The sequence below is a fragment of the Acinetobacter ihumii genome, from assembly GCF_900625095.1.
Taxonomy (GTDB): Bacteria; Pseudomonadota; Gammaproteobacteria; order Pseudomonadales; family Moraxellaceae; genus Acinetobacter; species Acinetobacter ihumii.
On record NZ_LR130760.1, the window covers coordinates 2,477,790 to 2,593,132 of the forward strand.

Here is a 115,343-nt window from a genome sequence, read left to right on the forward strand (position 1 = left end):
CAATGTAATAATATAATATTAAATTATTGTTTTATAATAAAATTTACAAATGTTTTGTTTTATTAAAAGATCTATGTTTGTGTGAACAAATCGGGATTATGCTCAAAAATAAAGCATTTTAATGAGAGAGAATTACACAAGATACATCATGATGAAGCACATAAATGAGTTTAAAAATTAAAAAATATCATGGAAGAATCATCAAAATACTCATTCAGATCTGTTAAAAATGCTGCTGTAACACGTGATAAAGATCAGACCTGTTTTAGACCGCACGCTATGCTAAAATAATGCGCTATTTATTTTGATGTGAGCGTAATCGCGTGGAAATTAATCCTTATCTAAACCAATTAAAAGATTTAACTGATCGTAGTCAAACGCTACGGGGGTATCTTTGACTACGATCTGAAAAAAGAACGTTTAGAAGAAGTCCTGCGTGAATTAGAAGACCCTGCAATCTGGAATGACCAAAGTCGCGCGCAAGCCATGGCCAAAGAAAAAGGCGAGCTTGAAAATGTGATTAATGTGCTGGATGGTCTGGCTGAACAGCTTGAAGATGCCAAAGCCATGCTGGACTTGGCGGTTGAAGCGGATGATGAAAGTTTATTGGTTGATGTAGAAAGTGAACTTGCAACGGCTGAAGAAGAGCTGGCCAAGCTCGAGTTTCGTCGTATGTTTAGCAATCCGATGGATCCAAACCCGTGTTATGTTGAAATTCAGGCAGGTTCTGGGGGTACGGAAGCACAAGACTGGGCATCCATGTTATTACGTATGTACATGCGCTGGATTGAACGTCATGGCTTTAAGGCTGAACTCATGGAAGAATCAGACGGTGATGTCGCAGGAATAAAATCTGCCACCATTCGTGTCGAAGGTGAGTATGCCTATGGCTGGCTACGTACCGAATCGGGTGTACATCGTTTAGTGCGTAAGTCACCATTTGACAGTGGTAACCGCCGCCATACCTCGTTTAGTGCAGTATTTGTGTCGCCTGAAATTGACGACAATATTGAGATTGAAATCAATCCATCCGATGTCCGTACCGATACGTATCGTGCTTCTGGTGCGGGTGGTCAGCACATTAACAAGACCGACTCTGCGGTGCGTTTAACCCATGCGCCAACGGGGATTGTGGTGGCATGTCAAAACCAGCGTTCGCAACATGCTAACCGTGACCATGCATGGAAACAGTTACGTGCCAAGCTATATGAGCTGGAAATGAGTAAGCGTAACGAAGCTGCACAGGCACTGGAAGATTCTAAATCCGACATTGGTTGGGGCAGTCAGATTCGTTCTTATGTTTTGGACGACTCCCGTATCAAAGATTTAAGAACAGGGGTGGAAAACTCCAACACAGGTGCGGTATTAGACGGTGATCTGGATAGATTTATTGAAGCCAGCCTGAAACAGGGTCTATAAGTTAAAAGAGTCAACCGACAAAGCATATTTACATCTATTTACGATATATCTATAAAAATAGATATTAATATTTAAGAAAACCAATATTAATATCGAAATTATTCGATATAATGTTCGCAGATGCTGAACAATGCTTTGTCATTTAACCCATGAGCAATGTTTATGGATATCGATGCGATTTTTAAAGCCTTAGCCAATCCGACTCGTCGGCAAATTCTGCAATGGTTGAAACAGCCTGAGCATTATTTGCCTCTGGATGAGTGTGGCAGTTTTGAACGTGGTGTCTGTGCAGGTCATATTGAACGTTTAGGCAATGTGTCCCAGTCCACCATGTCCAACCACTTGTCTGTGCTACAACAGGCAGGATTGATCAAGGTTGAAAAATATGGTCAATGGTCATATTTTTCACGTAATGAAGCATTGATTCAGCAATATATCGATCATTTAAAACAAGCACTATAAAATAGTGTGAGCCGAGGCGATCATGGCTGAATTAAACTCTCCCTTAAAAGTTGGCGATTTTGAACTTAAAAATCGTCTGGTAATGGCTCCACTAACGCGTGCGCGTAGTGGTGAAAGTCGAATTCCAAATTCCTTGATGCTGGAATATTACACACAGCGTGCCAATGCGGGCTTAATCCTGACAGAAGCCACCGTCATTTCGCCGAAAGCAGTGGGTTATGCAGACACGCCGGGACTGTGGTCCGAAGAACAGGCACAAGCGTGGCATCCGATTACTGAAGCAGTACATGCGCAAGGTGCAAAAATGGTGGTGCAGCTTTGGCATGTCGGACGTATTTCTGATCCTGAACTTTTAGAGGGGGATACTCCAGTTGCGCCGAGTGCTATTCAGCCGGCTGGGCATGTCAGCCTATTGCGTCCAAAACGTCCTTATGTGACGCCACGTGCTTTATCGCTTGAAGAAATTCAGGAAATTGTCGCACAATAAAACATGCCGCAGAACTGGCTAAAGTTGCGGGTTTTGACGGGGTTGAGTTGCATGCAGCCAATGGATATCTGATTGATCAATTTTTGCAAAGTACCACCAATCAACGTGATGACGAATATGGCGGAAGTCTGGAAAATCGTGCGCGTTTATTATTACAAGTGGTCGATGCATTGGTTGAGGTTTGGGGTGCAGGGCGTGTTGGGGTCCATATTGCACCACGAGCGGATGCGCATGATATGGGCGATGCCAACCCACTTGAGACCTTTGGTTATGTGATGCAACAGTTGAGCCAACGTCAGATTGCTTTTGTTTTTTCTCGTGAATATCAAGCTGAAGACAGTATTAGCCCACAATTGCGTCAGCAATTTACAGGCGCTTGGATTGCCAATGAAAATCTAACGCCTGAATCAGCTAAACAACTTTTGGCATCAGGTGAAGCAGATGCGGTTTCTTTTGGTAAAGCTTATATTGCCAATCCAGACTTGTTGGAACGTCTGGAAAAGAATCTGTCATTGAATGAGTTAAATCCTGAAACCATTTATGCCAAAGGTGCATTGGGATATACCGATTATCCCGCTTTAGCTGAAAATACCCTCGAAGCGTAAACAGCTCATTTTGTTTAGAGCGGTGTACTTTAACAAAAGTACGCCGCTCTGTTATATTCAGCTCGGTAAAATCAATTGAGATCAAACGATTTGGCGACTCCATTTTGGTATAACTTGTTATTGGCGTGTATCAAGCCCATTTATCGTTGGAAAATCAAACAGCGCGCTGCAACAGATGCACTCTATCAGCAGGAATGTCTGGAGCGTTTTGGGCCATTTCAGCCAGTTCAAAATCGTCATGCCTTATGGTTTCATGCAGTATCAGTGGGTGAAACCAATGCCGCACAGCCTTTGATTGAGCATTATTTAAAATTGGGTTATCCCGTTTTGGTGACCAATACCACTAAAACAGGTCAGACACGCGCCAAATCATTATTTTTAAAACAACCTTACCTGAATTTATGTCAGGTGGTGTATTTGCCTGTCGATCAAATTGATTTATTGAAACAATTTTTTGCGCAATATCAGCCACGCTTGTTAGCATTGGTGGAAACCGAATTATGGCCCAATTTGATTAATCAAGCCAAACAGCATCAAATCCCTGTCATGTTACTCAACGCCAGATTGTCGGAAAAATCAGCCAAAGGTTATGCCAAAGTTGCAGGTTTAACCCGAGCGATGCTGAGTAAAATGGATCGTGTTTTGGCACAGGATCAAGCTACTCAACAGCGTTATATTGAACTGGGAATGGCTGCAAAAAAAACTGAAGTGGTGGGCAATATTAAGTTTGATATTTCAGCCCCCGTCCATTTTATGCAGCAAGCCGAGCAACTCAAACGACACTGGCAATTGCAAGATCGTCAAATTATGATCTTGGCCAGCACGCATGCGCCTGAAGAGCAACAACTCCTTGAAACAATCTGTGAAGATTTAAAAAATAATCCATCATTACTATGTATTGTTGTACCGCGACATCCTGAGCGTTTTGAGGAGGTTTTTCAGCTTTGTCAGAAACTGGATTTAACCACACAGCGACGCAGTTTAGCTCAGTCGATTCAACCCGATACACAGGTGTATCTGGCAGATAGCATGGGCGAATTATGGCTGTGGTATGCCTTGAGTCAGGTCTGTTTTGTTGGCGGTTCATTGAATGAGCCGGGGGGTGGGCATAATATTTTAGAACCGATGGCGGTTGATGTGCCGACGGTGATTGGGCCACGTTATTTTAATTTCCAAAATATTGTGGATGAATGTGTGGCAGCCCAAGCGATAGAAGTCGCCTCTGATGCCGAACAAGTCGTTTCAGCTTTTCGACATTATTTATATAATGACCAAGCGGCAACAAAGATGACCGCTCAAGCCCAACAGGTGTTGGCGCGTAATCAGGGTTCATTACAGCGTCATATCGCAGTGATTGATCAATATCTGGAGCCGCAGGCGACAAAAGCATGAATATTGTGTTATTGCAACCTGAAGATGCTCAAGATGTTTTGTGGATGATTCATCAACCCCGTCAATATCAACATATTATTCAGCATTTAAAACTTAATATCGGTGATCGACTGAAAATTGGGATTCGCAATCAAGCACGTTATCTGGTTGAAATTAAAAAGATTGATTGCGATAAAATCTGGGTTGAGCCCATTCAGCAAGAAACAGTGCCTGCCAAACTCCCTGTCACTTTAATCGTGGCCTTGCCCCGACCGAAAGTGTTACGTCGTCTCATTATGGATAGCGTGACCTTGGGTGTGGACAAGTTGATACTTATCCACAGCTATCGTGTGGATAAAAGTTATTGGCAAACGCCTTTTTTACAGCAATTGGATCATTATGTGACTTTAGGGCTGGAACAGGCTGGCGATGTATGTGCACCAGACATTCAGTTATATCCACGTTTTAAACCATTTGTTGAAGATATTTTGCCCCAAATGATCGATCAAGATCGACCTGCATATTTGGCACATCCTTATGCAGCAACAGCGATGCCTTATGCCATTGATCATGCCTGTAGCATCATCGTTGGGCCAGAAGGCGGTTTTATTCCGTATGAAGTAGATTTACTCGTAAAAAACGGTTGCCAAGCTCATCACTTGGGCAACCGTATTTTAAGAACAGAAACCGCAGTATCTTATCTATTGGGTCGATTATTTAGTTAAATCAGGTGGACTTGCTTGATAGGGCAATGTTGCCACATCATCACGATGCACTTTTACTTCCTGTACTGGATAAGGAATATTGATGCCTTGTGCATAAAATGCTTGTTTCACCTCAGCCTGAATTTCACTGACAGATGCAGCAATACCTGTTTCAGTAGTATCTACCCACCAGAGAACGGTAAGATTGACTGAGAAATCGGCCAGTGCAGTAACATTCACACTAAACGCTGGCTGGCTAAGTACATTGCGGTTATTGTTGAGAATATCCAGAATAATCTGTTTGGCTTTTTGCTCGTCATCTTCATAGCCAATTCCGACCACGAACTGACAACGGCGGCGTTGGTATGCCGTATTGACTGTAATGGCGCTGGTATAAACTGTTGCATTGGGAATCACTAAACGACGACCATCGGGTGAGCGTAAAAAAGTCGCACGAATTTGGATATCTTCCACCGTCCCTTCCATGCCATTGACAATAATGTCATCTCCAATACGGAATGGCTCACCCAATAAAATCAGGACACCTGAAAGTAGATTTTGGAAAATATCCTTAAAGGCAAAACCAATCGCCACTGAACCAATCCCTAGGGCACTGACCAATTGTCCTGGTGTAAAACCTGGAATCGCGATGACCAAGGCAATAAGAAAGCCGACAAACATAATCAGTACGCTGCCTACACGGTTTAAGACGAGGACTAAATTTTGTCGGGTATAGCTACGGTTGGTTAAGGTCTTAGCAATAAACAGCTTAAACACTTTGGTCAACAGCCAGAACAATAAAAAAACCGCAAGTGCAATACATAAATAAGGAACACGTTCCCAGAAACTGTCCACAATTTTATCAATCGCTGTATAGGCATCATGATATTTTTCAGTGTGTTGAATCACGGATTTTGTGGTTTTTTCGCCTGCTTGTTGAATCAGTTGGGCGGTATCTGTTGCGACATCACTCAGTTTATTTTCTTCTGCCACATCAATTTCCAAAACAAGAATTTACCATCACAATGCGATAGTGTAGCCACATCGCATGCTTGCCTCAACCATGATCCGAATGAGTTTAGAAATAGCGTGTACCTTTTTGTACAATCTCTGTTGGGGTTTGCAATTCTCCTGCGCCCATCATATAAGACATGAGACTGGCAAATGAGAACAGTCCTAAAATGATGACAATGATCATCAGCCACGCCAGAATTTTTTCCCAGACCAAGGCCAGACGTGGTGAACCGTAGTCGTTATATCCTTTGCTTCCCGGTGCAAACAGGAGATAAAGCATAAAGAAAATTTGCACAATTGGCACCAGCAACAGCAGGCATAACCAGCCACTTCGATTGGCATCATGTAGGCGGCGAATCATAAAAACAATATGAAAATAAGCCACAATGACCCATAACACCATCACACCAATGCCCATAGCACCACTAAATAAATCCATAACCCGATCATTAATGGAAAAACTATTCAGGCTAAAGACCCCAACAAATAATCCCAAGGCTATATAGGCAATGACCGTTACGATATTGAGAAATCCGTACCAGCCCAAGTAACTCAGACGACTGAAACGTCCATTCGGCGAAAGCGGATTATCTTTAGTGTCACTATTATTTTTTGAAAAAAATGGGGAATTAGAATGTGTTTGTGCCATATAGTCCTCTTTTTTTGGAATCATTTTATTAGGTTCAAATGTTACCGTTTTTAAAAATCAGTGTCTGCATCAGGTGCAATTTTCACGCAAAAAGATAAAGCCAAGTACACAAAAAATCACGCATTTTATGAGAAAAAATTATGCTGAACCTTATATTTTCAGCTAAGGTAACTTATACCAAAGCATTATTGTCTGGATTTTTATCCTGTGTTCATACTGCTAGAGGATAAAGAAAAATCAATAAGTAAATGATGACATGACCAGATCTCGTGATGAGAGGTCAAAGATCAAGGAAGGGAAAATATGAATGAGATCTATCCAGTACCTGAAGAATTCAAGAAAACCGCGCGTACGCTTGAAGCCGATTATTTCGAGCGTTATCAGAAATCTATTGAACAACCTGAGCAATTTTGGGCAGCCGAAGCGCAACGACTGGACTGGATCAAACCCTTTACACAGGTTAAAAATACCAGCTTTGATAAACGAAGCTTCAAAATTGAATGGTTTGCAGATGGTGAGCTGAATGTCAGTGCCAACTGTCTGGATCGACATTTAAAGGAACATCCGCATAAGCCCGCAATTATCTGGGAAGGCGACCATCCTTCACGCCATAAAATTATTTCGTTTAAAGAACTCTATGAAGAAGTGTGTCGCTTTGCCAATGTTTTAAAAAAATATGGTATTTCCAAAGGTGACCGTGTGGTGTTGTATATGCCGATGGTCTCTGAAGCTGCAATTGCCATGTTGGCATGCGCGCGAATTGGTGCTGTGCATTGCGTGGTATTCGGTGGTTTTTCTCCAGATTCACTGGCCAGTCGAATTGAAGACAGTCAGGCCAAACTGGTGATTACCGCAGATGCAGGTATGCGCGGTGGGAAACAGCTTCCGCTCAAAGAAAGTGTAGATAAGGCGTTAAAACTGGACGGTACCAGCAGTGTAGAACATGTAATCGTGGTACATCGCACAGGAAATCCGATTCATTTCGAGCAAGGACGTGACCTGTGGTATCACGAAGTCATTACAGAAGTGAATGAAGTCTGCCCACCAGAACCGATGAAAGCCGAAGATCCGCTATTTATTCTTTACACTTCGGGCTCAACAGGCAAACCCAAAGGGGTGCTGCATACCACTGGCGGCTATTTGGTATATGTGAACTCAACCTTTCGGGAAGTTTTTGACCTAAAACAGGATGATATTTACTGGTGTACAGCGGATGTCGGCTGGATTACCGGGCATAGCTATTTACTGTATGGGCCTTTGTCGAACGGCACGACCACTTTAATGTTTGAGGGTGTACCACAATACCCAACGTGGGCACGGATTGGGCATATTGTCGATAAACATAATGTCACGATTTTATATACTGCCCCTACCGCCATCCGTTCCATGATGCGTGAGGGGGATGCCTATGTACGTGAAAGTGACCGCAGCAGCTTGCGACTTTTGGGCACAGTGGGTGAGCCGATCAATCCTGAAGCATGGGCATGGTATTACAATGTGGTTGGTGAGGGTCGTTGCCCTGTGGTGGATACATGGTGGCAAACGGAAACAGGCGGAATTTTGATTGCTCCACTGCCGGGTGCAACGGATTTAAAACCGGGTTCAGCAACGCGGCCTTATTTTGGTGTGCAACCGGCATTGGTGGATGGCGAGGGTAATGAACTGGAAGGAGAAGCGGAAGGCAATTTGGTCATTAAGGATTCATGGCCGGGTCAGATGCGTACCATTTGGGGCGATCCGGAACGTTTTATTGACGCGTATTTTTCCACATTTCCGGGTTGTTACTTTACAGGCGATGGCGCGCGCCGTGACAAAGATGGTTATTACTGGATTACAGGACGTGTCGATGATGTACTCAATGTCTCAGGACATCGCTTAGGCACTGCGGAAATAGAAAGTGCGTTGGTGGCGCATGAACATGTTGCCGAAGCTGCTGTTGTTGGCATGCCGCATGAGATTAAAGGGCAAGGAATTTGTACCTTTGTGACCTTACAAGCGGGTGTTGCTGAGTCTGAAGAATTACGGACAGAACTCGTGCAATGGGTGCGTAAACAACTGGGGCCAATTGCCACTCCTGATGCATTACATTGGGCACCTGCTTTGCCTAAGACCCGTTCAGGAAAGATTATGCGACGTATTTTAAGAAAAATTGCGGCGAATGAACTGGATAGCTTAGGCGATACCTCCACATTGGCAGAACCTGCGGTGGTTGATCATTTGATTGCCACGGTATATCCAGAGCGATAAACCCTGAAAAAAACAAAAATACCGTCCATGGCGGTATTTTTTATATTTTGTGTATAGCATGTAAGAGATTGAGATAAAGCAGAGCTCAAATTTTTGCTAGGCTTCACATGAAAATAAAACTGATCATAAGGATGCAAGCGCGATGAATGCTGCTGATTTTTCTTTAAATACTGATCCGATTGCAATTGCTCAAGCACTGGTATCTGAATTTGCAAAGACAGCAGCAATTCGTGATAAACAAGGCGGTAATCCAAAAGCTGAACGTGATCTGATTCGACAAAGTGGTTTATTAAATCTGTCTATCCCGAAACAATATGGCGGATTGGGGGCAGATTGGCGCACGATTTTTAAAACTATTCAAATCATCGCTCAGGCGGATAGTTCGCTGGCACATGTCTATGGCTTTCATCATTTATTGATTGCAACCGTTCAATTATTTTCTCAACCTGAACAATATGCCAAATGGTTTGAACAAACCACGCAGCAGCAATTATTCTGGGGCAATGCACTTAATCCGCTGGATCAACGTGTTCAAATCGAGCAGGTGAGTGAAAATGAATATCTATTTCAGGGTGATAAAAGTTTTTGTTCAGGTTCAATGGATTCAGATCTGTTGCTTTGTTCAGGCTATTTAAACGATAAATTATTGATTGGGGTGATTCCGAGCCAGCGAAACGGCGTGCATTTTCTAGGAGACTGGAACAATATGGGACAACGCCAAACGGATAGCGGCACGACCCATTTTGAACAGGTGCAAATTTTTAAGGATGAATTACTCCTCAATCCAGGACCATTGAGCACACCTTATGCCAGTTTAAGACCGTTAATTGCTCAATTGATATTTGTACATCTATTTTTGGGTGTGGCTGAAGGTGCTTTTGCAACAGCCCAACAAGCCGTTCAACCCCAAAAAGCATGGTTTAAATCAAGCGCTGAAACGGCCATACAAGATCCTTATATTCAAAGGCATTTTGCTGAATTTTATGTACAACTGGAAAGTACACGACTTTTGACAGACAAAGCGGTTCAGCATTTACAAAACGCATGGCAACAGGGTGAGCAACTGACTGCTTTGCAACGGGGTGAGGTTTCGATTGCGATTGCCACAGCAAAAATAGCAGCGACTCAAAATAGTCTTGCGATTACCCAAAATATTTTTCAGGTGATGGGTGCACGTGCCACGACTGCACAATTAAATCTGGATCGGTTTTGGCGAAATGTACGGACTCAAACACTACATGATCCGATTGATTATAAATATCAGGAAATTGGCGAGTGGATATTGACTGACGCAGTGCCTGAACCGAGTTTTTATTCTTAATTTTCTGAAAATATCTGATTGATTAGTGGAAATGTGGAGGGAGTGTTGTTTTTTTGTTTGTATTAAATGATAATTATTATTGTTAATATTAATATTTAATGGACCTAAAATGCCATCCTTCCGCCAAACACCTTTATCTCGCGCTGTTGTTTCATTTATTCTTTTTGGAATTTCACCTATCGTCATTGCAAATGCTGAATCTTCAGATCAAAAAACTGCGGTACTACCCTCAATTGTTTTACATGCTGATGAGCAGGGAGATAAAACAGAAGGAACTGGCAGCTATAAGGCAAAAGCATCTAAAGGATCAGCTAAATTAAACTTGAGTATTAAGGAAACACCTCAGTCTGTAAGTGTAATTACTCGTGAGCAAATTGAGCAAAGAAACTTAAATATTATTGATGATGTACTAATGGCAACGCCTGGCATCACTGTAACGAAACTGGATAGTGAGCGTTCTTCATACTATAGTCGAGGTTATCAGATTACAAATCGCCAGATTGATGGAATGCCTATTGGTGATAATAGTCCTCGGACGGATAGTTTCTTCTTTGATCGTATTGAAGTTGTAAAAGGAGCAACGGGTTTAACCGGTTCTACGGGAAATCCTTCTGCGACGATTAATATGATTCGTAAACGTCCTAATAAAGAACTATCAGGATACGCGTCTACCTCATTTAGTCGTTGGGATACGATTCGCAATGAAGCTGATGTTTCAGTGCCTTTAACCCAAGATGGAAAAGTTCGTAGCCGTGTGATGGCGATGCATGAGCAGGGTGATTCCTACATGGATTATTACTCGCTTGAGTCAACAGCAGCAATGGCAATGCTAGAGGCTGATTTTTCGGATCGTTTAACTGGAAGTATTGGATTTCAGTATCAGGATAATCAGCCCAGAGGTTCGACATGGGGAACAGTCCCGTACTGGAATGCAGATGGCAGTTTAGCGAATTTGCCACGTAATTTTAGTTTGGCCAATCGCTGGAATACGATTAGTCAGAATGACCGTACTGCGTTTGCAGACTTAAGCTATAAATTTGCAAATGACTGGTTGATTAAAGCCGCAGCATCTTATTCTTATTCAAAAAATTTCTGGTTGATGTCTTATGGTGGAAATGGATTTCCTAAATCAGATGGTACGGGCATAGGTCTTTGGTCTGCTGTATATCCCACACAAGAATCTAAAAAAACGAATTTGGAGTTATACGCGACGGGACCTTTTAAATTATTTAATCGGGAACACGAATTAATTTTAGGGGCAAATGGATATCAGCGTTCTAATGATGTTCCAACGGGTAGCCTATATGGAAATATTGGTGATCAAGTAACCTGTACTGGCAAAAATCAGACGATTGCGAATAATATTGCAGGAACATGCATCATTAATGATTGGCAGAGTTGGAATGGAAATACAACGATTACACCTAACTACACGGTAACACCATCATCTAAAGATGCAAAACAACAGAACTATGGAGCATATGCAACTGTCCGTTTAAATATAACAGATCCTTTAAAACTCATTATGGGCGGGCGATATAGTGAATATAAAGCAACAAATGGAACTAAAAGTGATGTAAAAGCTGATGCTTTCACGCCGTACGTGGGAGTCACTTATGATATTACGCCTTTAGTAACAGCATATGCGAGTTATACTGATATTTTTAATGCCAGTACCAACAAAGATCGAAATAGTAAATTTCTTGATCCAGAAACAGGAAAGGCATACGAAATTGGTATTAAAACGAGTTTGCTGAATGAGCAATTGTTAGCAACCGCAGCCATTTTCCGCTCTGAAAAAGAAAATATTGCCGTTCGCGATCTTGATGCGATCAATCAGGGAATTAAAACCGATGATGGTGGTGATCCTATGCTTGCATCCGGTGAGGGTTATAAAGTTAAAGGTTTTGAATTGGAAGCGATTGGTCAAATTCGACAAGGCTGGAATATGAGTGCGGGTTATACTTATGTGAATAGTGTGAGTTCCCAACAGGTAAGTGCTTTAACTAACGTCCCACAAAATTTAGTTAAAGTATATACCAACCTCAGATTGCCTGAAAGTTGGTGGGATGGGGCAGAAAAGTTAAATGTAGGATTTGGTGTAAATTGGCAAAGTGAAGTGAAGCGCAAATGGGGTGGCGCACCTAATAATACAGATGGCTTTGTTCATCAGGATTCATATTTTCTTGCCAGTGCCAATATCGGTTATGACTTTACTCAAAATTTAAGTGCCAACTTAAAGTTTAATAATTTATTTGATGAAAAATATTATCAGGAAATTGGATTTTATAATGGCGTGTATTGGGGTGAGCCTAGAAACGTTACTTTAACATTGAAAGCAAGGTTTTAATTATTAAAGTCATAATAAACCTGTATCCCAATCAGGTTTGTTATGAAATTTTTTCAATAAAATCCTCAGTGTTCTGAATCTGAGCAAAAGTAGACAGTGCGGCTAAAAACGCAGTTTGTACATCAGCTGCGGCAGTCGTTTGATCCTTAAATTGCAAATCACGTGTTGCGGTGGCATCAGCAATTAAAATCGGATGATAGCCTCGTTCTGCGGCAGCGCGTGTGCCTGAATCGATGCACATATGGGTCATCATACCTGTGATCACGAGTTGTTCAATCTCAAGCTGCTGGAGAGTTTCTTCCAAAGACGTTTTTAAAAAGCTATTCGGTAAGCTTTTTTCAATGACAATGGAATCTTCTTGAAGTAAAAGTTGTGAATGTAAAGCTACACCCTGTGTATTTGGGCGGAAAAATGGTGCTTCAGCAGGGTTAATATGCTGAATATATATAATCGGTAGACTTTGAGATAAAAACAGCTTTTCTAGTTGATTAATTTGTCTGAGTGCCAGTTCTGAACCAACCAGTTGCATGGCACCGCCTTGAAAATAATCATTTTGAACGTCAATCACTAAAAGTGCTCGTTTCATTTAAATTCACCTTATTTTTAAAAGTATGACCATAGCTTAAGTTTGATCCTGAGCACGGGCTATGTTCTACTGAAACAAAACCCACGGTTTCATTTTCACTATGAAAAAAATGGATGTATTAGACCCGATTGATTTAAAATTTTGGCTTTGCTCAAACAAGATTCGCGCTTAACTCATAAGCAGATTGGTGAGCGTGTTCATCGGACAGGTCAGGCGGTGGGTGTGCGGATTCATCAACTGATTGAACAAGGTGTGATACAGCGTTACACACTGGATATTGCCCAGACTCATCAGCAATTTATTCAATTGTTTTTAAGTGAATCGAGATTTTCTGAAATCGAGAAAATTATGGCTGAGTTTGAGCAAATTGATGACGCCTATAAAGTCATGGGGAGTGCTTGCTATATGTTAGTGGCGCATTTTGCTCCACACGAACTCCATCAGTTTATTGATCAAATTTCTGCTTATTGTCGTTATTCGGTTGAATCGGTGGTGAAGCGTGTAGATCTTGAAACGTTAAAATAAAAAGACCTCAAGCCGAGTCTTGAGGTCGAGTGATTATTATTCTGCTACCGCCTATTTCTTATTATTGGGGTTTAAGCTCATTTCACTTAAGCGGATTTTGCTGTCTGTTGCAGTTGTTGTTGCTGTTCAAGTGCACGAACCAAAGGTAGAACTTTTTCACCGAAATATTCCACTTCTTCAATAAAATGTAGAAAACCTGATAACACCAGATCAACCCCGACATTTTTCAGTGCCACGATGCGCTCGGCAATTTGCTCAGGCGTACCGATTAAATTGGTTTTAAAGCCATCGTTATATTGCACTAAATCTTCAAAAGTTGATTTTGCCCAGTTGCCTTCACCTTCAGGACTGGCAGCACCCGCTTGGCGAGTCGCATCATCGAAGGCATTCACCGCTTCAATATTGGCCTGATCAATAATTTCCTGTAAAACGGCTTTGGCTTCTTGTTCGGTATCACGTGCAATAATAAAAGCATTCACCCCAATTTTAACCTGATGCTGATTGGCTTTCGCTTTAGCACGAATATCATTGACTTGTTTCTGAATTTCTTCAACGCTATTGCCATTGGTGAAATACCAGTCTGAAACGCGAGATGCCATATCTCGTGCAGCACGTGAACTACCGCCTTGAAACACTTCGATATGCGGTTTTTGCAATGGTTTTGGCTTTAAGGTGTAATCTTTAAACTGATAATACTTGCCATCAAAACTAAAGTTGTCTGTGGTCCAGATTCCTTTTAGGCTGCGAATAAATTCTTCAGAACGAACATAGCGTTCATCATGTTCAGGCCATTCTTCACCAATGGCATCGAATTCACCTTTAAACCAACCACTGACAATATTTACTGCAATACGCCCATGGGTTAAATAATCGATGGTCGCAAGTTGCTTGGCAGCAAGAGCTGGTTTCCATGGGCCAGGCAATATTGCAGCAATGACTCTGAGCTTTTCAGTTTTGGCAAGTAAAGCATGACTAAAACTGACCGACTCATGTTGATTTTCTGCACCATAACCCGCAGTAAAACGAATCTGGGTCAGCGCATATTCAAAGCCATTGGCTTCGGCAGCTTGCGCCAGTTTGACATTGTAGTCGTAGCTCCAGTCGGTGCGCTGTTCAATGTTGCTCACGACCAGTCCACCACTGACATTGGGAACCCAGTAGGCAAATTTAATGGGCTGAGAAGAAAATTGTGTCATGGAAAAATCCCTCTAAATATACTGTATTTATTGTGTTGTTCGAGTGCTTAAGCGACATGGCTTTTTAAGCTTTTACTGGTTTTATGATGCAAGCGAGACTCTGCTGCATCCAGATTCGGAACAGCCGCAGAAGGCAAGACTTCATCTTGTTCAATCTGTTTGTTAATGCCCAGATTTTGATTGGCTTGTTCTGTTTTGGCTTTAATCACCTCAGCGCGTTGACCTTTCGCTGGCGCCCATTCCAAAATAGGTAAAGCGCGGGCTACTGCTAAAGTGATGCGATCACGTAATAATTCACTTTTAATGGTGTATTCAGGAGTAAAGTCACGATCAGTGGCATATACCCCAATTGGCAAGGTTTGTGCCTGAAAGAAGCTGAACAGTGGGCGCAACTGATGCTCTAATACCAACGCGTGACGGTCACTTCCGCCAGATGCAGCCAAAAGTACAGGAACATCTACCAACGCTGTTTGTTCCACGAAATCAAAAAAATGTTTAAAAAGACCCGTAAATGAAGCACGATACACAGGTGTTCCGACAATGAGAGCATCGGCAGCTTCCACTTTAGCCAAGTCATCTTGTACGCGTTGTGGCAATTGATTACGATAAATTGCACCACCTAATAAATGCCCAATTTCACTAAATTTAATAAAATGAATATTGATGGGGGTGGCTTCTCCCAATTCATTTAAAATTTCCTGAACCAGTGCTTCAGTTTTCGAAGGCGTATTTAAACCGCCAGAAACAGCGACAATATTTAAAGGAAGATTTGAGGTTTTTAAACTAGACATACATGCGCTCAATACAAAATCATAAAAATTGTGTTTATTAATCCGTAATGAGCAATGAAGGTAAAATAAGCAAATCACCATAACTTATCGTTTTTTAAGATATGTCCAAAAAATAGAAAGAGCAGATAAATAAATGTATGTAAGTGACTGAATCTAAAATTTATATTTAAAAATCATAAATATAAAAAAATGATGTTTTAAATTATAAAAAAAACTGCTGAGCTTTTTCTTTATCGTAAAATTAGAAAAAATTGATTAAAGCTGCATCACAATCCGACATTTTTCTGCAAAATTGGGTAATATGGAACTATCCTTAATTTTACCTATAGTTAGAATAAAACCTGACTGTGCTAAAGATCTTTTTTTACGCTTATGAATATTTTAATCGTTGATGATCATCCGCTGTTTCGTCATGCCCTGATTCAAGCTGTGCGATATAGTTTTCCACACGCCCAGATTCATGAGACTGCCGCAGTGAATGAATTTTATGAGCGTCTGGAGAATGGATCAGAGCCTGATCTGGTGTTATTGGACTTAAATTTGCCGGGTGCCTCTGGTTTTTCGGCTTTGGTTTATGTGCGAGCGCAATATCCGTCTATTCCAATTATTGTGGTTTCAGCCCATGAAGAAGCCTCGATTATTCAAAGAGCCATTGCACATGGCGCAATGGGCTATATTCCGAAATCTGCACATCCAAGTCATATCGGTGAGGCAATTCGTCAAGTATTAGAGGGTGAAATTTGGTTGCCGCCGAATTTGCCTAATCAGGTAAGTTTTGACCCACGTGCTTCAGATGAAACTGAATTGGCAGAACGTATACAATCGTTGACTCCACAGCAATTTCGGGTGTTGATGATGGTCGCGGAAGGCTTACTCAATAAACAAATTGCCTATGAGTTGGATGTTTCCGAAGCAACGATTAAAGCGCATGTCACCGCAATTTTTAGAAAACTCGGTGTACAAAATCGAACACAGGCAGTTTTAGCAATTAATGCCTTGAATATTGAAGAAAAAAGAAAATAAGCCATAAAATATCGTGTTATTTAAATCAAGAACCTCATAAAAGGTTCTTTTTTTATCGCAAAATTTTATCAGGCATTGCTGTAACAGTTCATTATTCAGTTTATACAAACCATTTTTGTTAAGTCTGTCACACTTTTTAAGATTAATTTAACTCATTCAATTCAAAAGAAAAATAAAACAAATCTTTGGCGCGATTTTTGCTAAATCAATCGCAGGAATGAATCAAATAGAAATGAAAAAAAGTGGAGGCGTAGATGGCCTTGGGGATAATTGTGAAGAATAATCAATTGAAATATGCACTGATGGCACTGCTAAGTGGGTTTTTTGCGACAGGACAGGCTTGGGCAGAAACTGCACCATATATGACCGATACGAGTTCAATTAGCGCAGGAAATACGGCGTGGATGTTGACCTCAACCGCGTTGGTTTTATTGATGACCATTCCGGGAATCGCTTTGTTCTATGCGGGCATGGTACGTAAAAAGAATGTACTTGCGACATCTTTACAGAGTTTAGTGATTGTTTGTGTCTCTACCATTCTTTGGGTGGTGATTGGGTATAGTCTGGCATTTACACCGAATACGCCGTTTATTGGGGGTTTTGATCGGCTGTTTTTACAAGGGGTTGATTTTAATCTGATACAGCAAAAAGTATCGGTGAGCCATATTGCTCCGACTATTCCTGAATCTGTCTGGATTATGTTTCAACTGACTTTTGCGATTATCACGCCAGCTTTAATTACAGGTGCATTTGCAGAGCGGATGCGTTTTTCTGCCATGTTGTTATTTATGGTGTTCTGGATTTTATTGGTCTACGTGCCTGTGGCACACTGGGTCTGGGAACCGGGTGGCTGGTTGGCTACCTTAGGGGCTTTAGACTTTGCAGGTGGTACAGTGGTACATATTAATGCGGGTGCTGCGGGTCTGGTCTGTGCCTATATGCTGGGTAAACGTAAGGGCTATGGGCGTGAGCCGTTTATTCCAAATAACCTGATGTACACCTTTATTGGTGCTTCTTTGCTGTGGGTTGGCTGGTTTGGTTTTAATGCTGGATCGGCAGGGGCTGCGGATGGTCGTGCGGGCATGGCGATGTTAGTGACCCAGATTGCAACTGCTGCGGGCGCATTAACATGGTGTCTGGTTGAATATCTAGCTCGACAAAAAGTGACCTTATTAGGCGCATGTTCAGGTGCAGTTGCTGGTCTGGTGGCAATTACTCCTGCTTCGGGTTTTGTGGGAGTGAGCGGTGCGTTAATGATTGGACTGTTGGCTGGAGTGTGTTGCTACTGGGGCGCAACAGGCTTGAAACGGTTACTCAAAGCCGATGATTCACTGGATGTTTTTGGCATACATGGGGTTGGCGGCATTGTCGGTGCAATCTTGACCGGTATTTTTGCACAAAAATCACTTTCAGGGCTGGATGCACATTTAGGCATTCAGACTTTAGGTGCTGTAGTCACCTTTATTTATAGTGCGTTTATTTCATTTGTTATTTTATTTCTTCTCGACAAGATGATTGGTCTGAGAGTTAATGAAGAACAGGAACAACTTGGATTGGATCTGGCTCAGCACGGAGAACACATTCCTTAATGCTGGAATGCGAGTCATGCAAATGTCCTGTGTCAAGTCAACACAGGGCATTGTTGTCTAAATCAATCAGGAGTTATCACATGAAAACAATTTATACAGATGATCCGATCATCAATAACGAGTTATTTACGCTGGCAACACAACTGTATGTTCGTTTACGCCGTGAAACTGGACGTGTGGTGGATGCCGTTTATATGGCGCAAAATGATGCCTATGCACGTGAGATCATGCATCTGGCCGCTTCGGTAGAAGATCGTGAGCTTAAAAATCTGGCAGAGAAATTAAACAGAATTTTAAATGGAGCAACGGCACAAGGTTTGAAAGCACAAGTGACACCAGTTCCAGAGTTTGACCGTAGAAGTTATAGTCCGGAATTACAAGCTGAACTGCAACAAGAAGAAGTGCCACATCACTATATTGGCGCATTGCGATGAACATTTATGTTGAGTATGGCTCATGGAATGCGTAAGCAAACTATTGTATCAACCGCACTAAACCAGTCGAGATTGGTTTAGTGCTGAGTCAGTATCGACAAGATGAAAAATTGGTTAAGCCAGACAGTCCTGCTTTAAAGTTAAGCTGTCGCAATATAAAGGATTTAAGGCACATTGCAAATCATCAATTTGCTCTTGAGTGACATGCCCTTTTTGTTTGAGATAATCAGCAACACGATCATCCCTTAAACTTAAAAATGCAGCATCGTACACACCAAGATCAACAAATAAGGCGGCTGTTTCCAGACTGTTAAAACGGTCTAGGAAAATATCATCGCCATACATTAAAAAGATATGATCCTGATTGGACTGCGCATCTACATTAAGCTGGTTTGCCAATTGTTGTGGCGGCGTTTTAATGAACAGTAAATCGGATAATTCATCGAATTGGCTCATATCCAAGACATGACTGTCATATTTCACCCGACCTAACCATGCCTTAAACACCAGAACCGCACCACCACGCAGTAACATACTCCAAATTTGATGTCGGGTCGCGTGATCCAGATTTTGTGTTTCATTTTCAAGGCTGTTAAGCAGTTGATTTTCTTGTTGTGCAAGTTTGTCAAATAAACCCAAGCCCTGAGGATGATAAGCAGCAGGAGCAAATACATCGAAATGCAGATCATTAAAGACGTTGAGTGCCAATGGCACTGCACTACGATATAAATGATCCAATGCACGTAAATGGATATCCTCTAGTTTGCTATGCTTAAACAGGGCTTGCCAGTCGATGTCAGGCAAGAGCGCATTGGCACTATATTCACGATGAAACTGGAGGGATTTATGTTGACCGTGAGGAACAGCATCTGAAATATTCATATTAAATTTCCTTTGAACAAGAATCTGTCGCTTTCCATGCACGTTACATGTGTGTCACGATCAGCTGTAATGGAATCGACCTTTATGGTTCCTGTTATGAAGTATTCAGAAAGCAAGAGGTATTAGACTAAAGTTTAATGATTCTAATTTTCTATAATTTTTTATTTAAAAACAATGTAATACTTAATTGTAACGAACTATAGCCACTTTTTCTTACAAATGAGTGAGTCTTTGCCATAGTAGATTTATAATTGAAAACTTTCGCCAATCATGCAGCGGCAAAAGTCTCTTATGATGAGCACTTTTGCCTAAAACTAAAAATATACTGCCAATGTTACCTGCTTGCCCACAAGACAAGTTTATTGTTCAGTGGTGATTTTTATACCGGAGAGCCACGCTCGAAGGCCCGCAGGCTTTAAAGGTTTTTTGAGCAGCACAATATTCAGCTCTTTTAAACGCTGTGGTAGCTCAGGATCTGAGTCGGCGGTAATGAGGGCAACGGCTGTGTTTTCTGTCCGATGTGCCATGATAAAATCCAGACCACGTTGTTGATGGTTTAAATGCTGATCAATCAGCCAGACCTGAATCTGTTGCGTTTGAACCAATGCCAAGGCCTGATCAGGTTCAGTGGCCTTAAATACTTGATAGCCCCATTTACTTAATAGTGATGACATACCTTCTAAAATCGTTTCATCATTATCCAGACATAACACCCGATATCCAGTGGCGATGGTCGCCACATGTGGTTGTATACTGGCAATGGTTTGCGGTGCTGGCACGGTTGGAACCTCGATCATGAAACAGGAGCCTTTGCCCAATTCAGAATAAACCTGAACAGGATAATCCAGCAGCAGGGTCATGCGTTTTACAATTGCCAAGCCCAACCCCAAGCCTTGTTCTCCCCAAGGCGATGTGTGCCCGCCACGTTCAAATTCCTGAAATAATTTCATGCGTTGCTGTTCTGCAATACCGGGTCCTGTATCCCAGACGCCAATACGAATATGTTTTGCGTCTTTGGCCGCGCGTAATACGCCGACGACAACCCGTCCATGAGCGGTATAGCGCAGCGCATTGCTGACAAAATTTTGAATGATACGGCGAATCCATTGAGGATCGGTGTCAATCCAGAATTGGGCATCATGTACCTTGAGTTGAATGTCTCGTTGCGCAGCAATAGATTTAAACTGGAGCGATAAATCACTGAGTAAATCATGCAGTGGATAGGCCTGACGTTTAGGTTGTAATGATCCCCCTTCAAGACGGGCAATATCCAGCAAGGCGGACAACATACTTTCAGCCCCATATAAGGCGCGATCTAGCTGCTGTAGGGTTTCGCGTTCCTGTTCACTATGCATACTTTGTTCTAGCACTGTGCTAAACAGTCGGGCAGCATGCATGGGCTGTAATAAATCGTGACTGGCAGCAGCAATAAATCGACTTTTTGACATATTGGCTTGGTCTGCCTGTTCACGTGCCCGTTGTTGCTCACTTAACGCATTTGCCAATTGTTGGGTACGATCTGTCACACGTGCTTCCAGAATCGCCTCATTTTCACGGAACGCCGTAATATCGGCGAAAGTAGTCACAAAGCCACCACCTTCAATCGGATTACCTCGCATTTGAATGACCCGTCCATCTTTACGGATACGCTCAAACTCATGTGCACTTCCAACCTGCATCCAATGAATACGTTTACGCACATGTTCTTCAACTGAACCGGGACCACATTCACCGCGTTCGGCATTGTAACGAATTAAATCGGCAATGGGGCAGCCGACATAGACCAGATCTTTAGGATAATCAAACAGTTTAAGATATTGATTATTCCAGGCCACCAGACACATATTTTCATCTACCACACTCACGCCTTGGGTCATGTGGTCAATCATGGTCATAAGCAGGTTCTGGTTAAAACGTTGCCACTGCGATGCCTGATCCAGAATATTGGCGACTTGTCCCAGAGCCAGACCATTGTTAACCATTGCGGTGGTAAGCAAAGTTCGCGCAGATGCTGCGCCAATGGTTCCTGCCAGATATTGCTCGGTAAACCGCCACCACATGCCATTGGCAAAACTATGTTCATTTAACATGACATTGTTAAGAGCACTAAACTGTTGAAACGCATGCTGGGTTGGCTGGTCTCCTGTAATCCGTTTGGCCAGTGTAATCAGATCGCCCACTCTTAAACGTGCTGCATCGTAATGCAGATAATTCATGTCTGTTGAGGTCTGATGAGAAGGCAGAGGTTTGGTTTCATAATAAAAGAAACTTTCGGCCTGAATTTGTTCAGCCACAGAAGGACGATAAGTTCGCGAAACCCAGATATATAAAATAATATTTAAGCCCAGTGACCAAATCACACCATGCGTTAAAGGGGCAAAGGATTCAAAACCAAAGATTGCTTCAGGACGTAGCCACGAAATTCCAAAAGGACCAAACAGCAACACATGCTGGGAAAATTCCTGATATTGATCAGGCAAACTACGTAAAATAGTCGGCAGTAAAAGTGTGTACATCCACATAAAGAAACCGACCAACAGACCTGCATAAACCCCTTGTCGACTGCCTCCACGCCAATATAAGCCGCCAATCAGGGCTGGAGAAAACTGCGCAACTGCACTAAATGCCAATAAACCAAAAACAGAAAGCTGGTCAATGTCATTGAAAAAATGAAAGAACAAAAAGCCGAGTAACATGACGGCTAAAATACAAATACGACGGGTAAATTTTAACACTTGGGGTAAACGCTGATCATGGCGTGAAATACAATTCAAACGCCATAAAGCCGGCATAATCAAGTCATTACTGAGCATAATAGACAAGGCCACAGAGGACACCAATAACATGCCGGTCGATGCAGAAAAACCCCCTAGAAATGCAAATAAAGTCAGCCAATCCTGATTATAACTAAGCGGGAGAGACAGTACGGCAACATCAGGAATGGTTAAAAATTGGGGTGCGGCATGCAGTGCCCAACTGGCAATGGGAATAATTGCCAGTGTCGTTAAAATTAAATAGATCGCAAACCAGCGTCGCGCACCGCGAATATGTTTTTCATCACGTAATTCAACCACTGCCACATGAAACTGACGTGGTAAGCAAATAATGGCCAATCCTGCCAATAAGGTTTGTACCCAGAATGTCTCAGGTACACCAAACAGCTGCACTTCGTGAAAGGTTTTACCGATATCCTGACTAATTTGAATCAGGTTATGGGGAGTCTCAAATATAAAAAATAAAGCCACACAAATTAAGGCAGAAAGTTTAACAAAGGACTCAAAGGCAACGGCTAACATTAATCCGCCATGCTGTTCGGTATTGGCAATTTGCCGAGTACCAAAGATCATGGCCAAAATGGCTAACACCCCAGTTAACAACAAAACACTGTTGGTGGTGGTATTTAAATGAGGTCCCTGATCTAAAATCACAGCGGCACTTAGCGCGATCGCACGAAGTTGTAAGGCTAAATAAGGAATAATGGCGATGACAGCTAATATCGTGACCAGTGCAGCCAGTGTTCCACTTTTGCCATAGCGTGCCGAAATAAAATCGGCAATCGATGAAATCGCATGGTGTTGTCGCACCCGACCTAAACGCCGCCAGATATCATAGCCAAACCAGATAAATAGCAACGGTCCCAAATAAATTGGGAGGAAAATAATGCCCTCACGTACAGCCGCGCCTGTTGCACCATAAAAAGTCCACGAGGAACAATAAACCCCCAAGGTTAAACTGAACAGCAACATTCGTCCGCGAGTGCTCAGGCGGCTGGCATGCTTCTCCCCAAAAAAAGCACACAGGAATAAGACTAAAATATAAAGGGCCAACACCCCGATAATAAGCCAGCTGTTCATAGTACCTAAACTGTTTAAATCTAGGTCTATCATACCTCAAGCCTGTTAATGGCATCTGCTGTTGTACAAAATTTAGCGACCAAAGTCTAAGTTACGAACGGCATACAAGCTTGTTACTGTAATAAAGTGAAGAAAAAGGATGAAAACGCGTCCATTGAGGGGCGTGATATAAGGAGTAGTCTATGGATGACGTTCAGGTAGAGCGAATTCTACAAAATCCAAAATTCAAAAAAATGGTCAGCAAGAAAGCGACATTAAGTTGGACACTAACAGGAATTATGTTGTTTGTTTATGTCGGATTCATGCTGCTGGTGGGTTATAACAAAGAATTTTTAATGAGTTCATTTAGTGGCGGTGTGACCACCTGGGGCATTCCTTTAGGTTTGGGTATCATTGTACTGTCCTTTGTATTATGTGCGGTGTATTCCTACATTGCCAACAATACCTTTGATCAACTCAATGAAGATGCTTTAAAAGAAGTTGAGGCCATTACTCACGAGAAAGGATTGCACTAATGATGAAATGGAATTCATTCAAAGCGCAAGCAGTGATTGCTGCCAGCGCAATGGTTTCAACGCTTGCCATGGCTGGCCCTGATCTGGGTGAAGCACAACAGCAAGCAACCAACTGGCATGCCATTATCATGTTCATGATTTTTGTTGGTGGCACACTATTTATTACCAAATGGGCAGCCAAGCAAACTACCAACACCAAGGACTTCTATACTGCTGGTGGGGGGATCTCAGGGTTCCAAAATGGATTGGCGATTGCGGGAGACTATATGTCTGCGGCATCGTTTCTGGGTATCTCTGCGATGGTGTTTAGCTCAGGCTTTGACGGTTTGCTCTATTCGCTAGGCTTTATGGTTGGCTGGCCGATCGTATTGTTCCTGATTGCAGAACGTTTACGTAATCTGGGTAAATATAATCTGTCTGATGTGGTGTCATTCCGTCTGGAAGAGAAACCTGTCCGAACCTTAGCCGCGGTTAGCTCATTGGTTGTGGTTGCTTTTTATCTAATTGCACAAATGGTGGGCGCAGGGCAATTAATCAAACTCTTATTTGGCTTGAACTATAACATTGCGGTGGTCATTGTTGGTTTACTGATGATGGCTTATGTGATCTTCGGTGGAATGTTGGCAACTACATGGGTACAGATCATTAAAGCTGTTCTATTGTTGTCTGGTGCGACCTTCATGGCATTTATGGTCATGAAAGCTGTAGGTTTCAGCTTCAGTAACATGTTTAGTCAAGCCATTGAAGTGTACTCTAGTGTGCGTCATATCAGTCTGGAAGAAGCCAGTAAAATCATGGGGCCGGGGAGCTTGGCGTCAAATCCAATTGATGCGATTTCACTTGGTCTGGCTTTGATGTTCGGTACAGCGGGTTTACCTCATATTTTAATGCGTTTCTTTACCGTGAAAGATGCTAAAGAAGCACGTAAATCCGTAGTGGTTGCGACAGGTTTTATCGGTTACTTCTACTTATTGACCTTTATCATTGGTTTTGGTGCAATTCTATTCGTATCAAACAATCCACAATTTCTGGATGTCGCAAAAGCTGCGGTCACTGGTAAATTAGAATTGGTGGGCGGTAACAACATGGCTGCGGTGCATTTAAGTGATGCATTGGGTGGCGATTTGTTCATGGGCTTTATTTCAGCGGTAGCTTTTGCAACGATTCTTGCAGTTGTTGCAGGTTTAACCCTGTCTGGTGCGTCTGCCATTTCACATGACTTGTATGCCAACGTGTTTCGTAAAGGTAAAACGACACCAGAATCTGAACTACGTATGTCTAAAATTGCGACATTAGGTCTTGCAATCTTTGCCATGATATTGGGTATTTTATTTGAAAAGCAAAACGTTGCGTTCATGGTCGGCTTGGCGTTCTCCGTGGCCTGCTGTGCCAACTTCCCGATTCTTGTATTGTCCATGTTCTGGAAAGGTTTAACGACACGTGGTGCGGTGATCGGCGGTGTGGTAGGTCTGGTGACAGCTGTAGTGCTGATCATTCTATCGAAAGCGGTGTGGGTCGATACCTTAAAAATTTCGGATACACCAATCAATCCATTTAATGGGCCTGCAATCTTTGCAATGCCGTTGTCTTTCCTCTGCTGCTGGTTTTTCTCAATTACCGATAACTCAGCACGAGCCAAAGCAGAACGTAAAGCATTTGATGCACAATATGTTCGCTCAATGACAGGAATTGGAATCTCGGGTGCGTCGGATCACTAAGGTCTGATTCAATCAGAGAGTTTAAAAAAAAGACCGCCAAGCTGGCGGTCTTTTTTATTGTAATTTCAATGATTTTTTGAATTATTGCTTGGTATAAACCTGCCCATTGACTTGCATTTTCCATTGTTCATTTTCCTGATAGGGCGTGTGGTCAACTTTAAAATTTTTACCCAGATCACCTTGTCCAATTGCAAAACTATTTTCATCGAATTGAGTAATACTGGCTTTCATATCGGCTTGCTCTGTCAGACTGACTTCACTCTCTGGGGTTTTCTGATCTTGATGTGCATGGTGCTTATAGGTCACTTGACCATTTTTTTCAATTTTTAAGCTATCATGTTGACTTTGCCATTGACCAATATAATCAGGATACTGTTCCAGCATTGGATTGGTTTTTCCGCAAGCGGCCAACACCAGTGTAAGACCGATCATGAGAGTAGAACACATGCGTTTCATAAAGATAACCTAATTCGATGTTTTAACTTATTATCTACGAGCAAGCTGTAACACGTTGCAGTATTTTGATCAAATTGTGCTTAATGTCCTTTACATAGAGCTTATTTACATCACCATAATTGCACCATAGTTGATAACTGCGCTATGGATGATCATTTAAATAAAAAAACATGAGAATAACCGAGGATTCAATGCAGACATTGCACCATTTCTGGAAAGGCTTACGCTTGTTGCCTTCAGCTTGGCTGTTGCTGGTACAGTTTTTTATCTTGATTCTTTCGGCGATGCCGAACGATAGCTATTTCTCTTTTCGTGCCATGAGCTGGGCATTAGGGTCGCTGGCATTGCTCATCATTGCCAAAGTCATTCGCCAGACGCCAACCTTTACTGCACTGGGTTTATTATTTGTCAGTGGTGCATTTATATTTTCTTTTCTTATTTTATTGGGTTATCAAGACAAATCCATTCAAATTATTGCACATACGTTTGAAAGCTTTGCCTATTTTTATGCGGCATATGGCTTAATCCGGTATATGTTTGCCGACCGCTATTTAACCAAAGATGAACTGTTTGCGGCTGGCGCAGTGTTTACCTTAATCGCATGGGGTTTTGCGTTTCTTTATAATATTTGCCAACTGATTGTGCCTGATAGCTTTATAAAGGCAGATCATGAAGGACTTAAAAGTTGGCTGGATTTACTGTTTCTAAGTTTCAGTTTGCAATCTGCCACAGGGCTTTCAGATTTATTACCCGTAGGTGCGGCAGCCAGAGTATTGGCGATGTTACAGATGTTTGGAGGTGTGATGTATTTGGCCGTGATCGTGTCACGTTTGATCGCATTGCAATATATTCGACATACACCTAAAGATTCGGCAACTAAAGATCAATAAAACTTTGTTACAGCTCTACAACGCTTCTTTCGCAACTTCTCCATAAAATATAAGGAGTAAGCACAACATGCCCGCGTATTGTTGATATGCCATACGCTGTCTGTTGGTGATTTTTAAATTTATATCCCATTCTGTGACCAGTTTGGTCACGTTATCAATTAAAAATAATCTGGGGGATCTATGCCTTCCAAAACGTCATCTTGGATGAGTAATATCAATCCAAATGTGTTTTTTAGTACGCTCGCAATTATTGCGATATTCCTTGCAATTGTGATTATTGCACCTAATTCTTTTGAGTTACTCACGCAACAGTTAAAGAACTGGATTACTGAATCCTTTAGCTGGTTTTATGTTTTATCTGTCGCTTTTTTTCTGATTTTACTGCTGATTATTGCATGTTCACCCAGTGGAAAAATTAAATTAGGGCCAGACCATAGTCAACCGGATTATAGCAATAGTTCATGGTTCGCGATGCTGTTCACCGCAGGCATGGGCATCGGCTTGATGTTTTTCGGGGTAGCAGAACCGATCATGCATTATGTTACACCGCCAACAGGAGAGCCTGAAACAATCCTTGCTGCACAGCAAGCGATGCGGGTCACATTCTTCCATTGGGGCTTACATGCGTGGGGCATCTATGCCATTGTCGCATTGTCACTGGCCTATTTTGCTTACCGCCACAATCTTCCTTTGAAAATCCGCTCCTCACTTTATCCCTTAATTGGTAAGAAAATCTATGGGCCAGCGGGAGATGCGGTCGATACCTTTGCCACGATTGGAACGATTTTTGGTGTTGCTACAACTTTAGGTTTTGGTGTGACCCAGATTGGGTCTGGCCTGAACTATTTATTTGGCTTGCAATCGACTGCAACCTCACAAATTATCTTAATTGTTGCAGTGAGTGCGATGGCGGGTTTATCTGTAGGACTAGGGCTGGATAAAGGCATTAAACGACTTGCCGAATTGAATCTGGTCTTAGCACTGATCTTATTACTCTTTGTCTTTTTTGCCAGTTCAACCATTTATTTGCTGCAAACCACCATTCAAAATGCAGGTCAATATATCTCTAATCTTTTTGATATGACCTTTAATCTATATGCCTACCAACCCACAGGCTGGATTGGTGGCTGGACGATTATGTATTGGGCATGGTGGATTTCATGGTCGCCTTTTGTCGGGATGTTTATTGCACGGGTGTCTAAAGGCCGAACCATTCGTGAATTTATTATTGGCGTGCTGTTTATTCCCACGGGTTTCACCTTAATCTGGATGGGCTTTATGGGAAATGCAGGCTTATTCAGTGTCCTGCATGATGGAAATCTTGGTTTACTCAGCGCGGTTCAAAAAGACTCATCGGTTGCTCTATTTGAGTTTTTGGGAACACTGCCGATATCAGGCGTGATGAGTTTTCTCGCGACAGTGTTAATTATCCTGTTTTTTGTAACCTCTGCAGACTCAGGTGCTTTAGTGGTGGATTATCTTACGGCTAAAACAGAAGACTCACCAACATGGCAGCGTCTGTTCTGGATTGTGGTCATGGCTGCATTGGCAATTATTTTATTGCTGGCAGGGGGCTTAACGGCATTACAGTCGGCAACCATTATGAGCGCATTACCATTTACTGTCATTATGCTGCTGATTTGTTGGGGGTTAATTAAGGCTTTACGTATTGATACCACCAAAATGCAGGCGATATCTGAAGCGAGAACTACACCACGTGCTATTCAAAACCCACGTAGTTGGCAACAACGTTTGGGATTGATTATGCATTATCCTCATTCTAAACAAGAGGTGGATGATTATATTCAGAGTACAGTGAAAAGAGCCTTTGAAAGTATTCAAAAAGAGTTTCATCGCCGTCACCTAAGCGCAAAAATTGAAGACACTGAAAATGGTCTCGTACTCAAAGTGGATCATCATGATGAAATTAACTTTATTTATAATGTGGTTTCACGTGAAACAGTCCCACCAAGTTTTATGACAGAGCATCTTGAAACAGATCAGCAACAATATTATCAGGCTGAGGTTTTCTTGCGGGAGGGCGGACAAAATTACGATGTGATGGACTGGACACAGGAAGATCTCATTCAGGACATTATTGACCAATACGAACGGCATTTGTATTTCTTAAATGTCGTGAGAACCACTTAAACAAAAAAGAGGACTCAATTTGAGTCCTCTTTTTCAAGCAAAATTCAGATCAATTAGAAGCGAACTTTTGCATTTAAACCGACAGTTTCTGTATCAAAAGCAACGTATTTTGCATTTGCATTCACATAGCTTGCACCTACTGAAAGGGCAGGTGTTACAAAGTAGTTTACATTTGCACCCCAAGCTGAAGTGATTGGAGAGAAATTATCACTTGCAGGGTTAGAGCTGAAACTTGCTTCTGCATAAGATGCACCAACACTAAGTTTCGGTGTGATATACAGGTCAGATTTTAATTGATACATGGTGTAATCACCGTATGCCAATCCACCTTCAAAACCAACTGCCATGTTTGTGCCATCAATCGAACCCACATATTTTACACGTGCAGTAACCGCATCCTGATCATCACCAATAGTGGCTGCTTCACCAACTGATTTAGCAATGCCATTGTTTAAAATGTTAAATGCGTCTAGTGAAAATTGGTCAGCAACGCTGGTATAACCAACAGCAACCAAGAAGTTAGGAATTGGTAATACACCCACTTCTAAAGCATAACGGTCGCCATTATCATCTTCTAAACCATTTTTACCATCAGTTTTGGTATGGCTATAAGCTACGCTTGCATATGCAGGAACGTAAGGTGTTGGAATGTAAGCTTCTGCTTTGGCACCATAAGTATGGTTGTCAAGATTAATGTCACCTGCATCTTGATCATACTTGGCATAATTGTAGGCAATAGCCACATTTGATGCTTGGTTTAAAAATGCAGCTTCTGCAAGAGGACCTTTAGATGCATCTACATCTTTAAGATAGAAGGTACCCGCAACTGCGCCAGTAAAGTTTTTATCATTAGCAGTTGTATCTACAAATTCAGATTGACCCTGAACTTCGACTTGATACGCTTGAGCACCGGTCATGGCTAAAAGTAGTGCAGTGGCTAAACCGAGTTTTTTCATAATAGTTTCCAGCATGAACAAGAAAATGAAACTGTGGTCATTGTATTGTAACAAAATATGAAGTCAATGCCGCTCGGCGAAATGTAGGAATGCAAAAATTTCATACTAAGTGATTGATTAAAAATCATTCATTTGAAAAATATTCTGTCAACCAATAAAAATAGCTTCATTTTACAAGCAGCTATACACACTTTGTATAAAAAAATAACTTGAAATTTATAAAATAATCATGATTATTTTGATTGTAAAAATAGATTAATAAAATTATATTGATCGGCAAAAACTTATTAGAATAGATCTACATATAGAGAATAAAGCATTAAATTATGCATTTAAGATATTTTTCTGCACATTAAGTCACAAAATTGTGCGTAATTTAGCAAAGATAAGGCTCTTGACCATAATTTGAGAAAAAAATCTTGGTGTGTGCGCTAAAACAGGGATTACTTATGTAAAGAATCGTAAAAATGCCCCAGAAAGCAACTAAAAAAGAAGAAATGCGCTTTACTTCTAACAAGTTTATATAGATAATGAGTACATGAATCTTGATCAGATTAGTCTGAATTAGTTCAGGTTCAACATTGAATTGTGTAATGATTTCAGTTTATATGCCCAGCTTTCCCCAAGGTTGGGCTTTTTTTTATCTATTTTTTATGAAGATATGCTGAAATTTTAGATTCAAACAATGTTTATTAAAGAACTCAATAGCAGCACAAGGCTGCATTATCTTTATTCTATAAGCTTAAAAATGTGAGAAAAATAAAGTCAGTCTGAATTTATTGTTTAATAAATGCTTCTCTTGCGTTAAAAGATAAAAGACCACTTTAGATTGAATACTCTAATATTTTTGCTTAAAATTTAATCTTTTCCTTGGGTTAGAAATTCAAATATAACGTTTTTTTACAATTGACATCCAAACCAACTGGCATGAGATTGCGTGAATCCCTGAAAAATCAGGACTTAAAAAAGCCAAGCATGTTATATATTGCTTACATCATTGGATTATTTTTAAGCTAATATGAAATCTTAAGTAAAATGAAAGATTAATCAATCCGAACAGTATGATGAGGAGTGCGGTCTGAGCATGTCGAAATTGCGTTCGAAATCGATTAGTCAACGATTATTTGTGTACATGATCATCATCATTTTATCCTTGCTTTGTATTTGTACACCTTTAATTATCAATAGTTATCGCACTTTAAATTTTGCGCAACAAGACCTCATTTCCATTCAAATTCTGAGTAAACTCACCGACACCGCGAACAAAGTTTCACGAGAGCGTGCTTATGCCAATAAGCTGATGTCCAATTCTTCGCATCAACAAGTACTGTATCGTGTTGAATTAGATCGTTATAGATTAGGTGTGGATGAAAATATTCGCCAAAATATACAGATGTTGAAAGCACAGGGCTTTGTTCGAGTTGCAGAGCAACTGCAATCGGAAACCATGATTGATTTAAAAATTGCGCGTAATCTGGTTGATGGTTACGCCGCACTTCCCGATGCTTCCAGAACGTCTATACAATATGATCATGCGGTTCAAGCCATGTTTGCGGCATGGGATAGCGATCGAGAAATTTTACGCGCTTTTGTGATTCAGAGAAATAGTGGAGAAAGTCAGCTTTCTGATTACATCACCATGATTTTGCTGTTGTCGGATTTACGTGATCAGGCAGGCAGAGCCGCTTCCAATATTATTGCGCCTTTGAGTTTTAAAGAGCAGATTCCAGACATCAATCTGGCACGATCCTTACAAACACAATATCAGGCGATGTATTTGTGGAATCTAATTGATACTTTGCAGCCAAAAGATGCCAAAACGCCAGAATATTCACGCCTACATGAACAGGTCAAAGCCAAATTTCTGGGTGAAGCGATAGGGTTAATTCGTCAAATTTTAAACGAAAGTCGCCGACAAGAAGCGTATTCAATCACTGGTTCACAACTAACAGAGCGTATTGTCGATAAATTTAGCCCAGTTGTGGACTTGCAAAAATATATGCTGGATGAAAGTTTGCAACTCGCCCAACAGCAAAAGCGTTTGGCAGAACAGAAATTTGTTTTAACGATATTGTTGTCTTTGTTCGCACTCGCGATTGTTTTACTTATTTTACGCTATTCGCAAACACGGATTATTGATCCTTTAATTCAAGCCAGAGAGGAAATTTTAAAACTTGCTGAGGATAAAGATCAGATTGAGCAGACTGATCTGGATAAAAAAAATGAATTTTCCTCTTTATTTAGTGCCATCAAAAAGTTGCAAAGAAAGTTGCAGCAACGCGATGCACTCGAGTTCCAGCTTCGTAATATTGCCAATACCGATACCCTGACGGGGGTTTCTAATCGCTTGGCTTTAGATGATTATTTGACGATTGTGTCACAGCATCCCCCAAAATTATCGCGGCTATGTTTGATGATTATTGATATTGATAACTTTAAACGTGTTAATGATGAATATGGTCATATCGTGGGAGATGAAGTCATTAAAATGGTTGCGGAGCAGCTGAAACAATCGGTACGTAATTCTGATTTAATCATTCGCTACGGTGGAGATGAGTTTCTGGTCTTGATTGAAGATGTTCAATATGCCAAAGCTTTAAACATTGCAGAGAAGATTAGAACACATATGGCTTCCAAGTCGATAACTTTGGCTGATCTTGGGCAATCTATTCAAATTTCTTTAAGTATTGGTGTTGCTGTCGGGGCATTGAGTTGGCTGGATTTATTTCAAAAAGCTGATCAAGCTTTATTAAGAGCAAAAGCGAAAGGTAAAAATATGGTGGAAGGGTGAGATATCTTTTTATTTTGTCTTTTTAATCAAATAATTAATGAAATTTGTGCAGGAAACTAACATAAATTTAGCATCAATATACGATAAATTTGACTCGTCTAGCATAGCATGGCGAATACCATCTCCGTCAGAGGTATAACCATAAAGCTGATTTAAACTATTTTTGAGTGCTGGATGGATGTCATGTCTATCTTCTATGATTTTAAGTGCTTTACCTAAGGTCGCTTTATCATCTTGTGTAATAACTTTACAAATGGATTCGACAGCACTAATCGATTCTTTAATTGAGTTACGGTAGTCAGGATTTTGTCGATCTGATATTAATTTCAATGCTTGATTTAAATGTAGCTGAACCCCCGAGTGTTGATTGGTATTTTCTAAAGCATCTTCAATAGATTGGATTTCTTGCTCACTTGTAATTTCGAGTATATTGCCATTCGATAAACGATAAGCTGATAAATATTTTTCGAGGCAGAGATTAATTGACTTAGAAAAAATATCTGAATTAGATTGAATATTGGGATAATTTTCTAAAGTAACTTCAATAAAGTCATAAACTTCATACCATTCACATGACATAAAATATTTTTTTATGCTTAATATTCCATCACTAATAAATTGAGGTATTTCATCAGTAGGGCGCTGAAAGACATTCATGTAGATATTTAGAAAAAAGCCTTCTAAATTACTTCCCAAAATATAAGATGTGCTAAAGGCATACGGATCATAATTTTGAAAATTAGCAAAAATAATTCTATCGTATAGAGACCATAATGCGTTTCTAAGTTCTTGATCAATTGATTCCTTCTGGATAATTTCTCGTACGGCTTTATAACCAGATCTTTCTGAAAATCGCATTATTTCCTCAAATAAAAAACGGTGAAGGAATCACCGTTTTAGCACGAAATATTGATAATTCAAAGATCAACTCAACATCGGCTTTAAAAAACGTCCCGTATGCGAAATTTCAACCTCAGCCACTTGTTCAGGTGTCCCTTCAGCAATAATCTGACCGCCACCAGAACCGCCTTCTGGGCCTAAATCGATAATCCAGTCTGCGGTTTTAATCACATCCAGATTATGCTCAATCACCACAATCGTATTCCCCTTGTTACGTAACTCGTGCAAGATATCTAAAAGCTTGGCAATATCATGGAAATGTAAGCCTGTGGTCGGTTCATCCAGCACATATAAAGTTTTGCCTGTATCACGTTTTGCCAATTCACGTGCCAGTTTGACTCGCTGTGCTTCACCACCTGAAAGCGTGGTTGCGGCCTGACCCAAACGAATATAACCCAACCCAACTTGCGTTAAAGTTTCCAGACGACGATGAATCACAGGAATCGCACTAAAAAACTCTGCGCCATCTTCAACCGTCATCTCTAACACATCAGAAATATTTTTACCTTTATACGTGACTTCGAGTGTTTCACGGTTATAGCGTTTGCCATGACAGGCATCACAGGGCACATACATATCAGGCAAGAAATGCATCGCCACTTTAATCATGCCGTCACCTTCACAGACTTCACAGCGACCGCCTTTCACATTAAAAGAAAAACGTCCTGCCGCATAACCCCGTGCTTTGGCTTCAGGCGTTTGCGCAAATAACTCACGAATTGGGGTAAATAAACCCGTATACGTTGCAGGATTCGAGCGTGGCGTACGTCCAATTGGACTTTGGTCAATATCAACGACTTTATCCAGATGTTGTAAACCATCAATCGAATCGAATTTTTCTGCGGTGAGTGTGGTTGCACCATTCAATTGTGTCGCGGCTAATGGCAACAAAGTACGATTAATCAAAGTGGATTTACCTGAACCCGAAACACCTGTGACACAGGTCATAATCCCAAGTGGAATGGTCAGATCGACATTTTTCAGGTTATGACCTGCCGCACCAGACAGTTTAATCTTCTGCTCAGGAGTAGGCGATTGTAAACGCTGCTTGGGGACTTCAATTTTTAAAGCACCCGATAAATATTGTCCTGTTAATGAGTCTTTATGCTTTTTCAACTCATCTGCTGTGCCTTCGGCAATAATTTCACCGCCATGCACGCCAGCACCTGGACCAATATCAATAATATGATCGGCAGCGCGAATTGCATCTTCATCATGCTCGACCACCAAAACCGTATTGCCTAGATCACGCAAGCGAATCAGGGTTTGTAACAAACGATCATTATCACGTTGATGCAAACCAATGGACGGCTCATCCAAGACATACATCACGCCCATCAAGCCCGCACCGATTTGTGAGGCCAGCCGAATCCGCTGTGCTTCACCACCCGAAAGTGTTTCGGCTGAACGTGCCAGACTTAAGTAATTCAGTCCTACACTGACCAAAAAGTGTAAGCGTTCCCGAATCTCTTTAAAGATTTTATCGGCGATTTCACCTTTGGCACCTTCTAGGTTCAAGTCCTGATAATAACTTTCGGCATCGCCAATCGACATGCTGGTAATGTCAGCAATGGTTTTATCCTTGACTTTGACATGGCGTGAAATTTCATTTAGACGTGAACCGCCACAGGCATCACAGGCGGCATTGGACAAATATTGCGCCAGATCATCACGCACATAATTACTTTCAGTCTCACGATAACGACGTTCCAGATGGGTAATCACGCCTTCAAATGGAATGACACGATTATGTTTACGACCTCGTTCATCGATGTAACTCAGGTCAATTTTTTCTTTGCCTGTGCCATATAAAAATTTCTTTTGGGTGTCTTTGTCCAGTGTGTTCCACGGTTCATCCAATGAAAAACCAAAATGTTCCGCGACTTTTTGCAGCATCGAATAATAATATGGACGTTGACGATCCCAACCGCGAATTGCCCCCTGACTTAAGGATAAATCAGGACTTGGAATCAATTTTTCTGCGCTAAAATGACTACGTGTTCCCAACCCATCACAGACTGGACAAGCCCCAAATGGGTTGTTAAATGAGAACATGCGTGGTTCAAGTTCCGCCACGGCACGATCACATTCAGGGCAGGAATGCTTCGCAGAAAACACCCGATCAGGTTGTTCAGCATTCATCCACGATAAAATTGCCAGATCACCGCCTAAGCGCAAAGCGGTTTCAAATGATTCCGCAATTCGATTACCCAGATCATCACGTACTTTAAAGCGATCGACCACCACTTCAATGGTATGTTTTTTCTTTTTATCCAGTTCAGGCGGACTATCGATATCAATAATGTCACCATCGACCCGTGCACGGACAAAACCCTGACCTTGGAGTTGCTCAAATAGTTGTGAATATTCACCTTTACGCTCACGCACTACAGGCGCGAGCAGCATTAACGCTGTGCCTTCTTCGAGTGCTTTAACGGCATCGACCATTTCAGACACCGTTTGCGCGACCATGGGCAAATCGTGTTCAGGACAATACGGTGTACCCACACGTGCATACAGCAGACGCAAATAGTCATAAATTTCGGTAATGGTGCCGACGGTGGAACGTGGATTATGACTGGTTGATTTCTGTTCAATCGCAATGGCAGGACTTAAGCCTTCAATTGCATCGACATCAGGTTTTTCCATTTGCGATAAAAACTGACGCGCATACGCCGATAGCGATTCGACATAACGACGCTGACCTTCCGCATATAGGGTATCAAAGGCTAAAGAGGACTTACCTGAGCCTGAGAGTCCCGTAATTACCACAAACTTATCGCGTGGAATATCGAGAGACACGTTTTTTAAGTTATGGGTACGCGCACCTCGAATACGGATTTGACTTTGGCTCATAAAATGATCCTAAACGAATTTTAAAAAGGTATATATGATAGCGCATGAAAAATGTTCAAGCATGAAATTTACCATTTTATGCGTCAATTTGTGTCGGACTATTGAAAAGATAGATGGCTTTAAAAATCTTAGTCATCTGGTTTAATTTCAGCTATATTTTTAAGTTCTAAAATTGAACTTGACCAAAAATAGGATCATCATCATGTTGGCCAAAATACTGATCACTCTGATCGCATTGTTACATGTGTATATTTTGGTGCTGGAAATGTTTTTATGGGACAAAACTTTAGGGCTTAAGGCATTTGGCAATACCTTGGAAAAAGCACAACTCACCAAAGTTTTGGCACAAAATCAGGGTTTATATAATGGTTTTCTTGCCGCAGGGTTGTTTTGGTCACTATTTGCGCCAGCACAGTATGCCATGTCTTTAGCAACATTCTTTTTAGGCTGTGTTTTAGTCGCAGGAATTTATGGCGGATTGACCGCAAGTCTTAAAATTATTTTTATACAGGCAGTCCCTGCTTTATTGACCTTGATGGTGATTCATTTACTTTAATATTGCAGTAAAAGTCAGGTTTGCTTGATCGCTTGTTTTTATTTCGACATCTCCAGAGAGAAAACTAAAGTAACTTTAAAATAGTGATAAAAGAAACTGATTGAGATCTCATAAAAAAAGCACAACTCATGTTGTGCATTTGGAGTCAAGTGGAACTTTTTTCTGGTTGTTATATGATCATTAGGAAATTAACAGGCCATCGCAACATCACGTTCAAAAATAGATTCGACCTGTTCAAAAGCAATACGTTTCGGTTGATTGTGCTGTGAAAAAGAATAATGAATCACTTGAGCTTCCAATTGCGACAATAACTGTTCGTAGTCTTGTTCAAAATGCTCAAGATCCATTAAATCAATGCGTTTGGGATGATTACAATTATATTTAGCAATAAAATCCAGCATTAATTTTTGAATATTGCGATTGGTAAAGTAGATCAGGTAAGTCGCTGCCGAACCACAATGTAAGCAACCTTGATTGATGTAAATTTCTTGATTTGCAAACCAGCACTGCCGCAATGTAATCATGGCGTTCATTGCTTCACTACCTTGAGTTTCTATCAGCATTATATTCTCCCACTGCAACGTGCTATCAATACTGAAGCAAAGTAAATAATAATCATTATCAAATAAGCATGCTTGAACTGATGCGAAATTGCAAGCCAAATTTGTAAAGGATCATTTGAACAGCTTCCCAATCAAAGGTGGATGGGGAAAATAATCAACTTCTCATTTGTCGTGAAAGAGAGTAAGTTCAGTGTCATTGTCGATCTGTTATCGTGGTTATGCTTGGTTTATTCTTTAAATGCACTTTGGGTGCAGCAGTGGTATTGCTGATTTCGCTGTTGTCCAAAAGTCGATCTTTTTACATTGCAGGTTTAGTGCCTTTATTTCCAACTTTTGCGCTAATTGCGCATGTGATTGTATTTGGGCAGCAAGGTGCTGAAGCCTTACGCAAAACGGCGCTATTTGGATTATGGTCACTGATTCCCTATGCGGTTTATCTAGGGGTGGTGTATTACCTTGCAGATCGGGTCTCGATTGGGATGTGCTTAAGTTTTGCAACATTGGCATGGGTATTGGCTGCGGCCATTTTATTATATGGCTGGACGTCTTTTTATTCTGCTTAAGGCGTGAGGTAAAAATCCAATATTTATTGTCAGTTTAAATTATATAAAATCCCTCGATGAGGTTGATGCCTTGATCCAGCCACATATTGACTGGTTAGATCGCTATTTTGCAGAAGGTGTTTTTATCAGTGCAGGGCAAAAACAACCTCGTACGGGCTGTGTGATTTTGGTCAAAAGCATGCCACTTGAACAGTTAGAACAAATTTTGCAGCAAGATCCTTTTCAGCAAGTGGCAGATTATCATATTACCGAAGTTCATTTTTCCAAAACAGGATCGGGTTTTGAGCAACTACTGGATAATTAATCTGGAATGATTGTCTTGATCATCATCCAGTAGACTGCGCTTATATTTTTATGATGGGTTTTAGTTTGATTGATTTAGGTCAATCACTGAGTCCCATCCATTGTCGCTGTTCATAAGCACTGTCCCAAAACAGCCATTCGAGTTTTGCACCCATGCTATAAGCGGCATGCATTTTGGCTTTGGTGTCTTCGTCACAACGGGCAGCGACTTTATCGACAGTGCTAATTACATTGCGTACTGCACTATGAAACTCCTCTCCTGAATAGGTATCAATCCACGCCTGATATGGATTATTCGCTACAGATTTACTCACAATGTCCTGTCCTACTTCTGCATAAATCCAGAAACAAGGCAATAAAGCAGCTAAAACCACAGGATAACTTTCAGACCAAGCTGTGGCGGTTAAAAATGACGTATAGTGATGACAGGCAAGGGTTAATGGCGTGGTGTCAAATTGCTGTTTGCTAATGTCAAAATGCTGCATAAAGTCATTGTGCAGACTGCGTTCAACAATAATGGCAATTTTGGCGGCTTCAGCAAATTGAATCACATCATCCGCATCAAACGCTTTTGCTGCGGCGACTGCCAAAGCACGGCCATAGGCCAGTAAATAATGTGCGTCCTGAATCACATAATGACAAAAAGCATCAGCAGATAAAGTCCCTGCGGCAAGCTCCTGATTAAACGGCAAATTTAAAGTTTTTTGATAAAGTTCAATATTGTTTTGCCACAGTTCTTGGGTAAAATTCATGTGTTTTTGCTCTATATTCTAAAAATCATCCGCCCAGACTATAACAAAATTTTGTCATGCGTAGCCGCAGGGTGGGTTGATTAATTTTGCCTTAAAATTTTATTAAAAAATGATAAAAGTCATCTGCAAACATGCCTAAAACGCGCATAATATGCAGCGAAATCCTAATTTTAATATTTTTGATTCAGGGCGCTCATGAAGCATTTCCGTTTTTCCATTTTTTTTACTGTGATTTGTTTGGCTTTATCGGCGTACTGGGGCTATACCCATGGGCCCGAGGCAGGCATTTCCACCATGTTTAAAGCCTTGACCATTACTGCGATCTTGGCGGTCATGGAAGTGTCTTTGTCTTTTGATAATGCAGTGGTCAATGCTTCGGTGTTACGTAATTGGGATCATTTCTGGAAAATGATCTTTTTAACGGTAGGTATTTTAATTGCCGTTTTCGGAATGCGCTTAATTTTTCCGATTGTGATTGTGGCGGTCACCGCCAATATGGGCATGCTCGAAGTCGTGCAAATGGCATTGAATGACCCTGCGACGTATTCGCAACGTTTAATGGAGCATCATGCTGAAATTGCTGCTTTTGGTGGTACGTTCCTGCTGATGGTGTTTTTAAACTTTTTCTTTGACGATGGCAAAGATACACACTGGTTTAGATGGTTAGAGTCAAAACTTTCACATCTGGCCAATGTGCCGGCCATGTCGGTCTTTATCGCGTTAATTGCCATGTTAATTATGTCTGCCAATGTGCCCGATGAAAAACGTCTGGTGGTCACCATGGCGGGGATTTGGGGCTTAGTCATTTACATTGGCGTACAGGTTTTGAGTCATTTGTTGGGCGGTGAACCTGAAGTAGATGAAGAGGGCAATGCGGTCAAACACGATGAAAATGGCGCGGTGACAGGCGTGGTTAAAGCCGGTTTTGGTGGTTTTTTATACCTTGAAGTATTAGATGCGTCATTTAGTTTTGATGGGGTGATTGGGGCATTTGCCATTACCAGTGATGTGGTCATTATTATGTTGGGTCTCGCCATCGGTGCAATTTTTGTACGTTCCATGACCATTTATCTTGTCGAAAAAGGCACATTGGATGCCTATATTTTCCTTGAACATGGGGCACATTACGCGATTGGGGCACTGGCGTTTATCATGCTGGCCAGTGGTACAGGTGTGCATGTGCCTGAAGTCGTGACAGGTTTAATTGGTGTGGCATTTATTGTTTGGGCAGTTTTTGCTTCCATTCAATACCGTAAACGACAACTCAGTTAAGCAAATCTTCAGTCTGAATGGCTACATTATCAGGGTGTTTTTACACCCTGTTTTGTTTTATGTTCAGAAGAAATCGAAGGAATATAGCGCAGTTTTGGTGTGAATACCCTATAATTTGTACAGGTTAAAACTCAGCGTATTAAGATGATGAATGCTATAGAACGTCGCTCAACTTTTGCATTAAGCAGTATTTTTGCCTTGCGAATGTTGGGATTGTTCATGATTATTCCCGTGTTTTCGGTAGCAGGGCAGTCTTATCAATACGCAACTCCAGCATTAATTGGTCTAGCTGTCGGTATTTATGGCTTAAGTCAGGCAATTTTACAAATTCCATTTAGCCTATTGGCAGATCGTTTTAGCCGTAAACCGTTGGTGGTTTTAGGCTTGATTTTGTTTGCACTGGGTGGTGCCATCGCTGCAAGCTCAGACAGCATTTATGGCGTCATTTTGGGTCGAGCTGTGGCTGGCGCAGGTGCTGTGTCTGCGGTAGTGATGGCATTATTGGCAGATGTGACCCGCGAAGAACAACGCAGTCAAGCCATGGCCGTCATGGGCATGAGTATTGGGCTGTCTTTTATGGTTGCGTTTAGTCTCGGGCCGTGGCTGACCAGCTTGGTCGGTATTTCTGGACTGTTCTGGGTGACTACAATCATGGGCTTGGCAGCGATTTTAATGTTGCTACTGGTACCCAAAGTCACGCGACATCATCGTAACTTTGAGCAAGGTTATCTCGCGCAGCTGAAACAGGTCTTACAAATGGGTGATTTAAACCGTTTGCACGTGTCTGTGTTTGCCTTGCATTTATTGCTCACCGCGATGTTTATTTATATCCCATCGCAACTGATTGAGTTCGCAGATATTCCATTAGCAAAACATGGTCTGGTGTATTTGCCTTTGTTGGTGCTTAGTCTGTTTTTTGCTTTTCCAAGCATTATTGTGGCGGAAAAATATCGCAAAATGCGCGGCATATTTTTGATTGCAATTTCAGGCATTATTGCTGGTCTCATCATTTTAATTTTTGGTTATGAATCTAAATATGTATTACTGGCAGGTTTAGGCTTTTTCTTTATTGCATTTAACGTGATGGAAGCATTACTACCATCATGGTTGTCCAAATCTGCACCGATTCAATCCAAAGCCACTGCAATGGGCATTAATGCCAGCAGTCAGTTTCTGGGCGCATTTTGCGGTGGAATTCTAGGTGGTCAGCTTTTAATGTTACATAATACTGCGTTGGGATGGAGTATTCTGGCTGGCATTGCTATGATCTGGTTGCTGGTCAGTTTTGGTCTGGCACAACCGCGTTATTTGTCTTCGATTGTGCTGCCATTACCTGAAATAAAACAAACAGATGAATGGACTTCAAAACTATTGGCAATTCGTGGTATTGAAGAAGTCGTGGTGATGACTGAGCAACGAGTGGCGTATATTAAAGTCGATAAACAGGTGATTGATGAAACTGGGCGACAACATTTAACGCACTTGATTGGTTCAGAGGTAGCCATTTGAGCATAACTCTTATAAAGTAAAACACAGAAATATATAGGAAGAAATCAGCTAATGCGTGGTGTGAATAAAGTTATTTTAGTCGGTATTTTAGGACGTGATCCAGAAACAAAAACCTTTCCAAATGGGGGGTCTTTAACACAATTTTCTATTGCGACCAGTGAATCGTGGACAGATAAAAATACAGGCGAACGTAAAGAGCAAACTGAGTGGCATCGGATTGTGCTACATAACCGTTTGGGTGAAATTGCACAGCAATATTTGCGCAAAGGTTCAAAAGTATATATTGAAGGCTCGTTGCGTACACGTCAGTGGACCGATCAAAACGGTCAGGAACGTTACACCACCGAAATCCGTGGCGAACAAATGCAAATGCTGGATTCACGTCAGCAAGGCGATCAGCCGATGGGTGGCGGTAATGATTTTAATCAGCCTCGTTTTAATAATAACGCGCCACAACAAGCAGGTTATGGTCAAAACACAGGTTTTAATCAAGGTGGTTATGGCAATAGCAGCAATAATAATCCGGGCGGTTTTGCACCCAAAGCCCCTTCTGCACCCGCTCCATCCGATTTAGATGATGATTTACCGTTCTAATCTGTGGTAAATGCATGCAATAAAGAGAGCCTTTCTAAATCAGAAAGGCTTTTTTTTAACATTTAAACATTCAGGCCAAAAAATTTATAGGAGCCAATTTTTGGCTATATTGCAATGCAATTGAAGTGTTTTTTTAATATAAGTCATTCATTTTTAAGCTAAAAAATAAAAAATAACATATGAATAAAGCATGATGCGCACTTAAACAGTGCCTGAAATCCAAAATTGGCTCTTTGCTCAATACAAAAAGTGGCTCTCGTTTATTCGCAGCCGAAAGCACACATTAGAACCATAAGAAGTATGCATACGGAAATACAAAGGTGAGCGCATGGTGGTCATGATTTTTCTAAATTCATGATAACAGGCGGTTCACTGAGCAAGTTCATCCACATGGTTGTTGACTGTGTGGATGGCGGACTCAATGATAGGAAAAGGATATGGCGGTATATAAAAATACATCTGGGCAAACATCCTCAAATGGCTTAAAAACTGGCTTGAAATCGAGGCATTTGACCATGATTTCAATCGCAGGCGTAATTGGCGGTGCATTGTTTGTGGGTTCAGGCAATGTCATCTATGCTGCTGGCCCTGCGGTAATTCTGGCTTATGCATTGGGCGGATTACTGGTGTTGTTCATCATGCGAATGTTGGGCGAGATGGCAGTACTCAACCCTGATAGTGGTTCATTCTCAAGTTATGCAGATCGGGCAATTGGTCGCTGGGCTGGTTTTTCAATTGGATGGCTGTACTGGTGCTTCTGGACGCTACTGATGGGTTGGGAAGCATATGTTGCTGGTAAAATCCTGCATAACTGGTTTCCCTTTATCCCGATCTGGGCATACATGTTACTGGTGATTGTGTCTTTAATTTGGGTCAATCTGCAAGATGTGAAGAACTACGGTGAATTTGAGTTCTGGTTTGCCCTGATTAAAGTGGTCGCTATAGTCATGTTTATGGTGGTAGGAAGTCTGGCAATTTTCCATTTGTGGCCATGGGGTGATATTTCTGCGCAAGGCAATGTCAATTATCTGCTGGATCAGCCTTTTATGCCCAATGGAATTGCGCCTGTAGTGACGGCATTGTTAGGGGTGATGTTTGCCTATGTGGGTGCGGAAATTGTGACTGTTGCAGCGGCGGAAGCGAAAAGTCCTGAAAAAGAAATCTGTAAGGCCTCTAATTCCGTAGTCTGGCGAATTTTACTGTTTTATGTCGGTTCCATGCTGATTACCGTGTGTTTGATTCCACATAATAATCCATTATTAAAAGATCCAACATGGGGAACCTACAGCGTTACATTAACTGCATTAGGCATTCCTGAAGCACGTCATTTGGTCAATTTTGTGGTATTAACCTCAGTATGTAGCTGTTTTAATTCAGCATTATATACTTGCTCACGCATGTTGTATTCATTGTCTGGTCGCGGTGATGCACCCAAAAGTTTTGGATTGACCAATCGTAAAGGTAGCCCGTGGGCTGGGGTTTTGTTTTCAAGTTTATTTGCGCTGGTTGCAGTGTATTTAACTGCAACAGAAAGCATGAATGTCTACGACGTGTTAATGATGGCGACGGGTACCGTTGCACTATATGTTTATTTGGTCATCGCATTTTCTCAATTAAAAATGCGAAAAAAATATGAGGCCGAAGGTCGAAAAATTGATTTTAAAATGTGGTGTTTTCCATGGATTACCTATGCAGTCATTGTGGTGATTATTGGTTCACTGCTGGTCATGCTGATTGAAGGCACATATTTTAAAGAAGTGATGTATACCTCTTTATTGGCATTATTGATTGTGGCTGTCGGTGGCATTGTCCATAAGGTGAATCTGGGAAAGGGCGTGTCCAGAACAAGTTTAAGACCTGATTCAACATTAGATTAAGCCCTGTGTTCAGGATGAAATAGGTTTTGACTTATTCATCCTGAACATTTGAGTACATCGGTCACAGCCCGTTTTCTTTGAGGCATTGTAATAAGGTGCCAAAGGCCATCAACATATCTTTTTCATTGACGCAGGCAAACCCAATTAATAAACCACGTTGCGCGTGTGCATGCGATTGCATGTAGTATTGTGAGAGCGGTCGAACTTTGACCCCCCGTTCCAGCGCAAGTGAACTCACCGCAACATCATCACAATGCTGCGGCAATTTCATGACCAGATGTAACCCTGCGGTATCATTAAATTCGTGTAAAAAATCCTGCCCCAGATAGCGTTCAATCAACTCCACCAAATATGCACGACGTTTGGCATAGAGTAAACGCATGCGTCGAATATGCGCTTCATAATGTCCTTCGCGGATAAATTCGGCCAAAGCTTTTTGTTCAATCAGATGTCCACCTCGATACAGCTCGGTCGCTAATATCCGAAAAGAGTGAATTAATGCTTTAGGCACGACCAGATAACCAATTCTTAAAGCAGGATAAATGGTTTTACTAAAAGTCCCCATATAAATCACAGGTGCATCGATTTCTAAACCTTGTAAAGAGGGATAAGGCTGTCCTGAAAAACGAAATTCACTGTCATAATCATCTTCTACAATCCAGCTCTTATATGTTCGGGCAATTTTTAAGAGTTGTTTGCGACGTGCCAGACTTAAGTGAGAGCCTAAGGGATATTGATGTGAGGGTGTTACAAAAATCAGTTTCGGTGGTTGGTTGGGGGTTAACTGCGGAATAATACCATCCTGATCGACGGGCAAGGCATGAATATCCAGTCCATTGATTCTTAAGGTATTGCGCATCCCCCAGTAGGCTGGATCTTCAATCCAGACACGATCTCCAATATCACTTAAGGCGCGTGAGACTAAATCAATAGCCTGATGGATACCTTCGGTAATAATGATCTGGTCGGTATCACATTGTACCGAGCGCGCCACCCGTAAATAATCTGTCAGTGCGCTTCTTAATTCGCTACTGCCACCTGCACTGCTATAAATGAGATGTTGGTAATCGGGTTCACGACTTAAACGGGTTTGAATACGACTGAAAATATGATGTGGAAACTCCGTGACATCAGGTACCCCCGGTACAAAAGCCCCCCATTGATGGGGCGATGCGGAGGCATGACCAATTAATTGAGAACCCCGTAGCGATAACTCAACACTTTGCTTAGATCGGCTCAGAGGACGCAGTTGTTTCTCCTGAGCGGTATTTAAAAACACCTCTGGTAATTGTTCACTGACCCATGTGCCTTGACCCGTGCGTGCTTCCAAATAACCTTCTGCCTGTAACTGTTCATAGGCTGAAAGTACCGTGTTGCGAGAGACCTGAATTTCTTTGGCTAAATCGCGTGAAGCCGGTAAGCGAGTTTTAGGCTGAACTACCCCTTCAATAATGGCAGCTCGTAAACAACGGCATAACCGTTGATGAAGCTTTCCTTCCGTGTCCTGTTGCAAGCGTTGTAACACATGATCACCCAACAGTTTGCGCAATTGGCTCTCTCCTAGAATTAAAAAGTGGCTCTCGCCAGTTGAGGCAAGACGCGCGAAATTACAGTCATGGCAATGATTGTATCGCATCCCGAAAATGATGAAAGCAATGCTCAGACTAAAGCTATAGGTGTTAGCACAAATACTCAAAGAGGAAAGAAGAATGGATATGCAAAATTGTGAACTAAATGAGCGTAAGCAGCAAGCTACACCTCGTGGTGTCGGCGTTCTATGTGACTGGTACGTGGAAAAAGCAGAAAATGCCACCATTTGGGACCAGCAAGGCAATGCTTATATCGATTTCGCAGGGGGGATTGCGGTACTCAACACAGGTCATCGCCACCCAAAAGTATTGGCAGCGGTGAAGGCACAGCTAGAAAAGTTTACTCATACAGCCTATCAAGTCTCTCCTTATGAGAGCTATATCACCCTTGCAGAGCGAATTAATCAATTGGCACCCATTGCAGGGCCAGCCAAAACTGCATTTTTTACCACAGGTGCAGAAGCTGTCGAAAATGCCATCAAAATTGCCCGTTGTTATACTGGTCGACATGGGGTCATTACCTTCGGTAATAGTTTTCATGGTCGCTCATTTATGACCATGGCCATGACAGGAAAAACAGCCCCCTACAAACGTGAATTTGGCGTAATGCCTGCTGGGGTGTTCCATGCACGTTATCCAAGCGCATTACATGGTATCAGTGTCGATGCTGCCATGATCAGCATTGATGAGATCTTTAGTGAAGATATTGCAGCACATGATGTTGCCGCGATTGTCCTTGAGCCTGTACAAGGTGAGGGTGGCTTTAATGTAGTGCCTGCGGATTTCCTAAAGCGTTTACGTGCGGTATGTGATAAACACGGTATTTTGTTAATTGCCGATGAAGTTCAGACTGGATTTGCACGTACTGGACGCATCTATGCCATGGACCATTTTGAGACCAAAGCAGACTTGATTACCATGGCAAAAAGTTTGGGGGGCGGCTTCCCTATTTCTGGCGTCGTTGGACGTGCTGAGGTGATGGATGCTCCGACAGCTGGAGGCTTGGGCGGTACTTATGCGGGTAATCCGTTGTCAATTGCAGCAGCGCATGCGGTCATTGATGCAATTGAAGAAGAAAAGCTGTGTGAGCGTGCCGATCTATTAGGTCAAGAGCTGGTGGCGATGTTAAAAGAGTTACGTGATTGCACCGATCAATGCATTACCGATATTCGCGCATTGGGTTCAATGGTTGCAGTTGAACTGGAAACGGCTGAACAAGCCAAACGAGTGCAAAATGATGCAATGCAAAATGGCTTACTACTGTTAACCTGCGGTAAGCATGCCAATGTGATTCGTTTTTTGTATCCATTAACGATTCCTGCTGAGCAATTTCAACAAGGCCTCAACATTTTAAAACAGTCAATTTTAAGCTTAAATAAACACGATATCACGCAAGCGGTTGGATAAGAGCAATATGATTCAGGAAAATTTACAATATTTGCTTCAGCATCCCGATATTTCTTTTGTTGATCCATCTGATCATGCAATAGAAGTATTGGATGCCGCTACAGGCAAGACATTGGCATGGGTAAAAAGCCATGATCGTGTTGCGGTTGAAGCTGCCATTCAGCGTTCTGCACAAGCGCAGCGGTCATGGAAAGCACATACAGCGTTGCATCGAGCGGATATTTTGTTGGCATGGTATCAACTCATGCTAAAGCATAAAGAAGACTTGGCACAAATTCTGACGGCTGAACAAGGCAAACCACTTGCAGAAGCACGCGGCGAGATCAACTATGCCGCTTCATTTATTCGCTGGTTTGCTGAACAGGCACGTCGTGTTGATGGTGAAGTGCTGACCCCAGTCTCTGCTCAACAACGTTTGGTGGTGCTTAAACAGGCGATTGGTGTCACCGCAGCAATTACGCCATGGAATTTTCCTGCTGCGATGATTACACGTAAAGCCGCTCCAGCTTTGGCTGTGGGGTGTAGTATGTTGGTCAAACCTGCGGAGCAAACGCCTCTCACTGCCTATGCGCTGGAAGTTTTAGCATTACAAGCAGGACTACCACCGGATTTATTGATCAATATCAGTGGGGATGCCGTCGAAGTGGGACAGACCCTTTGTGAAAGTGATGTGGTGCGCAAATTAAGTTTCACTGGCTCAACTCAAGTCGGGCGGATTTTAATGCAGCAATGTGCACCGACTATTAAAAAGCTATCACTCGAATTGGGCGGAAATGCTCCAGTTTTGGTGTTTGATGATGCGAATCTGGATCAGGCCGTACACGGTATTATGGCAAGTAAATTTCGTAATAGTGGTCAAACCTGCGTTTGTGCCAATCGAATTTATGTGCAATCAGGCATTTATCAAGCACTTACAGCCAAGCTGGTAGATGCGGTCAAGGCCCTTAAAGTGGGGGATGGTCGTGAAGAAGGGACGACTCAAGGTCCACTGATTGATGTAGATGCTGTGGCCAAAGTGCAATCGCATATTGATGATGCAATTGCCAAAGGCGCAACTATTCAGACTGGAGGGCATGTTTTAGCACAAGGAGCGACTTTCTTTGAGCCAACCGTGCTGACGGATGTGACGCAACACATGCGTGTTGCCAAAGAAGAAACATTTGGTCCATTGGCTGCGCTGTTTAAGTTTGAAACTGAACAAGAAGCCATCGACATGGCCAATGATACAGAGTTTGGCTTGGCTGCCTATCTCTTTACCCAAAATGCGGCCCGTCAGTGGCGTGTGGGTGAAGCGTTAGAATATGGCATGGTCGGTGTCAATACTGGGATTATTTCCACAGAAGTTGCGCCGTTTGGTGGTGTGAAACAATCAGGACTGGGACGTGAAGGTTCTCAGCATGGCATTGAAGAGTATTTGGAAATGAAATATCTGTGTATGGATCTTTCAGAATAGACTTGCAAAGAGAACAATCAAACCCGCTAGGTAAATCCTTAGCGGGTTTTTTACTGGATGTTTAAATTTTAAGATATACACTGTATGCAGAGTAAGCACAAAAATTCAGGCATTATCTCAATAATAAAACGATCTTTTGCGATGAATATTTAAATTGTGGTTCGAAAAACATTTAGAATAGGTTTAAAACACGATTTATCCTTCATTCAAATACAAATTTCATGCCGATTCAATGAATGTGGATTGAATATCACCTTGAATTTTTCATGATCTTTGTATTTTATCCTGAGTAAAAAATAAAGGACAAAACATGCCTGATTCAGTAAAAATGCAACGAGTCATGGCTATGACCATCGCTGCGTTTGGCGCGATCGTCAGCAGCACTTTTCCTTTGTCGATTATTTTTGCTCAACAGGACATTGCGGGTGCCTTTGCCGTGACGTCTCAGGAAGTGGGCTGGATTGTAACCTTATATAATGTGGGACAGATTTTAGGATTGCCGATGGCATTTCTTTTATCTGGTGCTTTTGGTCGGCGACGTGCCATGATTATTGCAGGACTAGGCTTTATTGTCAGTTCATTGCTGATTGTCACTATCCACAATTTTTCAGTGGTTTTATTTCTTCGGGTCATGCATGGTTTTTTTGCAGGCATGTTGCCGATTTTAATGTTCATTATTCTATTTTCTACCCATCCAGCAGGCTTAATACGAACCCGTGGTTTAACCTATTTTGCCTTGGCAACGGCCATTGGTATTGGCGTTTCTGCATGGCTGGGGAGTTTGTTTTTATACAGTGAAAACTGGCATTTGTTATTTATTATTCCTGCACTGGGCATTGTGGCTTATGTCATTCTGGCCAACTTTTTGTTTAAAGAAGATCCGATTCGACCCGAAGCTTTTCAGTTGTTTGACTGGGTCGGTTATGTCCTGATTTCTGTAGGTTTAGGTCTGATTGTAATGGCTCTCTCTGAAGGCGAGCGACATTTCTGGTTTGAAGCATGGTGGATTACTGCCAGCTTTTTGACTGGTTTCGTGTTTCTGGGTGTTGCGATTTATCATTTTATGAAACATGATGCCGCCTTGTTTAAGCTGTCCCTGTTTTATAAGCCGTTTAGTTTTGCCCTGATCTTTCAAGTGATTTTCCGATTTGGTTCGCTGTTCATTATCTGGGTTATTCCTCAGTTTTTAATTCAGCTTTCCGGTTTTCGCATTGAACAGATTGCAGAAGTGTTATGGCCTTTTTCAGTCGGCACGTTTATTGGCGTGATGCTGGCTTATTATTTGAGCCCACGTATTGACCAGCGCATGATCATGTCATTGGCTTTGGGTATTTTGGCATTTAGCTCGTTGTACTGTAGTTTTTCGACATCACAATGGGCCATTCATGATTTTTTATGGCCGATTTTTGTGGCAGGTTTGGGACAGGGTTTATTTTCATTGGCGACCTTGCATCTGGTGCTGTATGACATTATTCCAGCCGAAGGACCGACTTGTGGGATTGGTTTTAATTATGCACGCGTGATTGGATTGGTCGGTGGGATTGGTGTGCTCAATCATTTTATTAATGAACGGGAAAAATTACATTCTGCCATGATGGGAGAGAACATTCATTTACAGGATGAACAAACGCTTTCCACACTGGACAGTATTCGTCAGGGCTTAAATGCGGCTTTTAGCGATCCGACTGCTTTAAATGCAGTGAGCTATGCACAATTGAATCAGCATATCAGGATTCAGGCCTTTGCAATGTCCTACAATGACGCTTTTTTACTGATATTTTTTATATTATTCATCGCATCTGCTTGTGTCTGGATATTTCCATACAGTAAAGCCATGCATTAATTTTGCCGAGATCGAATCATGACGACAGAAACTATTCAATCCAAAAGACCGTTTCGTCCGTGGGTGCGTGTTGTGATTGCTTTAGTGGTCATGTTCGCCTTGTTTGCTGCGGTTTATTTTCTTTATTTTTACTGGAGTGTCAGTAAAAATTCGCAGTCCTCGGACAATGCCTATGTCAAAGGTGATTTGACCTATATTTCCAATAAAGTCAGTGGCTATGTGACCAAGGTCAATGTCGCAGACAACCAGCATATACAGGCCGGTCAGGTGTTGGCAGAAATTGATGCAACGGACTATCAGTCCGCAGTGGATCAGGCTCAGGCCAAGATTCTGGAGATTGAAGCCAGTCAGCATGAAATGCAGGAAAAAATTAAACTGGCGCAAGATCAGGTTGCGATTTCAAGAGCCGAAATTGCGGTCTCCAAAGCAGCTCAAGTTCGAGCTGAAAACCATTTGCAGCGAACCCAACAACTTGCGGCGATTGGGGGGATGAGCAAAAGTGAATATGATCGTGCTGTTGAAGATACCGTCAGTCAGGCAACGGGAGTCAACGTTTCCAATATTAAAATTAAGGAAGCACAGCAGAATATTGAGGTGCTCAAAGCCCAAAACGAATCATTAAAAGCATCTCTGGTCGCAGCGAAAGCAAATCTGACGCAGGCCCAACATAATTTGGCTGCCACCCGATTAATTGCCCCACGTGAAGGCACCGTGGTGTCACGTAAAGTCCGTGAAGGTGAGTTTGTGAGTGTCGGTAAAAATCTGATTGTGGTGGCACCAATCAGCCAACTGTGGATTGAGGCCAATTTAAAAGAAACGCAGTTGTCTAAACTGACTGCGGGTGATTTGGTTGAATTCCGTCTGGATGCCATCCCACATCGACGTTTTTGTGGAAAAATTGATAGTATTTCTCGTAGCAGTGGTGCAGAACTGGCATTATTGCCACCAGATAACGCGACGGGTAATTTTACTAAAATTGTGCGCCGTTTCCCTGTAAAAATCAGTTTTGATCCAAAACAACAAGGCTTGGAGAAAATAGCAGTTGGAATGTCTGCGATTGTAAATCTGGAAGCAAATACGGCTAATCAAACCTGTCAATCTTCATAAATCGACCGCTTTGCCAGTATGACACTAGAGCAGGTGGTAGCCCTTTTGCATATTGGCAAGTGAGCGCAAACCACCTACCAGTGTTTCAATCAGTTTTTCCACCACCAGACGTTGTCCTTTGCGCGAGGCGTAGACCAACTGCACAATGCCCTGATTAGATTGCCATTCGGGCAATACATGGATGAGATTGCCTTGTTCAATATCTTTTTCAACAGTCAGATAAGGTAAATCGGCAATACCCAGACCGTCACAAACTGAATAATACACACCTGCCATATCATTACTGCGAATGCGTGGATGAAAGGGGAAAAGGATCTGTTCACCCGTGGGAATATGCTGTAACTGCCAATGATAGTCCTGTTTTTGAATGCCGATGCCAATACAAGGAAAGTCATGAAGTTGCTGATAATGTTCAATCGTTTGACCATTCAGCACGCTCGGCGCTGCGACCAGACAATGCGAGGTACGAACGACATCGCGAACAATCAGGCTTGAATCTTGAGTTGGCTCAAAACTGGTTCGAATTGCAATATCGATATCATCATGCAGTACATCGACGCGGCGGCTGGTCAGTTCCAGCTCAATTTCAACTTTGGGATAGGCTTTTAAGAAATGATTGAGTAATTCACGAATCTGAAACTGCATCATTAAGGTCGGGCAACTGATCTTGACGAGGCCTTGCGGTTCGGTACGCTGTTGTAATAATACACTTTTGGCACATTCGACCTGCGCAATAATTTTATAGCACTCTTCGTAAAATTCCTGACCCAGTGCAGTCACTTTAAAATGACGTGTAGTGCGCTGAATCAGATTGACATTAAATTTATCTTCAAGCTCTAAAACACGACGACTCAATTTGGATTTGGTAATATTTTCAGCTTCACTGGCAGCACTAAATCCGCCATGTTTGACGACCAGATAAAAATAATAATAATCATCAAATGAATGCATATTTCAAACCTATTAAAGCAGTAATATTGTTTTATTTAACCTGAAAACAAAATAAGAGTGATTGGCTCACTCTTATTTTTATCATGATATTTCAGTTGGAACTTATTTATTCTCTGGATGTGCCAAAGCAAAGCTGGTCATCAAATTACGATAATCAGGAATGTGGTTTGAGAACAATTGTCCTAACCCTTCGATATCATTACGCCAGTCACGGTGTAATTCACATGCTGCGCCAAACCATGTCAAAATTTGTACGCCTGCTTGCGACATACGGTCCCATGCTGCATCACGGGTCACTGGATTGAACGTCCCTGAGGCATCTGCAATGACGAAAACATCAAAACCTGCTTCAATGGCAGAAAGCGCAGGGAAGGCAACACATACTTCGGTCACAACCCCTGCAATAATCAATTGTTTTTTACCTGTTGCTTTTACTGCGTTAACAAAATCTTCATTGTCCCATGCATTGATATTTCCTGGACGAGCAATATACGGTGCATCTGGAAACATTTCCTTCAATTCAGGAACCAATGGACCATTGGGACCATTTTCAAAGCTAGTGGTCAAAATCGTAGGCAAATTAAAATATTTGGCAGCATCCGCAAGTGCCAATACATTATTTTTAAATTTATCTGGGTCGATATCACGAACCAAAGAAAGTAAACCTGTTTGATGATCGACCAATAAAACGGCTGCATCATTTTTATCTAAACGTACATACGGCTTGCTCATGATGTATCTCCTCTCTTGAGCGGTCTGGTCAGCTTTTAAAAATACAAGCTAGACAAGTTGTTCATGGTAGTAGAGCACTCACGGGCATATAAGAGATTTTATTGGGATAAAGAATCATGAAAATAGGACATTTACAGATTAAAACATCTGAAATGTTTTGAAATATAGAGATTAAATCTCTTGTTTGTCTCAAATATAGGACACTAAGTTTTATGCAAATGGTATGCCTTGGCTGAGGAAAGGCGTAAAATTTGTACAAATGCTAGCCCTACAGAGGAGTAATGGCAATGAAGAATATTCAAGGTATTTATCAAAATAAACATATGCACTGGGTGGGCGATGGCTTTCCAGTCAACAATCTATTTTCCTATGACCGTTTTGGCCAAGCCATTAGTCCATTTTTACTGTTGGACTATGCTGCACCCTATGAGTTTAAACCGACCCATTCACAACGAGGCGTAGGTTCACATCCGCACCGTGGTTTTGAAACGGTGACCATAGCCTACAAAGGTGAAGTGACTCACAAAGATTCAGCAGGCGGTGGTGGCACAATTAAAACGGGTGATGTGCAGTGGATGACTGCTGGTGGTGGTATTTTGCATGAAGAATTCCATTCACCTGAATTTGCTGAACAGGGTGGCTTATTTGAAATGGCACAGCTGTGGGTGAACTTACCTGCACATTCCAAAATGACTCCAGCAAAATATCAGGCCATTGAGGCGGATCAAATTCCAGTGATTCAACTAGATGACGTGGGTAGTTACCTTCGTGTGGTTGCAGGTGAATACCAGCAGGCGCAGGGTGCGGCAAGCACTTTTAGTCCAGTTAATGTCTGGGATGCTTACTTGACCGCAGGTCAAAGCCAAAAATTTACCGTTCCTGTGGGTCACAACTCGCTACTGGTGGTGATGAATGGCGATGTCAAAGTGAATGCAAGTCACGAGGTGGCAGAACGTTCTATTGTCATTTTTGAACAGGCTGATGCAGATTTTGAATTAGAGGCAGTGAGTGATGCTAAATTTTTGGTGTTGACTGGTGAGCCGTTGAATGAACCAATTGAAGGTTATGGTCCATTTGTAATGAACAGCAAAAAAGAAATTATTGAAGCGATTCATGACTTTAATAATGGAAAATTTGGTCGAATCACCACAGCATAATGCCAGCGTTATCATTTAATCGCGTGGTCATTCATTAAGTTCAATAAAAAAAGCCCTTTATCAATTCAGATAAAGGGCTTTTCGCTGTAATGAAATCATTGTTATTTTGACGAGTTGCTGAAAAATTATTTTTGTGATGTGCTTCTCGTTTTTGTGCGTATATATTAGCGGAAATAAAAAACCTTGTAAATTTTATGTCAAACATTTGGTTAAATTATCCCTTTTTTTTTTAACAAATTTTTAGGATTAAATAATAAAAAATCACAAAATATTCATGTATTTGCTCAACAATATTATGTGATGTTTATCACAATTTTATTTGATTATTTTTTAATCAATGCGCCCTGTTTTTTTAGGAAAACTGGTAGATTTTAATACGGTGTTTTTGACACGGATCGTTCATAATCAAAAAAATGCTTAACTGATGGGTCTTAATTTTGGATATCGCAATTATCGGTAGCGGAATGGCGGGTCTTGCTACCGCAAGAATTTTAAAAGATGCAGGACATACGGTCACGATATTTGAAGCCCTGTCAGGTCGAGGCATGGACAGTCATAGTATCCAGTTTGAAGGCGGAATCATTGACGCACCCCTTCGGGTCATGAATCCACATTTGTGGAAAAATACCCTGAGTTTAGCCACCCACCTAGGCATGACCATGTTCCCTGTGCGAACTTATATGGCGTGTAGCTGGTTATTTGAAGATCGTACAGAAACCTGGCTGACCACTTCACGTACTCGAATTGGTAACTTCCCAATTATTAATAACCGTAAAGGTTTGAAGCAGTATGGCTGGCGTTTGGTCAAAGGCATGTTACAGCTTAAAACTGCGATTCAACAGTTTTTTAAATCTGAGCAGCAAGAGATCACACTTGCGGAATTTATTAATCAACATCATATTGAAGAAGTGTTTTGGCATGGTGCGGTGATGCCAGTGCTATATACGGTTTGTACCTGTAACCCTAAAACCATTGGAGACTGGCCAGCCAAGCCATTATTGGTATTTTTACGGCAACTGACCGATGGAGATGCCTTGCTGCGAATGCAAGGCGGTACGCCTGCCTTTGTCGATCGTTTAATTGATGGCATTGATATTCGCAGTGGCGCGGCGATTACAGGGGTAGAGCAACAGGGTGAACAGGTTCATGTGGAAACGGCACAAGGTTCACAAGGTGTATTTGATCGGGTGATTGTCGCGACTCCAACCTCTAACATTGAGGAATTTTTACATCCTGAACAGTTTGCTGAAGATATTGCCTTACTGAAACAATTTCGTTTTGAGCAGGGCGATTTGGTGATTCATACGGACACCACTGTGATGCCTCCACGTCGCAAAGATTGGTCGGTACTCAGTTATATGATGGATCGTAAATTTACCCGTCAGCAATTTACGGTCTGGATGAATGCGGTTGAGCCAAGTTTAGTCGGTAAAAATCCAGTATTTCAAACATGGCGACCGGTGACCGATATTGATCCTAAAAAAATTATTTCGACGGTCAAACTGACACGCGCTGTGGTTGATTCAAGCACCGTTGCCTTAAATAAAGAATTGCAACAACGTCATAGAATGCCTGATCGTAAAGTATTTTTCTGTGGATCATGGTCGTGTGACGGTTTGCCTATTTTAGAATCTGCGGTGACTTCTGCCATGAACATTGCTGAGATTTTTAATGCGCCATTGCCGTTTGTTGGTTTAAAACCGCACATTGAAATTGCACCACAATTGGGGTATTAAAACCTACAGGTGAATTTCATGAAGCTCGTTCCTCGCACTTTAAAACGACCTGCACATAAATATGCGATTGATGCTGCATATTTGGGTGATGAGCGAGCTTTGGCGTGGACCAATCTGGGCGACTGGCAAAATACCGATGACTATAAAACCGCTTGTCAACAACTGGCCGATCATTTAGCGCAGGCGGTGCAGTTAAATGCGTCCGATCACGTGCTGGATTTGGGCTGTGGACAAGGGGCAAGTTTACATCACTGGTTAACCCATTATCAGATTCAGCATTTAACTGGCATTGAGCTACAGGCTGATCAGGTACAGCGTATCCGACAACAACTGGGTCAACAGGTCAGGGTTGAACAGGGATCATTTCTAAATTTAAACGCTTTTAATTTTAGACAATCCTTTGATGTAGCGTTATGTATAGATGCGGCTTACCATAGCAATCTCCAGCATTTTTTAAATGCTGTCCGAGCTGTACTCAAGTCAAATGGACGTGTTGGCTTTCATTATTTAATGTTGTCAGACCAATGGCAGCAATTGTCTGCTTTGCGCAAGCAAAAATATCGTTATTTACTCAAACTTGCAGATGTTGAGTTAAGCCATCTGAATGACTGCACAACCATGACACAGCACATTAAACAGCAGGGCTTTCATCAGGTTCAGATCACAGATATCAGTGCATCGGTATTGGGGGGATTCGCTGACTATATTCGGTCTAGCACAGTTCAAAATAATAAAGATCTGGCGCAAATTAAAATATGGGCTACGGCAAAATTATGTGGCTATTTATATCAGAAGGGGGTTATTCGTTACGTGCAAATTAGGGCGAGTAAAGATTAATTTTTTTATGAAGATCACGAAAAGAGAAATGGTGCCGGCACACGGATTCGAACTGTGGACCTACTGATTACAAGTCAGTTGCTCTACCAACTGAGCTATGCCGGCAATGTGGCGTGATTTTACCGAAGCCATCAAAAAATACAAGTAAAAAAAGCATAATTATTTAAAGATTGCTCAAAAATTGTGGATGTTCAGCGTTCACTGCTATCCAAGCCACACGACAGAAATGTTTTATTTATGCAACCAAGTACAGCCGTGAATTGGATTTGAGTTTGGGGATGCGTTAAAGTCATCTCATCATCATTATTTATCTCTGCATATGTGCATGGGAGCAGCATCTGTATGGCACTCAACGATTTACTCAACAAATTTAATCTTCCCAGCTCTGAAAACCCAGAAACCAAACACTATGTTTTTAACCACACCATGATTCGGGTCAAAAACTTAGAGCAGTCTATCCAATGGTATGCCAAGGTATTGGGTTTTGTACCTGTTTATGAGCAAGTGTTTGATGACGCTGCATTTACGATTGTTTATTTGGTTCGCCGCGATCTTAGTGAAATTCCACAAGAGGATGTAGCACGTAAACAATGGGTATTGAGTCAGTCTGGTGTGCTTGAGCTAACACTGAATCATGGCACTGAAAATGATCCAGATTTTCACTATCACAATGGTAACAGTGAACCGCGTGGGTTTGGTCATTTATGTGTTTCTGTACCTGATGTCGTCAAAGAATGTGAACGTTTTGAACAGTTAGGCGTTAATTTTCAAAAGCGTTTGAGTGAAGGGCGTATGAACTATGTGGCGTTTATTAAAGATCCAGATGATTATTGGATTGAAATTTTACAGCCAACGCCGCTTCATCAATAAACAGATGATTCATTGGTGATAGTGATCATCCATAATCGGTGGGGCATAAGCGGCAATATTTACAATCATCAGCCTCTATGCTCTATCTGATTTTTATTCAGTTTCGAACGGTTTTACGCTATTTGGTCTCATTTAACGAAGTAAGGTGAACAAGATGAAAAAACATGTACGGATAGTGATGGCGATTTCTCTGTTGATTGCACTTACAGCTTGTCAGGGTGAAAATGACAATAAACAGCAAGATCAAACTACGACACCACACTCTCTGGATAAAGACTCATAAATCATGAGAAATCATGTGAAATCCTCACGATTTATTTCACAAGTCACTTGGACAGTCGAAATGGATAGTATTTTAATTGAGCATGTCATGCTGGATATTTCTGAGCTTGTGCTGATATTAGATGTCGAGGAGACTGAAATTCTGGAACGAAAAAAGGTTCTAGGATTGCTCAGACGCGCGCGTCAACTGCGAAAAACCATGTAGTTTGTGATTCTTGCTTTAGTCTGCATCATCACATAGACCATTTTAATGCCTGCTTCAGAAAATTCCTGTTTGTGCTGTAAGTGAGAACAACAATTACTTTTATAAAGCATCGAACCTTAGAGCTTTAATGCATGATCACGTATTAAAAGATGAATAGCTTGTGCAGTACTGGCTGCGCCCAGTTTTTCGCGAATACGACGTAGATGATTTTCAACCGTTCGTGGTGATAATCCAAGCATGACCGCAACATCTGCCTGTTTACGACCAGAAGCGATCCAGCGTATGACTTCTAGCTCGCGTGCCGATAAAGGAGAGGTAATTGACGATTTTAGAAAATGACTGATATGTTGTGCGGACTTAAATGCTGCAACTGCAATCAATGAAAATGCAAGTTGAACCTCCATACTGCTCTCAATTTGCGTTCCACCCAAGCTCATCGCGCCCAAAAGTCCTGTATGTGCAAAGATAGGAACCTGTAAACCATGAATTCCCAAACCTTTGGGTTGATTCACCACTCGGTATACTTCCTGACCCGAATGTATTTGCTTGGTCCAGAAAAATGCTTGATCCGTTTCAAGTAAGTGACGATTCACTGGACAACGTGCGATATAGGTGTCTGGGCTAACGTCACTGCCATCACCAAACCAGTCACCTTCAAGCCATAATAGCTCACCAATCGCACCTTCACCTTTGGGCGGTACAGTATAAAGAATAAAACGATCGTAGCCCAATGGTGTCGCAAAAGTACGCACATGCTGAGAAAGCTCATTCATGTCCGTACTCTGCTGAAGCGCAAGTACAATATTGGGCACTTTGCCTAATATAGACCTTGACATCTTTAATCAATGACCTCTGCAAGCAATGTCTCCGCCGCTAATTTGCCTAAAGCATTGGCAGCGAAAGGACTGGCACCTGTAATTAATTTACGGTCTTTATAGGTTGATTTATCGGGTTCTGTATTGGCGATATTGACACCGAGTGCTTTTAGTTTTTCGCCAAAGTACCAAGTGAGATGTCCGGGCATGTAACCTAACTCTGGAGTGATTCGATCAATGGCATCTGGGAATGCGGTAATGGTATAGCCTGCAAAAGGGAAGTCATGACTGCCATCCTTAGGGGCACATGCCAGTAAAGAAGCAGGGCCATGACAGATTGAAATAATATGACGATCATGATCTAAAGCCCAGCGCAGTGTTTGGTTCACATCTTCACTCACTGGAATCCCTGCAAGCGGTGCATGTCCACCGGGAATAAAAACTGCCGCGTAATCATTTTCAGACCCCAGGTTTTCGACAACATCTGCAAGTTTTAATGGCTGTTGAAACTGATCCAGATATTTTTTGTGTAAACCTGTAATGGCTTCGTCTTCTTTAGGCATGGCCCAAAATTCAAATTTAACAGCATTGCCTGAAAGTGTTGCAATATCAAAATCAAAGCCTGCTTGATGTAGATGATACATAGGCAATAACGTTTCAACAGGATGGTTGCCTGTAGAAAAATAAGTGCCATTTTCTAATTTGAGATAACGTTCATCACTACCAATCACTAAAATACGACGTTTACCCTGATAAGGTTGCGGATAGTCAGCACCTTCCAAGTCACTTTTTGCGCTGGTGAATTGTGACAGTGAATATTTCGATGGAAAAAAAGCATTAAATTCTGCTTCATCTACTTGAGGCTGTTTACTTAATTCTGTTTTTGATTCTGTGGTTGTCATTGGAAACACTCCTTATGCCTAATAAAAAAAGAATAAGCTGTTTTTTACTCAAGAAGAATGAGGGATTTCCCCTAATTTAAATAGCATGCTTTTGTTGATTTGTATCCCGTAAATGAGTGCAAGTGCATGCGCTGTTAATGAGAGGGAATCGTGGCGAATACCGTATTTGCGATAGTGCTTTCATCGAGGTTATTTCGCTCAGCTTTTAACGTAGTCGGATCTTGATGATCTTTAATTTAAAAAGATCATTAATTTTAAAAAGACTAATTCCATATTTACATGCATGTTCTCTATAAATATCACTTAAGAAAACCGCTCAGGAATTGATTCTGCTAATTGTTCTGGATCCATCACCACATACATCACAGTGATCCCACCTTCTGTAAATTCATATTTTGACAATTTAAAATGCAGATTTTCATTAAAAAATTTCCACATGGCCATAATCGAAGGAAGTTGTGTGCTCATTTCAGTTTTCATGATGATTTGATTGTTGTAATGATGATTAAACACACCATAACACTGCTTTAAGCCACAAAATATGCGTGAGCTGTTGTGCATATAATGCAATTCGCAACGAATTGTAGAGATTACATTAACGCGGTGCGTTTTAATTTAAATTATAACGAGATATGTTATTAGGTTGTTGCAGGCTTAAGACCAATCATTCATCTCAATTCTTATTGAAGCCTACGAAATTTGCATGGGTCTTTATCGTTCTAATTTAAATAATTCGATAAGAAATCTGAGTGGCTCATCAAAAAGACTATGGTTTTTTCTTAAAAATAAATGCAAAGCAGTCATGCGTTGTTGACCATGCTCTAGGTGTATTTTTTTCAAAACCCCTGAGTCAAGATAAGGCTGTATACGTTGTTCGGGCAACCAGCCATAACCGACCTGATTTAGGATTGCTTCAATTGCTGTTTCAACAGTTGTAAAGGTCCAACAGCCAAATTGATCTATTTTATCTTTATTGGGATTGTTTTGATCGGAAATATAAACCAGTGTTTCACCCATAAGGTCCTGATCTGAAAGAGGTGTTTGCTTTTTATGAATGGGATGAGCGGAGTGCGCGACTGCCACGAATCGAATATCCATGAGCCATTCACCAATCGCATCAAGGTTATATTTTTCAGCAAGAATCATTAAATCGGCATTTTCCTTCGCCTCTGTAAAGTAGCTGGTATTTTCTATAATTTCGGTAAAATTAATTTTGGTTTTTGGATATTGCTGGTGGAATAAACGCAATACTTCAAAAAGCCGATCCCGGGGAAACATCGTATCTACAATGAGATTAATTTCTCCACGAATGCCTTTGGTCAGAGTCGTGGCATAATTTTCAAAATAACTAAAAGACCGAAGTAATGGTCGTACCTGTCTTAATAATAATTCGCCGTTTGCAGTGAGCTCCGCCTTACGCCCTTTGATCGTTAAAAGCTGTACACCTAAAGATTCCTGTAACCTTTCAAGGTTATAACTCACCGCAGACTGACTTTTAAAGGTCTCATTGGCAGCTTGAGCGAAACTACCTGATTCTATGACTTTTTCTAGCAAGGCCCACTGTTGTAAGGTTGTTTTAAAACTCATATTCATCAAATTTTTGAATGTATTTGATCTAAAAATAGCACTTTTAATTCATTTTTTAAAACATTAAATTATTTATGACATGACGTTAGGAGCAAAAAAATGACTCAATTTGTGAAAGAAGATTTAAGTGGTCTTGTAGGTAAACATCTGGTTTATACTTATGACAATGGCTGGAATTATGAAATTTATATTAAAAATGAAAGCACTGTCGATTACCGTATTCATAGTGGCTTAGTTGGCAATCGCTGGGTTAAAGATCAACATGCATACATTGTGCATATTGCCCAAGATGTTTTTAAAATTTCATGGACCGAACCGACAGGTACCGATGTAAGTTTAATTGTTAATTTTGTTGATAATGTCTTTCATGGGACGATCTTTTTCCCACGTTGGGTCAGGAATAACCCAGAAAAAACGGTATGTTTCCAAAATGATTTTATCCCATTGATGGAGTCTTACCGTGAAGCAGGACCTGCTTATCCAACAGAAGTAATTGATGAATTTGCAACCATTACGTTCATTCAGGATTGCGGTAAAAACAATGAAGCAGTGATTGCCTGTGCTGCAAGTGAGTTACCTGAGGACTTTCCAAACAATCTTAAATAGTGGCGACTGAACCAGAATGTCCGGTGTTTTACGGCCCGTTTTTGCCGCTTAAGTTTTCAAGACTTTTAATTATTGTGTTTTCATTTGGATGGCGTTATTGATGAAAAAGAGCAATCTCAATTTAATAGGAAGCATGATGATGGTCATGGGGCTGTTCAGCCAAACTGCGGTTGCGGGTCAAACTGAGATAACAGGATATACAGCTGGTGCTCAGGTCATGCAGTTCACGCCTAAAACGGCTGTGATTGATGAATTAAATGATCTGGTGTATTCGCAAATTATGACCCAGCGTAATGTAACCCCTTTGCATATGTCATTGTTGGTTCCGCGCCATCAGGCTTTGAAACCTGCGATTATTTACTTTCCGGGAGGTGGTTTCACTTCTACGGATTATCATAAATTTATCGCGATGCGAATGGCATTGGCAAAAGCTGGTTTTGTTGTGGCTGCGGTGGAATATCGGGTTATTCCAAATACTTTTCCTGCCCCTGTGGTCGATGGTAAATCTGCGGTACGTTATTTACGGGCACATGCCAAAGAGTTTGGAATAGATCCTCAGCGTATAGGTGTGCTGGGTGATTCAGCTGGTGGCTGGTTGGCGCAAATGTTGGGGATGACCAATAGCGAGAAAAGTTTTGATCAGGGAGATGATTTAGATCAATCTTCTGATGTACAAGCTGTTGCAACACTTTATGGAATATCCAATCTGCTGAATATCGGCGAGGGATTTTCTGAAGATACGCAAAAAGTTCATCAATCTATGTCTGCTACAGAGGCATTATTGGTCAATGGCCCAGCATTTCGAGATTTTGTTGGGGCAAGTATTGGCCATCAGCCTGAAAAAGCTTTACAAGCAAGTCCGATGGGGCACATACAGGGTCCTAAACCTCCATTTTTGATTATGCATGGCAGTGCGGACAGCTTAGTTTCTCCCGTACAAAGCGTTCAATTATATGATGCACTCAAGAAGCAAGGTCAGCAGGTGACATATATTTTGGTTAAAGGTGCTGAACATGGGGATATCCACTGGTATCAAGAACCTGTGATTGATGAAGTCGTGAATTGGTTTAAGCAGACTTTGGGAGGACCAATAAAAGTCAAAAATTCGGATCAGAAAAGTGATCCAAATGCTAATTTATAACAACTAAAAAGCTGTTCAAGTCCCAATGCAATGCATGTGCTATTGGGAATAAATAAGATTAAGCTGATGTGTTTGATGAAGTAAACATCGTCAATTTAGTGTGGAATAATGCGTATGAAAGTACGGAATGAACGCATGCAACTTGAGTCAGGCGGCATCATTTATGAATGAATAAAACCGCCTTAAACTGACGATCAAGGCTTCTTGGAATAAACCCGATAAATGACTTGAATACCGCCTTGGGTAAATTCATATTTTAACAATTTGAAATGCAGATTCTCATTAAAGAATTTCCACATGGCCATGATTGATGGTAGGTGAGTGCTCATTTCAGTTTTCATAATGATGTGCTTGTTGTAATGATGAATAAGCGCAAATATAGCAATCATTGAAATGAGACAATATGGTTGAGCTGTTATTCATGTCATGCAGTTCGCAACGAAGTGTAGAGTTTGCATGAATTGTGTGACTGAATGATGACTCCATCATTTCATTAAGCATTCTAACGCTGTACTGCATCTGCTTAATTTATCAAGCATTCCCGATTTTAATGGGAGTGAATCCTAATTGCATTAAACACCTAAAGTCTACACAGCTTCACGTACTGTATAAAATAACAACATTTTAGCTTTATCAATTCAAACTGATCACACGTAGATTCAAAAGAGTATGCCATTTTGAAGGAATAATACGCATGTCAGTCACTGAAAATGAATATGAAGCACTTGATGTGAAAGCACAACTTTATATCAAAGATTGGGGACAGGGAGAACCTGTCATTTTAATTCATGGCTGGCCTTTATCATCGGATAGCTGGGATTGGATAGCCATGAAAATTGTTGAGGCTGGCTATCGTGTGATTAGCTATGACCGTCGTGGTTTTGGCCGATCTGAACAAACATGGTCGGGTTATCACTACGACACACTGGCAGATGATTTACGCCGTGTCATGGAAGATAAACAATTAACAGATGTGACCTTGGTTGGCTTTTCAATGGGGGGAGGAGAAATTGCACGCTACTTGAGTCGCTATCAGGCGCAAGATATTAAGAAAGTTGCATTAATTTCATCTGTTGTGCCTTTTTTATTAAAAACAGAGGATCATCCAGACGGTGTGGACGGTTCAGTGTTTCAGGAAATGATTGATGGTCTACTGTCAGAACGTCCAAAATTCTTTAGCGATTTTTTTAAGGACTTTTATGGTGTTGGTCTATTGAAGCATGCCGTCAGTGACGAATTTCTAAAATGGAATACACAAGTTGCCATGCAGGCAAGTTTAAAAGCCACAGTAGATTGCGTCAGAGCATTTGCCTATACCGATTTTAGACCCGATCTGGTGGCCTTCACCGTGCCTTTATTGCTGATCCATGGTACCGCAGATAAAACTGTGCCTATTGAAGTCAGTGCCCATGCGGTGAAAAAAGCCATTCCAAGTGCGACCCTGATTGAATATGACGGTGAACCACATGGTGTTTTAGCCACCCAACAGGAACGGGTTGCCCAAGATTTATTGCACTTTTTAGCGAATGATTAAGTGATTTTAACCTCGCCGTTTTCATTCAAAATGGTATGTAGATTAATGGATCACTATCTGGTTTTTTACAAAGATGCTTCAAGTGTCGACCCAGCAGAGGATGGAGAGTGTCATATCCGTCGTCCAGAGAATAGCGATCCTATCGAAGGGCAACAACAATGATTCACTCGCCCAAAGGTCTGTTGGGCGACATGAATCTTTAAAAAATGAGATTTTTAGCTTGCAAGACAAATAGATGAGATCTCGTATTCAGACTAAATCGCGTTGAAAATAAATCACGATATTTAATTGCATATAGTTCTGATTCGTCATTTAAAAAATTACAAAGTTTCAATGTTTTAATCTGATTCTTTATGTTCAAAATAGGTTTAATAATAAATATTATCATGGGAATATAATGACATTACAACTGGTTTTATCTAAATTTGAACAGCAACTCATGGTAAATGAGCAACCCATTGAGTTAAATGCAGTTCTGCATGAACTGGTTGCCTTTACGTCTGAAATCCCGCTTCCTGCTCATGGTCAGACCTATAAACGCTGGCAAATTCTGGCACAAATTGCTGCCACGCATTTAGGACTGGCCAAATGTTTTGAGTCGCATCTGGATGCCATCAGCATTTTAAAGGAATTAAATTATAGCCCGATTCCCGATGGACTCTATGCTGTTTGGGCTGCGGAGGGACCCGAATGTACGCTGTCTTATGAACAGGGTTATTGCCATGGTCAAAAAACATGGTGCTCTGCCGCAAAAGAGGTCGATTATGCACTCATGACTTATCGTGATCAGGATAATCAATCCCAATTAGTCCTGACGAATATGTCGAATCCAGCGATCCATATTGATTTAACCGGATGGCATGCTGTGGGAATGCACAGTACTCAAACCGCAAAAGTAGAATTTCAGCATGTCGCTGCTGAACCTGTCGGGAAAGCAGGTGATTATCTAAATAGAGCGGGTTTCTGGCACGGTGCGGCAGGTGTCGCGGCTTGCTGGTACGGGGCAGCGACAAGATTAGCCGACATATTACTTGCTAGCAGTCAAATCCGTAGTTCTTCGTTTCAATCTTATTATCTCGGGCAAATTACCACTCAACTTATTACGACGCGTTCACTTTTTCAAAAGGTCGCCAACCAGATTGATCGGCATCCTGGACACCCTCATGAATTGATGATTCGTGTACTTCGGGCAAAAGTAGAAGAAACTGCACAAACAGTTTTAACGCTGACAGGCCAAGCATTGGGAGCGCGTCCATTCTGTGAAAATGCTATTTTTTCGCAGCTCGCGGCAGATCTGCCAGTCTTTTTAAGACAGAGCCATGCTGCCTTTGATTTTGAAAAAATAGCAGAACTGACGCGACAGGAGCAGAAGTTATGGCATTTATAAAAAATCAACATCAGCCTGAACGCCTGATTTATGGAGTTGGAACTTCGCTAAAGCAATGGCAACAATCTGAAACCTTAAATCAATTACCAGTTTGTGATGTGGCGCGAACCTTTCCTGCTAAGCAGCGTGTTTTGATTATAGCGCCTCATCCCGATGATGAAATTTTAGGTTGCGCTGGATTAATTCAGAAGCTTGCCAAACTAAAAAGGGAGGTGGTTTTGGTGGCCATTACCAATGGGACCATGAGCCATCCAAATTCATCTTACTATACGCCAGAGATGCTGAATCAGATTCGACCACAAGAATCATTGCAAGCACTCAAAATGCTTGATCTGGACATCCATATTGAGCGAATCGCGTTGAATATTATGGATGGGCAAATTACCAACCACACTGATTTGCTATATCAGGCACTTCAAAATATTACCCGACCAGATGATATTTTGATCACTACCTATGAAATGGATGGACATCCCGATCATGAAGTGGCGGGGCAAGTCGTTAAATATTTTGCACAGCAACATGAATTATTCTGTTATCGGGTATTTATCTGGGCATGGCACTGGGCTGAACCTGATCACCCTTCACTCAATTTGGAGCAATGCTTCAAGATTGAACTTGATTGGGCTGAAGTCGAACAAAAACGACGGGCGATTACATGCTTTCAAAGCCAATGTGTAGCTGATCCGAGTACAGATCAAGCGCCAATACTTTCACTGTTTACCATTGAGCGCATTCTCCAGCCTTTTGAGGTTTACTGCTATGGCTAAACATGTGGAATATTTCAATCAGTTGTATGAAAAAAACGATGATCCTTGGTCTTATGTCGATCGTTGGTATGAGTATCGTAAACGTGCAATTTGTTTATCTTTACTTTTACATGACCAATATCACAAGGGATTGGAACTGGGATGTGCAAACGGTGTTTTTAGTCAACAATTGGCTGAGCGATGTCAACATCTGGTTTGTGTAGACGCAAATGAACGCGCGGTATATCTTGCACAACAACGATTAAGCACTGCTGATCATGTCAAGGTTTTACAAAAACAATTACCAGACGATTTTCCAGAAGATGCATACGATCTGATTGTGATCAGTGAAATCGGATACTATTTAACTCAAAAAGAACTTTTACAACTTATTGATTTATCAACTAAAAACTTAACAGAAAATGGGACAGTTTTATTATGCCATTGGCGTTACCCCATTGACGGATTCGAATTAAATGGTGAGAACGTACACGCTCTTTTTAGGCAAAAGATGCACCTAAGTCATTACCTAAGTTTGAGTGATAGGGATTTTCTAATTGATATATGGACCAGACAGAACAAGAGTCTGGCAGATCAGGAAGGACTAATATGAATATTGGCGTTGTGATTCCTGCATTTAATGAAGAAGAGTATTTGGAAAAGTGTCTTGCTGCACTGCATGATGCGCGTCAACGTTGCACCGCTCATAATATTCAGATTGAGATACTGGTGGTTCTAGATAGCTGTTCTGACAAGTCTATTGAGATTGTACAGGCATGCAAAATTAATTATTTAGAGTGTAACTTTAAATGTGTGGGTAAAGCACGAGATTTGGGTGTACGTCATTTTATAGCTCAGGGGATTTATTGGGTGGCCTGTACAGATGCCGACAGTGAAGTGACCCAAGACTGGTTTATTCAACAGTGTTTACATCAGCCCACAGATGTTATTTGTGGAGTGGTGGAGATTAATAACTGGCAGACACTTTCTGAACAAGTGCAACAGGACTATGCATTACACTATCATGATGAAATGCATCACCGTCATATTCATGGGGCGAATCTTTGCTTTAGCACGCAGGCTTATCAATTAGCGGGTGGTTTTGATAATCTTGAATGCCATGAAGATGTGGGCTTGGTAGAAAAAATGCAGGCATTGGGACTTCGGATTTCATGGAGTAATAAGTTAAGAGTGATTACCAGTGCTAGGCTAGAGGGTAAAGCTCCGCAAGGATTTTCAAATTTCTTATTTAAACTATGTTGATTAACATTTGATTAGATTCTTGCTAAAACCCAATCTATAAAACGGCTTTTGTCGTTGTAGTCAGGTGCATCATGAATGGAAACAATTAAAGGTAAACCAAAGTTGCCAATAATTCTATGTGGGGTTTCAAATTTAAAAGTGGTGTCACTATCCTCATGAATTTCTCTAAAAAAATCTACAATTTTCTCAAATTGGGTTTTTTTGGAAAAATTGGGTCTTTCTTTGATAAAGTCATAAATTTGATTGAGAACCTCATCAGTATTTCTATTGCGAAACATGGTTTATCTCCAAATTTATTTGTCATGAGTGTGTATGAAACATGACACAGATAGTGCTTCTATTATTTTAATTTATTCGGAAGACAAAAAAATAAGATATCTCTTACAGTAAATGTAGGAAAACTCGCACAACTGTTCAAAAAAAGATCAAAAACAGAATCTATTTTAGGACTAAAAAGGCATTGAGAATGTGAATTTTTACTAGCCCCTCGTTCAACTTTATACAAAGTTTAGGATTTAAATTTTCATCACTATTCGCTAGGGGTGCTGATTCTTCAAACCATCGCTGTACAGGCAACACTCATCGACATTTTGCATTATCAGAACAACTGGAAAACTCTGGTTTAGATCTGTCTCAATAATGGGCCGGTGGATAAGTAGTCACCCTCCCCGTATTCAAGGGCAGGTGAATTTAGAGGATTATTTGGCAGAAATGCATGTGGCAGTTAAGTCCAGTACAGCTCATACCTAGCTCGATTATGGGCTGAAACTTTTGGGTGATCAACGGTATGTTGCGGCTGAAGCTCCACATTTTAGAGTGTTACATGAGGTATTGGATCGAATTAAACATCCCTTTGATATGGCTAGTTTTTTGTAGGGATTCATTGTTTTTCACAAAGCAATCAATCTGTTGCAAGACAATGGCTTATACACACTTGTAACAAGGTGATGTCTAATCTGTAAAAATAGAAAAAGGCATTCATGATTGAATGCCTTGATGGTTAATCCTGTGCAGCTTCAATGATTTTGTTGGCCAATTCTTCAGGTCGGGTAAACATTGCTTCATGACTTCCCCCCATTTCAACCAGTTTAAACTTACCCAAACGGCTTGACATTTTCGGGTGCCAGAATCCTGAAGGCAGAGCTTGATCTTCAGTACAGTTCAGGTAAGTTCTAGCAATATCAAGTTGATAAAACTGTTTTAAATCCAGCCGATCATGGAAAGGCTGGCATGGTTCTGGGGTGAGCATTTGATACGTTTGCTGTGCCATGTCTTCATCTGCATCATTGATAAAAGCATTACGCCACACTTCGTAAGGCAGTAAAACGGTATTATCGCCAGAAGCTGCTGCCAGACTGGTAAACAGTTCATAATAGGCTTCGGGCATATTATCAAACATATTTTCGCCATCTTGCAGAACAAACGCATTCCAATAAATGAGTCGTTTGATCCTTTCGGGAATGACCTCAGCTACTTTGGAAATGATGGTACCGCCATAGCTATGGCCTAGTAATACAATATCTTTTAGGTCGTGTTCGAAAATGTAGTCAGCAATGGATTGAGTACACTCGGCATGATTGACGTTACGATTTGCATTTGGACCATGACCTGCAATGGTTGGGCAGTGCACAGTCATCCCCTGTGCACGCAGATGGTTGGCCACAGGTTCCCAAAGTGATCCATCATGCCAAGAACCATGAACTAAAACGAAAATTGTCATAATTGTATCCTTTATTTGACGTTCCATGATTAAAAAGATTTAGAAAAACCTAAGGTAAATACATGACTTTGATTACTTAAGTTAGTTCCAAAACTATTACCGCTTCCTTCTATTTTTTTGTTTACTGCATATTCATAAGCCAGATTAAGCGTGCCTAGACTAAATTCATGACCATAACCGATACTCCATGCTTGATTGGCGATGGCATTTGCATAAAAATTAACCAGTGTGTCTTGTGCATCCACGACAACATCTGCATGACTATAACCGAAGCGGATATGATCTTTGGGACGATATTGATAGTCCACACCTGCACGATAGATGGTTTGATTTTGCCAGTTAAAAGAGCCTTTTTGACCCAGACCATCGGCATCTTGCCAATTCATTCGCAAAATATCTGCTGCTAAAGTGAGTTGATCATTCAGTTTGTGTTTAATGCCAATCCCATAGCGTTCGGGTAAATTGATTCGACCTTGGCTACTGGCCAACAAATCATCTTTATATTCATCAAGCTTAGAAAAACGCATTTCACTATGATAAGCGGCACCTAACCACCAGTTCGGCTGCACTTCCCATGTTGCTCCAAGACTCCCACCCAGACCATAAGCCCATTGGTTGCCATGTCCTTCCAGAAAAATAGGTGCGCCTTGAGTATCTGTTCCTGCCAATACACCTTTTGCTCTAAATTGTTGAATCCCCAAGTCTAAACTGGCACCTATACTTAAATTGGGTAGCACTTTATAAGAGAGGGTCGGGCTCGCTTGGGCAATGGCTAAATTATCTTTGGCTTTATCTGCGGGAAATCCATGGATTGCAGGTTCATCATAATTAACGGCTGCCCCTGCCCCTGTCATGCTGAGACCAAAACTTAACTGATCATTATAATGTTTGATCACGGCAAGGCTTGGAATTGGAATAAACTTATCAGATTTGAAACCTTCAGGCTGATTCAAAAACGTGGCTCTGGAACGAATATTTAATAATGAAACCTGAGCATCTACTCCGTTGTTTTGATAGGAAAGATTCGCAGGGTTATCATAAATAGAGGTTCTGTCCATACCAGCGGCAAGGCTGACGCCTCCCATACCACTTGATACCTGGCCTGATCCAGTCAAATAAACACCATTAAAGGCCTGAGCATAGATTGGGATACAGCTAAAAAGTAAAATAACGCCTTTTTTATTGAGCATTTTAAAATCCTTATTAAAACGTTGTTAAATCATTTAACAAATTTTGATTATTTGATTTTGAGCTTTAAACTTATATTTAATTTTTTTATTAAAATAGTAAAAAATAGGTATATTAATATACCTAATAAATATATTTAATTTTATCTGGTATTTAGTTTCCTCATAAATTATTATATTCTATATGTTATTTATTTTTTTTGCATCTAGTTTTTATTTAATTAAATATCTAAATTGAATTTAAATTATGTTTTTTTACTATGGATTGTATATTCTGGAGTTCAGCAATGATCGGGCTGAGTTTGGTTATGCAGTCCAAAATATTGCAACTTGCCTCTAATCCAATAGATATTGCAATGTGATTTTATTGATATATAACAATTCCTTATATTCTGATAAGCTAATTGATAGACCAATTGGTTATTTTTGTGAATTAAGTTGTATTAGTAGAATTACAAGCGTGTTTGTTTTTTGATTAAATAATTTATATTTGAATTATCACACAGTCTAATTTTTGAGATAGAGTTTTTTTATTGAATGAATCTTTTTAAGATATTTTTTACATCTGTAAAGATTTATTCAGTGTTGTGGCTTTTGATCAAATAAGTCTAAACATGTGATTTATTTTATAATCAAATATTGCCATTATAATTAATTATGTAGATGTTTAAATTTGGTTTATTGTGTTAAGTGAATTTGCTAAATTATTCAGACCTCATAATTAAGTTCTAAATTAAATTTGTAGAGTGTCTTTGATTAGGAGAAATTATTTTTAGTTTTTATAAGCCAACTCAGTTGGTGGGAACTTCAACGTATCATATTCTTTTGCTATTAAGGCTATATGAATATTCCATTTACAGAAGTAATAGATCTATAAATCATACAAATATGAATACTCTTAGAGATGAAGCGGTTGATGGTTATAAGTATTATCTTCGTGATTAGTTGTTTCTCTACAACGCATGCCCATATAGCGAAAGTCAGCAACTAATGTAAAGATGGGAGACTTATTTGTTTTTAAAATATTAATAAAAATCATATGGTTAAATAGTGTTTTTGTCAAAAATGGTCACAAAGATTTTTTAACATAGCTTAATGGATATATGCTTTGAATAGAATTAAGACTTTAATAACGAGAAAAAATCATATAAATCAAAAAGAAAAAGCCCCAATCTTTCAATTAGGGCTTTTTAGAATATGGAGCGGGAAACGAGACTCGAACTCGCGACCCCAACCTTGGCAAGGTTGTGCTCTACCAACTGAGCTATTCCCGCAAATATTTGAGCAGTTTTATAAAAAACTTTCACTAAAAACAATATGGAGCGGGAAACGAGACTCGAACTCGCGACCCCAACCTTGGCAAGGTTGTGCTCTACCAACTGAGCTATTCCCGCGTGCCGCTTATAATACATTAAGCAAATCAAGGGTCAACCATTTTATGCAAATAATCAGCTCGATTGCATAAAATAAAAACACATTGTCAGGTGTATCACTTTCATTTTTAAATTTACATTCGGTAAAGGCGAGTTTTTCGTTGTTTTGAGGCTAGACGAGTTATAATTCGCTGTATCTTTGATTGGGAAACGGTGATTGATCATGACGCTTGAGCAACAACTGATTGAAAGTTTAAATACACTTCAGCCGAAACACCTTGAAGTCATTAATGAGTCTTCAGGTCATGGTGGTTATTTCCCCGGCAAAGAAAGTCATTTTAAGGTGATTATCGTCAGTGATATTTTCGAAGGTTTGCGTTTGGTGCAGCGACATCAAAAAGTATATGCCGTTGCAACTGATTTAATCAGTCCCGGAAAAATTCATGCTTTGGCAATTCACGCCTATGTACCAAATGAATGGCAAGGCGAAGCTCCTGCTAGCCCCGAATGTGCCCATGTACCAAAAGTATAAGGAATAAAATGGGAATGAATGAAGTGATGCAAGTTCTGCACATCATTGCACTGATTATTTTCTGTGTTGTGTTGATTATTCGAGCAAAACCATTGTTGGTTAATCATCAAGTAACAGCGTTCAGTTTAAACACTCCTAAATCTTTGGTTGGATTCCAACATTTGGCTTTAACTATTGTGGTTTTGACAGGTATGGTCTTGCTTTACCAAAAGCAATTTCAGATGCAGTCCTGGTTTTATGCCAAAATTATTCTATTTCTGGTCATGTTATCGGCATTCGCTAAAGCCTTTAAAAAAGATACCACTATTATGTTAATACAACGACGTGCAGGTCTTGTCATCGGCTCAGTTGCTTTTATTTCAATATTAGGATTGGTGTGGTTAAAACCAGTATTTGGTTAATTGTTTGACATTCTTTGTGTTTTAAATTGGCTGCTAGGTTAAACTCTAAACAAGTTTGAAAAAATAATGATGAGGGAAGCATGTTTACACGTGTGGTATTTAACCAAAAAGGTGGTGTTGGAAAATCAAGTATCACGGTAAATCTGGCAGCGATCAGTGCTCAGCAAAATTTCAAAACACTGGTGATTGATTTAGATCCACAGGCTAACTCAAGTCAGTATCTTTTAGGTGAGCAGGCGACCTATTCCGCAGATAAACATGCATTAGAACCGAACATCGAAAATTTTTTTGATGATGTATTGGGTAACAATCAGCAGAAAGGCTTGATTGGCAATGCCATTGGTTCAATTTTAAAATCACGTTCCAAAGGGCTGGAAAGCTACGTGCATCATACTGCATTTCCTCAATTGGATGTGATTCCAGCCAGTCCAACACTGGGCGCATTGGAACATGCGCTTGAATCCAAACATAAAATTTATAAATTACGCGATTCCTTGCAGCAACTGAGTAGTCAATATGATCGAATTTATATTGATACACCGCCTGCTTTTAATTTCTTTACCCTGTCTGCATTGATTGCCGCAGATCGGGTACTGATTCCATTTGATTGTGATGTCTTTTCTAAACGTGCTTTACAAACTTTGATTGAAAATGTGATCGAAACCCAAGATGATCATAATAATGGTCTGGAAATTGAAGGCATTGTGGTCAATCAATTTCAGGCGCAGGCAAAATTGCCAAGAGAAGTGGTGCAACAGTTAAAAGACGAAGGACTGCCTGTATTAAACAGTATGTTGCCGCCTTCGGTTTTAATGAAAGAATCACATCAAAAAAACTTACCATTGGTTCATTTATCACCTGAACACAAACTGACGCAAGCGTATCAGACCTTGTTTGCAGAAATTGAACCGCATTAATTTGAGAAAAGCGATGAAAGGCTTATATTCAGTTCCTCTGGTCGTAGTGACATTATTGTTGGGTGCTTGTGCGACCACAGTTAAACCGACTTATGTATCTCCAACCCAATATCAGTCACTAAACTGTCAACAATTACAAAGCGAATATAACCGTATTCAACTTTACATTGAAAATGGCGTACAAACACCGAAACGCACAGGGGTTGGTCTTGGTGTGGGTTTAGGCGGTGGTTGGGGACGAGGCGGTTGGGGTTTTGGTCCAACGGTTTCGGTGAATATGGGGCAGTCCTCAAATACCAAAAATACTGAGCTTTCACGTGTTTTAGGACAACAAGAGGCGATTGTTCAGACGGCTCAATTTAAAAATTGCCCGATCATTGTCTCTAAAAAGAGCAGCTAAAGCTTTTCAAAACGGTATACGATTGCTGTTTGATTCAAACTGCACCCCCACAATTTTTACACAAAATGTTTCATGTTAAAATTATAAATATCAAATGTTTATATTTTAAAGTGAGGATTTTTAGCTAAGATGACTGTGGGGTGCTATGATAAAAACTTGTCAGTTAATTTCAATTTCATATAAGGTGTGCCCACCTTTATCTTGATGGATACTCTATGATTGAAAGCTGGTTTTTTGTTTTGGCAATGCTTGCCGTATTGCTTATTCCGGGGCCAACCAATGCATTGTTGGCGAGTGCTGCACATCAGCAGGGAATTGCAAAAACAGCTTCTTTTATTCCAGCAGAGTGGTTAGGTTATTTGTATGGCATTGGCATTTGGGCATTATTTATCCATTTAGGTCAACCCATTTGGCCTGCATTAAGCACGATTTTACATGCTATTAGTGCGCTTTATGTGATTTGGCTGGCATTCAATTTATGGAAAAGCTCACATTTACAACGACATAGCCAACATCATAAAAGTGTAAGACCTAAACAAGTATTTTTTTCAACGTTAAAAAATCCGAAAGCGCTTCTGTTTGCAGCAGGCATTTTTCCACCTGAAACATGGGATTCCTTGGAAAATGCATTTCTGGTACTGGCGGTTTTTAGTTTAATTTTATTTCCCGTTGCATGGTTCTGGATGGTTTTTGGTCGTGCATTACTGGCCGGCAATGTCAAAGGTTTAAAAGCCGACCGCCTATATAAGGGCTCGGCGATGTTGCTCTTGGTCTGTATGTTACCTGTGATCTTTCGATTTTTCTAACGGTCATACTGCAAGTCATCTGTCTATACATCCTTTAAACCTGCCATTTTTAGACTGTTTATTTTTTAGAATTTAAAATTTCACGTCGGCTGACGAGTTTTTGACGAATAAAACCAATGATGCCCGGTAAAATACTCAAAATAATAATACCGAAAATTAAATGGGTGAAATTGTCTTTCACCACCGGCATGTTGCCAAACAAATAACCGAGCGTAATAAACGAGGTAATCCAGCAAAAGGCGCCAATCACATTATAGGTTAAAAAAAACTTATAATTCATGCTACCTGCACCTGCGACAAAAGGGGCAAAGGTGCGTGCAAAAGGAATAAAACGGGCAAAAATAATGGTTTTTCCACCATGACGCTCAAAAAACTCGTGGGTTTTGGTCAAATGTGCTTTGTTAATAAAACGTGAGTTCATTTCAAATACACGTGGGCCAATGTAACGACCAATATGATAATTCAGCGTATCACCTAACACGGCTGCAATAAATAGCAGCACACCAAGTACCCACGGATCCATTGCTCCTGTTGATGCTGCCAATGCGCCCGCAGCAAACAGTAAGCTATCGCCGGGTAAAAATGGCATGACCACCAGACCTGTTTCCACAAAAATAATCAGAAACAAAATTGCATATATCCATACGCCATAATTGCGAATAAACTCAAGCAGGTGATCATCAACGTGCAAAATAAAATCAATTAGTTCCATGGCAGGCTACGGTGCAAAATCGTGATCAAATCCTAGCAGTGCCTTGCCTGAAAGTCAGTAGGATTCGGTAAAAAGTTACATCTTTTATTGTCTTTTATTTGCAACGATACGTCTAAAAAATGAATATTTATTGCAAAAATAAAGCAGCCTAATATGGCTCTATCAACAACACATCATTTGAAATTCTTCTAAAGGGCTTAGTTTATGTTTAATCCAAATGTCATTGTCAAAAATATGGTGACTCAACCTACGACAGATCATGTTATTTCACTCATTGCACGAATTATGATGGCATATATTTTTCTGATTGCAGGCTGGGGCAAAATTACAGCTTACTCGGCAACGGTCGGTTATATGGAGTCGATGGGTGTGCCGGGTGGCTTACTACCTTTAACCATTTTAGTTGAATTTGGTGGTGGCTTAGCATTGCTATTCGGCTTTCAGGCGCGTCTGGCTGCCTTTGGTTTAGGTGTTTTTAGCATTATTACAGCATTGATTTTTCATGGTGCTGATGATCAGGCACAAGCGATTAATTTTATGAAAAACTTTGCCATGGCCGGTGGTTTATTTTTCTTGATGTTACATGGAGCGGGTAAATTTAGTCTGGATGCCGCAATCGAAAAATAATAAATAAAAGGTACAAGGTAAACTTGATTTTACCTTGTATTACAAAACTCTAGCCGAAATTTTTCTTACTTTCTGTTTAGATAAATTTGAAATATTTACATCTAGAGAGAACAATGAAAAAATCAATATTTGTTGCGTCAATTTTGGCGACTACGGTTTTATCCTCAAGTGCTTTTGCAAAAGATGATCATGTGATTATTCAGGAAGCTGCCAAGAATATTGCGACTGTGCAGCAAGTTGCAAAAATGCAGGATGAAACAGGTGTCACGCTGACAGGTCAAATTACCAAACACATTAAAAGTGATCATTATCAATTTAAGGATCGCTCTGGCACGATTGATGTAGAAATTGACGATGACATCTGGCGTGCAGCAGGTTTAAAAATCGGTGATCATGTGCGATTGGTGGGCGAAGTGGATACTCATCGCTATAAACCGACCGATATTGAAGTGGTAAAAATTGACAAGATTCATCATTAAAGCCAAGGCACTGATTCAGTGCCTTTTTTTATACTGTTTTTACAGAAGTTTTTGCCGATTGAAAGAACGTGCGTGGCATCATGAAAAATGCTAGAATATTGCGCTTCTCTCGTTGCCTTGCATAGTTGCGTAATCATGACAACCAATACTCACATTACTGATGACCGTATCTTAATTCTGGATTTCGGCTCTCAATACAGCCAGCTCATTGCACGTCGTGTACGTGAAGCGGGTGTATATTCTGAAATGTATGCGTTTGATATGTCTGAAGAAGACATTCGTGCGTTTAACCCAAATGGCGTGATTTTGTCAGGTGGGCCTGAAAGTGTACATGAGGAAGGCAGTCCACGTGCGCCGCAAGTGGTGTTTGAGCTGGGCGTGCCGGTATTGGGCATTTGTTATGGTTTTCAAACCATGTCTGAACAGTTGGGCGGTAAAGTTGAGCCAGGCACTGTACATGAGTTTGGCTATGCCGAAGTAGATATTCAGCAGCGCGACCAATTAATTGGTAATTTGCAGGATCGTGAAGATCAATTGCATGTCTGGATGAGTCATGGCGACAAAGTTGGACGTTTACCCGAAGGTTTCCATACCACGGCCAGTACGCCAAGTTGTCCATATGCCGCTGCATCTGATGAGACCCGCCGCTTCTATGGCGTTCAGTTCCATCCAGAGGTGACACATACTGCAAAGGGTGCAGAGTTACTCTCTAACTTCGTACATAAAATCTGTGGTTGTGGTGGTCTTTGGACACCAGAACACATTATCGATTTGCGTGTCGAGCAATTACGTCAGCAAATTGGCGATGAAAAAGTATTACTCGGTTTATCTGGCGGTGTAGACTCCTCTGTCGTTGCGGCACTTTTGCATAAAGCGATTGGTGACCAGCTCACTTGCGTATTTGTAGACAATGGTTTGCTTCGTTTAAATGAAGGTGACCAAGTCATGCAAATGTTTGCTGATAACATGGGGATCCGTGTGATTCGTGCGGATGCAGAAGAGCGTTTCTTAACTGCATTGGCAGGCGAAGTTGATCCTGAGAAAAAACGTAAAATCATTGGTCGTGAATTTATCGAAGTTTTTGCAGAAGAAGCGCGCAAACTCGATGGTGTGAAATTCTTGGCCCAAGGTACGATTTATCCTGACGTGATCGAATCTGCTGCCAGCAAACAAGGCAAAGCACACGTGATTAAATCACACCATAACGTAGGCGGTTTACCAGAAGATTTAGCTTTTGATTTGGTCGAGCCATTACGTGATTTATTTAAAGATGAAGTTCGTAAACTCGGTACAACGCTTGGTTTGCCGCACAGCATGATTTACCGTCACCCATTCCCGGGACCGGGCTTAGGTGTACGTATTTTGGGTGAAGTGAAAAAAGAATATGCGGATATTCTTCGCCTTGCTGATGATATCTTTATGCAGGAACTGCGTGCCAGTGGTTGGTATGACAAAACAGCACAAGCTTTTGCGGTGTTCCAACCTGTAAAATCAGTCGGTGTGGTGGGTGATGGTCGTCGTTATGCATGGGTGATTGCGCTTCGTGCAGTGGAAACGGTTGACTTTATGACAGCGCGTTTCGCTCACTTGCCGTATGAATTGGTTGATAAAATCTCTACGCGTATTATGAATGAAATTAAAGATGTTTCCCGTGTGGTCTATGACGTGTCATCTAAGCCACCAGCGACGATTGAATGGGAGTAATTCAGGGGGTTCAAGAAGCGAAGCTTCTTGCCTGAATTACGCCAAGCACTGCGCGCGCGGCAGGATGGGGTTTCAAGAATGAGCGAGTTTAAAGCACTGCTTTAAACCAAGCGAAGTTTGTTGCCTGAATTCAAAAGGTTCAGCGAAAAATATATTTTAATGGATTATAAGAAACCGACTTGGTAACAAGTCGGCTTTTTTACTGTTTTACGATAGATTAAGTGTTTGATATTTATTAAATACTCTAACTTGATTTTGTATAAGTCTTAAGATGTTAATTTTAGGGAAATTAAGTAATCCCTATATTGAATTTACTATTTTTATTACTGGGTATTATTTCATTAAGGTGACTACTTTTTGCCATTCATCAAAATTAGTATTACGAGGTCTATCCCAATTAATTTTTCCTCCTACTTTTAATGCTCGCATACCTAGATTTTTACGAGAAGTAGCAATTTCAAATAATTCCGATAAGGTATCCCATAGTTCAATTATTACTTTTCGGTCTGCTTGAAGCCTTCTATGCGCTAAGTCATTACGAGTATCACGTGCACGATCTAATATTTTATAAGTATCCCTTGTAATAATTTTAGATAGTCTCAAAAGCTTATGTTTAGCATGAATTGATTTTCGATTTATAAGGCTCTTTAGATTACTATGACATTTTTGCACTCTTAATGGGTATTTAAATTTTTGTTTTTTATACACATTTACCCACAAAATTTCTGTGAGTTGCTCTACAACTATCCACAGATTGTTAAGCGCATCATTATTGTTTTGGTTGATTAAAGACGTATAACCATTTACAAGAAAAAAAGGTGTAAATCTAGTGAGAGATTTAATGACATCTTGCCCTTCAAAAAAAGATTTTTCCATATTCTCAAAACTCTAGGTGACATAAGAGGCTCAAATCGTTCACTTGTAGAGGCCAAATTTGATCTTAATCTAGTATGAAGAGATGGTGTATAAGAAAATAGAGTGGTTTTTTCATATAGTGATCCAATCTCTAGTTCATGTGAATACAAAACTTCAGCATGTATTCCACCTAATAATAAAGAACATAAGATTTCATTTAATTTGGCAACTCCTTCAAATATTGTTGAAAAAAAATTGCACTGAGGAATTGCTATTGTTCCATCGTAGCTTACCAATGCATCCAACTTTTCATTAATTCCTAAAGGAAGTATTCCTACTACTTCTGATAATTCCATTCCAACATAAGAATTTTCATTAATTTGTTCTAATGAGAAACTTATTTGTTTTTTGTTATCGCTAACTATTGCTGAATATGGTCTTAAATGAACCATCCAAGCAGGATTATATGACGGTACACTAGAAATCGGCTCTACATAGTCAAAAGGAGCATCTGATTTTTCAATCCAATCTCCTCCATACCAAACAGAAGTTTCAGTTGGTTTGTTTTTAATTACGTCTGTTAGTGTTTTAGGAATATTACGATTATCTGACATAAATGGATTAAAATTATCCTCAAATGCGTATATTTGACCTGTCTGAATATCCTGATAGTATTTCATATTTTATTTACTTCAAATTCTGAGTTCCGTTAAGTTTATAACTTAATAAAAAAAATCAACAAAATAATAGCTTATTTAACATAATAGTCGTTATGTTGAATTACATTTAAAAAATTTATTTTTCAAAAGGTTATAAATCATATTTGTGTGCTATAAAAAATAGAAAACATGCATTTGAAACAATTTGATCACTTTATAGACATATCTGATACCTACTTCTAATAAGAAAAGCATCAGTCATTCTTTTTACTACCTAATTTTCTCTCTCATCTTACTCAAAAGAATAAATAGTTTTAATATCAATAGGATAAGAATTTTAAAACATCCAAACTTGCAAAAAGATATATTAAGATATATCTTAATGATCATTATTTAGTTTTTTTGAGAAAATTAGAATGAAATATCCCACAGATCATCATTTTGAGCATTCTCTGTCTTATGAAGTCCCTCAGGGTTCCGCTCGTCGTGGTCGATTATTCGAAGCAGGTCGGATGAAGCTTTTGGTTTTATATCTCATTCAACAAAGCCCTAAACATGGTTATGAAATTATTAAAGAAATTAGCGAGTTCGTCGGTGGGGACTATAGCCCAAGTGCTGGCACGATTTACCCAACATTAACTATGCTTGAAGAAATGAACCTGATCTCACTGCTGGATGTAGAACGTAAGCAATATCAAGTCACTCAACAAGGTGAAGACTATTTAAAAGAACAACAAGATATGTTGAATGCTTTACTGGAAAAGTTACGCCTTCGGCGTGAAATTCATAGCAATGATCAACTGATTGATATTCATCGCGCGATGGAAAATCTTAAAACGGCTTTACGGCTGAAACTGAAGGTTGCCGAGTTAACGCCAGAACATATTCATCAAATTGCTGAAAAGATTGATCAGGCAGCTGTTGAAATTGGTCGTTTATAAATACGGAGGATGAATGATGATAGACAAGCAAAATCAGCTTAAACAGGCAGGCTTAAGAGTCACGCATTCGCGTATCTCCATCCTAAATTTACTTGAACAGCAGAGTAGTGATTTAACGATTAAACAGATTTATCAAAAATTGCAGGTGCAGCGTCAGCAACTCAGTCTGGCGACGATTTACCGTGTATTAAGTGATCTTGTTGATGCAGGTTTAATTTCGAGTTATCAGTTTCATCGTGCAGAAGCAAAGTTTAATTTGCCTGATCGTGGCAAAAAACAAGTGCTTCACATTCAGTGCGGTGCATTATCCAGTGCCCAACAAGCCCAGTTTTTACACTCCTTGCAAGCTGTATTTGAACAATTTCAAGTGGATTTAATGCAATTTGAAGTTCAGGAAAGTGCTTAATTTTGAAAGAGAATAGGAAGTGATTTATGAAACAACATCAATATTTTGTCACAGTGCAACATCTTAAAGATGCCAAAGGTGAGGTCTCTAGTTATGCTGAAAAACTAGAGTTTTATAGTCGTAATCATGATGATATTTTTCAGATTGTAGAAAAATTAAAATCGGCAAATTTGTTTGATGAACAAACCACGCAGTCTTTTGCTGTTGGTCTAAAACTGTTTAGTGAAGTGCTGCTAGAGCAACGTGATCATCCTTTATTCAACGAATTTGCACCGCACTTTCGTGCTTTTATGAAACATATGAAAAGCCAGATTTCATCTACTCAATAATTGTGGTACCAGAGAAGACAAGGATTGTCTTAAAAATAGCACTACACTGTCTTAGAGTTATGCATAGATTGCTAAATTAAGTTTGTTAATATAAAGATAATCAGTAAGATAACTCCAATGTGAACAACAGCAGTTGATTGATTCTAAATATATTGTTTACGCAATGATAAAAGAACAATACGCTGAGACACGTTATTCTAATTTAAACACCTCTTCTATGTAATGAATAGCATTTTGATCAGTCAGCATACATATCAATTTCGCCAGCCATTCAAGATCTAAGCAGATATCAGGACAAAGATAATGACCAATACCAATTATACGGAAATCTCAGACTCGAAGGATTGTGAAAATTATATCAATCAATTTATTCAGGATTTTCAAATTCGTAGTGCTGAAATTGGTAAAGGCACTGTCATCAAACGTGCATTACCAAGTCGGCAAAAACGTATGATTGGGGCGTGGTGTTTTTTAGATCATGCAGGACCCGTCACCTTCCCTCAGGGTGATGGCTTGGACGTAGGACCACATCCGCATACCGGACTGCAAACTTTTACTTGGATGATCGAAGGCACCATGATGCATACCGATAGTCTGGGAAGCAAGCAGTTGATTCGTCCTTATCAGGTCAATCTGATGACAGCTGGATATGGAATTTCACATACAGAAGTTGCGCCAGATACTGAAACCAAAATGCATGCTGCCCAGCTCTGGATTGCCTTGCCCGATGAAAAGCTCAATATGCCGCCACAATTTGACCATTATCCAGTGTTACCAAAAACAGAGCAGGATCAGGTTGAATTTACGGTTTTAGTGGGGGAGTTCATGGGTCAGACTTCTCCTGTAGCGGTGCATACGCCATTGGTTGGGGTGGATTTGACCGCTCAGGCAGACACGAAAACCCGTATTCCCCTGAATCCAAAATTTGAATATGGCTTTTTAGCACTCGAAGGTCATGCATGGGTCAATGGACATGAATTGAACCAAGATAATCTGGTGGTTTTAGAGCCGGGAATCGAACATATTGATGTTGATATTCCTCAAGGTCATCGCGTATTACTGATTGGCGGTGAGCCCTTTGAAAAGCCAGTGCTGTTGTGGTGGAACCTTGTTGGTCGTACCACTGAAGGATTGCGCGAAGCGCGCGAACAATGGGTCAATCACGATGCGCGTTTTGGCGAAATCCCTGATTATGACGGTCCACGTCTTGAAGCCCCTACTTTTCCAGACCAAATGAGAGCATCCAAATGAGTGTAATTGCACGTAGTGTCGTTAAAACAGATCCCGCACCGTGGAAAGGTGAGGTGATTAGTGGTAAACATCATTATGTTACCGATAAACCTGAATCTTTTGGTGGTCATGACACTGGACCTGCGCCTTACGATTTTCTGACTGCCAGTCTGGCTTCATGTACCATGATTACCTTGCGTATGTATGCCCAGCATAAGGAAATGGACTTTGGTGAGTTTAGCGTCGAAGTTGATTTTTTTATGAATAAGGAACAACAGGAATGGATCGAACGTCGTGTGACTTTTAAAAATCCATTATCTGAAGAAATGCAGGAAAAAGTATTGAATGTCTGTAGTAAAACACCAGTAACCAAGACCTTATTACGCAGTGTGGAAATCAAAACCACCTTAGCTTAATTTTGTTGCAATCTAATGATTTTACAATTCAGCCCATGCAATGCTCATGGGCTGAATGCGATCAATCAATTTAAAATTTTGGCGAGAAATAGAGAACAATATGCTGACTTTACATCATCTGGAACAATCGCGTTCTTTTCGGATTTTATGGGCTTTAGAAGAGCTACAACAAGACTATCAAATCCAATATTACAAACGCTTACCGACCTTTGCAGCACCACCCGAATTGAAGCAGGTGCATCCTTTAGGCAAAGCACCCATTTTGCAGGATGATGACCGTGCGATTGCTGAATCTGCGGTCATTTTGGAATATCTACAAAGCCATTATGATCCACAACAGCAGTTCAAACCACAGAGTCCTGAAGATGCCTTTCAGTATTTATACTGGATGCATTATGCCGAAGGTTCACTCATGCCCCTATTGGTATTTCAGTTGGTGATGAATAATGTGTCTAAAAATGTCCCTTTTTTAATTCGACCAGTTGCAAACAAAATTACGGATGGCATTAAAGCCGGTTTTATTCGTCCACGATTAAACGATCATATTGCTTTTTTAGAGGATTACTTATCCGAGCATGACTATTTTGCAGGTCAGTTTAGTTTTGCCGATATTCAAATGAGTTTTCCGCTAGAAGCTTTTCTGACGCGTACCGTGGGTCAATATCCGAATATCCAAGCGTTTTTAAAACGGATACAAGCACGTGAAGGCTATCAGCGAGCTAAACGAAAGGGCATTGAATAATCCCGTATTTTTTTTAATTTTTCATTGAGTCTACATCTATACAATAAAAATAGATGCGGTGATTAAATTGAACACAGAATAATAAATGTGGCGATTAAAAAAACCAAGTGCTTAGAGGGCACTTGGTTTTTGTGTTTTTTAGCGGTGTAATTTTTACTTTTAGCGTTTGACCACAATGGAATCAATGCCACTATGTTGCAAGGTTTGCTGTGCAGCCACAGCAGAATCTTGTGAGTCATAAGGCCCTGAAATCACGCGGTACCATGTTTTTCCATTTTCAACGCTTTTGACCACATCCGCAGATAAGCCATTCAAAATAATTTCTGCACGTCGTGCATCGGCACTGTCAGGGTCAGGATAGCTACGTACTTGTAAAATATAAGAGCTTTGATGTACTTGAACGTTTTCTTCTGCATTTACCGCAGCAGCAGGATCATTAGCTGTAGGCATGCTGGCAGCTTCACGTGGTGCTTCCACAATCACGACAGGCTGACTATTTTTTGTTTCAGGAACGGCTTGCTCAGGAATAGGCGTAACCTGTTGTTGAGGCAGCAAATCATAGAAACGATAGTCATGGTTGGTGTCTTCTTCCTGATAATGTGGTGAAGTCACTTCATTGTGCGTTGAAACAGGTTTCCACGGTTTCCAGAGCATGAGAACCACGCCAATACACATAATCAGCAAAATTGCGAATAAAGTGCCTAACCATTTTGGAATCAACGGTTTTTTGGGCTTGTTGGGTCGTTCAGATACACCGCGCTGCGTTTTTCCAAACACGTGAAATCCTCTTTAAATTAAGGGCATTGCCACTAGAATTTTAAAAAACAAAGCATGATCCGTAGATGATGCCTTGTTCAATGCACTTCGCATCGTCGTTCCAGCTGTTAGCTGTACAATGATGGAGCACTTTGCTCGATTTACATCGCTTCAGGTGCGGATACACCCAATAACGCTAAGCCATTACGCAAGACTTGCTGCACATTCATAGAGAGTAATAAACGTGCTTGAGTGAGTTCTGCATCGTCATTTAACACTTTGTGTTCATTGTACCAGCCATGAAATAATGCCGCTAACTCTTTCAAATAGTTGCCAATTTGATGTGGCTCATAAGCATTTGCTGCACGAACGATAATATCTGGATAGGCTGCAAGTTTCGACAGAATTTCTGTTTCAGCCTCAAGTTCCAAACGTGAAGCATATTGACGTGCCGAAACTGCATCGAAATTCACATCTGTTGTCGCGGCTTTTTCTAACATACGGCAGATTCGTGCATGTGCATATTGAATGTAATATACGGCATTGTCTTTGCTTTGTGATACTGCGAGGTCTAAGTCAAAGTCGATATGTTGTTCAGATTTACGCATCACATAATAGAAACGTGCGGCATCATTACCGACTTCTTGACGTAATTCACGTAAGGTGACAAATTGCCCTGAACGTGAAGACATTTGCACCATTTCACCGCCACGCCATAGGCTGACAAACTGAACCAAAAGTACCGTGAGTTTGGCAGAATCATAACCCATCGCATCAATTGCAGCTTTAACACGCGCAATATAACCGTGGTGATCAGAACCCCAGATATCTACAATATGCGTGTAACCCCGTTGTAATTTATCCAGATGGTAGGCGATATCAGAAGCAAAATAGGTGGTTTGTCCATTGCGACGTTTCACCACACGGTCTTTTTCATCACCAAATTCAGTCGATTTAAACCAGATATTGCCGTCTTTTTCATAGAGAAAACCACGTTGGTCTAAAGTCTGTAATGCTTCCTCAATTTTATCAACCAGTGATGCTTCACTAAACCAGCGATCAAATGTCACCCCAAAGTCGGCAAGGTCATCCTTAATATCATCCAGAATGGCTTTTAATGCCGCTTGATGGAAGACTCGATAGGCCTCACCTAGTAATTGTTGTGAATTGGCAATTAAGCCATCAATATGTTTTTCTTTATCACCAGAAAGCACCACTTTATTGCCTTCTGCATCAAGTTCAGCGGCATATTGCACATCTTCTGGCACGTTATTATAAACATCATTGACATTGCGAACATGCGCATCAGCATCTTTATCAATAATGCTTTGTGCGATTTCCTTGACGTAATCACCTTGATAGGCATTTTTTGGAAAGACCAGTGATTGACCTTGAAGTTCTAAATAACGTAAATAAGTCGATGTCGCCAAAATATCCATTTGACGACCTGCATCATTAACATAATATTCGCGGTCAACTTTGGCACCCGTTGCTTCTAATAAGTTAGCAACAGTCATACCATACGCTGCACCTCGACCATGACCAACGTGTAAGCTTGAGGTCGGGTTGGCAGAGACAAATTCCACCTGAATTTTTTGCGCAGCATTGACCTGACTACGCCCAAATTGATCTTTTTGCGCCTGAATCTGATCAAGTACGGCATAACGCTGATCGGCATTTAAGAAAAAGTTGATAAAACCCGGACCTGCAATTTCAGCCTTGCTAATGTCAGCCACTTCTGGCAAATGCGCCAAGACTTTTTCGGCCAAATCGCGTGGTTTCATACCCGCAGCCTTTGCGCCCACCATCGCAATGTTGGAAGCAAAGTCACCATGACTTCGGTCTTTGGTTCGGGTTAACACACTGTTGTTAGTCCAATCCGAAGGAAGAATCCCTGCTTGCTGAAGAGATTGCACGGCATGATCAAGAGCTGCTTGTATGGCGGTGTTCATATCTATCTAAAACGAATGTTCGCGGAAAAACGCTAAATATAGCAAATTTTGTCCGCTTTAGGTGAGGCTGTTTGATCTCTAAATTGATTTAATTGAAATACAAGGGCTGATCGCAATTCTCAACGATTTGCTTTGTGAGTATTGCTGACTGGAAATAGATTTTTTTACAATTCAGCATGTTGATTTTTAACAGGATATAAATGCTTTACATAATAAATTTTGATGGTTTTAGCGCTAGCCCAATTTTTTAAAGATCTCACGATTTTCGCTTGAATACAGCTAAAGGATTTAAATAGTTTTTATTTTTGAGGAGAAATTGAGTTTGTCTGAGTTTCTGATTGTATCGTTAAAATTCTTTCATCTTCGGCATCCACCTTATAGAAGTAGTATCTTCAAGCAATTATTTGAGTCAACTTTTGCTATTCCTAAACATTGTTTGACCTTCTGTTAATGTACATTTGAGATCAAGTCAGGACATTATAAAAATGAAGAATTTAAAAGAGACAAGCGCATCACCACTACGAAAATTCCAAATTCTGCTCACTATCATAGCCAAAAATATGGATTGGATTTAATGCGACAGCGTAAACAATAGCTAAAAGAGTGTATAAAAAAACATCTTATTTGAGCATAAAATGTTATCCATAGCATTATCAATTTTGGAAATACCTATTTGCTGAAAAAACAGCGTAAGCTATGTCAAACTGATGACATGCATACATAACCTGTGGGGATGCTCCCCAACAATGAGATAGGCAATGACCGCTGAAAATACCACCAAAAAACATCCCCTCTATATTCCTTATGCTGGTTTTACCCTTCTGGAACTCCCACTACTCAACAAGGGTTCTGCATTTACACAAGATGAACGACGCCATTTCAACTTAAACGGTTTACTGCCTCATGTTATCGAAACCATTGAAGAACAGAGTCAGCGTTCGTATCAACAGTTCACGGCATTTAATGATGCGATCAATAAGCATATTTATTTACGAAATATTCAGGACACCAACGAAACCCTATTTTATCGTTTAATTGAAGATCATTTAGAAGAAATGATGCCGATTATTTATACACCTACGGTGGGAGAGGCTTGCCAGCGATTCTCGGATATTTATCGCCGTCATCGTGGGGTTTTTATGTCCTATACTGATCGTGAAAATATTGATGATATTCTGCAAAACATTAATCGACGTAATGTCAAAGTCATTGTGATTACAGACGGTGAGCGCATTTTAGGTCTAGGTGATCAAGGCATTGGTGGAATGGGTATTCCAATTGGAAAATTGTCACTTTATACCGCATGTGGTGGTATTAGCCCTGCCTATACCTTACCGATTACCATTGATGTGGGAACCAATAATCAACAACTTTTAAATGATCCATTGTATATGGGCTGGCGTCAGCCACGTATTAGCGGTGATGAATACTATAATTTTATTGATCAAGTATTAACTGGAATTCGTCGTCGTTGGCCACATGCCTTGATCCAGTTTGAAGATTTTGCACAAAACAATGCGATGCCGTTATTGAGTAAATATCGCGATAAATTCTGCTGTTTTAATGATGATATTCAAGGTACTGCTGCGGTTTCGGTCGGAAGTTTAATCGCTGCAAGTCGTGCGGCAGGCAAACAATTGAAAGATCAAATTGTGACTTTTTTGGGTGCAGGCTCGGCGGGTTGTGGGATCGCTGAACAAATTATTGCGCAAATGGTGGCAGAAGGCTTAACTGATGAACAAGCGCGCGCGCGAGTGTTTATGGTGGATCGCTTTGGTTTGATTACTGAAAATCAGCCGAATTTACTGGATTTTCAACGTAAATTGGCTCAAAAAGCCGATGTGGTTTCACGTTGGGGAAATGTAGAGGACGTGATTTCTTTACTGGATGTGGTGAAACATGCCAAGCCAACAGTGTTAATCGGTGTTTCAGGTCAACCCGGTTTATTTACCCAGGAAGTGATCGAAGCATTAAGTCAAAATGCTGCCACGCCCATCGTAATGCCATTATCAAATCCAACATCACGTGTAGAAGCAGTGCCATCTGACATTATTCAGTGGACGAAAGGGCAGGCACTCATTGCGACAGGCAGTCCATTTGCACCAGTGAATTATCAAGGTAAATTGTACAACATCGCACAATGCAATAATTCTTACATTTTTCCGGGTATTGGTTTGGGTGTGATTGCCTCAGGTGCCAAACGAGTCACGAATAATATGTTGATGGCATCCAGTAATGCATTGGCAGACTGCTCGCCATTATTAAAAGATGCCGATGCAGACCTTCTTCCACCGATTGCAGATATTCAAAAAGTATCTCGCGTGATTGCGCTTAAAGTGGCGCAGGCAGCCATCGCAGATGGTGTCGCAGTTCCATTAACGGATGAGCAAATTCAAAGCAATATTGAAAAAGAGTTCTGGCAACCTGAATATCGAACCTACAAACGCGTCCCATTTTAACTTCGATTTATTTTTAAAGTAGAAGATGTGATCATTAAAAAAGAGCTCCGGCTCTTTTTTTTGTGGAGGGAAAATATACAAAAAAACAACTAGACTGTGCGTTCTGTATTTTTTAAACTTACGCGCGATTTATATCACTAAAACTAAAAATGAAGAAAGAAGATGCTAACTAATATTTATAGTGTTATGGAGCAGTGGGGTCTAGGAACTTTAAAACGTGCCCTTCATGTGCAATTTAGTCATCCTGTGCTGAATACACAGGTTTTTTTGCAGCGTATTGAAGGGCAACATAAACTCAATGATGGTCTAAATATTGAATTAACTTGCTTATCAAATAATGCACATATTGCGTTGAAACAATTTATTGGCTGTCAAGTGATGGTCGATCAAGTCAATGATCTGGGGCAATTTACGAGAACATCGGGAATTATTACCCAAGCCAGTCAAGGCCTGAGTGATGGTGCATTGACTCTTTATACGCTTACTTTGCAGGATCCTACAGCACTCTGGCACAAACGGCGTAATAGTCGTGTGTTTATGAATAAAAGTGTAGTCGAGATTACGGAGATTTTATTTAAGGAGTGGCAAACTAAAAGTCGATTGTTTGCTGCAAGTTTGACACTTGATTTGAGTGGACTGAGTCAAAGCTATGATATTCGCCCATTTAGTATGCAAAATAACGAAACTGATCATGAGTTTTTGACCCGACTCTGGCGTAGCGAGGGTATTAATTGGCTGATCGATGAACAAAATAATATCGTTGTACATGCGCTACAGGAGATTGCACCGCAGAAACTACGATTGATTGATGATCAACAGCATTTTACTGCAATGAGTCGTGGTGTTATTCGTTTTCACCGTAGTGATGCGACAGAATATTTTGACAGCATGATTAGTTTGGTGGCACATCGCCAACTACAATCGACAGCGGCTTATATACAACGCTGGCAAGCTGATGGACTCACACAGGATGAAGGTAGTGGTTCGGTATTGAGTGCTCACCTACATAGTGATCAGCACAGCAATGAAAGCTTAAGTCTAGAACAGGCTTGGTCTATCGGGGCGGCGTGGACTGCGGATCTTACGGGTTCAGATCAGGCCACGCCTTCTGGCTCACAACAAATTGAACGGCTCAATCAAAATTTAAGCGCTTATCAGGAAATTCAAGCTAAATATTTTAAAGCCAAAACGACGGTGCGCGATGCTCAAGTCGGCTACTGGTTTGAACTGACTGGACATCCAGAAATTGATCAACACACGACGAATGATCGACAATTTCTAATTTATGAAAAACGCTTTTATAACCAGAATAATTTACCTAAAGACATTCAACAACAAGTTGAGCATTTGAAGCCTAGAGTGGCATTTTTCTCACGTCAAACGGATGAACGTCAAGGTAATGAGCTGACGCTAATACGCCGTCAGATTAAAGTTGTCCCTGAATATCAGCCATTACAACATCGACCACTGGCTTATCCGCAGCGTGCGCGTGTGGTAGGACCTGAAAATGAAGAAATTTATGTGGATGAATGGGGGCGAATCAAAGTTCACTTTCTGTTTACCCGAGATCAGGATCATGCGCATGATGGTGGCGCAGGTGCCAATGAGAATGACGCAGATTCCGCTTGGGTCGATGTGCTGACACCGTGGGCTGGCGAAGGATATGGAGCGAGATTTTTACCACGTGTTGGTGAATTGGTGGTCATTGACTTTTTTGATGGCGATGTCGATCGACCATTTGTAATGGGTCGAATCCATGAAGCGCAACGTTCACCCACAAAATTCGATGTAAAAGGACAATTACCCGCGACCCGAAATTTGAGCGGTATTCGTTCGCAAGAGGTGGCTGGCTCAGGCTTTAACCAGCTTCGTTTTGATGATACCACTGGGCAAATCAGTACCCAGTTACACAGTAGTCATGGTGCTAGTCAGTTGAATCTAGGTAATTTAAGTCACCCTAAACAACAGGAAAGCAGTCAAGGTCGTGGTGAAGGTTTTGAACTGCGTACTGATCAATGGGGGGCGCTGCGTGCAGGTGAGGGACTCTATATGACCACACATCAACAGCAACAAGCGCAAGGTCAGCATCTGGATGCCCAAGAAACAATCCAGCAAATCCAAGTTAACTTAAATAATGCAAACGCTTTAAGTGAAGTGGCTGAAAACCAGCAGACGGATCCACTTGAAGTATTGCACAACCTCAAAAGTTTTTTAGAACAGATTGAACAACAAGACCAAGACAAAGCTGCGGCATTTAAACAAGCCTTAATGATTTTAAGTGCACCTAGCAGTATTGCCCTGAGTAGTCATGAGGATATTCACTTAAGTGCAGATGGGCAGATTAGCCATAGTGCAGGTAATAGCATTAATCTGAGTACTCAAAAAAATCTGATTGCACATGCTAGTGACAAGATCAGCCTGTTTGCAGCACAGCAGGGAGCGAAGTTGTATGCAGGCAAAGGTAAGATTGAGATACAAGCACAAGGGGATGGAGTAGACCTGATTGCGCGTAAGAGTGTACAGATTATTTCGACGGAGGATAAGATTGAAATCACTAGTCCTAAAAAGATTGTACTCACCGCAGGCGGTTCTCAGCTTAGGATTAATGCTGATGGTATATTTTTAACCACAGGTGCTAAGTTTGAGAGTAAGGCTGGGCAGCATTTGTTTATGGGGGGGGCTAAGATTTCATATGAGATGCCACAACTTCCAAATATTGCTTTGTATAGTAATAAGTTGGATGTTTATGATTTATTTTGGGAGAGCGATTTTAGTCAGCTTAGTTATAAAGCTTTTGTACAGGGAACTAATTCATTTACTTCGGGCTCAATAGATGAACATGGTCGTACAGGGAAAATTAGTACCCCAGACCCAACAAAAGTCCAAGTTCTGGTTGGTTCTAATGATGAATGGAGGTTAATCATTGATAGTTTTGATGAAGATGATTTTTTGACAGATCAAAATGTGAATGACTCAGAAGTAGATAATAATGTAGAAGGTCGGGATTGGAAATGAATAAAAAATCATTAGTGACCATACAAATTCTAGACTTATTTGGTTGTCCAATCTCAAAAGCACAATATGAAGTAAAAAATCAGAGAACTGGGCAAGTTATTGCTGCTGGAGCAACAAATGCTTCAGGATGTATCGTTGAAATTAGCCGAGATAAAGGTACGGCTTTGGATGTTTATATTAAAAGTATGTTTAATGGTTTAATGGTCAAGGTACAAAGTTTTGTAATGTCTAGAGATCGAATGCTCGTAAAAATTACAAGCCCAAAAGTTATGATTGATCTAAAAACATTATTAAATCAAGGAGGTAATGGGCAATATAAAAGAAAAACCCATGTTGTAAAAAAGGACGAAACTTTATTTGAAATAGCCCAAAAAAATCATACGACTGTTCGAGCATTAGAGTGTTTGAATAAAATAGATGACCCCAATAAGATTATTGTTGGTCAAGTTATTAAATTACCAGTAAATATTCCTGCTACAGGAAATAATTCACATCAAGAAAAAGCTAAACAGACCACTCAGCAGAGAACACAACCTTCGGCTAGCAGCACTAAAACAAAAGCACCACAGACTCCACCTGTAAGGCCATCGAGTACAACACCTCAGAAAAAGCAGGAAGAAGGAATTTTTGGAGCAAATTTTGGCAGTAAAGTCCTCGACCAAGTGAATGAGCTTTATGAAGAAGGTAAAAAAACGCTGAATGAAGCTACAAACGCTGCTTCCAAGATATTGACGGTTGATGATCGCAGTCAAGAAGGTGGAACACCTAAAGCAGATGCTCCAAATTTATGTAAAACCAATCCGCAATGTATTTCAAGTGGTAAGAGTGAGCTTATTCGAGAAGTGAATATTCGTTTGGCTGGCTTTGGTGGAGCTTTACCTACAGATGAATTCACTGAGTTGACTGCAAAATGTATTAAGCAATTCCAACGGGATTATATGGGAGTCCCTGAAACAGGAAAGATTTGTGGCTCAGTATTAGTAGCGTTAGATAAATTTTATGAAGAATACCCTGTCGCAGGTTTTATGGGGAAAGCTGCTTGTAATTGTGGCAAATGTTCGGGCTTTGGTAATGGTAATATGGGCATTCCATCTGGTTCAAATAAAGCAAATGAATATCCAGGATTACACCGAAGTCTAATTTGGATATTAAAGGCTATAAATTTTTATTTAAAAAATGAATTTAAGGAAAAGAAAATCGAAGTGGCTTATATAGAGTCTGGTTATAGATGTATTGAAAATAATAAAAAACATGGAAGAGCAACAGTAAATCATATGGGGTTGGCTTTGGATATTCATTTTAATAAGGATGGAAAAAGGACTCGTGAAGTCAATGATATGGAATTTATTCGTAAAGAAATTATGATTAAAAAAATGGGAGCATCTGAAAATAGAGAGCTCAATAAAATTTATTTAGAACCAAAAGTTTTTAATAGTGGAGCTCAAGGAGCAACTACATGGGTACATTTTGACGTTACTAAATTCTCAACTATATATTTTAATGGAAATATTTTTCAAAAAACAATAGTTGAATTAAATGGCGTTAAAATGCTTGCTTTGGTAAACACTATGAAGGCTCCTAGTGTTTTAAGTTGTGGAGGGGGAGTATCAACACCAAAACTACATGATACTATAATGGATGAATTAGTACTAAGTAATGATGATATTATAGATATTATGAAGGTGACTGAAACTGAGGTGATAAAGTTTAAAACAGAGAAATATTTTACTGATCAAGCTGCTGGTGTTGTAGATACTATTATGAATAGAGCCAAGTCTGGTGTATGGGGAAATAGTGTCAGAAGTGTAGTCAATGCTGATAGGCAGTTTTCTAAAATTACAGGTCCTAAAAGTTTAGACCCTTATGGTAGTGTTGAGAAAATGCCAATATCGCACGTAAGTATAAGGATTAGGAATTTTGTTAATAACTATCTTATAGAAAGAGCAAATGGTAAACTTTCCATCATTGGAGAAAATCTAAACTATGCAAATAAATATTATTCAGATGCAAAAAATAGAAAGGCATGGGTAGATAAATTTCATGATGAAGCAGTAAAGAAAGGTATGATACTTGGTAATGGAACAGCCATACATGCTCATGGCACTACGACTGAACTAAGAAACAAAATGCCAAAACCCTTTAAAATAGTTCTCCCTCAAGACTTCAAAGGAATTTAATATGTTTAGTAAATATGTAGTTGGTACCGGATTGGTATTATTGGCGTTTGGTTCAATAATATCAGCATGTGCGGATAGCTCATCAGTAAATTGTAATAAAAGTAATGTTTATGAAAGTATACAATGTATAGAAAAGGAAAATAAAAAATTAATTGTTAAACTTGATAATGAAAAAAATAGAGAAAAAAATGATTATAATAAATGGATAAAAAAAATAAGAAATAATTGTGAGGGAAAAATAAGTCATATAGCTGGAGAAGGTGCGGGTTTAGTTAGAAATCAATGTTACAGAGATGAGTATTTATCTAGATTATCTTTTTTAACAACTGGGGGAACTTCGAAAGAAGAAAAAAATATACATGGTTTGGTAGTAACACATTTGCCTTACAATTCAGTTGATCATTTCAAATGTCTTTTAAAGAAAGATATAAATAGTTGTTCTAAAGTTAATTTGGTGAGCTCATCTAATTTGATAAAATTTTATCCATCTATTTCTCCAAGTTATGGGGATGGTATTGTTCTTCCAGAAACAGAAAGTGGTAAACAAATTATTATTTCTCCATTTGAAGATAATGAGGATGAGGGTCCACAACTTGCTATTTTAATTATTAATACTTTTGGCGTAGAAGAAAAGGAATTTATTCCAGCAACTAAAAATGTACTAATCGATAAGAATTATAATTTAACTTATATAGACGGTAATACAGAAAAACGAGTACAATTAAAATGATAATTTTATTTATATTCTAGTAAATATGTGAAATCAACCCGAACTTTGCTTAGTTCGGGTTTTTTGTATGCAAACAGCAAAAGCAAGGCAAAATTTTCAGACAGGCACTAATGTTGTTGGTATCGCCGAATGGAATTGCACTGACAACACCTGAAAATATTATTTTGCAAGCTTCTCAGGATATTGCCGAGAGTGCAAATGGTTCAATTAATTTGAGCGCACAGAAGAATATTATTATGCAGTCACCAGTAGCTCCTAAATTATGATTCAGATTCAGTATTTCGCTATTGTGCTGTATCATTTGAGTACATTAATACCCAGTAAGGATATTTTTATCGATGACAACGATTGAATCAATGTAACAGGTATAATCAATTTTTTTCTTTATTTTTTAGTTATGTCCTTTCAAATTTGGCTCGGATTTATGCTCGCCTGTTGGGCGATTAGCATATCACCAGGAGTAGGCGCGATTGCCTCTATGTCGAGTGGTTTAAACTATGGTTTTCGACACGGTTATTGGAATGCGCTTGGATTGCAACTCGCTCTGGTTTTACAAATTATGATTGTTGCAGCAGGGGTCGGGGTACTTTTTGCAACCACTGTTTGGGCATTTCTATTGGTCAAGTGGTTTGGCGTAATTTATTTACTATATTTGGCTTATAAACAATGGACTGCACCAATCCAAGATATCGAAATTAAGCAAGAAACGATATATAAATCAAGACGAAGTCTGATGTTCAATGGCTTTGTGGTGAATATGAGTAATCCCAAAGCGATTGTATTCTTACTGGCGGTTTTACCCCAGTTTTTAGATTTGAACCGTCCACAATGGCCACAGTATATGATCATGGCAGTCACGATGATCTCTATCGATTTAATTGTGATGGCGGGTTATACAGGATTGGCAGCGAAAGTGCTGCGCTTACTTCGCTCACCGAAGCAGCAAAAATATTTAAATCGCAGCTTTGCCATTATGTTTGCAGTCGCGGCATTGCTACTCAGTTCGATTCATCAAAGTGTTTAAAATTTAATGCTTTGACCGTAGATGGTTTTACATTTTTGGATAATAAAAATGGCAGCAAATAATAAAGCCATACACAATACGATACTTAAACCAGTCGAAATATTAATGACCGCACTTGACCAGAGGCCAACCGTTACTCCAATCTGAGCGCACACAAATGCCCAAATCACCATCTGTTTTGGAGAGTTCGCTAAAAGCCTGGCTGTTAAAGCTGGAATGACCAACAAGGCACCCATTAATAAGGAACCCACTGCACGTAATGCCAATACGGTAAATAAAGCCAGCAATAGCATAAAAATCAGGCGTTGCCATTTGGCATTCACTCCCTCACTCATAGCCATGTCTGGGTCAATGGCAATTTGAATCTGGGCTTTCCAGTGACGGTAGAGAACAGCCAAAGCCAAAGCAATAATTCCAATAAAAATGGGTAAATCTTGCCATCCAATCGCCAGTAAATCACCAAATAAATAGCTTAATAATTCTGGTCGTAATTCAGGAATTTGTTGAATCAAGACTAATCCAGAACAAAGTAAAGTCGCTGAGCAAAGTGCCAATAAGGCATCGTTTGGGAGGCGCGGGTCATGTAACACCCAAAGGATTGCAACCAGTAATAATGCCAACAGAGCCACACCAAACCAGAGCGGTAACTGTAAAATACCTGCCACTGCGACACCTAATAAGGTGCCATGCGCCATGGTGTCGGCAAAAAAAGACATTCTGCGCCAGAGCATTAAACAGCCCAAAGGCGCTGTTAAAAAAACCAGTAAACTCCCCATGGTCCAAGCAGGAAGCAAAAGTTGTAACCATTCCAGCATTGCCTAAGCTTCCGGTTCAGGGTGAATATGAGGGTGGTCGATATGCGTACAAGGTTCAATATGATCGCCATGCGCACAATGATCATGATGATGTTGGTAAGGCACACGCTGACCACCAAAAATGGCCAGATACTCTGGATGTTGCTGGACACTCTCAGGTAAACCGCTACAGCAAATATGTTTATTTAAACAAACCACCTGCTGAGTGCCTTGCATCACCCATTGCAGATCATGTGACACCATGAGGATGGCACAGCCATAACGCTCAGGTAGGCTGCGTACATATTCATAAAGTTCAGCTTCAGACTGAATATCCAGCCCTTGCATGGGTTCATCCAGCACTAAAATATCAGGCTGGCGTAGCAGAGCACGGGCTAAAAGTACACGCTGCTTTTCACCGCCAGACAACTGTTGTACTTTGGCATCCTGTAATTTAGCAATGCCGGTATCGTGAATAATTTCGGTGCGTAGGCTTGTTTCACATTTTTCTAAAGCAAGTAAATCTTTGACTCTTAAAGGCAAACTATGTGAAGGATTAAATTTTTGAGGGACATACGCCATCTTGTTTTTTTTTGCAGAAATGACCTTGCCCTGAGAAGGCTGCATAATACCCAGCAATACTTTAATTAATGTAGATTTACCCGCACCATTCGGACCAATCAAGGTGACAATTTCATTTTGATGTAATGAAAAATCTACTTTTTTTAAAATATCTCGCTGATCTCGGTAAACCGAAACCTGATCCAGACGGATCAGTTCAGGCATCAAACTGAATGGCTGCTGCACTGTTGGCATTTTCCAGAAATCTCAATAATGGTATGTTGCGCATTAAAATGGTCAGAACCTGCCAACTGCTGCAATTGTTGCAATAGACCGTCAGAAGAAGCCTCTTTCACGATATGACATTCATTACAAATTAAAAATGCAGCTTGATGTCCTTCTCGGGGATGACAGCATGGGATATAGGCATTAATTGAGGTGAGACGATGGATAAGACCTTTTTCCAATAAAAAATCCAGCGTGCGGTACACTGTGGGCGGTGCGGCTGGACGATCTGAGCCGCTTTTAATTTTTGCCAATAAATCATAAGCACCCATTGGACCTGAAGCATTTAAAATTAATGCTAAAACTTCCTTACGTAATGGCGTGAGACGTGCTCCAGCCGTCGCGCACAAGCTTTCAGCTTCGGCCAGACGTACAGCAACATTTTGGTGGTCATGAACACCATGCAATGCATTATGATGCTCGTGTGAACAAGTGCTCATAGGCAAACCTCATTATTTTATTGAATAGTAACATGAAGTCATGTTGCTATCGAATAAGCGTAGGTATTTTTGAAAAACTGTTATATTATAACACAGCTTGAATGCCTAGGTTTGATTTTGTTATGTTGCGTTTTGCGCTGTTTTGCCTTTTTTCTGTTGTTTCGACATGGTCATGGTCGCAATCACCTCTGGTTATTTCGACACATCCAATTTATTTGATTGCTAAAGAAATTACGCGGGGCATAGAAGAACCTCAATTACTACTGGAAAATCAATCTGGTCATGATGTTCAATTAACACCGGCACATCGTAAAGCGATTCAAGATGCATCTTTGGTGATTTGGCTAGGTAAAGCACACGAAGCACCCTTGGCAAGTCTGTTACACAATAATGCCAAGGCCATTTCAATTTTAGATTCACAAATCGTGACGATCTTACCGCGTCGTAGTACACGTGGTGTGGCTCAAGCCAATACCGTAGATAGTCATGTCTGGCTTGATCCCAATAATGCAGTAAGAATTGGATTTTTTATAGCAGCATTACGTTCCCAACAACATCCCGAAAATAAAGCCAAGTATTGGCTAAATGCCAGAAATTTTGCGCAGAAAATGCTATTGGCAAGTCAAAACTACGAACGCAAATCTGCACTGCCTTATTGGTCGTATCATGATGCCTATCAGTATCTTGAACGTGCCTTAAATCTGAAGTTTGCAGGTGCTTTAACCGATGATCCGCACATTGCAGCTACAGTCAGTCAACTTAAATATCTGAATGATCACCGTCCAAATCAACGCATGTGTTTGCTGGCAGAAGGCAATGCCAACCAAAATCAATATCGTATGCTCAATCCAGTTATCTTCCAGCGCGTGGATGAAAGCCTAAATAGCGATACAGATTTTGTTGAAGCATGGAAGAAACTCGCCAGTCAGACTTCAACCTGTGTGTTAAATGCAAGCCAATAAAATGAAAACGCAGGGCATGCACATGCTTTGAGTGTAAACAAATCAGCTAAAAAAACACGACTTAGGTCGGGAAAAGATTGCATGTTCAGGGGGGTAACTCTATAATGCCTGCGATTAAAAACGATCATCAGCGTAATTTGTCAAGCATTCATGCTGTAAGTGGATAAACAATGAGCCGAACTAGTCGCTTGATTGACCGACGATTAGCGAAAGCTTTGGTCTTCTTACAAGCATTAATGATCCCTATTTCTGCGATTATCGCGTGGCTTATACAAGATCGTATTGCTGCGATAAGTGCTGCTTTAGGGGCCTTGGTCTGCTGGCTTGCCAATCTATATTTTAGCTGGCAGTCATTTCGAACCGCAGGGGCTAGAGCATCGAGACAGGTTCTATCGAACATGTATCGGGGCATGCTAGGGAAGTTCGGAATTGTGATCGTAGGATTTATTTTGATTTTAAGCAATGTTAAACCGCTGTCTCCAGCGGCATTGTTTTGTGGCTTTATACTCGTTCAGACCATGTCGTGGGTCGCTCCTTTTTGGGTTTCACGTCTACAAAAACGAGTTTAAGTTCATCCAAAATTGAAGATTTTTGAGGTGAACGAGATATCAGGCAGCGCGCGATATTCGTTTTCCTTATTTAGTAATTGACATTGACCAGGTGTGATTTATGGCTGCTGAAGAACATGCCCTTACTTCGACCGAGTATATCAAGCATCACTTGACCAATATGACCTATGGCAAAATGCCAGATGGGACATGGAAGTTAGCTGAGACTGCTGAAGAAGCTCAACAGATGGGGTTTTCTGCTATTCACTTGGATTCAATGGGTTGGTCTATCGGACTAGGTGTCATTTTTTGTTTGATTTTTTGGTGTGCTGCGAGAGCTGCGAAAGCAGATGTGCCATCAAAATTTCAATCAGCAATCGAAATGATTATCGAGTTTGTTGATTCCAGCGTCCGCGATACCTTTCATGGTAAATCACGTCTTATTGCACCATTGGCATTAACCATTTTCGTGTGGATTTTCCTCATGAACGCAATGGATTTAATTCCTGTTGACTGGATTCCGTATCTAGCGCAACAAGTCGGTGCGCATGTGTTTGGCATGGACCCTCATCATGTTTATTTCAAAGTCGTTCCTTCTACAGATCCGAACATTACTTTGGGTATGTCGTTGTCTGTATTCGTATTGATTTTGTTCTATAGCATTCGTGAGAAAGGCATTGGCGGTTTCGTTGGTGAATTGGCGCTTAACCCATTTAACCCAAGTAACCCAATTGCAAAAGCGTTGCTGATTCCAGTGAACTTGATTCTGGAATTGGTGACTTTCCTTGCACGACCAATTTCATTGGCTCTACGACTATTTGGTAACATGTATGCGGGTGAGTTAATCTTCATCCTGATCGCGTTACTTCCGTTCTGGATTCAATGGGCATTGTCAGTGCCTTGGGCGATCTTCCACATTCTTGTAATCACCTTGCAAGCATTTATCTTTATGATGCTGACCATCGTGTACTTGAGCATGGCAAGCGAAAAACATTAATGGTATTTGCCTAACTGTTAGGTTAACAGTTAGGTTTAATTTTTAGTTTAATTTGGTAATAACCTAACCTCTGAGGAATTTTTCATGGAACTCACTTTAGGTCTAGTTGCAATTGCATCTGCTATCTTGATCGCTTTTGGTGCTTTAGGTACTGCGATTGGTTTTGGTCTTTTGGGTGGTCGCTTTTTAGAAGCTGTTGCTCGTCAACCTGAACTTGCTCCGCAACTTCAAACTCGTATGTTCTTAATCGCAGGTCTTCTTGATGCTGTGCCTATGATCGGTGTTGGTATTGGCTTGTTCTTCATCTTCGCTAATCCGTTTGTAGGTTAATCAGCTTAATTCCTAAATCCACATATTGAGGAATTGCAATGAATATTAACCTCACATTGATTGGCCAAGCGATTGCATTTGCGATTTTTGTTGCATTCTGCATGAAGTTTGTTTGGCCACCACTAATCAATGCGATTAGTGAGCGTCAGCGTAAAATCGCTGATGGCTTAAATGCTGCTGAAAAAGCGAAAGCGGATCTTGCTGATGCACAATCACAAGTGAAAGCTGAACTTGATGCAGCAAAAGCACAAGCGGCTCAATTGATCGAACAAGCGAACCGCCGCGGTGCACAATTGGTCGAAGAAGCACGTACCCAAGCTGCGGCTGAAGGTGAACGTATTCGTCAACAGGCAAAAGAAGCAGTTGACCAAGACATCAATTCTGCTCGCGAAGAATTACGTCAACAAGTGGCTGCCTTGGCAGTTGATGGCGCAGAGAAAATTCTGAACCAACAAGTTGACGCAGAAGCTCATAATGCCATGCTGACTCAGCTGGCTGCTAAACTTTAAGCGAGGGAAGTATGGCTGAACTCTTGACGTTAGCACGCCCGTACGCCAAAGCAGCATTTGCTTACGCTTCTGAGCAAGGTGCAACTGACAATTGGTCGAATGCGTTACAAGTGCTCAGTGCTGCGGTGCAAGATGAAGCATTTTCCGCTTATTTAAATCGCCCTGAGCTTACTCCTGTGGAGCAAGTTGGACTTTTTACCAAAGTTTTAGGTGAACAACAGTCTCAGGCATTGTCAAACTTTTTGACATTGCTTGCTGAAAATGATCGTTTGATCCTGTTGCCTGAGATTGCGGTAGAGTACGAACAGCTTAAATCACAGAATAGCAACACAGTAGATGTCGTGATTGAATCGGCATTTCCATTAACTTCGGTACAAGAGCAACTATTAACGCAAGCTTTAGAAAAGCGTCTTAATAGTTCTGTGGTTGTGTCAGTCGAAGTGAATCCTGCATTAATTGCAGGTGTGGTTATTCGTGCAGGCGATCAAGTGATAGATGACTCTGCGCTTAACAAGCTTGAAAAAATGCGGACTCGTCTTCTTGCCTAATAGCAAAAAGACTGAACTTAAAAAAGATTGAGGAATAGCGCAATGCAACAACTGAATCCATCCGAGATCAGTGCGCTCATTAAACAGCGTATCGGCGATCTGGACACCAGCGCGACCGCTAAGAACGAAGGTACCATTGTCATGGTATCTGACGGTATCGTGCGCATTCACGGACTTGCTGATGCAATGTACGGTGAAATGATCGAATTCGACGGCGGCTTATTTGGTATGGCACTGAACCTAGAACAGGATTCAGTGGGTGCCGTTGTTTTAGGTAACTACCTAAGCCTTCAAGAAGGTCAAAAAGCTCGTTGTACAGGTCGTGTATTAGAAGTACCAGTGGGTCCTGAACTGCTTGGCCGTGTGGTCGATGCTTTGGGTAATCCAATTGATGGTAAAGGCCCTATTGATGCAAAATTAACTGATGCTGTTGAAAAAGTAGCACCAGGTGTAATTTGGCGTCAATCGGTCGACGAACCTGTTCAAACTGGTTATAAATCAGTTGATACCATGATCCCTGTAGGTCGTGGCCAGCGTGAGTTGATCATTGGTGACCGTCAGACTGGTAAAACAGCAATGGCGATCGATGCGATCATCGCTCAGAAAAATTCTGGCATTAAATGTGTATACGTTGCCATTGGTCAAAAACAATCGACCATCGCAAACGTAGTACGCAAGCTAGAAGAAACGGGTGCGATGGCGTATACCACTGTTGTCGCTGCTGCTGCTGCTGATCCTGCTGCAATGCAGTACTTGGCTCCGTATTCTGGCTGTACCATGGGTGAATACTTCCGTGACCGCGGTGAAGATGCACTGATCATTTATGATGATTTGTCTAAGCAAGCGGTTGCTTACCGTCAAATTTCATTGCTTCTTCGTCGTCCACCAGGTCGTGAAGCGTATCCAGGTGACGTATTCTATCTTCACTCACGTCTTCTTGAACGTGCTTCGCGCGTTTCTGCTGACTATGTTGAGAAATTCACGAACGGTGCAGTAACTGGTCAAACTGGTTCTTTAACTGCGTTACCGATTATTGAAACTCAAGCGGGTGACGTATCTGCATTCGTACCAACCAACGTAATTTCGATTACAGACGGTCAGATCTTCCTTGAGACATCACTATTCAATGCAGGTATTCGTCCTGCTGTGAACGCAGGTATTTCGGTATCGCGTGTTGGTGGTTCAGCTCAAACCAAGATCATCAAAAAATTGTCTGGTGGTATCCGTACCGCTCTAGCGCAATACCGTGAATTGGCTGCGTTTGCTCAGTTTGCTTCTGACCTTGATGAAGCAACTCGTAAACAACTTGAGCATGGTCAACGTGTGACTGAGTTAATGAAGCAAAAACAATATGCTCCATACTCAATTGCTGACCAAGCTGTTTCTGTTTACGCGTCTAACGAAGGCTATATGGCTGACGTTGAAGTGAAGAAAATCGTAGACTTTGATGCTGCATTAATCGCGTACTTCCGTTCAGAACACGCTGCATTGATGCAAAAAATTGATGACACTGGTGATTACAACAAAGACATCGAAGCTGAAATCAAAGCCGGTATCGAGAACTTCAAAGCGACTCAAACTTACTAATTTTTTAGCTTAAGTTTGGTTCACGGAATCAACCCTTCGAAGGCTGTCAAAAGCCTTCGACGACTAGGTTAAGCGTATGGCAAATTTAAAAGAAATTCGCGCCAAAGTAGCGAGCATCAAATCGACGCAGAAAATTACGCGTGCGATGCAGATGGTTGCTGCTTCAAAAATGCGTCGTGCGCAAGAGCGCATGGCTCAGGGCCGTCCGTATGCCGAAAATATGCACCGTGTAATTGCTCATTTGGTACAAGCGAATCCTGAATACAAACATCGTTATATGGTTGAACGCCCAGTAAAACGCGTTGGCTATATTATCGTGTCTTCAGATCGTGGCTTGGCTGGTGGTTTGAACATTAACCTGTTCAAAAAAGTGGTCAAACACGTTCAGCAGCAACAAGAGCAGTCAATTGAAGTTCAATTTGCTTTGATTGGTCAAAAAGCGGTTTCGTTTTTTAAAAACTACGGCGGTAAAGTACTTGGTGCGACCACCAATATTGGTGATACTCCAAGTCTGGAACAGTTAACTGGCTCAGTACAGGTGATGTTGGATGCGTTTGATAAAGGCGAGTTAGATCGTATTTATCTGGTATCAAACGGCTTTGTCAATGCCATGACTCAAAACCAGAAAGTAGAACAACTGGTTCCTTTGGCTGCGGCTGAAGAAAGCGAAAGTCTAAACCGTACTTATGGTTGGGACTATATCTATGAACCTGAAGCAGAAGAATTGCTCAATGGTTTATTGGTTCGCTATATCGAGTCAATGGTATATCAGGGCGTGATTGAAAATATCGCGTGTGAACAATCTGCACGTATGGTTGCAATGAAAGCTGCAACTGACAATGCGGGCGAATTGATCAAAAGCCTACAACTTATTTATAACAAGCTGCGTCAAGCCGCGATTACTCAGGAGATTTCTGAGATCGTTGGTGGTGCCGCTGCCGTTTAACATTATTAGTTTGAATTGAGGAGACAGCAATGAGTAGCGGTCGTATCATTCAGATCATCGGCGCGGTTATCGACGTCGAGTTTGAACGCAACAGCGTTCCTAAGATCTATGACGCTCTCCAAGTTGACGGAACTGAAACCACTTTGGAAGTTCAGCAACAACTTGGTGATGGTGTTGTTCGTACAATTGCGATGGGATCAACTGAAGGTCTTAAACGTGGTTTGAACGTAACAAATACCAATGCACCAATCTCTGTACCAGTAGGTCCTGCGACTTTGGGTCGTATCATGGACGTACTTGGTCGCCCGATTGATGAAGCAGGTCCTGTAGCGACTGAAGCGCGTTTACCGATTCACCGTCAAGCGCCTTCTTATGCTGAACAAGCAGCATCTACTGATCTTTTGGAAACAGGTATTAAAGTCATCGACTTACTTTGCCCGTTTGCTAAAGGTGGTAAAGTCGGTCTGTTCGGTGGTGCAGGTGTTGGTAAAACCGTAAACATGATGGAATTGATCAACAACATCGCGAAAGCTCACTCAGGTTTATCTGTGTTTGCTGGTGTTGGTGAGCGTACTCGTGAAGGTAACGACTTCTATCACGAAATGAAAGATTCTAACGTTCTTGACAAAGTAGCGATGGTCTATGGCCAGATGAACGAGCCACCTGGTAACCGTTTACGCGTTGCGTTGACTGGTTTGACCATGGCGGAATATTTCCGTGATGAAAAAGACGAAAATGGTAAAGGTCGTGACGTTCTTTTGTTCGTTGACAACATCTACCGTTATACACTTGCGGGTACTGAAGTATCAGCATTGTTAGGTCGTATGCCATCTGCGGTAGGTTATCAGCCGACACTTGCAGAAGAAATGGGTGTTCTTCAAGAACGTATTACATCAACTAAATCTGGTTCGATCACATCGATTCAGGCGGTTTATGTACCTGCGGATGACTTGACGGATCCATCGCCTGCAACGACGTTTGCTCACTTGGACGCAACTGTTGTATTGAGCCGTGATATTGCATCTTCTGGTATTTATCCAGCGATCGATCCACTGGATTCAACTTCACGTCAGTTAGATCCATTGGTTGTGGGTGCTGAGCATTATGAAATTGCACGTTCTGTACAGAACGTATTGCAACGTTATAAAGAGCTTAAAGACATCATCGCGATCTTGGGTATGGACGAGTTAGCAGAAGAAGATAAATTGGTGGTTTACCGTGCGCGTAAAATCCAGCGTTTCTTCTCTCAACCGTTCCACGTCGCTGAAGTATTTACGGGTGCGCCTGGTAAATTAGTACCGCTTAAAGAAACGATTCGTGGCTTTAAAGGTCTATTGGCTGGTGAATACGATCACATCCCAGAACAAGCGTTCTATATGGTGGGTGGTATTGACGAAGTGATTGCTAAAGCAGAGAAACTTTAATTAGCAACCCTAATTTAGGAGATTCTCATGGCGACGATGCAATGTGACGTAGTCAGCGTAAAAGAGTCAATTTACTCTGGTACAGTGACCATGTTAATCGCAAAAGGTGCAGGTGGTGAGCTCGGTATTTTACCTGGACACGCGCCGCTTGTAACTTTGCTCCAACCGGGCCCGATTCGTGTTCAGTTGGAAAATGGTACAGAAGAAATTGTCTATGTATCAGGTGGTGTGCTAGAAGTTCAACCGCATGTGGTCACGATTCTTGCAGATACTGCAATTCGTGCTGACAACTTGGATGAAGCCGCAATTTTAGAAGCCCGTAAACAGGCTGAACAATTGCTGGCTAATCAAAAGAGCGATTTGGACGCTGCGGCTGCGCTTGCTTCTCTTTCTGAGATTGCAGGTCAGCTCGAAACCATCCGCAAAATTAAAAACCGTGCAATGTAAATTGTCTGTTTTTGAAAAGCCACCGAAAGGTGGCTTTTTTTATGCTATAAGCTTTTAAAGGACGAAGAGATCATTAGATTAAGATGGAATTAATTGAAGTTGAACCCCATTTTTGGGAACTGTATCAGCAGGGTGAACAGCTATTTCTTAGTATTGCGATTGATCTCAGTTCGGTTGTGTCTTGTTGGGATATTGTTTTGACGATTGAAGAACGCCGAAATTATCAGCTTTATGGACGAAGTTCGATTGATACATTGGCTCAGCAGTTGGTTCAACAAGTCTACCGAGCAGATTATTCTCAACTTGAACAAAGACCTGTCTCTGCAAAGCAGCAACAAGAGATGCAAAATGCATTTAAAGTGTGGCGACTTCAACATCAATAGATTTCTTTTCTGTCTTGGCTAGCAAAAAAGCGGCTAAACCATGATGAAAAAACGAATCCCATCCAATATTAAAAATTTCCAAAAGATTGTTATACAAACGTAACCCTATACAAGAATCTGAGTAATAACCTACCAAACTCCAACCTTAAACATTTTATTGTGATTCATAGTTGAGAATAGTTCTTATAAACCAGAACCATTCTTAAGATGACATAAGACGGAGATAATAAAATGGGAAGCACAATGAAAGCTGCGGTGGTCACCGAATTTAACCAACCACTACAGATTAAGGATGTCGAAATTCCAAAAGTCAGTGCGGGTAAAGTACTGGTCAAGATGATTGCAACAGGTGTCTGTCATACCGATTTACATGCCATGCATGGGGATTGGCCGATTAAACCGAGTCTGCCTTTTATTCCAGGACACGAAGGTGTGGGTGAGGTGGTTGAGATTGGTACTGGGATCACGCATCTCAAAGTTGGCGATAAAGTCGGTATTCCGTGGTTATATTCGGCTTGTGGTCATTGCGATCATTGTTATGCAGGTTGGGAAACCCTATGTAAGGAACAACAAAATTCGGGATATTCGGTGAATGGAAGCTTTGCTGAATATTGCCTAGCCGATGGTGAATATGTCGGTGTGATCCCTGATGGTGTGGATTTGCTCGAAATTGCGCCCATCTTGTGTGCAGGTGTCACGGTTTATAAAGGCCTGAAAATGACTGAAGCCAAAACAGGCGATTGGGTGGCGATTTCAGGAATTGGAGGCTTAGGACATGTCGCGGTGCAATATGCCAAGACCATGGGCTTTAATGTTGTGGCGATTGATGTCGATGATGGCAAACTGGCACTGGCAAAAGAGCTGGGTGCCGATGTAGGCATTAATGCGTTAAAAGTGAATGTCAAAGATGAAGTGACCAAAGCCACAGGCGAGGGCTGTCATGGTGTATTAGTGACCGCAGTATCGCCCAAAGCTTTTGAGCAGGCCGTTTCGATTGTACGTCGTGGTGGCACGATGGTACTGAATGGCTTACCGCCGGGTAAGTTTGATCTTTCTATTTTTGACATGGTTTTGGATGGGATCACGGTGCGTGGTTCGATTGTGGGGACACGACTGGATTTAAAAGAGGCACTCGAGATTGCCGCGCGTGGCAAAGTCAAAGCCCATATTAGTGTTGAGCCGCTTGAAAATATCAACGATATTTTTGAGCGAATGGAACAGGGTAAAATTGACGGACGTATTGTGATTGATTTTAAACAATAAAAATCTGAGAATTTGATTGTCATCCCAATGAAACCTGTTCGATTTAAGAGCCGATTTCATGGTCTGATTGTTCCATTGGTGAGCTTTGTGACGATTCGGTCTTTGTCGAATCAGTTTGAGGAATCAACATGCCAGCAAGTTTTAGCATTTCAAATTGAATATTATTCATTTGCTGTTCAATTTGCTTAAAGTTGACCTGATTCCAATCGACTTGCCCATTTAAAAACGGACTTTTCAATACCTGTTGATTACTTGCGAGTAATTTTTGTCGTATATCTTCAATTTCCTGACTTTTTAAATTCAAGCCATTTAAAGCTTGATTGAAACCTTTGAGCTGCTGTTGTAAGGTCGTCGCGGTTTGTTGTAGTTGGCTGCTGTCTTTTTCCTGAATAGCTTGTTGAAGTTCAGTTTGTGATTGTTTGAGTTGCTCAACGTAATCCCCTGCACGTAATTGTAGATCAGCAATATCGCGTGCAATATAAAAGAAGTTTCCACTTCTCAATGCTGAAGATTGAGCGTTTGATGTATTTTGATCGTTGGCAAGAGTAGTATCGTCAACATGAGTACGAGCATCAGACGAAGTCGTTTGCTGAGTATTTGAACTGGATTGATTGTCACAGCCGACTAATATAAAGAGCGTGCAGGCAAAAGCAAAAGACAGTCTTAACATGGGATAACCTAAAAATAGGATAAATAACTTAAACCTAATCATAAGTCAGAAAAAACATCGAAATACAAAAAGCTGCAAAAAGTGTCGTTGTTGTTATGAAAAGCACAAGGTCATGAAGACCTTGCGCAGATTTGCTCTTACTTTGCGAGTTCAGCATGAATAGCATCAACTAACCGTGGATCATCCGCGGTAATATCTGGTGCAAAACGTGCGACCACTTCACCATTTTTATTGATCAAAAATTTCTCAAAATTCCACAAGACTTCTGGCTTTGGATTTGGGGTTAAACCGTATTCAACTAAATCTTGCCACCATGGTCCTTCACCAATCCGTTCTGGCTGTGCCTCGATCAAAGTTTGATACAACGGATGTTTGTCTGCCCCTGCAACCGAAATTTTAGAAAAAAGTGGAAAATCGACTTTGTAAGTGAGCGAGCAAAATTCCTGAATCTCTTGATCTGATCCAGGTTCCTGTTCTAAAAAGTTATTGGCTGGAAAACCGAGAATCTCCAAACCGTGTGACTGTTGCGCCTGATACAGTTTTTCCAGTCCCTCATACTGCGGTGTAAGACCACATTTGGATGCGACATTCACGATCAATAACACTTTGCCTTGATACTGATTAAGCGTTGCTTCTTCCCCTGAAATGGTTTTGACAGGAATGTCATAGACTGAATTGCTCATAAAAATCCTTCAATTAAAATAAAAAAAAGTGATACTTTGTTTTAAGCAAAGTTATCCAGAAAGGCAAGTGTTTCACTCAGGATTTTCTGTGCATAAAAGTGAAGATATCTACAACCCATGCCATTTATTTCATTTGCGACGGTGTTTGACCCGTATAGCGTTTAAAAAATTCAATAAAACTGGAACTGTGCTGATACCCCAAATCCAGTGCAATCCGTTTAATGGCAACGCCTTGTTGAATTTGACCAATCGCATAGACAATTTTGGCGCGATTGCGCCATTCTGATAAGGATAAATGTAGTTCTTGCAGACTGAGCCGTGATGCATGCCGCTCACTAATCTGAAAACTTTGCAAAATCTGCTGTAAGCTTTGATGAAATGACTGACGCTGACCTAGCTTTTCTAAGATTGGCACCAAGATAGGGTGAGTGGTCTGTGGTAAATAATGATCATAGCAATTTGCAGCCAGCATTTGATCGAAAAGCACCTGTAATAAATGCTGATATTCTATCGAATCTGGGGGGAAGGGGTTTTGCAATAACTCTTTCACCAAAACATGAAAAAAAGGACGAATTTCCAAAGTCTTGGGATGAGCATTAAATTGTGAACATAACGCGGGATGTACCCGAATACAAATGAAGTGAGTCGGTTGATCGACCGCGATACAAAAATGACTGGTGTGCGGCGGTAACCATAAACCATAATTCGGCGGTGCTAAAAAACTACGCTCGCCTACCTGAATCTCCAGCACACCATTTAAACTAAAATTAAAATCCCCCCACAACGAAGAATGCGGACAAACACTGTCATGCGGATGGAAAAAAAATTCATGAATTTCCATGTATTGTGCCAGAGGCTGTGTCGTACTTGCTGTGGAGTGGATGATGTCATTCATGCTTCATGATCACAGGTGATTTTCGGATTATTTAAACCTTTCGCTAAGGTGAAAATGGACAGGAGTGCCAAAAGAATAAAACTCAGTACTCCATAAATTAGAATATTTTCATTGAAATGATCAACCACAAATCCACCTAAAAGTGATCCACTGGCAATCATGACCTGAAATAATCCTACAAATAAAGGCATGCCTTTTTCAACAGCCTGTGGTGCATGGACAAACATCCAGATATTGGCTGAGGTTGGGAATGCTCCAAACGCAAAGCCCCACAAGGCGGTTAAAATAAATGCCCCAGTTTCATGAGTCGCAAAGACAGGAAATCCAAAGAATACAATGGCAAAGCACACGCCAACAAATGCCAGTGTATAGCGAATATTTAAATTACCACTATAACCTGCAAAGGCATTGCCAAACACACCTGCAATCCCATAAAGCAATAACAACATACCAATGGTAGTCCCATCAAAACCTGCAATATGTTTAAAGAACGGCGCGAGGTAACTGTAGGCACAAAAATGTGCAAGTCCAATAAGTAGAACGATTAACATCCCACTGCGCGCTTTGGGAATACGTAATAATGCAGGTAGGTCACGTAAATGAATAGCAGCATCAGGGCGTAACTGCGGTAAGCATACCAATTGAAGCAGCAATACGACAAAGCCAATGACGGCAGTAATACCAAAGGCGCTGCGCCAACCATAAAACTCACTTAACCACGTGCCAATTGGAACCCCCAACACAGTGGCCAATGTCACACCCGCCATCACCACCGCAGTTGCTTTGGCGATTGGTAAACTAGGAGGTGCAAGTTTTCCACTCAAGGCAATCGCAGTCGCCCAGAAGCCACCAATCGAAATTCCAAGAATGAGTCGACTCAGCAGTAATACACCGAAACTATCCGCAATGGGGGTGATGCTGTTGGCAATCACCATAATTAAGGTCAGAAAGATCAGTACATAACGTCGATCTAATTGCTTCATTGCGACAGGAAGTAATGGAGCAGCAACAGCCGCCATAATACCGGGCACGGTAATAATCAAACCAGCAGTTCCTGTCGAAATAGCTAAATCACTGGCTACGCTATTGAGGACACCAATAGGTAAAAATTCGCTGGTGACCAAAGCAAATGCAGCAATCGAAACGGCGAGTATCGCCAGCCAACTACCTTGAGTAGCGGGACTGGCCGAAATGGGTGTTGAGCTATCCATTGAATTTCAACCTTATTGTAGAATAGAGAAAATCACGTTGATTTATTTTGTAGTGATCACTACAAAATAAAATAGTTGATAAAAAACCCAGCGTCAATTAATTTAATAGTGATTGTTATAAAAATAGCTGTGGGCTTTATGACAAAATTGGATAAAACCTTGTGCCTAGATGAGTCGATTGGCGACTTGCCTAAGAAAAAACGTGGTCGACCGAAATGCTTTAATGAAGAGCAGGCCTTACAAAAAGCCATGTTACTGTTTTGGGAGCATGGTTATGAGGCGACTTCGATTAATGATTTAACGCAGGCACTCGAAATTACCGCCCCCAGTTTGTACAGCAGCTTTGGCGATAAAACGACTTTATTCTATAAAAGCATTGACTATTATTTGGCACATGAAGCTTGTCCAATCGAACCGATTTTTATGCAGGCCAGAACCGCAAAAATCGCATTTGAATTATTTTTATATGACAATATCAAGCGTTTAATACAACCCAATAAACCTAAAGGTTGCATGTTGATTACTGCCGCTATGAATGGTTCTGAGCAAACGCAGGATGTACAACATAACTTACTGGAAAAGCGTTTAGCGACCAAAAATAAATTACGTGAACGACTTGAGCAAGGCATCCGTGACGGTGATCTTGCCAACACTACTCCTGTGGCAATCATGACAGACTTTTATTGCACTATCATTCAGGGTCTGAGTATGCAAGCACGTGATGGTGCAGATATGCAGGAACTCAATCAGGTGGTAGAACATGCCATGAAAGCATGGGATTTATTTGATCAATCAGAAATGTCTTAACTGCGATATAAATGTCTGAAATACGATATATCAATTTTTTTCGACAGAGATCAAAATAGATTCATTCTCATTTAGATCGAGATGATTCATGAAAAATGTTGCAAAAGTCCATTGGTGGGCATTTTTGTTGCCTATGCTTGCGGTATTGATCTGGTCATTAAATATTACCGTGACCCGTTATGTTGCAGATTATATTTCTCCAGTCAGTATTAGTTTTTATCGCTGGTTAATTGCATTTATTGTACTCACGCCATGGATATTGCCTCAGGTCTGGAAGCAACGGATGCTGGTGCGTCAGCATCTGTGGCAATTGGCGATCTTAAGTGCCTTTGGCATGGTGTTATATCAGGGCCTGGCTTATAGTGCTGCACATTATACCACTGCAACCAATATGGGCATTATCAACGCCTTTATTCCAGTGTTCACCATTTTTGTTTCGATGTTTATTTTAAAGGACATTCCCAATAAATTTGCGGTCATTGGAAGCATGATCTCTTTCTTTGGTTTGATGTATGTCATGAGTCAGGGGCATCTGAGCAATTTAATCCAAAGTGGTGGACATTTGGGCGATGCCATCATGGTGGTTGCTGTATTTTTCTATGCCTTTTATGGGGTGTTTTTAAAGAAATGGCAGTTACAAATTCCATTACTGATTATTTTATATGTCCAAATTGGGTTTGCGCTCATTTATCATTTGCCATTTATTGCGTGGTTAGGACTGGATGCGATCACGGTCCAAAATGGACCAAGTGTATTTTATGCGGGCATTTTCCCATCATTAATTGCACCATTGGTGTGGATGTTGGCTGTACAGCAAATCGGGCCTAATCGAACCAGTATTTTTATGAATCTGATGCCGGTATTTACGGCCATTATTGCCAGTCTATGGCTGTCTGAACAATGGACCATCTATCATACACTTGGTGGAATCATGATCTTGTTAGGCATCATTCTGGCGCAGAAGAAAACGCCTGCTAAAGCGGCTCAGGCTGTCCAAAGTTAAGCATTATTTTCTAAGAACAGTGTGAACAAGGATGTTCCATACTTGTGCAAAATATCGACATGGCTAAAATCGTATCTATTTTTTTAAGTGTATTGTGGGATCACTTAAAACGGCTCAGCTGATTAAAAATTTTATTAATATACTGATTTTTATTATATTTATCTAAAAATAAGTTTAACTTAAATCAGTGGTCTATTCTTTTTCCTATATAACCTTTATTTAAAAATCATCAAATAAAAATATCACGGTAGATATTGGCGCAAAGGTTGCATTTTAACTGAATGTATTCTGGAAAATAGATGATTGCGATTATGGCAAATTTATTTTCTAACCTTCTTATACCATAACAAAATTGGGGTGGTGCGATGTTTGCTGAAATCAACAACAACCGAGATAAACTCGATAACCAAAGCCAACAGGGCGTTTTTTCAAAATTATTCTCGAAATTTAAAACCACCGCATTTTGTGCTGCGACCAGTGGCTTATTAACCGTCGGAACTTTATCGGTTGGTGCGACGATGGTCACCACAGCACATGCGGCTGATCCTTTAAAAGCCGCATTTGTCTACATTGGCCCGCCGGGAGATCATGGCTGGACTTATGCGCATGATCAATCA

Annotated in this window: 108 protein-coding genes, 3 tRNA genes and 4 pseudogenes (1 of these 115 only partly in view); 76 read left to right on the forward strand and 39 right to left on the reverse strand. The window is 40.8% G+C overall.

The window, feature by feature from the left end; all coding sequences use genetic code 11:
• Nucleotides 1-323: 323 nt before the first annotated feature.
• The 5 genes and pseudogenes from prfB (at nt 324) to E0D95_RS11670 (ending at nt 5,069) form a co-directional block, all read left to right on the forward strand.
• Nucleotides 324-1,419 (forward strand): peptide chain release factor 2 gene (gene prfB, locus E0D95_RS11650; protein WP_130803959.1). Its coding sequence is split into 2 segments (ribosomal slippage): nt 324-395 and nt 397-1,419, totalling 1,095 coding nucleotides; the frame shifts between segments, so codons are not numbered across the junction.
• A gap of 162 nt (nt 1,420-1,581) precedes the next feature.
• Entirely contained in the window at nt 1,582-1,881 is a 300-nt protein-coding gene (locus E0D95_RS11655) for an ArsR/SmtB family transcription factor (RefSeq protein WP_130803960.1), read from the forward strand.
• Between the two features lie 22 nt (nt 1,882-1,903).
• Nucleotides 1,904-2,973: pseudogene (locus tag E0D95_RS11660) on the forward strand (alkene reductase).
• Nucleotides 2,974-3,063: 90 nt separating this feature from the next.
• The gene (gene waaA, locus E0D95_RS11665) at nt 3,064-4,365 is read left to right on the forward strand and encodes a lipid IV(A) 3-deoxy-D-manno-octulosonic acid transferase (RefSeq protein WP_130803961.1); all 1,302 of its coding nucleotides are present in this window, start codon (nt 3,064-3,066) and stop codon (nt 4,363-4,365) included.
• A complete protein-coding gene (locus E0D95_RS11670; protein ID WP_130803962.1) occupies nt 4,362-5,069 on the forward strand; it encodes a 16S rRNA (uracil(1498)-N(3))-methyltransferase in 708 nt (235 codons plus the stop codon). Before waaA ends, E0D95_RS11670 begins: the two co-directional genes overlap by 4 nt.
• On the opposite strand, the gene E0D95_RS11675 is transcribed toward E0D95_RS11670, so the two are convergent.
• On the reverse strand, nt 5,058-6,041 hold the full coding sequence (locus tag E0D95_RS11675) for a mechanosensitive ion channel family protein (RefSeq protein WP_130803963.1): 984 nt from the start codon (nt 6,039-6,041) through the stop codon (nt 5,058-5,060). The genes E0D95_RS11670 and E0D95_RS11675 overlap by 12 nt on opposite strands.
• 85 nt (nt 6,042-6,126) lie before the next feature.
• A complete protein-coding gene (locus E0D95_RS11680; protein ID WP_130803964.1) occupies nt 6,127-6,711 on the reverse strand; it encodes a DUF805 domain-containing protein in 585 nt (194 codons plus the stop codon).
• Between the two features lie 303 nt (nt 6,712-7,014).
• On the opposite strand from E0D95_RS11680, the gene acs reads away from it, so the two are divergent.
• The 3 genes from acs to E0D95_RS11695 all read left to right on the forward strand — a co-directional run bounded on the left by acs (nt 7,015) and on the right by E0D95_RS11695 (nt 12,629).
• A complete protein-coding gene (acs, locus tag E0D95_RS11685; protein ID WP_130803965.1) occupies nt 7,015-8,958 on the forward strand; it encodes an acetate--CoA ligase in 1,944 nt (647 codons plus the stop codon).
• A gap of 142 nt (nt 8,959-9,100) precedes the next feature.
• Nucleotides 9,101-10,279, forward strand: a complete 1,179-nt coding sequence (locus E0D95_RS11690) for an acyl-CoA dehydrogenase family protein (RefSeq protein WP_130803966.1) — start codon at nt 9,101-9,103, stop codon at nt 10,277-10,279.
• A 109-nt stretch (nt 10,280-10,388) separates the two neighbouring features.
• Nucleotides 10,389-12,629: a TonB-dependent siderophore receptor gene (locus tag E0D95_RS11695; RefSeq protein WP_130803967.1), complete on the forward strand. Its 2,241-nt coding sequence runs from the start codon at nt 10,389-10,391 to the stop codon at nt 12,627-12,629.
• 40 nt (nt 12,630-12,669) lie between these two features.
• On the opposite strand, the gene E0D95_RS11700 is transcribed toward E0D95_RS11695, so the two are convergent.
• Nucleotides 12,670-13,215 carry a cysteine hydrolase family protein gene (locus tag E0D95_RS11700; RefSeq protein ID WP_130803968.1) on the reverse strand — a complete coding sequence of 182 codons (546 nt, stop codon included), beginning with the start codon at nt 13,213-13,215 and terminating at the stop codon, nt 12,670-12,672.
• Nucleotides 13,216-13,324: 109 nt separating this feature from the next.
• On the opposite strand from E0D95_RS11700, the pseudogene E0D95_RS11705 reads away from it, so the two are divergent.
• A pseudogene (locus E0D95_RS11705) lies at nt 13,325-13,740 on the forward strand (Lrp/AsnC family transcriptional regulator).
• Nucleotides 13,741-13,826: 86 nt separating this feature from the next.
• On the opposite strand, the gene sfnG reads toward E0D95_RS11705, so the two are convergent.
• Nucleotides 13,827-14,936 carry a dimethylsulfone monooxygenase SfnG gene (gene sfnG, locus E0D95_RS11710; RefSeq protein ID WP_130803969.1) on the reverse strand — a complete coding sequence of 370 codons (1,110 nt, stop codon included), beginning with the start codon at nt 14,934-14,936 and terminating at the stop codon, nt 13,827-13,829.
• A 47-nt stretch (nt 14,937-14,983) separates the two neighbouring features.
• Nucleotides 14,984-15,727, reverse strand: coding sequence for an FMN reductase (gene msuE / locus E0D95_RS11715; RefSeq protein WP_130803970.1), 744 nt, complete (start codon nt 15,725-15,727; stop codon nt 14,984-14,986).
• 372 nt (nt 15,728-16,099) lie between these two features.
• On the opposite strand from msuE, the gene E0D95_RS11720 reads away from it, so the two are divergent.
• From E0D95_RS11720 to E0D95_RS11730, 3 genes are all read left to right on the forward strand, one after another.
• On the forward strand, nt 16,100-16,750 hold the full coding sequence (locus E0D95_RS11720; protein WP_130803971.1) for a response regulator: 651 nt from the start codon (nt 16,100-16,102) through the stop codon (nt 16,748-16,750).
• A gap of 272 nt (nt 16,751-17,022) precedes the next feature.
• Complete coding sequence (locus E0D95_RS11725; RefSeq protein ID WP_130803972.1) at nt 17,023-18,339, forward strand: ammonium transporter; 1,317 nt, start codon at nt 17,023-17,025, stop codon at nt 18,337-18,339.
• An 80-nt stretch (nt 18,340-18,419) separates the two neighbouring features.
• Nucleotides 18,420-18,773 (forward strand): hypothetical protein, encoded by a 354-nt coding sequence (locus E0D95_RS11730; RefSeq protein ID WP_130803973.1) that lies wholly within the window; start codon nt 18,420-18,422, stop codon nt 18,771-18,773.
• 114 nt (nt 18,774-18,887) lie between these two features.
• On the opposite strand, the gene E0D95_RS11735 is transcribed toward E0D95_RS11730, so the two are convergent.
• Both E0D95_RS11735 and E0D95_RS11740 read right to left on the reverse strand, forming a co-directional pair.
• Complete coding sequence (locus E0D95_RS11735) at nt 18,888-19,655, reverse strand: hypothetical protein (RefSeq protein WP_130803974.1); 768 nt, start codon at nt 19,653-19,655, stop codon at nt 18,888-18,890.
• Nucleotides 19,656-20,014: 359 nt separating this feature from the next.
• Nucleotides 20,015-23,509, reverse strand: a complete 3,495-nt coding sequence (locus E0D95_RS11740) for a hybrid sensor histidine kinase/response regulator (RefSeq protein ID WP_130803975.1) — start codon at nt 23,507-23,509, stop codon at nt 20,015-20,017.
• A 182-nt stretch (nt 23,510-23,691) separates the two neighbouring features.
• On the opposite strand from E0D95_RS11740, the gene E0D95_RS11745 reads away from it, so the two are divergent.
• Together E0D95_RS11745 and E0D95_RS11750 are read left to right on the forward strand one after the other, a co-directional pair.
• Nucleotides 23,692-24,024 carry a DUF485 domain-containing protein gene (locus E0D95_RS11745; RefSeq protein ID WP_130803976.1) on the forward strand — a complete coding sequence of 111 codons (333 nt, stop codon included), beginning with the start codon at nt 23,692-23,694 and terminating at the stop codon, nt 24,022-24,024.
• A 2-nt stretch (nt 24,025-24,026) separates the two neighbouring features.
• Nucleotides 24,027-25,742 (forward strand): cation acetate symporter, encoded by a 1,716-nt coding sequence (locus tag E0D95_RS11750; RefSeq protein WP_130804899.1) that lies wholly within the window; start codon nt 24,027-24,029, stop codon nt 25,740-25,742.
• Between the two features lie 81 nt (nt 25,743-25,823).
• On the opposite strand, the gene E0D95_RS11755 is transcribed toward E0D95_RS11750, so the two are convergent.
• Nucleotides 25,824-26,198 (reverse strand): hypothetical protein, encoded by a 375-nt coding sequence (locus tag E0D95_RS11755; RefSeq protein WP_130803977.1) that lies wholly within the window; start codon nt 26,196-26,198, stop codon nt 25,824-25,826.
• 191 nt (nt 26,199-26,389) lie between these two features.
• On the opposite strand from E0D95_RS11755, the gene E0D95_RS11760 reads away from it, so the two are divergent.
• Nucleotides 26,390-27,088, forward strand: coding sequence for an ion channel (locus E0D95_RS11760; RefSeq protein WP_130803978.1), 699 nt, complete (start codon nt 26,390-26,392; stop codon nt 27,086-27,088).
• 180 nt (nt 27,089-27,268) lie between these two features.
• Entirely contained in the window at nt 27,269-29,239 is a 1,971-nt protein-coding gene (locus E0D95_RS11765) for a BCCT family transporter (protein ID WP_130803979.1), read from the forward strand.
• Nucleotides 29,240-29,292: 53 nt separating this feature from the next.
• Here E0D95_RS11765 and omp33-36 read toward each other — a convergent pair whose 3' ends face one another.
• Nucleotides 29,293-30,195 (reverse strand): porin Omp33-36, encoded by a 903-nt coding sequence (gene omp33-36, locus E0D95_RS11770; RefSeq protein ID WP_130803980.1) that lies wholly within the window; start codon nt 30,193-30,195, stop codon nt 29,293-29,295.
• A 1,084-nt stretch (nt 30,196-31,279) separates the two neighbouring features.
• Here omp33-36 and E0D95_RS11775 point away from each other — a divergent pair.
• Entirely contained in the window at nt 31,280-32,986 is a 1,707-nt protein-coding gene (locus E0D95_RS11775; RefSeq protein WP_130803981.1) for a GGDEF domain-containing protein, read from the forward strand.
• Nucleotides 32,987-32,995: 9 nt separating this feature from the next.
• Here E0D95_RS11775 and E0D95_RS11780 read toward each other — a convergent pair whose 3' ends face one another.
• A complete protein-coding gene (locus E0D95_RS11780; RefSeq protein WP_130803982.1) occupies nt 32,996-33,844 on the reverse strand; it encodes an AbiJ-NTD4 domain-containing protein in 849 nt (282 codons plus the stop codon).
• 66 nt (nt 33,845-33,910) lie between these two features.
• On the reverse strand, nt 33,911-36,742 hold the full coding sequence (uvrA, locus tag E0D95_RS11785) for an excinuclease ABC subunit UvrA (RefSeq protein WP_130803983.1): 2,832 nt from the start codon (nt 36,740-36,742) through the stop codon (nt 33,911-33,913).
• A gap of 202 nt (nt 36,743-36,944) precedes the next feature.
• On the opposite strand from uvrA, the gene E0D95_RS11790 reads away from it, so the two are divergent.
• Complete coding sequence (locus tag E0D95_RS11790) at nt 36,945-37,298, forward strand: DUF1304 domain-containing protein (protein WP_130803984.1); 354 nt, start codon at nt 36,945-36,947, stop codon at nt 37,296-37,298.
• Nucleotides 37,299-37,486: 188 nt separating this feature from the next.
• On the opposite strand, the gene E0D95_RS11795 is transcribed toward E0D95_RS11790, so the two are convergent.
• The gene (locus E0D95_RS11795; RefSeq protein WP_130803985.1) at nt 37,487-37,861 is read right to left on the reverse strand and encodes a hypothetical protein; all 375 of its coding nucleotides are present in this window, start codon (nt 37,859-37,861) and stop codon (nt 37,487-37,489) included.
• A gap of 218 nt (nt 37,862-38,079) precedes the next feature.
• Here E0D95_RS11795 and E0D95_RS11800 point away from each other — a divergent pair, with 218 nt between their 5' ends.
• Together E0D95_RS11800 and E0D95_RS11805 are read left to right on the forward strand one after the other, a co-directional pair.
• The gene (locus E0D95_RS11800; RefSeq protein WP_130804900.1) at nt 38,080-38,424 is read left to right on the forward strand and encodes a GlpM family protein; all 345 of its coding nucleotides are present in this window, start codon (nt 38,080-38,082) and stop codon (nt 38,422-38,424) included.
• 43 nt (nt 38,425-38,467) lie between these two features.
• The gene (locus E0D95_RS11805) at nt 38,468-38,728 is read left to right on the forward strand and encodes a YciI family protein (RefSeq protein WP_228258899.1); all 261 of its coding nucleotides are present in this window, start codon (nt 38,468-38,470) and stop codon (nt 38,726-38,728) included.
• A 79-nt stretch (nt 38,729-38,807) separates the two neighbouring features.
• On the opposite strand, the gene tenA is transcribed toward E0D95_RS11805, so the two are convergent.
• Nucleotides 38,808-39,479, reverse strand: a complete 672-nt coding sequence (gene tenA, locus E0D95_RS11810) for a thiaminase II (RefSeq protein WP_130803987.1) — start codon at nt 39,477-39,479, stop codon at nt 38,808-38,810.
• Nucleotides 39,480-39,674: 195 nt separating this feature from the next.
• On the opposite strand from tenA, the gene E0D95_RS11815 reads away from it, so the two are divergent.
• The 4 genes from E0D95_RS11815 to E0D95_RS11830 all read left to right on the forward strand — a co-directional run bounded on the left by E0D95_RS11815 (nt 39,675) and on the right by E0D95_RS11830 (nt 44,731).
• On the forward strand, nt 39,675-40,751 hold the full coding sequence (locus tag E0D95_RS11815) for a DUF475 domain-containing protein (RefSeq protein WP_130803988.1): 1,077 nt from the start codon (nt 39,675-39,677) through the stop codon (nt 40,749-40,751).
• 144 nt (nt 40,752-40,895) lie between these two features.
• Nucleotides 40,896-42,260 (forward strand): MFS transporter, encoded by a 1,365-nt coding sequence (locus E0D95_RS11820; protein WP_130803989.1) that lies wholly within the window; start codon nt 40,896-40,898, stop codon nt 42,258-42,260.
• A 51-nt stretch (nt 42,261-42,311) separates the two neighbouring features.
• Nucleotides 42,312-42,854 carry a single-stranded DNA-binding protein gene (ssb, locus tag E0D95_RS11825; RefSeq protein ID WP_130803990.1) on the forward strand — a complete coding sequence of 181 codons (543 nt, stop codon included), beginning with the start codon at nt 42,312-42,314 and terminating at the stop codon, nt 42,852-42,854.
• A 437-nt stretch (nt 42,855-43,291) separates the two neighbouring features.
• On the forward strand, nt 43,292-44,731 hold the full coding sequence (locus E0D95_RS11830; RefSeq protein ID WP_130803991.1) for an amino acid permease: 1,440 nt from the start codon (nt 43,292-43,294) through the stop codon (nt 44,729-44,731).
• Nucleotides 44,732-44,792: 61 nt separating this feature from the next.
• Here the strand turns inward: E0D95_RS11830 and E0D95_RS11835 are convergent, their stop codons facing one another.
• Nucleotides 44,793-46,280: a MocR-like pyridoxine biosynthesis transcription factor PdxR gene (locus E0D95_RS11835; protein ID WP_213073703.1), complete on the reverse strand. Its 1,488-nt coding sequence runs from the start codon at nt 46,278-46,280 to the stop codon at nt 44,793-44,795.
• A gap of 160 nt (nt 46,281-46,440) precedes the next feature.
• On the opposite strand from E0D95_RS11835, the gene gabT reads away from it, so the two are divergent.
• From gabT to E0D95_RS11855, 4 genes are all read left to right on the forward strand, one after another.
• Entirely contained in the window at nt 46,441-47,727 is a 1,287-nt protein-coding gene (gene gabT / locus E0D95_RS11840; RefSeq protein ID WP_130803993.1) for a 4-aminobutyrate--2-oxoglutarate transaminase, read from the forward strand.
• A 7-nt stretch (nt 47,728-47,734) separates the two neighbouring features.
• Nucleotides 47,735-49,180, forward strand: coding sequence for an NAD-dependent succinate-semialdehyde dehydrogenase (locus E0D95_RS11845; protein ID WP_130803994.1), 1,446 nt, complete (start codon nt 47,735-47,737; stop codon nt 49,178-49,180).
• 310 nt (nt 49,181-49,490) lie between these two features.
• A complete protein-coding gene (locus tag E0D95_RS11850; RefSeq protein WP_130803995.1) occupies nt 49,491-51,023 on the forward strand; it encodes an MFS transporter in 1,533 nt (510 codons plus the stop codon).
• A gap of 18 nt (nt 51,024-51,041) precedes the next feature.
• Nucleotides 51,042-52,130 (forward strand): HlyD family secretion protein, encoded by a 1,089-nt coding sequence (locus tag E0D95_RS11855; protein ID WP_130803996.1) that lies wholly within the window; start codon nt 51,042-51,044, stop codon nt 52,128-52,130.
• A gap of 24 nt (nt 52,131-52,154) precedes the next feature.
• Here E0D95_RS11855 and E0D95_RS11860 read toward each other — a convergent pair whose 3' ends face one another.
• Nucleotides 52,155-53,081 carry a LysR substrate-binding domain-containing protein gene (locus tag E0D95_RS11860; RefSeq protein WP_130803997.1) on the reverse strand — a complete coding sequence of 309 codons (927 nt, stop codon included), beginning with the start codon at nt 53,079-53,081 and terminating at the stop codon, nt 52,155-52,157.
• 102 nt (nt 53,082-53,183) lie between these two features.
• The gene (gene ycaC, locus E0D95_RS11865; RefSeq protein ID WP_130803998.1) at nt 53,184-53,813 is read right to left on the reverse strand and encodes an isochorismate family cysteine hydrolase YcaC; all 630 of its coding nucleotides are present in this window, start codon (nt 53,811-53,813) and stop codon (nt 53,184-53,186) included.
• 287 nt (nt 53,814-54,100) lie between these two features.
• Here ycaC and E0D95_RS11870 point away from each other — a divergent pair, with 287 nt between their 5' ends.
• From E0D95_RS11870 to E0D95_RS11880, 3 genes are all read left to right on the forward strand, one after another.
• Nucleotides 54,101-54,970 (forward strand): pirin family protein, encoded by an 870-nt coding sequence (locus E0D95_RS11870; RefSeq protein ID WP_130803999.1) that lies wholly within the window; start codon nt 54,101-54,103, stop codon nt 54,968-54,970.
• A gap of 437 nt (nt 54,971-55,407) precedes the next feature.
• Entirely contained in the window at nt 55,408-56,706 is a 1,299-nt protein-coding gene (locus E0D95_RS11875; RefSeq protein WP_130804000.1) for an FAD-dependent oxidoreductase, read from the forward strand.
• Between the two features lie 18 nt (nt 56,707-56,724).
• Nucleotides 56,725-57,543 carry an SAM-dependent methyltransferase gene (locus E0D95_RS11880; RefSeq protein WP_130804001.1) on the forward strand — a complete coding sequence of 273 codons (819 nt, stop codon included), beginning with the start codon at nt 56,725-56,727 and terminating at the stop codon, nt 57,541-57,543.
• Between the two features lie 29 nt (nt 57,544-57,572).
• Here E0D95_RS11880 and E0D95_RS11885 read toward each other — a convergent pair.
• Nucleotides 57,573-57,648, reverse strand: a tRNA-Thr gene (locus E0D95_RS11885).
• 237 nt (nt 57,649-57,885) lie between these two features.
• On the opposite strand from E0D95_RS11885, the gene gloA reads away from it, so the two are divergent.
• The 3 genes from gloA (at nt 57,886) to E0D95_RS11895 (ending at nt 58,900) form a co-directional block, all read left to right on the forward strand.
• Nucleotides 57,886-58,413, forward strand: coding sequence for a lactoylglutathione lyase (gene gloA, locus E0D95_RS11890; RefSeq protein ID WP_130804002.1), 528 nt, complete (start codon nt 57,886-57,888; stop codon nt 58,411-58,413).
• 178 nt (nt 58,414-58,591) lie between these two features.
• Complete coding sequence (locus E0D95_RS15870) at nt 58,592-58,696, forward strand: hypothetical protein (protein WP_431830763.1); 105 nt, start codon at nt 58,592-58,594, stop codon at nt 58,694-58,696.
• Between the two features lie 15 nt (nt 58,697-58,711).
• Nucleotides 58,712-58,900, forward strand: a complete 189-nt coding sequence (locus E0D95_RS11895) for a hypothetical protein (RefSeq protein WP_228258859.1) — start codon at nt 58,712-58,714, stop codon at nt 58,898-58,900.
• Between the two features lie 116 nt (nt 58,901-59,016).
• Here the strand turns inward: E0D95_RS11895 and E0D95_RS11900 are convergent, their stop codons facing one another.
• The 4 genes from E0D95_RS11900 to E0D95_RS11910 form a co-directional block, all read right to left on the reverse strand.
• Nucleotides 59,017-59,736, reverse strand: a complete 720-nt coding sequence (locus E0D95_RS11900; RefSeq protein WP_130804004.1) for a PA1136 family autoinducer-binding transcriptional regulator — start codon at nt 59,734-59,736, stop codon at nt 59,017-59,019.
• Between the two features lie 2 nt (nt 59,737-59,738).
• On the reverse strand, nt 59,739-60,617 hold the full coding sequence (gene hchA / locus E0D95_RS11905; RefSeq protein ID WP_130804005.1) for a glyoxalase III HchA: 879 nt from the start codon (nt 60,615-60,617) through the stop codon (nt 59,739-59,741).
• 303 nt (nt 60,618-60,920) lie between these two features.
• Complete coding sequence (locus E0D95_RS15685; protein WP_165443218.1) at nt 60,921-61,085, reverse strand: hypothetical protein; 165 nt, start codon at nt 61,083-61,085, stop codon at nt 60,921-60,923.
• A gap of 243 nt (nt 61,086-61,328) precedes the next feature.
• Entirely contained in the window at nt 61,329-62,204 is an 876-nt protein-coding gene (locus E0D95_RS11910) for a LysR family transcriptional regulator (protein ID WP_130804006.1), read from the reverse strand.
• 99 nt (nt 62,205-62,303) lie between these two features.
• Between E0D95_RS11910 and E0D95_RS11915 the strand changes: the two genes are divergently transcribed.
• The 7 genes from E0D95_RS11915 to E0D95_RS11945 all read left to right on the forward strand — a co-directional run bounded on the left by E0D95_RS11915 (nt 62,304) and on the right by E0D95_RS11945 (nt 68,884).
• A complete protein-coding gene (locus E0D95_RS11915) occupies nt 62,304-62,810 on the forward strand; it encodes a phenolic acid decarboxylase (protein ID WP_130804007.1) in 507 nt (168 codons plus the stop codon).
• Nucleotides 62,811-62,910: 100 nt separating this feature from the next.
• Nucleotides 62,911-63,951, forward strand: coding sequence for an alpha/beta hydrolase (locus E0D95_RS11920; protein ID WP_130804008.1), 1,041 nt, complete (start codon nt 62,911-62,913; stop codon nt 63,949-63,951).
• A gap of 694 nt (nt 63,952-64,645) precedes the next feature.
• A complete protein-coding gene (locus tag E0D95_RS11925) occupies nt 64,646-65,485 on the forward strand; it encodes an alpha/beta fold hydrolase (protein WP_130804009.1) in 840 nt (279 codons plus the stop codon).
• A gap of 397 nt (nt 65,486-65,882) precedes the next feature.
• Complete coding sequence (locus E0D95_RS11930) at nt 65,883-66,872, forward strand: acyl-CoA dehydrogenase family protein (protein ID WP_130804010.1); 990 nt, start codon at nt 65,883-65,885, stop codon at nt 66,870-66,872.
• Nucleotides 66,860-67,642, forward strand: a complete 783-nt coding sequence (locus E0D95_RS11935) for a PIG-L deacetylase family protein (protein WP_130804011.1) — start codon at nt 66,860-66,862, stop codon at nt 67,640-67,642. Before E0D95_RS11930 ends, E0D95_RS11935 begins: the two co-directional genes overlap by 13 nt.
• Nucleotides 67,635-68,234, forward strand: a complete 600-nt coding sequence (locus E0D95_RS11940) for an SAM-dependent methyltransferase (protein WP_130804012.1) — start codon at nt 67,635-67,637, stop codon at nt 68,232-68,234. The genes E0D95_RS11935 and E0D95_RS11940 overlap by 8 nt, the downstream gene beginning before the upstream one ends.
• Nucleotides 68,231-68,884, forward strand: coding sequence for a glycosyltransferase family 2 protein (locus E0D95_RS11945; RefSeq protein ID WP_130804013.1), 654 nt, complete (start codon nt 68,231-68,233; stop codon nt 68,882-68,884). Before E0D95_RS11940 ends, E0D95_RS11945 begins: the two co-directional genes overlap by 4 nt.
• 11 nt (nt 68,885-68,895) lie before the next feature.
• On the opposite strand, the gene E0D95_RS11950 is transcribed toward E0D95_RS11945, so the two are convergent.
• The 6 genes and pseudogenes from E0D95_RS11950 to E0D95_RS11975 all read right to left on the reverse strand — a co-directional run bounded on the left by E0D95_RS11950 (nt 68,896) and on the right by E0D95_RS11975 (nt 73,185).
• The gene (locus E0D95_RS11950; RefSeq protein ID WP_130804014.1) at nt 68,896-69,162 is read right to left on the reverse strand and encodes a hypothetical protein; all 267 of its coding nucleotides are present in this window, start codon (nt 69,160-69,162) and stop codon (nt 68,896-68,898) included.
• Between the two features lie 722 nt (nt 69,163-69,884).
• Complete coding sequence (locus tag E0D95_RS11955) at nt 69,885-70,604, reverse strand: alpha/beta fold hydrolase (protein ID WP_130804015.1); 720 nt, start codon at nt 70,602-70,604, stop codon at nt 69,885-69,887.
• 29 nt (nt 70,605-70,633) lie between these two features.
• Nucleotides 70,634-71,794, reverse strand: a complete 1,161-nt coding sequence (locus tag E0D95_RS11960) for an OmpP1/FadL family transporter (protein ID WP_130804016.1) — start codon at nt 71,792-71,794, stop codon at nt 70,634-70,636.
• A 904-nt stretch (nt 71,795-72,698) separates the two neighbouring features.
• Nucleotides 72,699-72,830, reverse strand: a pseudogene (locus tag E0D95_RS15995) (Arm DNA-binding domain-containing protein); the annotation flags it as partial.
• Between the two features lie 159 nt (nt 72,831-72,989).
• Nucleotides 72,990-73,065, reverse strand: a tRNA-Gly gene (locus E0D95_RS11970).
• Nucleotides 73,066-73,109: 44 nt separating this feature from the next.
• A tRNA-Gly gene (locus tag E0D95_RS11975) sits at nt 73,110-73,185 on the reverse strand.
• A gap of 202 nt (nt 73,186-73,387) precedes the next feature.
• Between E0D95_RS11975 and E0D95_RS11980 the strand changes: the two genes are divergently transcribed.
• From E0D95_RS11980 to E0D95_RS12000, 5 genes are all read left to right on the forward strand, one after another.
• Nucleotides 73,388-73,696 (forward strand): BolA family protein, encoded by a 309-nt coding sequence (locus E0D95_RS11980; protein ID WP_130804017.1) that lies wholly within the window; start codon nt 73,388-73,390, stop codon nt 73,694-73,696.
• A gap of 14 nt (nt 73,697-73,710) precedes the next feature.
• Nucleotides 73,711-74,097: a SirB2 family protein gene (locus E0D95_RS11985; protein WP_228258860.1), complete on the forward strand. Its 387-nt coding sequence runs from the start codon at nt 73,711-73,713 to the stop codon at nt 74,095-74,097.
• Between the two features lie 80 nt (nt 74,098-74,177).
• Nucleotides 74,178-75,014 carry a ParA family protein gene (locus E0D95_RS11990; RefSeq protein WP_130804019.1) on the forward strand — a complete coding sequence of 279 codons (837 nt, stop codon included), beginning with the start codon at nt 74,178-74,180 and terminating at the stop codon, nt 75,012-75,014.
• A gap of 13 nt (nt 75,015-75,027) precedes the next feature.
• Nucleotides 75,028-75,414, forward strand: a complete 387-nt coding sequence (locus E0D95_RS11995) for a hypothetical protein (RefSeq protein WP_130804020.1) — start codon at nt 75,028-75,030, stop codon at nt 75,412-75,414.
• 215 nt (nt 75,415-75,629) lie between these two features.
• On the forward strand, nt 75,630-76,220 hold the full coding sequence (locus E0D95_RS12000; RefSeq protein ID WP_130804021.1) for a LysE family translocator: 591 nt from the start codon (nt 75,630-75,632) through the stop codon (nt 76,218-76,220).
• Nucleotides 76,221-76,278: 58 nt separating this feature from the next.
• On the opposite strand, the gene E0D95_RS12005 is transcribed toward E0D95_RS12000, so the two are convergent.
• Complete coding sequence (locus E0D95_RS12005; RefSeq protein WP_130804022.1) at nt 76,279-76,932, reverse strand: DedA family protein; 654 nt, start codon at nt 76,930-76,932, stop codon at nt 76,279-76,281.
• Between the two features lie 204 nt (nt 76,933-77,136).
• Between E0D95_RS12005 and E0D95_RS12010 the strand changes: the two genes are divergently transcribed.
• The 3 genes from E0D95_RS12010 to guaA all read left to right on the forward strand — a co-directional run bounded on the left by E0D95_RS12010 (nt 77,137) and on the right by guaA (nt 79,742).
• Entirely contained in the window at nt 77,137-77,559 is a 423-nt protein-coding gene (locus tag E0D95_RS12010) for a DoxX family protein (protein WP_130804023.1), read from the forward strand.
• A 113-nt stretch (nt 77,560-77,672) separates the two neighbouring features.
• Nucleotides 77,673-78,038: a NirD/YgiW/YdeI family stress tolerance protein gene (locus tag E0D95_RS12015; protein WP_130804024.1), complete on the forward strand. Its 366-nt coding sequence runs from the start codon at nt 77,673-77,675 to the stop codon at nt 78,036-78,038.
• Between the two features lie 135 nt (nt 78,039-78,173).
• Nucleotides 78,174-79,742, forward strand: coding sequence for a glutamine-hydrolyzing GMP synthase (gene guaA, locus E0D95_RS12020; protein ID WP_130804025.1), 1,569 nt, complete (start codon nt 78,174-78,176; stop codon nt 79,740-79,742).
• Nucleotides 79,743-80,075: 333 nt separating this feature from the next.
• Here the strand turns inward: guaA and E0D95_RS12025 are convergent, their stop codons facing one another.
• Nucleotides 80,076-80,618 (reverse strand): hypothetical protein, encoded by a 543-nt coding sequence (locus E0D95_RS12025; protein WP_130804026.1) that lies wholly within the window; start codon nt 80,616-80,618, stop codon nt 80,076-80,078.
• Nucleotides 80,546-81,277, reverse strand: a complete 732-nt coding sequence (locus E0D95_RS12030; RefSeq protein WP_130804027.1) for a hypothetical protein — start codon at nt 81,275-81,277, stop codon at nt 80,546-80,548. The genes E0D95_RS12025 and E0D95_RS12030 overlap by 73 nt, the downstream gene beginning before the upstream one ends.
• Before the next feature lie 395 nt (nt 81,278-81,672).
• Between E0D95_RS12030 and E0D95_RS12035 the strand changes: the two genes are divergently transcribed.
• The 6 genes from E0D95_RS12035 (at nt 81,673) to E0D95_RS12060 (ending at nt 85,320) form a co-directional block, all read left to right on the forward strand.
• Nucleotides 81,673-82,197 carry a PadR family transcriptional regulator gene (locus E0D95_RS12035; protein WP_130804028.1) on the forward strand — a complete coding sequence of 175 codons (525 nt, stop codon included), beginning with the start codon at nt 81,673-81,675 and terminating at the stop codon, nt 82,195-82,197.
• 16 nt (nt 82,198-82,213) lie between these two features.
• Nucleotides 82,214-82,603: a Fur family transcriptional regulator gene (locus tag E0D95_RS12040; protein WP_130804029.1), complete on the forward strand. Its 390-nt coding sequence runs from the start codon at nt 82,214-82,216 to the stop codon at nt 82,601-82,603.
• A gap of 26 nt (nt 82,604-82,629) precedes the next feature.
• Nucleotides 82,630-82,932, forward strand: a complete 303-nt coding sequence (locus E0D95_RS12045; RefSeq protein WP_130804030.1) for a DUF3861 domain-containing protein — start codon at nt 82,630-82,632, stop codon at nt 82,930-82,932.
• Nucleotides 82,933-83,235: 303 nt separating this feature from the next.
• Nucleotides 83,236-84,183: a pirin family protein gene (locus E0D95_RS12050; protein WP_130804031.1), complete on the forward strand. Its 948-nt coding sequence runs from the start codon at nt 83,236-83,238 to the stop codon at nt 84,181-84,183.
• On the forward strand, nt 84,180-84,578 hold the full coding sequence (locus E0D95_RS12055) for an OsmC family protein (protein WP_130804032.1): 399 nt from the start codon (nt 84,180-84,182) through the stop codon (nt 84,576-84,578). The genes E0D95_RS12050 and E0D95_RS12055 overlap by 4 nt, the downstream gene beginning before the upstream one ends.
• A 100-nt stretch (nt 84,579-84,678) precedes the next feature.
• Nucleotides 84,679-85,320 carry a glutathione S-transferase gene (locus E0D95_RS12060; protein WP_130804033.1) on the forward strand — a complete coding sequence of 214 codons (642 nt, stop codon included), beginning with the start codon at nt 84,679-84,681 and terminating at the stop codon, nt 85,318-85,320.
• 159 nt (nt 85,321-85,479) lie between these two features.
• Here E0D95_RS12060 and E0D95_RS12065 read toward each other — a convergent pair whose 3' ends face one another.
• Complete coding sequence (locus tag E0D95_RS12065) at nt 85,480-86,097, reverse strand: SPOR domain-containing protein (protein WP_130804034.1); 618 nt, start codon at nt 86,095-86,097, stop codon at nt 85,480-85,482.
• Between the two features lie 140 nt (nt 86,098-86,237).
• Complete coding sequence (gene argS, locus E0D95_RS12070; protein WP_130804035.1) at nt 86,238-88,028, reverse strand: arginine--tRNA ligase; 1,791 nt, start codon at nt 88,026-88,028, stop codon at nt 86,238-86,240.
• A gap of 758 nt (nt 88,029-88,786) precedes the next feature.
• On the opposite strand from argS, the gene E0D95_RS12075 reads away from it, so the two are divergent.
• From E0D95_RS12075 to E0D95_RS12100, 6 genes and pseudogenes are all read left to right on the forward strand, one after another.
• Nucleotides 88,787-90,487, forward strand: coding sequence for an NAD-dependent malic enzyme (locus E0D95_RS12075; RefSeq protein WP_130804036.1), 1,701 nt, complete (start codon nt 88,787-88,789; stop codon nt 90,485-90,487).
• Nucleotides 90,488-90,649: 162 nt separating this feature from the next.
• The gene (locus E0D95_RS12080) at nt 90,650-93,502 is read left to right on the forward strand and encodes a type VI secretion system Vgr family protein (RefSeq protein ID WP_130804037.1); all 2,853 of its coding nucleotides are present in this window, start codon (nt 90,650-90,652) and stop codon (nt 93,500-93,502) included.
• Complete coding sequence (locus tag E0D95_RS12085) at nt 93,499-95,679, forward strand: M23 family metallopeptidase (RefSeq protein ID WP_130804038.1); 2,181 nt, start codon at nt 93,499-93,501, stop codon at nt 95,677-95,679. Before E0D95_RS12080 ends, E0D95_RS12085 begins: the two co-directional genes overlap by 4 nt.
• Before the next feature lies 1 nt (nt 95,680).
• Nucleotides 95,681-96,409 carry a hypothetical protein gene (locus E0D95_RS12090; protein WP_130804039.1) on the forward strand — a complete coding sequence of 243 codons (729 nt, stop codon included), beginning with the start codon at nt 95,681-95,683 and terminating at the stop codon, nt 96,407-96,409.
• 71 nt (nt 96,410-96,480) lie between these two features.
• A pseudogene (locus tag E0D95_RS12095) lies at nt 96,481-96,645 on the forward strand (DUF2345 domain-containing protein); the annotation flags it as partial.
• Between the two features lie 161 nt (nt 96,646-96,806).
• Entirely contained in the window at nt 96,807-97,433 is a 627-nt protein-coding gene (locus E0D95_RS12100; RefSeq protein ID WP_130804040.1) for a LysE family transporter, read from the forward strand.
• On the opposite strand, the gene znuB is transcribed toward E0D95_RS12100, so the two are convergent.
• Genes znuB through E0D95_RS12115 form a run of 3 tightly spaced genes read right to left on the reverse strand, consistent with a single transcriptional unit; the run spans nt 97,430 to nt 99,513 of the window.
• Complete coding sequence (znuB, locus tag E0D95_RS12105) at nt 97,430-98,248, reverse strand: zinc ABC transporter permease subunit ZnuB (protein ID WP_130804041.1); 819 nt, start codon at nt 98,246-98,248, stop codon at nt 97,430-97,432. The genes E0D95_RS12100 and znuB overlap by 4 nt on opposite strands.
• A 3-nt stretch (nt 98,249-98,251) precedes the next feature.
• Complete coding sequence (gene znuC, locus E0D95_RS12110; protein ID WP_130804042.1) at nt 98,252-99,043, reverse strand: zinc ABC transporter ATP-binding protein ZnuC; 792 nt, start codon at nt 99,041-99,043, stop codon at nt 98,252-98,254.
• The gene (locus E0D95_RS12115) at nt 99,013-99,513 is read right to left on the reverse strand and encodes a transcriptional repressor (RefSeq protein WP_130804043.1); all 501 of its coding nucleotides are present in this window, start codon (nt 99,511-99,513) and stop codon (nt 99,013-99,015) included. Before E0D95_RS12115 ends, znuC begins: the two co-directional genes overlap by 31 nt.
• A gap of 122 nt (nt 99,514-99,635) precedes the next feature.
• On the opposite strand from E0D95_RS12115, the gene E0D95_RS12120 reads away from it, so the two are divergent.
• From E0D95_RS12120 to adhP, 12 genes are all read left to right on the forward strand, one after another.
• Complete coding sequence (locus E0D95_RS12120; RefSeq protein ID WP_130804044.1) at nt 99,636-100,475, forward strand: metal ABC transporter solute-binding protein, Zn/Mn family; 840 nt, start codon at nt 99,636-99,638, stop codon at nt 100,473-100,475.
• Between the two features lie 170 nt (nt 100,476-100,645).
• Nucleotides 100,646-101,044 (forward strand): ATP synthase subunit I, encoded by a 399-nt coding sequence (locus tag E0D95_RS12125; protein ID WP_130804045.1) that lies wholly within the window; start codon nt 100,646-100,648, stop codon nt 101,042-101,044.
• Between the two features lie 100 nt (nt 101,045-101,144).
• Nucleotides 101,145-102,020, forward strand: a complete 876-nt coding sequence (atpB, locus tag E0D95_RS12130; protein WP_130804046.1) for a F0F1 ATP synthase subunit A — start codon at nt 101,145-101,147, stop codon at nt 102,018-102,020.
• A gap of 84 nt (nt 102,021-102,104) precedes the next feature.
• Nucleotides 102,105-102,350, forward strand: a complete 246-nt coding sequence (gene atpE / locus E0D95_RS12135) for a F0F1 ATP synthase subunit C (protein WP_000424060.1) — start codon at nt 102,105-102,107, stop codon at nt 102,348-102,350.
• Nucleotides 102,351-102,388: 38 nt separating this feature from the next.
• On the forward strand, nt 102,389-102,859 hold the full coding sequence (locus E0D95_RS12140) for a F0F1 ATP synthase subunit B (RefSeq protein WP_130804047.1): 471 nt from the start codon (nt 102,389-102,391) through the stop codon (nt 102,857-102,859).
• Nucleotides 102,860-102,870: 11 nt separating this feature from the next.
• The gene (locus E0D95_RS12145) at nt 102,871-103,407 is read left to right on the forward strand and encodes a F0F1 ATP synthase subunit delta (RefSeq protein ID WP_130804048.1); all 537 of its coding nucleotides are present in this window, start codon (nt 102,871-102,873) and stop codon (nt 103,405-103,407) included.
• A gap of 42 nt (nt 103,408-103,449) precedes the next feature.
• The gene (gene atpA / locus E0D95_RS12150) at nt 103,450-104,994 is read left to right on the forward strand and encodes a F0F1 ATP synthase subunit alpha (RefSeq protein ID WP_130804049.1); all 1,545 of its coding nucleotides are present in this window, start codon (nt 103,450-103,452) and stop codon (nt 104,992-104,994) included.
• Nucleotides 104,995-105,070: 76 nt separating this feature from the next.
• On the forward strand, nt 105,071-105,940 hold the full coding sequence (gene atpG, locus E0D95_RS12155) for a F0F1 ATP synthase subunit gamma (RefSeq protein ID WP_004985623.1): 870 nt from the start codon (nt 105,071-105,073) through the stop codon (nt 105,938-105,940).
• A 29-nt stretch (nt 105,941-105,969) separates the two neighbouring features.
• Nucleotides 105,970-107,364, forward strand: coding sequence for a F0F1 ATP synthase subunit beta (gene atpD, locus E0D95_RS12160; RefSeq protein ID WP_130804050.1), 1,395 nt, complete (start codon nt 105,970-105,972; stop codon nt 107,362-107,364).
• A 27-nt stretch (nt 107,365-107,391) separates the two neighbouring features.
• Nucleotides 107,392-107,811, forward strand: a complete 420-nt coding sequence (locus E0D95_RS12165) for a F0F1 ATP synthase subunit epsilon (protein WP_130804051.1) — start codon at nt 107,392-107,394, stop codon at nt 107,809-107,811.
• 83 nt (nt 107,812-107,894) lie between these two features.
• On the forward strand, nt 107,895-108,194 hold the full coding sequence (locus E0D95_RS12170) for a hypothetical protein (RefSeq protein WP_130804052.1): 300 nt from the start codon (nt 107,895-107,897) through the stop codon (nt 108,192-108,194).
• A 231-nt stretch (nt 108,195-108,425) separates the two neighbouring features.
• The gene (gene adhP / locus E0D95_RS12175) at nt 108,426-109,457 is read left to right on the forward strand and encodes an alcohol dehydrogenase AdhP (protein WP_130804053.1); all 1,032 of its coding nucleotides are present in this window, start codon (nt 108,426-108,428) and stop codon (nt 109,455-109,457) included.
• Between the two features lie 43 nt (nt 109,458-109,500).
• Here the strand turns inward: adhP and E0D95_RS12180 are convergent, their stop codons facing one another.
• The 4 genes from E0D95_RS12180 to E0D95_RS12195 all read right to left on the reverse strand — a co-directional run bounded on the left by E0D95_RS12180 (nt 109,501) and on the right by E0D95_RS12195 (nt 112,916).
• Entirely contained in the window at nt 109,501-110,127 is a 627-nt protein-coding gene (locus E0D95_RS12180) for a hypothetical protein (protein WP_130804054.1), read from the reverse strand.
• Nucleotides 110,128-110,264: 137 nt separating this feature from the next.
• Nucleotides 110,265-110,810, reverse strand: a complete 546-nt coding sequence (locus E0D95_RS12185) for a glutathione peroxidase (RefSeq protein ID WP_130804055.1) — start codon at nt 110,808-110,810, stop codon at nt 110,265-110,267.
• A 124-nt stretch (nt 110,811-110,934) separates the two neighbouring features.
• Nucleotides 110,935-111,705 carry an AraC family transcriptional regulator gene (locus E0D95_RS12190; protein WP_130804056.1) on the reverse strand — a complete coding sequence of 257 codons (771 nt, stop codon included), beginning with the start codon at nt 111,703-111,705 and terminating at the stop codon, nt 110,935-110,937.
• A complete protein-coding gene (locus E0D95_RS12195) occupies nt 111,702-112,916 on the reverse strand; it encodes an MFS transporter (protein WP_130804057.1) in 1,215 nt (404 codons plus the stop codon). The genes E0D95_RS12190 and E0D95_RS12195 overlap by 4 nt, the downstream gene beginning before the upstream one ends.
• Before the next feature lie 138 nt (nt 112,917-113,054).
• On the opposite strand from E0D95_RS12195, the gene E0D95_RS12200 reads away from it, so the two are divergent.
• The 3 genes from E0D95_RS12200 to E0D95_RS12210 form a co-directional block, all read left to right on the forward strand.
• Nucleotides 113,055-113,723 carry a TetR/AcrR family transcriptional regulator gene (locus E0D95_RS12200; RefSeq protein WP_130804058.1) on the forward strand — a complete coding sequence of 223 codons (669 nt, stop codon included), beginning with the start codon at nt 113,055-113,057 and terminating at the stop codon, nt 113,721-113,723.
• A gap of 88 nt (nt 113,724-113,811) precedes the next feature.
• Complete coding sequence (locus tag E0D95_RS12205) at nt 113,812-114,726, forward strand: DMT family transporter (RefSeq protein WP_130804059.1); 915 nt, start codon at nt 113,812-113,814, stop codon at nt 114,724-114,726.
• A 365-nt stretch (nt 114,727-115,091) separates the two neighbouring features.
• Nucleotides 115,092-115,343, forward strand: partial view of a BMP family ABC transporter substrate-binding protein gene (locus tag E0D95_RS12210; RefSeq protein WP_130804060.1) — the beginning only. 927 nt of this gene lie beyond the right edge of the window; 252 of the gene's 1,179 nt are visible here — the first part of the coding sequence; it begins with the start codon at nt 115,092-115,094; the stop codon falls past the right edge of the window.

Coding starts and splice junctions, on each gene's coding strand:
- E0D95_RS15685 (WP_165443218.1), bottom strand. CDS start 61,085: ATGAGCACACAACTTCCTTCGATTATGGCCATGTGGAAATTTTTTAAT.
- E0D95_RS11930 (WP_130804010.1), top strand. CDS start 65,883: ATGACATTACAACTGGTTTTATCTAAATTTGAACAGCAACTCATGGTA.
- E0D95_RS11940 (WP_130804012.1), top strand. CDS start 67,635: ATGGCTAAACATGTGGAATATTTCAATCAGTTGTATGAAAAAAACGAT.
- E0D95_RS11775 (WP_130803981.1), top strand. CDS start 31,280: ATGTCGAAATTGCGTTCGAAATCGATTAGTCAACGATTATTTGTGTAC.
- E0D95_RS12045 (WP_130804030.1), top strand. CDS start 82,630: ATGAAACAACATCAATATTTTGTCACAGTGCAACATCTTAAAGATGCC.
- E0D95_RS11765 (WP_130803979.1), top strand. CDS start 27,269: ATGCCTTCCAAAACGTCATCTTGGATGAGTAATATCAATCCAAATGTG.
- E0D95_RS12120 (WP_130804044.1), top strand. CDS start 99,636: ATGTTGCGTTTTGCGCTGTTTTGCCTTTTTTCTGTTGTTTCGACATGG.
- E0D95_RS11845 (WP_130803994.1), top strand. CDS start 47,735: ATGATTCAGGAAAATTTACAATATTTGCTTCAGCATCCCGATATTTCT.
- E0D95_RS11745 (WP_130803976.1), top strand. CDS start 23,692: ATGGATGACGTTCAGGTAGAGCGAATTCTACAAAATCCAAAATTCAAA.
- E0D95_RS11945 (WP_130804013.1), top strand. CDS start 68,231: ATGAATATTGGCGTTGTGATTCCTGCATTTAATGAAGAAGAGTATTTG.
- E0D95_RS11760 (WP_130803978.1), top strand. CDS start 26,390: ATGCAGACATTGCACCATTTCTGGAAAGGCTTACGCTTGTTGCCTTCA.
- E0D95_RS12170 (WP_130804052.1), top strand. CDS start 107,895: ATGGAATTAATTGAAGTTGAACCCCATTTTTGGGAACTGTATCAGCAG.
- E0D95_RS12190 (WP_130804056.1), bottom strand. CDS start 111,705: ATGAATGACATCATCCACTCCACAGCAAGTACGACACAGCCTCTGGCA.
- E0D95_RS11870 (WP_130803999.1), top strand. CDS start 54,101: ATGAAGAATATTCAAGGTATTTATCAAAATAAACATATGCACTGGGTG.
- E0D95_RS11830 (WP_130803991.1), top strand. CDS start 43,292: ATGGCGGTATATAAAAATACATCTGGGCAAACATCCTCAAATGGCTTA.
- E0D95_RS12145 (WP_130804048.1), top strand. CDS start 102,871: ATGGCTGAACTCTTGACGTTAGCACGCCCGTACGCCAAAGCAGCATTT.
- gloA (WP_130804002.1), top strand. CDS start 57,886: ATGGCACTCAACGATTTACTCAACAAATTTAATCTTCCCAGCTCTGAA.
- adhP (WP_130804053.1), top strand. CDS start 108,426: ATGGGAAGCACAATGAAAGCTGCGGTGGTCACCGAATTTAACCAACCA.
- E0D95_RS11680 (WP_130803964.1), bottom strand. CDS start 6,711: ATGGCACAAACACATTCTAATTCCCCATTTTTTTCAAAAAATAATAGT.
- E0D95_RS11860 (WP_130803997.1), bottom strand. CDS start 53,081: ATGCATTCATTTGATGATTATTATTATTTTTATCTGGTCGTCAAACAT.
- E0D95_RS11920 (WP_130804008.1), top strand. CDS start 62,911: ATGAAAAAGAGCAATCTCAATTTAATAGGAAGCATGATGATGGTCATG.
- omp33-36 (WP_130803980.1), bottom strand. CDS start 30,195: ATGAAAAAACTCGGTTTAGCCACTGCACTACTTTTAGCCATGACCGGT.
- E0D95_RS11950 (WP_130804014.1), bottom strand. CDS start 69,162: ATGTTTCGCAATAGAAATACTGATGAGGTTCTCAATCAAATTTATGAC.
- E0D95_RS12100 (WP_130804040.1), top strand. CDS start 96,807: ATGTCCTTTCAAATTTGGCTCGGATTTATGCTCGCCTGTTGGGCGATT.
- E0D95_RS11670 (WP_130803962.1), top strand. CDS start 4,362: ATGAATATTGTGTTATTGCAACCTGAAGATGCTCAAGATGTTTTGTGG.
- E0D95_RS11985 (WP_228258860.1), top strand. CDS start 73,711: ATGAATGAAGTGATGCAAGTTCTGCACATCATTGCACTGATTATTTTC.
- E0D95_RS12165 (WP_130804051.1), top strand. CDS start 107,392: ATGGCGACGATGCAATGTGACGTAGTCAGCGTAAAAGAGTCAATTTAC.
- E0D95_RS11925 (WP_130804009.1), top strand. CDS start 64,646: ATGTCAGTCACTGAAAATGAATATGAAGCACTTGATGTGAAAGCACAA.
- tenA (WP_130803987.1), bottom strand. CDS start 39,479: ATGAATTTTACCCAAGAACTGTGGCAAAACAATATTGAACTTTATCAA.
- E0D95_RS11855 (WP_130803996.1), top strand. CDS start 51,042: ATGACGACAGAAACTATTCAATCCAAAAGACCGTTTCGTCCGTGGGTG.
- E0D95_RS11695 (WP_130803967.1), top strand. CDS start 10,389: ATGCCATCCTTCCGCCAAACACCTTTATCTCGCGCTGTTGTTTCATTT.
- E0D95_RS11700 (WP_130803968.1), bottom strand. CDS start 13,215: ATGAAACGAGCACTTTTAGTGATTGACGTTCAAAATGATTATTTTCAA.
- E0D95_RS11880 (WP_130804001.1), top strand. CDS start 56,725: ATGAAGCTCGTTCCTCGCACTTTAAAACGACCTGCACATAAATATGCG.
- E0D95_RS11955 (WP_130804015.1), bottom strand. CDS start 70,604: ATGACAATTTTCGTTTTAGTTCATGGTTCTTGGCATGATGGATCACTT.
- guaA (WP_130804025.1), top strand. CDS start 78,174: ATGACAACCAATACTCACATTACTGATGACCGTATCTTAATTCTGGAT.
- E0D95_RS12025 (WP_130804026.1), bottom strand. CDS start 80,618: ATGGAAAAATCTTTTTTTGAAGGGCAAGATGTCATTAAATCTCTCACT.
- E0D95_RS12015 (WP_130804024.1), top strand. CDS start 77,673: ATGAAAAAATCAATATTTGTTGCGTCAATTTTGGCGACTACGGTTTTA.
- sfnG (WP_130803969.1), bottom strand. CDS start 14,936: ATGACACAATTTTCTTCTCAGCCCATTAAATTTGCCTACTGGGTTCCC.
- atpD (WP_130804050.1), top strand. CDS start 105,970: ATGAGTAGCGGTCGTATCATTCAGATCATCGGCGCGGTTATCGACGTC.
- E0D95_RS12050 (WP_130804031.1), top strand. CDS start 83,236: ATGACCAATACCAATTATACGGAAATCTCAGACTCGAAGGATTGTGAA.
- E0D95_RS12080 (WP_130804037.1), top strand. CDS start 90,650: ATGCTAACTAATATTTATAGTGTTATGGAGCAGTGGGGTCTAGGAACT.
- uvrA (WP_130803983.1), bottom strand. CDS start 36,742: ATGAGCCAAAGTCAAATCCGTATTCGAGGTGCGCGTACCCATAACTTA.
- E0D95_RS11735 (WP_130803974.1), bottom strand. CDS start 19,655: ATGAATATTTCAGATGCTGTTCCTCACGGTCAACATAAATCCCTCCAG.
- E0D95_RS12085 (WP_130804038.1), top strand. CDS start 93,499: ATGAATAAAAAATCATTAGTGACCATACAAATTCTAGACTTATTTGGT.
- E0D95_RS12000 (WP_130804021.1), top strand. CDS start 75,630: ATGATTGAAAGCTGGTTTTTTGTTTTGGCAATGCTTGCCGTATTGCTT.
- msuE (WP_130803970.1), bottom strand. CDS start 15,727: ATGTCTAGTTTAAAAACCTCAAATCTTCCTTTAAATATTGTCGCTGTT.
- E0D95_RS11820 (WP_130803989.1), top strand. CDS start 40,896: ATGATGAATGCTATAGAACGTCGCTCAACTTTTGCATTAAGCAGTATT.
- E0D95_RS12200 (WP_130804058.1), top strand. CDS start 113,055: ATGACAAAATTGGATAAAACCTTGTGCCTAGATGAGTCGATTGGCGAC.
- E0D95_RS11900 (WP_130804004.1), bottom strand. CDS start 59,736: ATGTCAAGGTCTATATTAGGCAAAGTGCCCAATATTGTACTTGCGCTT.
- acs (WP_130803965.1), top strand. CDS start 7,015: ATGAATGAGATCTATCCAGTACCTGAAGAATTCAAGAAAACCGCGCGT.
- znuC (WP_130804042.1), bottom strand. CDS start 99,043: ATGCCAACAGTGCAGCAGCCATTCAGTTTGATGCCTGAACTGATCCGT.
- gabT (WP_130803993.1), top strand. CDS start 46,441: ATGGATATGCAAAATTGTGAACTAAATGAGCGTAAGCAGCAAGCTACA.
- znuB (WP_130804041.1), bottom strand. CDS start 98,248: ATGCTGGAATGGTTACAACTTTTGCTTCCTGCTTGGACCATGGGGAGT.
- hchA (WP_130804005.1), bottom strand. CDS start 60,617: ATGACAACCACAGAATCAAAAACAGAATTAAGTAAACAGCCTCAAGTA.
- E0D95_RS11800 (WP_130804900.1), top strand. CDS start 38,080: ATGCTTGGTTTATTCTTTAAATGCACTTTGGGTGCAGCAGTGGTATTG.
- E0D95_RS11755 (WP_130803977.1), bottom strand. CDS start 26,198: ATGAAACGCATGTGTTCTACTCTCATGATCGGTCTTACACTGGTGTTG.
- E0D95_RS11780 (WP_130803982.1), bottom strand. CDS start 33,844: ATGCGATTTTCAGAAAGATCTGGTTATAAAGCCGTACGAGAAATTATC.
- E0D95_RS11995 (WP_130804020.1), top strand. CDS start 75,028: ATGAAAGGCTTATATTCAGTTCCTCTGGTCGTAGTGACATTATTGTTG.
- E0D95_RS12195 (WP_130804057.1), bottom strand. CDS start 112,916: ATGGATAGCTCAACACCCATTTCGGCCAGTCCCGCTACTCAAGGTAGT.
- E0D95_RS12125 (WP_130804045.1), top strand. CDS start 100,646: ATGAGCCGAACTAGTCGCTTGATTGACCGACGATTAGCGAAAGCTTTG.
- E0D95_RS11690 (WP_130803966.1), top strand. CDS start 9,101: ATGAATGCTGCTGATTTTTCTTTAAATACTGATCCGATTGCAATTGCT.
- E0D95_RS11795 (WP_130803985.1), bottom strand. CDS start 37,861: ATGCTGATAGAAACTCAAGGTAGTGAAGCAATGAACGCCATGATTACA.
- E0D95_RS12010 (WP_130804023.1), top strand. CDS start 77,137: ATGTTTAATCCAAATGTCATTGTCAAAAATATGGTGACTCAACCTACG.
- atpE (WP_000424060.1), top strand. CDS start 102,105: ATGGAACTCACTTTAGGTCTAGTTGCAATTGCATCTGCTATCTTGATC.
- E0D95_RS11720 (WP_130803971.1), top strand. CDS start 16,100: ATGAATATTTTAATCGTTGATGATCATCCGCTGTTTCGTCATGCCCTG.
- atpA (WP_130804049.1), top strand. CDS start 103,450: ATGCAACAACTGAATCCATCCGAGATCAGTGCGCTCATTAAACAGCGT.
- E0D95_RS11960 (WP_130804016.1), bottom strand. CDS start 71,794: ATGCTCAATAAAAAAGGCGTTATTTTACTTTTTAGCTGTATCCCAATC.
- E0D95_RS11815 (WP_130803988.1), top strand. CDS start 39,675: ATGAAGCATTTCCGTTTTTCCATTTTTTTTACTGTGATTTGTTTGGCT.
- E0D95_RS12180 (WP_130804054.1), bottom strand. CDS start 110,127: ATGTTAAGACTGTCTTTTGCTTTTGCCTGCACGCTCTTTATATTAGTC.
- ycaC (WP_130803998.1), bottom strand. CDS start 53,813: ATGAGCAAGCCGTATGTACGTTTAGATAAAAATGATGCAGCCGTTTTA.
- E0D95_RS12040 (WP_130804029.1), top strand. CDS start 82,214: ATGATAGACAAGCAAAATCAGCTTAAACAGGCAGGCTTAAGAGTCACG.
- E0D95_RS15870 (WP_431830763.1), top strand. CDS start 58,592: ATGGCGATTTCTCTGTTGATTGCACTTACAGCTTGTCAGGGTGAAAAT.
- E0D95_RS11750 (WP_130804899.1), top strand. CDS start 24,027: ATGAAATGGAATTCATTCAAAGCGCAAGCAGTGATTGCTGCCAGCGCA.
- argS (WP_130804035.1), bottom strand. CDS start 88,028: ATGAACACCGCCATACAAGCAGCTCTTGATCATGCCGTGCAATCTCTT.
- E0D95_RS11730 (WP_130803973.1), top strand. CDS start 18,420: ATGAAAACAATTTATACAGATGATCCGATCATCAATAACGAGTTATTT.
- E0D95_RS12005 (WP_130804022.1), bottom strand. CDS start 76,932: ATGGAACTAATTGATTTTATTTTGCACGTTGATGATCACCTGCTTGAG.
- atpB (WP_130804046.1), top strand. CDS start 101,145: ATGGCTGCTGAAGAACATGCCCTTACTTCGACCGAGTATATCAAGCAT.
- E0D95_RS12140 (WP_130804047.1), top strand. CDS start 102,389: ATGAATATTAACCTCACATTGATTGGCCAAGCGATTGCATTTGCGATT.
- ssb (WP_130803990.1), top strand. CDS start 42,312: ATGCGTGGTGTGAATAAAGTTATTTTAGTCGGTATTTTAGGACGTGAT.
- E0D95_RS11655 (WP_130803960.1), top strand. CDS start 1,582: ATGGATATCGATGCGATTTTTAAAGCCTTAGCCAATCCGACTCGTCGG.
- E0D95_RS12055 (WP_130804032.1), top strand. CDS start 84,180: ATGAGTGTAATTGCACGTAGTGTCGTTAAAACAGATCCCGCACCGTGG.
- E0D95_RS12205 (WP_130804059.1), top strand. CDS start 113,812: ATGAAAAATGTTGCAAAAGTCCATTGGTGGGCATTTTTGTTGCCTATG.
- E0D95_RS12090 (WP_130804039.1), top strand. CDS start 95,681: ATGTTTAGTAAATATGTAGTTGGTACCGGATTGGTATTATTGGCGTTT.
- E0D95_RS12035 (WP_130804028.1), top strand. CDS start 81,673: ATGAAATATCCCACAGATCATCATTTTGAGCATTCTCTGTCTTATGAA.
- atpG (WP_004985623.1), top strand. CDS start 105,071: ATGGCAAATTTAAAAGAAATTCGCGCCAAAGTAGCGAGCATCAAATCG.
- E0D95_RS11740 (WP_130803975.1), bottom strand. CDS start 23,509: ATGAACAGCTGGCTTATTATCGGGGTGTTGGCCCTTTATATTTTAGTC.
- E0D95_RS12185 (WP_130804055.1), bottom strand. CDS start 110,810: ATGAGCAATTCAGTCTATGACATTCCTGTCAAAACCATTTCAGGGGAA.
- E0D95_RS11915 (WP_130804007.1), top strand. CDS start 62,304: ATGACTCAATTTGTGAAAGAAGATTTAAGTGGTCTTGTAGGTAAACAT.
- E0D95_RS11910 (WP_130804006.1), bottom strand. CDS start 62,204: ATGAGTTTTAAAACAACCTTACAACAGTGGGCCTTGCTAGAAAAAGTC.
- E0D95_RS12075 (WP_130804036.1), top strand. CDS start 88,787: ATGACCGCTGAAAATACCACCAAAAAACATCCCCTCTATATTCCTTAT.
- E0D95_RS11935 (WP_130804011.1), top strand. CDS start 66,860: ATGGCATTTATAAAAAATCAACATCAGCCTGAACGCCTGATTTATGGA.
- E0D95_RS12115 (WP_130804043.1), bottom strand. CDS start 99,513: ATGAGCACTTGTTCACACGAGCATCATAATGCATTGCATGGTGTTCAT.
- E0D95_RS11790 (WP_130803984.1), top strand. CDS start 36,945: ATGTTGGCCAAAATACTGATCACTCTGATCGCATTGTTACATGTGTAT.
- E0D95_RS12060 (WP_130804033.1), top strand. CDS start 84,679: ATGCTGACTTTACATCATCTGGAACAATCGCGTTCTTTTCGGATTTTA.
- E0D95_RS11990 (WP_130804019.1), top strand. CDS start 74,178: ATGTTTACACGTGTGGTATTTAACCAAAAAGGTGGTGTTGGAAAATCA.
- E0D95_RS11980 (WP_130804017.1), top strand. CDS start 73,388: ATGACGCTTGAGCAACAACTGATTGAAAGTTTAAATACACTTCAGCCG.
- E0D95_RS11850 (WP_130803995.1), top strand. CDS start 49,491: ATGCCTGATTCAGTAAAAATGCAACGAGTCATGGCTATGACCATCGCT.
- E0D95_RS12030 (WP_130804027.1), bottom strand. CDS start 81,277: ATGAAATACTATCAGGATATTCAGACAGGTCAAATATACGCATTTGAG.